Source organism: Rhizobium sp. S163 (genome assembly GCF_030380805.1).
In the GTDB taxonomy this organism is placed as follows: domain Bacteria; phylum Pseudomonadota; class Alphaproteobacteria; order Rhizobiales; family Rhizobiaceae; genus Rhizobium.
Genome location: NZ_JAUDSA010000038.1, coordinates 395,314 through 478,970, shown reverse-complemented (window position 1 = coordinate 478,970; position 83,657 = coordinate 395,314). Strand labels below are relative to the sequence as shown.

The window sequence follows — 83,657 nt, the reverse complement described above, 5'->3', positions numbered from 1 at the left end:
TTCATAAGAAATCCAGAGCGAAAGTCACCGTCGCCAGCAGCGCCGCCGCCCTCGTTCTGTGAAGCGGCTTATAAGGCCCCTAACCCAAACAAGTCAACAACCACACGCAAAGTTTTTTGACAGTTTTATAACACACTGATTCTGTTGGGGGAATTTCACGCTTGGCGGATAGCAGCCAGATTGGCTTTAAGACGGCGCCGGCGTTTTTCGAGGCTGATCGCGCCGGAACAGCCCAAAACAGGCAATATTCGTCCTTCACGCCGCATCGAACCGGCGCAATCGGCGTCATCACCGGTTTGCCGAACCGCCCTCGCCCTTTATAGAGTGCGCTTTATAGAGAGATGCGGGGCGTTCCGCCCAGCCATATATATATATAAGCAAAGAGGACAGACGAGGCGTGATCGACCTGCGTGCCCTGCCGGAGCTCCCGGTCTCCCATGTTCTGCCCGAGATCGGCGCGGCACTAACCACCGCGCGGCGCGCCGTGCTCTCGGCGCCGCCGGGGGCGGGAAAGACGACGCTGGTGCCGCTTCATCTTCTCAATGAAGCATGGCGCGGCGATGGCAGGATCATTCTGCTCGAGCCGCGACGGCTTGCGGCGCGCGCGGCCGCCGGGCGGATGGCGGCACTGCTCAATGAGAGTGTCGGCGAGACGGTCGGCTATCGCATGCGGCTCGATACCAGGATTTCGGCGCGAACGCGGATCGAGGTGGTGACCGAGGGCGTGTTCGCGCGGATGATCCTCGACGATCCCGAGCTCTCCGGCGTTTCTGCTGTGATCTTCGACGAATTTCACGAACGATCGCTCGACGCCGACTTCGGTCTGGCGCTGGCGCTCGACGTGCAATCGGCGCTGCGCGAGGATCTCAGGATCCTGGTCATGTCGGCGACGCTCGATGTGGCCGGCGTGGTGTCGCTACTCGACAACCCGCCTTTGATCGAGAGCATGGGGCGCAGCTTCCCGATCGATATTCGCTATCAGGATCGGCCGGGCGGCGAGCGGGTCGAGGATACGATGACGCGCGCCATTGTCGACGCGCATAAAACGGAGAGCGGATCGATCCTGGCCTTTCTGCCCGGACAGGCCGAGATCACCAGAACGGCCGAGCGGCTGCGGGAGAGGTTCGACGCGACAACGGTGATCGCGCCGCTTTACGGCAATCTCAGCCAGAAGGAACAGGACGCGGCGATCCGACCGGCGGCGGTGGGCACGCGCAAGATCGTGCTGGCGACCTCGATCGCCGAGACCTCGATTACCATCGATGGCGTCCGGATCGTGATCGACAGCGGATTGCAGCGCCTGCCGGTGTTCGAGGCATCGACAGGGATCACTCGGCTGGAGACCGTCAGGGTGTCACGAGCCTCTGCCGACCAGCGGGCCGGACGCGCCGGGCGAACCGAACCGGGGATTGCCATCCGGCTCTGGCACCAGGGCCAGACGGCGGCGATGCCCGCCTTCACGCCGCCGCAGATCCTCTCGACCGATCTTTCCGGCCTCGTGCTCGACCTCGCCCATTGGGGCGTTCAGGATACGCGGGCGCTCGGCTTCATGGACCAGCCGCCGGAGACGACGCTTGCGGAGGCGCGCGCGCTGCTGCGCGAACTCGGCGCACTCGACCGGGATGGCGGACTGACGGCGCGCGGGCGGGAGATGCGCGACATGGCGCTGCCCCCGCGGCTGGCGGCGATGGTGCTCTCCTCGGGCGAAACCGGCCACGCCAGGGAGGCGGCGATGATGGCCGTGCTTCTGACGGAACAGGGATTGGGTAGGACGAGCATCGATCTCGAGGACCGGTTGCGCCGGTTCAAATCCGAGCGCGGCGAGCGGGCCGAGGCGGCGCGGCAGCTGGCGGGACGGCTGGCGAAGGGGCGCGATCAGATGGTGGCGGACGAGCCGGGACTTGCCGGCCGGTTGCTTATTCATGCCTTTCCGGATCGGATCGCGCTGCAGCGCGGCGGGCGTGGTCGCTTCGTGATGGCCAATGGACGAGGCGCAGAGATTGCCGAGACCGAACGGCTGGCGAGCAGCCCGATGCTTGTGATCGCCGACCTGACGGGTCGGGCGGCGCAGGCGCGGATTCTTGCGGCGGCCGAGGTGACGCGGGGGGATATCGAGGCGGAGCTGCCGGGCGCGATCCGCACCGACGACCAGACCTTCTTCGACCGGCACAGCAAACAGGTGCGAGCACGGCGGGCGACGCGGCTCGGCGCCATCGTTTTCGACGAGACGCCGCTGCCCCGGCCATCCGGCGAGGCCGTCACGCGGGCGCTTGCCGAAGGGATCAAGGAGATCGGGCTGGAGCAGCTGCCGTTTTCCAAGGAAGCGATGCAGCTGCGCGATCGAATCGGCTTTCTTTATAGAAGCATCGGCGCGCCATGGCCCGACATGAGCGAGGCGGCGCTGCTTTCCCGCATGGACGACTGGTTCATTCCCTATCAGGCGGATGCGCGCGGGCTTTCCGACATTTCGGCAGGCGGGCTTTCGAACGGATTGATGGCGCTGGTGCCGCACGAGCTGCAACGCGACCTTTCGCGGCTGGCGCCGACGCATTTCGAGGCGCCAACCGGGCAGCGGCATCCGATACAGTATGACGGGGAAGAGCCGACACTGACCATCCGGGTGCAGGAACTGTTCGGGCTGAAGACGCATCCGACAATTGCGGGCGGACGGCTTTCGCTGCTGCTCGAGCTGACATCGCCGGCGCATCGACCGATCCAGACGACACGCGATCTTCCGGGGTTCTGGGCCGGGAGCTGGAAGGATGTGCGCGCCGACATGCGTGGGCGCTATCCCCGGCATCCATGGCCGGAGCGGCCGGAAGAGGCACTACCGACGACCCGGGCAAAACCACGAGGAACATGAGCCGCAATGCCGATCAAGAATAAAGAGATGGCCGACAAGGTCGAAAGCATGCCCGAGGAAGATAGGCAGAGCAGCCGTCGGCTGAGGCTGGAGACGCTTGTGCGTCTGCGCTGGCTTGCGGTCTGCGGGCAGACCGCCACGGTGCTGATCGTTGCTCTCTGGCTGCAATTTCCGCTGCCGGTGCAGGCGTGCATCGCGCTCATCACGGCGCTGGCGATCGTCAACTTCTATCTGATGATCCGTTATCCGGCGACGCACCGGATCGACCCCGTGGCGGCGCTGGCGCTGCTCGGCTTCGATCTGTTGCAGCTCTGCGCGCTGCTCTTCATCACCGGCGGGCTGGTCAATCCATTCGCGGTGCTGGTCTGCGTCCCTGTTATCATCGCCTTCGCGTCGCAGCCGATCCGCTACAGCATGCCGCTGATCGTGGTGGCGTTGGCCTGCATCACCATACTGCCGTTCACGCCCTTCCCGCTTCCTTGGTTCGACGGGGCAGAGATCGACATTCCGAGCTTCATGCAGTTCGGGGTGTGGTGCGCGATCGCGTCGACCATGACGTTTGCCGCCTTTTATGCCTATCGGGTCTCCATGGAAGGGCGGCAGCTGGCCGAGGCGCTGGCAGCGACGGAGCTGGTGCTGCAGCGTGAGAAGCATCTGTCGCAGCTTGATGGCCTGGCTGCAGCCGCCGCACACGAATTGGGAACGCCGCTCGCCACCATCAGCGTCGTTGCCAAGGAGATGGAGCGCGAACTGAAAGATGACGATCGTTTCCGCGAGGATGTGCAGCTGCTGCGCAGCCAGAGCGAGCGGTGCCGCGATATTCTGCGCCGGCTGACGACGCTCTCGGCCGAGGGCGATGCGCATCTGAGGCGGCTGCCGCTCTCCTCGATGATGGAGGAGATCGTCGCAGCGCATCGAGAATTCGGTATCAAGCTCAACCTTGTCGAGAAAGCGCCGCGCAAGGGCGAGCCGGTGACGGAGCGCAATGCCGGGATGATGTACGGGCTTGGCAATCTGGTCGAGAATGCCGTCGATTATGCCCGCCAGGAGGTGACTGTCACGGTGGAGCACGACCAGGAGAAAGTGCGCATCACCATCGAGGATGACGGTGAAGGCTATTCGCCCGACATCCTGCTCAGGATCGGCGAGCCCTATGTGACCAAGCGGCAGAAGGAGGACCGCGCGGGCGGGCTGGGGCTCGGGCTGTTCATCGCCAAGACGCTTTTGGAGCGTTCGGGCGCGGTGCTGACCTTCGAAAATCGCGGTCCTGATTATGTCGGCGCACGCGTTCGCGTCGAATGGCCGCGCGTGCTGATCGATACGCATTCGACAAAATGAGCCGATGGGGCTAAAGAAAACGCAATGCAATAGGCCTATATCGGGCTGACAGCGCCAGGATTGAATAGATGAGCGAGCAGATTACCAACCCCTCCCCCGCCAGCGACGACCATATCGGCCCCGATGCGAGCCTGCTGATTGTCGATGACGACGGACCGTTCCTGCGCCGGTTGGCGCGCGCCATGGAGACGCGCGGCTTTCAGGTCGAGACAGCGGAATCGGTGGCGGAGGGTGTGGCCAAGTCCCACGCCAATCCGCCGAAATACGCGGTGCTCGACCTGCGGCTCGGCGATGGTAATGGCCTCGAAATAATCGAGGCGATCCGCCAGAAGCGCGAAGATACCCGTATCGTCGTCCTCACCGGTTACGGCAATATCGCAACGGCGGTGACCGCGGTGAAGCTCGGCGCCGTCGACTATCTTGCCAAGCCGGCGGATGCCGACGATGTCTATGCGGCACTGACGCAGCGCAGCGGCGAGAAGGTCGAGCTGCCTGAGAACCCGATGTCGGCCGATCGGGTGCGCTGGGAACATATCCAGCGTGTCTACGAGATCTGCGAACGCAACGTTTCGGAGACGGCGCGCCGGCTCAACATGCACCGCCGCACATTGCAGCGCATTCTCGCCAAGCGGGCGCCGAAGTAAGTTCAAGCTTAGATATCGTTGACGCCGAGCGGCTTGCCGGTGGCCCATTCGGCCATCAGCAGGCGCTGTGCGGCCGCGCGCGAAAAGTTCAGCGTGACGGATTTGCGGGTGGCGGGCGCCAGCTTATGTTCGGGCGCCTCGCGGATCATGTGGGCGCCATATCCATCCGAGAGAAACAAGCCGCAATCCTCGGGGAAGATATCGAGCGGCACATCCTGGTGAGTCGCGAAGAACAGCCGATCGCAATGCAGGCGGTATTCCGGCCATTTGCGATCCACCTTGAAGTCCTCGATCGACGTCTTGATCTCGATGATCCAGATCTCGCCCTTGTCGGAGACGGTGATCAGATCGGCCCGCCGGCCGCTTGCGAGCGGCAGTTCCGGCAGCACGGCGTGACGCATCTCGTGAAGTAGAATTTGCGTCCCGCGACGCACGAGCATGGCCCTGTCCGATTGCCGGCCATCGATTAACGGATTGTTATTGTAAACACTCAAAATCGTCATGGATAAGTTGGGGTCCGGCGCCCGCGTTGTTGCAAAAAAACCATGCGGTTCTAGTTTGCCATTGCGTAATTGCTCCGCCGCATTGCAACAGCTTGCCAAGGCGAAGTTAATCGAAAATAAACCATAATCTAAGATGGTTCGAAAGAACGATCCTCCCTTGCCCCATTCTTAAGAGACATCCATGCGCATCCGCAATGCACTTCCTGTATTCGGCCTGATGGCGACGCTCGCTCTGGCCGGTTGCTCCACGACTTCCGAGAGCGCCTCTGTCGAAAACAAGGCTGCCATGCCGGGTCCGACAGTCCAGACCGCGCAGATCTTTGACGACGCTTACGGCGTCACCACGGATGCCGGATATTCGCTGCCGGCGATCCCGATCCAGAAGGTCAAGCCGCAGTTCCACAGGCAGGTTGTCTCCTACGAAACCACGGAACGTCCGGGTACGATCATCGTCAACACCCGCGAGCGCTTCCTCTACTACATCATGCCCGGCGGCAAGGCGATGCGCTACGGCATCGGCGTCGGCAAGCAGGGCTTTGCATGGGCCGGCACCGCATACGTCGCCTGGAAGCAGGAATGGCCGAACTGGCATCCCCCGAAGGAAATGGCCGTTCGCCGCCCCGAGATCGCCAAGTACGTCGAAGACGGCATGGGTCCTGGCCTTTCCAACCCGCTCGGCGCGCGCGCCATGTACCTCTTCAACGAAGAAGGCAAGGACACGCTGTTCCGCCTGCACGGCACGCCGGAATGGGCTTCGATCGGCACCGCCGCTTCGTCGGGCTGCATTCGTCTGATCAACCAGGATGTCATCGACCTCTACAGCCGCGTCCGTCCGGGCAAGACGACCTCCAAGGTCATCGTCATCCAGTAAGCTGGACCTGAAATTCGGTATAAAAAAGGCCGCCGGGACATTCGCTCCGGCGGCCTTTTTGTATTTTGCTGGTGGGGATCAGGCCGCTTGCGCGGCCTTCAGCTCCAGGCGGCGGCGGTGCAGGACCGGTTCGGTATAGCCGTTCGGCTGCGCCCTGCCCTTCAGGACCAGTTCGAGAGCGGCCTGGAAGGCGATCGAGCAGTTGAAATCAGCGGCCATCGAATGATAGGCCGCGTCGCCGGCATTCTGGCCATCGACGACGGCGGCCATGCGCTTCATCGTTTCGACGATCTGATCTTCTGTGACGACCTTGTGGTGCAGCCAGTTCGCCATGTGCTGCGCCGAGATGCGCAGCGTCGCGCGGTCTTCCATCAGGCCGACATTGTTGATGTCCGGGACCTTCGAGCAGCCGACGCCCTGATCGACCCAGCGCACGACGTAGCCCAGGATCCCCTGCGCGTTGTTGTCGAGTTCGCGCTGGATTTCCTCCGGCGTCCAGTTGGGACGAACGGCGACGGGCACGGAGAGAATATCGCTCAACTTGGCGCGCGGGCGATCCTTCAGGCCGCGCTGGACATTGGCGACGTTGACGCGGTGATAATGCGTGGCGTGCAGGGTCGCGGCCGTCGGCGACGGGACCCAGGCGGTGTTGGCGCCGGCCTTCGGATGGGCGATCTTCTGCTCCAGCATGGCGGCCATCAGATCCGGCATGGCCCACATGCCCTTGCCGATCTGGGCGTGGCCGGAAAGGCCGCATTCGAGACCGATATCGACGTTCCAGTTTTCGTAAGCCGCGATCCATGCGGCCTGCTTCATGTCGCCCTTGCGGATCATCGGGCCGGCTTCCATCGAGGTGTGCATCTCGTCGCCGGTGCGGTCGAGGAAGCCAGTGTTGATGAAGACGACGCGCTCGCGGGCGGCGCGGATGCATTCCTTGAGGTTGACGGTGGTGCGGCGCTCCTCGTCCATAATGCCCATTTTCATGGTGTTTTTCGCCATGCCGAGCGCATCCTCGACGCGGCCGAAGATCTCGACAGCGAAGGCGACTTCCTCGGGGCCGTGCATCTTCGGCTTGACGACATACATGGAGCCGGTGCGCGAATTCTTGCGGCGGCCGTTGGGGCCGATATCGTAGAGCGCGATCGCGGCGGTGATCATCGCGTCCATGATGCCTTCGGGCACCTCGTTGCCATCGCGATCAAGGATAGCCGGATTCGTCATGAGGTGACCGACATTGCGGATCAGCATCAGCGAGCGGCGATGGACCTCGAAGGTGGCGCCATCCGGGCCGGTGTAATCGAGATCGGGATTGAGCTTGCGGATGAAGCTCTTGCCGCCCTTTACGACCTCTTCCTGCAGATCGCCCTTCATCAGGCCGAGCCAGTTGCGATAGACCTCGGTCTTGTCCTCGGCGTCAACGGCGGCGATGGAATCCTCGCAGTCCATGATCGTGGTGATGGCGGATTCGAGCCAAACATCGGAGATGTGGGCGGCGTCGCTCTTGCCGATCGCAGTCGACGCATCGATGACGATGTCGATATGGATGCCGTTGTTCTTCAAGAGGATGTTGGTGGGGGCCGCTGCATCGCCTCGGTAGCCGGCGAAATGCGAGGCATCCTTCAGCGCAACATGTTCGCCGTCAGTGGACGTGATAGCCAGCGCGCCGTCCTTGATGACGAGACCGGCGACGTCCTTCCAGCTCCAATCGACAAGCGGAACGGCGTTGTCGAGGAAATCGCGGACCCAGGCGATGACTTTTTCGCCGCGCTTCGGATTGTAGCCCTTACCCTTCTCCGCGCCGTCAGCCTCGGAAATCGCGTCGGTGCCGTAGAGTGCGTCATAGAGCGAGCCCCAGCGGGCGTTGGCGGCGTTCAGCGCGTAGCGGGCATTCATGACCGGAACGACCAGCTGCGGGCCGGCGATGGAGGCGATCTCCGGATCGACATTCGTCGTGCTGACCTGGAAATCGGAGCCCTCGGGAAGGAGATAGCCGATCTCGCGCAGGAAGGCCTGGTAGGCGTCCATATCGGTGGGGGCGCCGTGCTGGCGATACCAATCGTCGATGCGCAGCTGCAGGGCGTCGCGCTTGGCGAGCAGTTCGCGGTTTTTCGGCGCCAGATCGTGGACAATGGCCGAGAAGTCGGCAAAGAACTTGTCCGCATCGAGCCCAAGACCGGGAAGCGCCTCCTTGGCCAGGAAATCATGAAGGACGGCTTCAATCGCAAGACCGTGTTTTTCGATGCGGCTCATAGACTATCTCCTCGGGCGGCGCGTTTTTCGCATGCTGCCACTTTGACCGGCTTTCATTCATAGTCAATCAGGCAATAGTTTGAAAGATTTATGCCTTTTCAGGCAAGAACTCTCGGCGTGACGCGCATCGGCAGGCCGTTCTGCGGTTGGGTGGTCAGCTTCTGCACCGGCCAGGGATTGGTCTCATCGGTCATGTCGAAGCGGAATCGGTGCATCATGACAGCGAGCGCGATCACCGCCTCCTGCAGCGCAAAGGTGGCGCCGATGCAGACGCGCGGGCCTGCGCCGAAGGGGAGGAACTGGAAGCGGCTGATCTTGGCGCGGTTTTCGGGCAGGAAGCGCTCCGGTATGTAGGCGCGGGGCTTGTCCCAATAGAGTTCGTGGCGGTGCAGCGTCCAGGGCATGATGAGCACGGTGACGCCGGCCTCGATCTCGACGGTCTCGCCTTTGGCGTTGGTCCAGCGATCATCCGACATCGCGGCGCGGTTGATCGACGGCGCCGGCGGATATAGGCGCAGCGCTTCCTCGAAGGCGGCGCGAGTATAGGGCATGAGATCGAGCCATTTCACCGGCTCGGCACCGGTGGCAAGCACACGGTCGATCTCTTCCTCCATCGCGTCGCGAATATGCGGCGTGTTGGCGACGCAATAGAGCGTCCAGGCGAGAGCACGGGCCGTGGTTTCGTGGCCGGCGCCGATGAAGGTCAGGATGTTGTCCTCGATCTCGGCATTGGTGAGCCCGCCCGACTTTGCCTGGTCGAGCAACAGTGTCAGGAAATCTTCCGGCGTCGTGTCGCGGTCTGCTTCCATGCGGCCAAGGCGGGCATCCATGGTTTCGCGGACGATGGTGCGGAATTTCTCCAGCACCTTCTGGCCGCCGATACGGGTGACGCGGGGCACCCAAGAGGGCGCGCGCAACAGGTCCATCGGATCGACGCGGCCCATGCGATGCAGGAGCGCGTTGACGTCGTCGGCGAAGCTGTCGGAGGAGGTGACGATCTCGCCCGAAAACAAGGTATCGGCGAGGATTGCGAAGGTGAGTTCGGCCATATCGCTGGCGATCTCGAAAGTCTTTCCGTCGCTGCCCGCTTCTTCGTACTTACTGATGTATTCTTCCGACTGGCGCAGCATCTGGCCGGCGAAGCCATTGGCGTGGCGCGGTGTGAAGACCGGGGCGACGGCCTTGCGTGAGCGCTTCCAGACCTCGCCTTCCGCCGTCAGCAGGCCATCGCGCAGGATGGGCCGCAGGATCAGCTGGCGGATATCCGACATGCGGTAATTGGCGGCGTTATCGACAAGCACATGCTTGATCAGGCCGGGATCGTTGACGATGATCGTGCGTTCGCGGAAGAACTTCGTCTTGATGAAGGGCAGCGTGTAGGACGGCTCGCCCCACAGCTCCAGCGGATTACGCAGGATGGTGCGGATGATCTCAAGCCGGCTCGGCGGCACGGTGCGCGGAACGGGCGCTGGCGGAACGAACGGATCTGGACGCATGTCCATGTGCTGCAAGCCTTTCGCGGAAGATTATGGCCCTCCCCGGCAGGACTAGAGTTAGAGCAGGCGCTCCAGCTCGTCCAGCTTGTCGTTGATCAACCATCCGTAATAGTTTTCTTCCGGCCAGACCGTTTCGCCCGACGCGCGGTTCTTGGCGGCAAGGGCCGCGGCGCGCTGGCGGGAATTGCCGAGATTGTAGAGCGTTGCCGTCAGGCCCGGGTTCTTCGAGATATCCATGCCGGCGATCTGCTTGTAATCGTCGATCGAGCGGCGCACGGCGGCGGCCACGAAGGCCAGCGAGATATCCGGGTCCATAATCGCCTTGTAGACGCTGCCGGCATCCTTTTCGTTGAGCTTGTTGATACCGGAAACGCGGCTGACGAGGTCGGAAAGCATCAGGGCGGTCAGCGGATTGATCTGGCCGAGGCCGAAGGTCTGGCCGGCATAGAAGGGCTGGAAGAAGACGGCGCTGAAGCGATTGTTCGGGAAGCTCTTGCCGCCGACCGTCTTGCCGCGAAAATCGCTTTCCCAGACATCCTCGCGGCAGCTCCACAGCGTGTAGGAATCGCTCTTGCCGTTACATTCAGAGAACTGCGGGCGCTTGACGAAATCGTCCACATCCTCGCCGTCATAGGCGAAGCGGAAGCTCTGGCCGGCATAGGACGCGGCCTTGACGTAATAGGACTGCAGGCGGTCGTAGGCGTCGACATTATAGGTGTGCTCGCCGACGATGGCGCCGATCACGTGGATCGGGTCGATACCATAGGCGGCCGAGACCTTCTTGATCTTGCCCATCAGCTCGTGATCCGTCGCCAGGAGCTCGTGGACCTTGTCGTACTTGCGATCGAAGGTGGTCTTGGTGCCCTTGGTGCGGCGGACCGATGCGCCGGGGACGTTCGGCTGCTCGACGTTGCGATTGCCTGGCGGCACGAGCTGCATGGAAAAAGCGGGCGCGGCGGTCAAAACCGTGGCGGCAATTACAAGGCTCGTCAGAAGGCGTCGCACGATCAGCTTTCCCATCATTTCCAATAGAGGCATTTCCGGTATCGGTCGGCATTTCCAGCTTGGCTGGCGCGCTGACTGTACCAAAATCTTGGCCGAATAATGCTGGCGCCAACAACAAAACGGGCCTTTCACTAAAAAGTAAAAGGCCCGTTGTCGAGAGTTCAGTCGGTCAAAGTTGCGGCATCATGGCAGTAAAGCCTGAGACCGATGTTTGCGCATCACAGAATGAAGCGCGAGAGGTCGGTGTTCTGGGCAAGATCGCCGACATGCTTGCGCACATATTCGGCGTCGATGGTCACAGCGGTGCCGCCGCGATCCGGGGCGTTGAAGGAGATTTCGTCCAGCACGCGCTCCATCACCGTCTGCAAGCGGCGGGCGCCGATGTTTTCGACCGAGGCGTTCAGGTGAACGGCCACATCGGCCAGCGCATCGATGCCGTCATCGGTGAATTCGAGCGTCAGGCCTTCGGTTTCCATCAGCGCCTTGTACTGGCGGATCAGGCTGGCTTCGGTTTCCGTCAGGATGCGACGGAAGTCTTCCTTGGTCAGCGGACGCAGCTCGACGCGGATCGGCAGGCGACCCTGCAATTCCGGCAGCAGGTCCGAGGGCTTGGACACGTGGAAGGCGCCCGATGCGATGAACAAGACGTGGTCGGTCTTCACCGGCCCGTACTTGGTCGACACGGTCGTGCCTTCGACCAGCGGCAGCAGGTCGCGCTGCACGCCTTCGCGAGAGACGCCCGCCCCCATGCCGCCATCGCGGGCAGCGATCTTGTCGATCTCGTCAAGGAAGACAATGCCGTCGTTTTCGACGGAGCGCACTGCCTCGCGCTGGATGACTTCATTGTCGATCAGCTTGTCGGATTCGTCGCGGATCAGGTCGGTGTAGGAGGCCTTGACGGTGGTGCGCACCTTCTTGGTGCGGCCGCCCATGGCCTTGCCGAACATTTCCGACAGGTTGATCATGCCGATATTGCCGCCGCCGGGCATGCCGGGGATGTCGAAACCGCCCATGCCGGTGCTGGTATCGGCCACTTCGATATCGATTTCCTTGTCGTCGAGCTCACCGGCGCGCAGCTTCTTGCGGAAACTGTCGCGCGTGGCCGGCGAGGCGGTCGATCCGACGAGCGCGTCAAGCACACGTTCCTCGGCGCTCATATGAGCCTTGGCCTCGACCTCGGCGCGCTTCTTTTCGCGCGCAAGGCCGATACCGACCTCGACCAGATCGCGGACGATCTGCTCGACGTCGCGGCCAACATAGCCGACTTCGGTGAACTTGGTGGCTTCGACCTTGATGAAGGGGGCGCCGGCGAGCTTGGCGAGGCGGCGGGAGATTTCCGTCTTGCCGACGCCGGTCGGGCCGATCATCAGGATGTTCTTGGGCATCACTTCGTCGCGCAGGCTCTCATCGAGCTGCTGACGGCGCCAGCGGTTGCGCAGCGCGATGGCAACGGCGCGCTTGGCGTCATGCTGGCCGATGATGTGGCGGTCCAGCTCGGAGACGATTTCCCGGGGAGAAAAATTGGTCATGATATCCTCTTGGCTTTCCTGCTCCGGCCGGCCGTTCTCGGCCCGGCCCACAGGACCCATTGTGAACGATTGCCGTTACTCAGCGTCGAGCGTTTCGACCACGAGATTGTGGTTGGTGTAGACGCAGATATCGGCGGCGATATCGAGCGCCCGGCGGGCCACTTCTTCCGCCGACTTGTCGCTGTCCATCAGGGCGCGGGCGGCAGCGAAGGCGTAGTTGCCGCCGGAGCCGATGGCGATGGCGCCATGTTCAGGTTCGAGCACGTCGCCATTGCCGGTGATCGCCAGCGTCACCGACTTGTCGGCGACCAGCATCATCGCTTCGAGGTTGCGCAGATACTTGTCGGTGCGCCAATCCTTGGCGAGCTCGACTGCGGCGCGCATCAGCTGGCCGGGATACTGCTCGAGCTTCTTTTCAAGCCGCTCCAACAGCGTGAAGGCATCGGCGGTGGCACCGGCGAAACCGGCAATGACGTCGCCCTTGCCGATGCGGCGCACCTTGCGGGCATTGCCCTTCATGACGGTCTGGCCGAGGCTGACCTGTCCGTCGCCCGCCATGATGACCTTGCCGCCCTTTCGAACTGTAATAATGGTTGTCATCGAATATACCCTAGCCCGTCAGGCGGGCCCTTACCTCGGGCCGCACATCGGCCCTGTTGAGCCCTATGTAAGTTGGCAAATCGCGATTGCAATCGGCGTCGATTTCTCTACTCGCGCTTCTGGATATTTCCTGGCACGCCTGATAAGGAACCCGCGTATTTCCGGAGGGAGCGCCATATGGCCGAGACCGCAGCAAGCCGTACGGGATCCGTATCCCGCAAGACCAACGAGACCTCGGTTTCCGTTTCCGTCAATCTCGACGGCACCGGGAAATCGACGATTTCGACCGGCGTCGGCTTCTTCGACCATATGCTCGACCAACTGTCGCGACATTCGCTGATCGACATGGAGATCGAAACCAAGGGCGATCTGCACGTCGACGACCATCATGCGGTGGAAGACACGGGCATCGCCATCGGCCAGGCCATCGCCAAGGCGCTCGGCGACCGTCGCGGCATCACCCGCTACGCCTCGATCGACCTTGCCATGGACGAGACGATGACGAAGGCCGCCGTCGATCTCTCCGGTCGCCCCTTTCTCGTCTGGAACGTGTCGTTCAGCGCGCCGAAGATCGGCACGTTCGACACCGAACTTGTCCGCGAATTCTTCCAGGCACTCGCCCAGAACGCCGGGATCACCTTGCATATCCTGAACCATTATGGTGCCAACAACCACCATATTGCCGAGACATGCTTCAAGGCCGTCGCCCGCGCGCTGCGCACCGCGACAGAGATCGATCCTAGGCAGGCGGGCCGTGTTCCCTCGACGAAGGGCACGCTCGTCTAAGCCCCTTCAGGGAGCTTGACGACATGACTTCCAGCTATCTGGTTCTGACCGCCCCCGGCGGCACCGATATCAAGCACGAGAAGACGCGGTTCATTCGCGACGGCTTTACCGTTCTCGGCTTTCTGTTTCCCTGGATCTGGCTCGCCGTCCACCGGCTCTGGCTTTACGCCGTCGCCGCCTTTCTCTTGCAGAGCATCGGCGGCGCTTTGATGGATCAACCGGGAATGTGGCTGGTCGGCTTTGCCGTGACCTTCGGCACCAGCCTGCTCGTCGGGTTGGAGGGGCAGAATCTGCGCGTTCGCAACCTTGCCTCCAAGGGCTGGCAGGACGAGGCGTTGATTTCGGCCGATCGGCTCGATGTCGCCGAGGAAATCTACTTTTCTGAATTTCAGACCGATCTCCGTGACGACACGCGTATGCCGTCGCCGCAGTGGGATGGCGGGAGCCGCACGGAGCGCGGCACCGCAACATCCCTCGGTCTCTTTGGCTTTGATGGAGGACGCTGATGCGCGTCGCAATTATCGACTACGGTTCCGGCAATCTGCGTTCGGCGACGAAGGCCTTTGAGCGGGCCGCTCGCGAGGCCGGCGTTAACGCAGTGATCGACCTCACCGACAAGGCCGAGGTCGTTGCCGCTGCCGATCGCGTCGTGCTGCCGGGTGTCGGCGCCTATGCCGATTGCCGCCGTGGACTGGACGCCGTGCCGGGGATGACCGAGGCGCTGATCGACGTGGTCGAGAAGAAGGCGCGGCCTTTCCTCGGCATCTGCGTCGGCATGCAGCTGATGTCCTCGCGCGGGCTGGAGAAGACCACGACCGAAGGCCTCGGCTGGATCCCCGGCGACGTCGTTGAAATGACACCTGATGATCCCAATCTGAAGATACCGCAGATCGGCTGGAATACGCTGGACCTGAAGCGCCCTCACCCGCTGTTCGAGGGTATTGCGACCGGCACCGACGGGCTGCATGCCTATTTCGTGCATTCCTATCATCTTGCCGCGCAGAACCCCGAGGATGTGATTGCTACGACAGGTTATGGCGGACCGCTGACGGCCTTTGTCGGGCGCGACAACATGGCCGGCGCACAGTTCCATCCCGAGAAGAGCCAGAAGCTCGGCCTCGCCCTGATTGCCAATTTCCTGCGCTGGAAGCCCTGAGCTCGCGCCTTTGAAGGACTGACAGAATGATCCTATTTCCCGCCATCGACCTCAAGGACGGCCAGTGCGTTCGCCTCAAGCTGGGCGATATGGAGCAGGCCACCGTCTACAATCCCGACCCCGGCGCGCAGGCCAAAGCCTTCGAGGACCAGGGTTTCGAATGGTTGCACGTGGTCGACCTCAACGGCGCATTCGCCGGCGAAAGCGTCAATGGTGCTGCTGTCGATGCGATCCTGAAGGCCACGAAGAACCCGGTACAGCTGGGCGGCGGCATCCGCACGCTCGACCACATCGAAAGCTGGCTGTCTCGCGGGCTTTCGCGGGTGATCCTGGGCACCGTTGCCGTGCGCGATCCGGCGCTTGTCATCGAGGCCTGCCGCAAATTCCCTGGACATGTGGCCGTCGGCATCGACGCCAAGGGCGGCAAGGTGGCTGTCGAGGGTTGGGCGGAAGCGTCCGAGCTCGGCATCATCGAGCTCGCCGAAAAGTTCGAGGGCGCCGGTGTGGCGGCGATCATCTACACCGATATCGACCGCGACGGCATCCTGACCGGCATCAACTGGGATTCGACGCTGGAACTGGCCGACGCCGTATCGATCCCCGTCATCGCATCGGGCGGACTGGCCTCGATCGACGACATCAAGCGGATGCTGAAGCCGGATGCCGCCAAGCTGGAAGGCGCGATTTCCGGCCGCGCGCTCTATGATGGCCGTATCGATCCCACGGAAGCGCTGGCGCTCATTAAAGCGTCGCGCGCGAAGGAGACCGCGCAATGACCCTGAAGGCTCGCGTCATTCCCTGCCTCGACGTCAAGGACGGCCGTGTCGTCAAGGGCGTCAACTTCCTCAACCTCGTCGATGCCGGCGATCCCGTCGAGGCCGCCAAGGCCTATGATGCGGCCGGCGCCGACGAGCTCTGCTTCCTCGACATCACCGCCTCCTCCGACAACCGCGAAACGATCTTCGACGTGGTGTCGCGCACGGCCGACCAGTGCTTCATGCCTGTTACCGTCGGCGGCGGCGTTCGCACAATCGCCGACATCCGCAAGCTGCTGCTCTGCGGCGCCGACAAGGTCTCGATCAATTCGGCGGCTGTCAGCAATCCCGATTTCGTGGCGGAAGCGGCCGACAAGTTCGGCGACCAGTGCATCGTCGTCTCGATCGACGCCAAGCGCCGGCAGACGCCTGCCGGCGGAGACGCCAGCGCCTGGGAGATCTACACCCATGGCGGCCGCAACGCGACGGGCATCGATGCGGTGGATTTCGCGCGCCGGATGGTCGAGCGCGGGGCCGGCGAATTGCTGGTGACCTCAATGGACCGAGACGGAACGAAAGCCGGCTACGATCTGGCGCTGACGCGGGCGATCGCTGACGCGGTGCGCGTTCCGGTCATTGCGTCCGGCGGTGTTGGCGATCTCGACGATCTTGTGGCCGGCGTCAAGGAAGGCCATGCGACGGCGGTTCTCGCCGCCTCGATCTTCCACTTCGGCACCTATTCCGTCGGCGAAGCGAAGCGCTATATGTCTTCCTGCGGCATCGACATGCGTCTCGACTAAGACTGAAAGCGATATGATGAGCGAATTCACACTCAGCGACCTCGAGAAGATCGTCAATGCGCGGTCGAAGGCCTCGCCCGACGAATCCTGGACGGCGAAGCTCGTTGCGGCCGGCCAGCCCAAGGCGGCGAAGAAGCTTGGCGAGGAAGCGATCGAAACCGTGATGGCTGCCATCACCGACGACCGCGAAAACCTCACCTATGAGGCGGCCGACGTGCTCTATCATCTCTTGGTCGTATTGAAGATCGCCGGTATTCCGCTAAAAGATGTCATGGCGGAACTTGAGCGCCGTACCGCTCAATCCGGCCTCAGGGAGAAGGCCAGTCGGCAAAGCTGATGGGTATCGCAAGACAGATCACCGGTGCGCCCGAGGCGCACGATCATTTCCAGGCGAATGCCTATTCGCCCTATCACTTCTTTTCTTCCGAGGAATGGGCGAAGTTCAGGGCGGATACGCCGATGACGCTGACCTCGGACGAGGTCAAGCGGCTGCGCTCGATGGGCGATCCGATCGACCTCGACGAAGTTCGGCGTATCTATCTCTCTGTATCGCGCCTGCTTTCGGCGCATGTGGAATCGTCGCTGCTCCTGTTCAAGCAGCGCAACCGGTTCCTCAGCCTGTCCAACGTGGCGAAGACGCCGTTCGTGATCGGGATCGCCGGCTCGGTGGCCGTCGGTAAATCGACAACCGCGCGTATCCTGAAGGAGTTGCTGCGTCGCTGGCCATCGAGCCCGAAGGTGGATCTGGTGACCACCGACGGCTTTCTCTATCCCAACGCCGTGCTGCAGCGGGAAAACCTGATGCAGCGCAAGGGTTTCCCGGAGAGCTACGACACGGGCGCGATCCTGCGGTTTCTGGCGGCGATCAAGGCCGGGCAGCCCGACGTCAAGGCGCCGTCCTACTCGCACCTCGTCTATGACGTGCTGCCCAACGAATACAAGATCATCGACCGCCCTGATATCCTGATCTTCGAAGGGATCAACGTGCTGCAATCGCGCGACCTGCCGGCGGGCGGCAAGATCGTGCCGATGGTCTCGGATTTCTTCGACTTCTCGATCTATATCGACGCGGATGAAAGCCGGATTCACGACTGGTACGTGACCCGTTTCATGGGACTGCGCGAGACCGCGTTCCGCGATCCGAACTCGTTCTTCCACCGCTACGCCTCGATCAGCGAGGAGGAAGCGCTGTCGATCGCCGAGGGGCTCTGGCAGAACATCAACCTGAAGAACCTGCGCGAAAACATCCTGCCCACGCGTCCGCGTGCGGATCTCATCCTGCGCAAGGGGCAGAACCATCTGATCGAGCAGGTGGCGCTCCGCAAGCTTTAAGGCGTTACACGCCGAAGCGTGAGGTTGATGCGGCCGCCATTTTTCAAAAGCGTGGATGTTGCCGGGTAAATGCGGTCGACGCCGTGGAAACACAGGCGCCCCTGCCCGCCGAGAATGACGACATCGCCGCTTGAGAGCTTGAAGGACATGGTCTTGTCCGTGCGCTCGAGGCCGCCGACGCGAAACAGGCAGGTGTTGCCGAGAGAGATTGACACGACGGGCGCTGACAGATCCTGCTCGTCCTTGTCCTGATGCAGGCCCATCTTGGCGTCGTCTGAGTAGAAGTTCACGAGACAGGCCTCGGGCGGCTTGTCGTAGCCGGACACATCATTCCAGATATCGAGCAACTCGGCCGGGATTTCGGGCCATGGTTTTCCCGTGGCCGGATGGGTCGGCTGGTAGCGGTAGCCGCGCTCCTTGTCGGTGACCCAGCCGAGCGAACCGCAATTGGTCATGCGCACCGACATGGGTTTGCCGGTTCCGGGCATGACAGGCGTGTAGAGCGGCGCCTGCGCGACGATGCTGCGGATGATATCGACCAGCGCTTCCTGGCGGGGACGGCTCAGATAATCCGGGCTGTGGCGAATGCCGTTCGGCAGCTGCAGCATCGTGCCCTCCCCTGACTATTCGCCGCTCGGGCGGCTGCGCATCTTCTTGACGTCGGAGCGGCCGGACTTGGCCTTCAGTCGGCGTTCCACGGAGCCCTTGGTCGGCTTGGTCTTCTTGCGCGGCGGCGGCGGTGGCTTGGCGGCCTCGAGGATCAGCTCCTTCAACCGCTCGCGCGCATCCTCGCGGTTGCGTTCCTGGCTGCGGAAGCGGCTCGCCTCGATCATCAGCACGCCTTCCTTGGACATGCGACGACCCGCCAGTTTCACGGCGTTGATCTTTACGCGCTCGTTCAGCGCCGGCGAATTCTGGATGTTGAAGAAGAGCTGGACTGATGTCGAGACCTTGTTGACGTTCTGCCCGCCGGGACCACCCGCCAGAACGAACTGTTCCGTCAGTTCCCATCCCGCGATGGTGATCCTGTCGTTGATATAGAGCGGGTCGCTGGCCATGTGATGTCTATCTCACATCGCCTCCCGCTTGGAAAGGCGCTTCAAAACGCGCAAAACCCGGCCGTTCCGGGCCGGGTTTCACGTGAATCATCAATCAGTTGTCGCTGATTTACTCAGCGGCCACCCGAAAACCCGGGGCCGCATCGCGCACTCCGCCGTCGACATGGCCTTCGAACTTGGCGAAATTGTCGATGAACATGGTCACCAGCTTGTTCGCCTGCGCGTCATAAGCGGCAGCGTCGGCCCAGGTCGAGCGCGGATCGAGAATGCCGCTTTCGACACCTTCGACCGCGACCGGAACGGCGAAGCCGAAGTTCGGATCGGCGCGGAAATCGGCCTTGCTGAGTTCGCCCGAAAGCGCGGCTGCGAGCAGCGCGCGTGTCGCCTTGATCGGCATGCGCTTGCCGGTGCCATATGCGCCGCCGGTCCAGCCGGTGTTGACGAGCCAGCATTCGACGCCGTGGCGGCCGATCAGCTCCTTCAGCAGATTGCCGTATTCCGACGGGTGCCGGGGCATGAAGGGGGCGCCGAAGCAGGTCGAGAAGGTCGCTTCCGGCTCGGTCACGCCGCGCTCCGTGCCGGCCACCTTGGCGGTGTAGCCGGACAGGAAGTGGTACATGGCCTGATCCGGCGTGAGCTTGGCGATCGGCGGCATGACGCCGAAGGCATCGGCCGTCAGCATGATGATCGTCTTCGGATGGCCGGCGCGGCCGGTTTCCGAGGCGTTCGGGATGAAATCGAGCGGATAGGCGCAACGGGTGTTTTCCGTGAGCGAACCGTCGTTGAAGTCAGGAATGCGGTTTTCATCGAGCACGACGTTTTCGAGCACGGTGCCGAAGCGCTGCGTCGTCGCGTAGATCTCCGGCTCGGCTTCGGCCGAGAGGCGGATGGTCTTGGCGTAGCAGCCGCCTTCGAAATTGAAGATGCCGTCCTCGCCCCAGCCGTGCTCGTCGTCGCCGATCAGCGTACGGGCTGGATCGGCCGAAAGCGTCGTCTTTCCGGTGCCCGACAGGCCGAAGAAGACCGCGGCATCGCCATCCGGGCCGACATTGGCCGAGCAGTGCATGGGCATGACGCCCTTGGCGGGCAGCAAATAGTTCAGCGCGGTGAAGACCGACTTCTTCATTTCGCCGGCATAGAAGGTGCCGGCGATCAGGATTTCGCCGTTGGTCAGGTCGCAAGCGATGACGGTTTCGGTGCGGCAGCCGTAGCGCTCCGGATCGGCCTTGAAAGTCGGCAGATCGATGATCGTCAGCTTCGGCGCGAAGCTCTCCAGCGTGGAACGTTCCGGCCGGATCAGCAGGTTGCGGATGAACAGCGAGTGCCAGGCAAGCTCGGTGACCACGCGGGTCGGCAGCGCATTCGCCTCATCGGCACCGCCGATCAGGTCCTGCACGAAGAGCTCCTTGCCGGCGGCGTGCGCCAGCATGTCCTGCTTCAACAGCGCGAAATGCTCCGGCGACATGGGCTTGTTGTTGTCCCACCAGATCTGGCCATCGGTATTCGCGTCGCGAACGACGAACTTGTCCTTGGGTGAGCGGCCGGTGTGCTGGCCGGTCAATGCCCGCAAGGCGCCGTGAGCGGTGAGTTCGGCTTCTCCCCGGCGAATCGACTCTTCATAGAGGGAGGCGGCGGTGAAGTTATAGCGAACGCTCTTCGCGCCTGCAAAACCTGCCGTCGCCAGCTCTATCGCTGGGTTGTGTGTACCGAACTGCTCCATGGTCATTTCCTTCCCTTGGGGCTCACGCCGTTAAGAACTGAGCGCGAACCTACGGACAGGATTTTTAAAACGCAAGTGGTATAAATCGATATTATTTAATGATATCAGTTATTTAATCGATTTAAATTTCTGGCGTTTATTTTAAATCGTTTGAACTGACTTGGCGTAGTCGATTTCACCGCACGACTTTCGGTTGTCTTCAAAAATTACCGATCGCCCCACCCTTTATCTTTGCCACAATTTGTTCCACCTTTATCCCCATAAGCGCATCCGGTTCATATGGCCGCCTGGGGACCTTCAAAAAACCTGGAGACGCGCATTAGATGACGGAGACGAATACAATGCCGACAATCGCGCTCGTTGATGACGACCGTAACATCCTGACCTCGGTGTCGATCGCGCTTGAGGCCGAAGGATACAAGGTCGAGACCTATACGGATGGCGCCTCGGCCCTTGACGGTCTTCTCGCCCGCCCGCCGCATCTGGCGATCTTCGATATCAAGATGCCGCGCATGGACGGAATGGAACTGCTGCGCCGTCTGCGCCAGAAATCCGACATGCCGGTGATTTTCCTCACCTCCAAGGATGAAGAGATCGACGAACTCTTCGGCCTGAAGATGGGCGCCGACGACTTCATCACCAAGCCGTTCTCGCAGCGACTGCTGGTCGAGCGCGTTCGCGCCGTCCTGCGCCGCGCCGCCGGCCGCGAAGCCGCAGCGGCTGCCGCCACGGGTGCAGCACCCAAGCCCGGTGCCGCACAGCTCGCGCGCTCGCTCGAGCGCGGCCAGCTTGTCATGGACCAGGAGCGCCACACCTGCACCTGGAAGAGCGAGCCGGTGACGCTGACCGTTACCGAATTCCTGATCCTGCACTCGCTGGCGCAGCGCCCCGGCGTCGTCAAAAGCCGTGACGCGCTGATGGATGCGGCCTATGACGAGCAGGTCTATGTCGACGACCGCACCATCGACAGCCACATCAAGCGGCTGCGCAAGAAATTCAAGATGGTCGACAACGACTTTGATATGATTGAAACGCTCTACGGAGTGGGATACCGCTTCCGCGAAGCAGCCTGACGCCTAAGGGCGCGGCGGATAAGAATATATGAGAGCCGGCGCCGCGGACGCGGCCCGCTCTTCGAAAGGGCTGTCGTTGGCACAGTTGGTGCAGGAGAAGGATCTGGATGACGCAGACGGCGTAGGCCGACGCGTCAGGGGACGACGCTGGTCGCATCCCTTCACGATCATTCGCCGTATCTTCGGCAACGCCGTCTTTTCCAGCCTGACGCGCCGCATCCTTTTCTTCAATCTCGCAGCCCTCGTCGTTCTTGTCGGCGGCATTCTCTATCTCAACCAGTTTCGCGAGGGGCTGATCGACGCCCGCGTCGAGAGCCTGTTGACGCAGGGTGAGATCATCGCCGGCGCGGTCTCGGCTTCGGCCTCGGTCGATACCAACTCGATCACCATCGATCCCGAAAAGCTTCTGGAACTGCAGGCCGGCCAGAGCATTACCCCGGTTCCGAATGACGAGGACCTGGAATTCCCGATCGACCCGGAAAAGGTCGCGCCGGTTCTGCGTCGGCTGATCTCACCGACCCGCACACGCGCGCGCATCTTCGATGCCGATGCGAACCTGCTGCTCGATTCGCGTCATCTCTACTCGCGCGGTCAGGTGCTGCGCTTCGACCTTCCGCCGGTTGCCGATGAGGAGCAGACCTGGGGCGAGTGGTTCACGACGATCTTCAACAAGGTTCTGCAGCCGGGCAACCTGCCGCTTTACAAGGAAGCGCCCGGCGGCGACGGCTCGATCTATCCTGAAGTCATGAACGCGCTGACCGGTGTGCGCGGCGCTGTCGTCCGCACCACGGAAAAGGGCGAGCTGATCGTCTCCGTCGCCGTGCCGATCCAGCGCTTTCGCGCCGTGCTCGGCGTGCTGCTGCTATCGACGCAGGCCGGCGATATCGACAACATCGTCCACGCCGAGCGTCTCGGCATCATGCGCGTCTTCGGCGTCGCGACGCTGGTCAACGTGCTCCTGTCGCTCGTGCTGTCGTCGACGATCGCCAACCCGCTGCGCCGTCTCTCGGCCGCGGCGATCCGCGTGCGTCGCGGCTCCAAGGAGCGCGAGGAAATCCCTGATTTCTCGGTTCGCCAGGACGAGATCGGCAACCTGTCGATCGCGCTGCGCGACATGACGACCGCGCTCTACGACCGTATCGATGCGATCGAGAGCTTCGCGGCAGATGTCAGCCACGAGTTGAAGAACCCGCTAACATCGCTGCGCAGCGCCGTCGAGACGCTGCCGCTGGCGAAATCGGACGATTCCAAGAAGCGGTTGATGGATGTCATCCAGCACGACGTGCGCCGCCTCGACCGCCTGATCAGCGACATCTCCGACGCCTCGCGCCTCGATGCCGAGCTTGCCCGCGTCGATGCGGGATCGGTGGATCTGGAAGTTCTGCTTCGCGATCTCGTGGAGATCTCGCGGCAGATCCGCAACCGCAAGAAGGAAGTGCAGATCGAATTCGCGATCGAGCGCAAGCCCGGCGTGAAGACGCGCTTCCTGGTTAACGGCCACGACCTGCGCATCGGTCAGATCGTCACCAACCTGATCGAGAACGCGCGCTCCTTCGTCTCCGACCAGGACGGGAAAATCACCGTTCGTCTGGTGCGCACCCGCTCGCGCTGCATCGTCTATATCGAGGATAACGGCCCCGGCATTCAGGCCGAGAATATCGACCGCATCTTCGAACGCTTCTATACCGACAGGCCCGAGTCCGAAGGCTTTGGCCAGAACTCAGGCCTAGGCCTGTCTATCAGCCGGCAGATCGCTGAAGCGCATGGCGGTTCGCTACGCGCTGAAAACATCATTGACGCGGAGACCGAAGAAGTGGTCGGCGCCCGCTTCACGCTTGCGCTGCCCGCAGATCCCAACTCATGACCACGGCCCCGGTCAATATTCACGCGACGGCGATCGTCGTCGGCAAGACCGGGCTTCTCTTCATGGGGCCATCGGGCTGGGGCAAATCGATGCTCGCTTTTGCCTGCCTTACCGAGGCTAAGAGGATCGGGATTGATGCCGCGCTGGTCGCCGACGATCAGGTGTTGATCTCGGCGCGGGACACGATTGCGATCGCGACCTGCCCGCCTTCCATACAAGGGCTGATCGAGCTGCGCGGAACCGGTATTGTCCGCCTCCCCTTTATCCAGGAAGCGCCTATGCATTATGCGGTGCTCCCCGGCCATGTTTCGGGGGAAGACCGCGTGCCGCCGGAGGGCGAGACGACCGTGGTTTCGCAGGGTATCACGCTGCCCGTCATTCGGTTGCTGGCTAATGTGCCGCTTCCACTGGCGGTATTGATAGCCAAAGCACCCGAAATCGGGCGCTAATGCCCACGAAACCGGCAGCTGGCGCGCGAAACCGTGCATTTTTGTCTTGCCATTCGGCTTTTCATAGCCAAGATGTGCCCCCACGGTGGACGCGATTGCTGCGTTGCGATATTGGGCCTACCGTTTGCATACGCCATTGGGAGCAGTAGTATCATGATCGGACTTGTGCTTGTCACTCACGGCAAGCTGGCTGAAGAGTTTCGTCATGCGGTCGAACATGTTGTCGGTCCTCAGAAATTCATCGAGACGGTCTGTATCGGCCCCGAAGACGACATGGATCAGCGACGCCAGGACATTCTGGGCGCTGTTGCAAACGCCGATGACGGCCATGGCGTGGTCATCCTGACCGACATGTTCGGTGGTACCCCTTCCAATCTGGCGATCTCCGTGATGAGCAGCGGACATACCGAGGTGATCGCCGGCATGAACCTGCCAATGCTGATCAAGCTCGCCGGCGTGCGCGGCGAGGACAATATGGAAAAGGCGCTCGCCGAGGCATCCGAAGCCGGCCGCAAATACATCAATGTCGCCAGCCGCGTCTTGAGCGGCAAGTAACGAGCCCCAGATGACCGTCCAGCTCTCCCGCGAAATTCTCATCATCAACAAGCGTGGCCTGCATGCGCGCGCTTCGGCGAAATTCGTGCAGACGGTCGAAACCTTCGACGCTTCGATCACCGTGTCGAAAGATGGGATGACCGTTGGCGGCAACTCGATCATGGGACTGATGATGCTGGCCGCGAGCCCTGGCTCAAGCGTTTTGGTCTCGGCCAGCGGCAACCAGGCCGAACAGGCGCTCGACGCGCTGGACCAGCTGATCCAGAACAAGTTCGGCGAAGATATGTAACGGTCCGCCGGACCATATAAACATATAAAGACTTCTTTATATCATTATTGCCTTCGTCATAGAAGCCTGCTAAACGGCTGGCATGACCGCGCCTGCGCGGAGCTTTTCGTCGCGCGACCTCGTTTCGCGCCTTCGCATCTGAGACGCTTTCAGCATGGAGAACCCAATGAGCACTGAAAAAGATTACGTCGTCGCCGATATCGGCCTCGCAGACTTCGGCCGCAAGGAAATCACGATCGCTGAAACCGAAATGCCGGGCCTGATGTCCTGCCGCGAAGAGTTCGGCGCATCGAAGCCGCTCAAGGGCGCGCGCATCACCGGCTCGCTGCACATGACGATCCAGACGGCCGTGCTCATCGAGACGCTGGTTGCTCTCGGCGCCGAAGTGCGCTGGGCGTCGTGCAACATCTTCTCGACGCAGGACCACGCCGCTGCCGCGATCGCTGCTTCGGGCGTTCCTGTTTTCGCCGTCAAGGGCGAGTCGCTGCACGACTACTGGGTCTACACCGACCAGATCTTCCAGTGGGCCGATGGCGGCCTCTCCAACATGATCCTCGATGACGGTGGCGACGCTACCATGTACATCCTGCTCGGCGCCCGCGCCGAAGCCGGCGAAGACGTGCTGTCGAACCCGCACTCGGAAGAAGAAGAGATCCTCTTCGCACAGATCAAGAAGCGCCTTGCCGCTTCGCCTGGCTGGTTCACCAAGCAGCGCGACGCGATCAAGGGCGTCACCGAAGAAACCACCACGGGTGTCAACCGTCTGTACCAGCTTTCCCAGAAGGGCCTGCTGCCCTTCCCTGCCATCAACGTCAACGACTCCGTCACCAAGTCGAAATTCGACAACAAGTACGGCTGCAAGGAATCGCTGGTTGACGGCATCCGCCGCGGCACCGACGTGATGATGGCCGGCAAGGTTGCCGTCGTCTGCGGTTACGGCGACGTCGGCAAGGGCTCGGCCGCTTCGCTGCTCGGCGCCGGCGCACGCGTCAAGGTCACGGAAGTCGACCCGATCTGCGCACTGCAGGCTGCCATGGACGGCTTCGAAGTCGTCACGCTCGAAGACGTCGTCTCGACCGCCGACATCTTCATCACCACGACCGGCAACAAGGACGTCATCCGCATCGACCACATGCGCGCGATGAAGGACATGGCGATCGTCGGCAACATCGGCCACTTCGACAACGAAATCGAAGTTGCCGCCCTGCGTAACCTGAAGTGGACCAACATCAAGCCGCAGGTCGACCTGATCGAATTCCCGAAGGGCAACCGCATCATCCTGCTTTCGGAAGGCCGCCTGCTGAACCTCGGCAACGCGACGGGCCATCCGTCCTTCGTCATGTCGGCTTCGTTCACGAACCAGACGCTGGCGCAGATCGAGCTCTTCACCAAGCCCGGCCAGTACCAGAACCAGGTCTACATCCTGCCGAAGCACCTCGACGAGAAGGTCGCGCGCCTGCATCTCGCCAAGCTCGGCGTCAAGCTGACGCAGCTTTCGGAAGAACAGGCATCCTACATCGGCGTCACGCCGCAGGGTCCGTTCAAGGCTGACCACTACAGATACTAATAGCGGATCTGATATCCACAACATCTAGAGGGTGCGGCATTGACAAATGCCGCACCCTTATTTTTTGGCACACATCTTCCCGACGAATCCTATCCGAAGTATTGTTTTAACACTCGATTCGTGGAGACGGACGCGTCCGTTTGCTTCGAAAATGGGATGTCTTGTCGTAATGCGGCACAAAAGGACGGAGACATACCGCGCATGTCGGAAATGATGCACCGCCTGGTCAAACAGGCAGAAGACGGCGTTTACCCGTCTTGCTGCACTGATCACCCGGGCAATGGAAAACCGGTCGATGCCCGCAAGGCGTCGACGCAGCGATCAGGCTTGTTGGCTCGGGTGGCAAGGATCTTTGCCGCGGGGACTGCAATGGCGTCAATCGCCCAGCCGGTTTTCGCACAGGCGGCGTCAGAGGCTGCCACGTCTCCGCATCTTTTCACCTCCACGCAGGTCGTCGGTTTCTCCGTCGTGATCGGCGTCATCTCGGCAGCCCTTCTTTCCACGCTCTGGGTCGTGCGCCAGCGCGGCAATCTCGAGAGCGAAGGCCGCGAGATCCGTTCCGCGCTATCGGATGCGCAGCAGCGCATTTCGCAGTATCAGGCGCTGATCGCCGACAAGAACCGCCGCATCGTGATCTGGGACGGCGACGAGCGTCCCGAACTGCTGGGACAGCTGCCGGCCGAGACCGGCGCACCGCAGGACAATGAATTCCTGGCATTTGGCCTCTGGCTGAAGCCACGCTCGGCATCGGAACTCGACCGCGCCATCGACGGCTTGCGGCAGTCGGCCAAGAGCTTCGACATCGTCGTCGAGACCCACCGCGAAGAGGTTCTGGAAGCGCAGGGCCGGGTTTCCGGCGGCCGCGCCTTCGTTCGCTTCGTAGCGCTGAACAATCTGCGCGCCGAGCTTGCCGAACTGAAGATCGAGCGCGACCGGCTGATGTCGTCGATCTCGGCGTTTCAGGGGTTGCTTGATTCCATCGACCTGCCGGCTTGGCAGCGCGACACCGAAGGCCGGCTAACCTGGGTGAACCACGCCTATGGCGCTGCCGTCGACGCCGCATCACCCGACGAGGCGATCTCCGAAGGCCGCGAGATCCTGACGACCATTGCGCGCGAGCGCATCCGCGCCGTCGCCACGCCGGAATCGCCGTTCCACGACAAAATCTCGACCGTCATCCACGGCAACCGCACCTTCCTCGACGTTGTCGATGTGAAGGTTCCGAGCGGTTCGGCCGGCATCGCGGTCGATGTCTCCGGCGTCGAGACCGTTCGCGCCGAGCTGGAACGGACGCTGAAGAGCCACGCCGAGACGCTCGACCACCTCGCGACCCCGGTCGCGATCTTCGACGGCGACCAGCGCCTGCAGTTCTACAACCAGGCTTTCGTGACGCTGTGGCAGCTCGATATCGCATTCCTTGAGAGCAAGCCTGACAATGCCGAGCTGCTGGAGCGCCTGCGCGCCGCCAAGAAGCTGCCGGACCAGCTGAACTGGAAGACCTGGAAAGAGACCGCACTTTCGGTTTACCGGGCGCTCGATACGCAATCCGACCTCTGGCATCTGCCGAACGGCCAGACGCTGCGCGTCTTCGCGACCGCGCATCCGCAGGGCGGCGCCACCTGGGTGTTCGAAAACCTGACCGAACAGGTCGATCTCGAGACGCGTTACAATACGCTGGTGAAGGTTCAGGGCGAAACGATCGATCATCTGTCCGAAGGCGTGGCGGTGTTCGGTCCCGACGGGCGTATTCAGTTGTCGAACCCCGCATTCCGGGCGCTCTGGGGCATTACCGTAGCGGAAGCGAAGCCGGGTACGCATATCCGGGCGCTGGGCGATGCCTGCGCGCCCTCCTACGACAAGCCCGATGGCTGGAAGACTTTTGCCGAGCTGATCACCAGCTTCGACGACGAGCGTCGCTCAAGCCAGGGAACGCTGGAGCTGTTCTCCGGCCTCGTGCTCGATTACGCCGTCATTCCGCTGCCGAACGCGCAGACGATGCTGACCTTCGTCAACATGACGGATAGCGTTCGCGCCGAACGCGCGCTTACGGAAAAGAACGACGCTCTGCGCAAGGCCGACGAGCTGAAGAACGATTTCGTCCAGCACGTCTCCTACGAGCTGCGCTCGCCGCTGACCAACATCATCGGCTTTACCGACCTGCTGCGCACGCCGGGGCTCGGCGATCTCAACGAGCGGCAGGCGGAGTATATCGACCATATCTCCACCTCCTCCTCGGTGCTGCTGACGCTGGTGAACGACATTCTCGATCTCGCGACCGTCGATGCCGGCATCATGCGGTTGAATTATTCGGAGATCGACCTCGGCGACCTGCTCGACGACGTCTCGATCCAGATCGCCGACCGCCTGCAGGAAAGCGGCGTGACGCTGGAGATCACGGCGCCCGCACGGCTCGGTTCGATCATCGCCGATCCGCAACGCCTGAAGCAGATCCTGGTCAAGCTTCTCTCCAATGCCGCGAATTTCTCGCCGGAGGGCGCCTCGATATCGCTGGCCTGCCAGCGCGAGGGAACGGACTTCGTTTTCAGCGTGACCGATCAGGGCCCGGGCATCTCGCAAGAGATGATCTCGACCGTTTTCGACCGCTTCGCGACGGGGGCCAAGAGCGGCAAGCGTGGCGGTGCAGGCCTCGGTCTGTCGATCGTCGACAGCTTCGTCAACCTTCATAACGGCCAGGTCGTCATCGACAGCCAGCCGGGCAAGGGAACGACGGTCATTTGCCGGATTCCTTCGGCCAACCTCCCCTCCTACGCCGCCGCCGAATGACGACAAGCGCGCCTGTCATCTCGCTTTTCCTCGCAGACGAGGCAGCGACCGACCGTCTCGGCGAGGATCTGGCGCTGGCGCTGAAGCCGGGCGATTGCCTCGCGCTATCGGGCGACCTCGGCGCCGGCAAGTCCTCGCTATCGCGGGCGCTTATTCGCGCGATTGCCGACGACGCTGAGCTCGAAGTACCGAGCCCGACCTTCACGCTCGTCCAATCCTACGATTTGCGCATTCCCGTCGCGCATTTCGATCTCTACCGGCTTGGCGATGCCGCCGAACTGACCGAACTCGGCTTCGATGAGGCGCTGCAGGGCGGGATCTGTCTGGTGGAATGGCCGGAGATGGCCGAGAGCGAGCTGCCTGGTTACCGGATCGTGCTGACGCTGACGCATGAAGGTGTGGGACGCCGGGCGACGATCGCCGCGCCCGAAAAGCAGGCCGCGCGGATCAAACGCGTGCTCGCCATTCGCGCCTTTCTCGCCGCAGCCGGCTACCCTCTTGCCAAGCGCCGGTTTCTCACGGGCGACGCGTCGCTACGGGCCTACGAGGCGATCTATCCAGACGACGGCGTGCGCCGCATCCTGATGGACTGGCCGCCGCTGCCGGAAGGGCCGCCGGTGCTCGATGGCAAGCCCTACCCGAAGGTGGCGCATATTGCCGAGAACGCCTATCCCTTCGTCGCCATTGCCGACGTGTTGCGCGAGCGCGGCTTCGCGACGCCGCTGATCCATGACGTCGATTACGAGCAGGGCATTCTGCTGATCGAGGATCTCGGCAGCGATGGGGTTCTCGACGAGAACGGCCAGCCGATTGCCGAGCGCTATCTCGAAAGCGTCGCATGCCTTGCGGCCCTGCATGCGCAAGCTATCCCGCAGGATATCCGCGTCACCGACGAGCATGTGCACCACATCCCGGATTTCGACCGCACCGCCATGAAGATGGAAGTGCGGTTGGTGCTTGACTGGCATCTGCCGTGGAAACGCGATGGGGCGCCGGTGACCGATGCGGAGCGCGACGAATATCTGGCGATCTGGGACGCGCTGATCGACCAGCTCGATGCGGCCGAGAAGAACCTGCTGCTGCGCGATTTTCATTCGCCCAATATCATCTGGCGGGAAGACGAGATCGGCGTAAAGCGGGTCGGCCTGATCGATTTCCAGGACGCGATGATCGGGCCGACGGCCTACGATCTCGCCTCGATCGCCCAGGATGCGCGCGTGACCATCGAGCCTCATCTCTTCGACCGGCTGATGGAGCACTATCTGTCGCTGCGCCGCGCGCAGGGCGGATTCGACGAGGCAGGCTTCCTGAAAAGCTGGGCAATCATGTCGGCGCAGCGCAATTGCAAGCTCGCCGGCCTATGGGTTCGGTTGATGCAGCGCGACGGAAAACCTGGCTATATGAAGCACATGCCGCGCACGCTCTCCTATTTGAGCGTGGCGCTTCAGCATGAAACGCTTGCCCCCTTGCGCGAGTGGTGCGTAAGGACTGGAATAGTCACCAGCGAATCATAAGTTTCGGACGATATGACCATCAAACAAGCCATGGTGCTGGCTGCCGGTCTCGGCACCCGTATGCGCCCGATTACCGATACGATCCCCAAGCCGCTGGTGAAAATCGACGGCAAGGCGATGATCGACTATGCGCTGGATTCGCTCGCCGAAGCGGGCGTCGAGAAGGCGGTGGTCAATGTCCACCATCACGCAGACCAGATGCTCGACCATCTCAGCCGCTACAAGGCGCTCGAGATCATCATCTCCGACGAGCGCGCCGGCCTGATGAACAACGGCGGCGGCTTGGCGAAGGGCTTGAAGCTGCTCGATCGCGGCCCCGTGTTCGTCACCAATGCCGATCTCTTCTGGATCGGCGAGCGGCGAGACCGACCGAGCAACCTGCGGCGCTTAGCCGGATTCTTCGATGCGGACCGGATGGACATGGCGATGCTGTGTGTCAATCTCGAGGACACGACCGGGCATAACGGAAAGAACGACTTCAACCGCGATAAGGCTGGCCGGCTGAGCCGTGTTCGCGCCGATGGTCCCGACCCTGTGGTCTATGCCGGGGCGATTGCCATGCAGACGGCGTTTCTGGACGACGCGCCTGATGACGCCTTCAATCTCAACATCTATTTCGACAAGGCGATCGCGCGCGACCGGCTCTACGGCATGATGCTCGAGGGACACTGGCTTACCGTCGGCACGCCCGAGGCAATCGGCGATGCGGAAGAGACGATCCGGCGTTACCGGGCGTTGGCATAGGCCATGAGCGAGCGGCACCAGCCCAGGGTTCTCACAATACCGGCAGGGCTGCCCTTTCTCGCGACCCTGGCAGAGACGCTCTGCGACGGACGGCTGACACCGCTGTTTCGCCATGACCCGAGCGATCCGCTATCACTTTCCAAGGTGACGATCTATCTGCCGACGCGGCGCGCCGTGCGCGTGCTGCGCTCGGAGTTCGTCGATCTGCTGGGTGGGCGGTCCGCGATCCTGCCGATCATCCGGCCGCTTGGCGAGACGGATGACGATAGCGGCTATTTCGACGAAGCGCTGCCGGCGACGCTCGATCTCGCGCAGCCGCTTTCCAACACCGCACGCCTCCTGGAACTTGCGCGGCTCATTCTCGCCTGGCGCAACAAGCTGCCGGAGATCGTGCGCAGCATCCACTCGGATTCGCCGCTTGTTGCGCCCGCCAGCCCGGCCGACGCGATCTGGCTTGCCAGAAACCTGGCCGAGCTGATCGATTCCATCGAGACCGAGGATCGCGACTGGAGCGAACTTGCGACGCTGAGCGCGAGGGATCATGCGCTGTGGTGGCAGCTGACGGCGGAGTTTCTGCAGATCGCCAGCGCCTTCTGGCCGGAACGCCTGAACGAGCTCGGCAAGTCCTCGCCGGCGCGGCACCGCAACGCGATCCTGAGAGCGGAAGCCAACCGCATCGCGACGATGCCGGAAAGCGGGCCGATCATTATCGCCGGATCGACCGGTTCGGTGCCGGCAACGGCCGATCTGATCGCGGCGGTGGCGGCGCGGCGCGAGGGCGTGATCGTCCTGCCCGGTCTCGATGTCGGCATGCCCGATGAGCACTGGCGTATGGTCGCGCCCGATAAGGCTGATGCTGCGAGCCGCAGCCACTCGCAATATGGCCTAGCACAGCTTTTGAAGCGCCTAAGCCTGACTCGCGAGGATGTTTCGACACTTGCGAACGCACCCGACGCGCTTGCTGTGCGCGCGCAGATCCTCTCGCATGCGCTGTCTCCATCCGAGGCGACCAGCGATTGGAGCCGGTGGAAGGAAATGCTTTCGGAGAGCGATATTGCGGCCGCCTTTGCCGATGTATCGCTGATCGAAGCCGGCAATGAGCGCGAAGAGGCGACGGCGATCGCCATTGCGCTTCGGCTGGCATTGGAACAGCCGGGAAAGGACGGCGAAAGCCGCGCGGCGCTGATTACGCCGGACCGCAACCTCGCCCGCCGCGTGATGGCGGAGCTTTCGCGCTTCGGCATCATTGCCGACGATTCCGCCGGCACGCCGCTTGCAGCGATGCCGCAGGGAACCCTGCTGCAGCTGCTGCTCGAAGCGGCGCTGCGACCGGGCGATCCGGTAGCGATCGTCAGCCTTCTCAAGCATCCCTTGGCGCGCTTCGGGCTGGAGCGCGGCGCGCTTTCCGAGGCGGTGGCTGCGCTCGAATTGCTGGCCTTGCGTGGCGGCGTGGCGGAGGTCGATATTAGCGCGCTTGGGCCGCTTCTCGAACACCAGCTTTCCGAACAGGCGCTCGACCGGCACGCGCCGCATTGGCGCAAGGCCCTTCCCGTCCACGCGATCGATCTGGCGCGCGATCTCGCCCGCCGGGTGGGTGCAGCAACCGAGCCGCTCGCTTCCGCTCTGGTGCGCCATGAAACCGCTGGTCGCGGCCTGACCACACGTTTCACGCTTTCCGACTGGGCTGACCGCGCCGGCCGCGCCATTGAGGCGGTCGCACGCGACGAGAAGGGCGATCTCTCCGGGCTCTGGTCGGGCGAGGCGGGCGACACGCTGGCGACTTTGCTTGGAGAGGTGATCGGGACCGACGGCCAGATCGAGGCGGACGGCGCGCAGTGGATCGATATCATGGCGGCGCTCTCGGCCGGACAGGCGGTGAAACCGCAAGCGCTCAGCCATCCGCGGCTGTTCATCTTCGGCACGCTGGAAGCGCGCCTGCAGAGCGTCGATACGCTGATCCTCGGCGGCTTGAACGAGGGTTCTTGGCCGGGCCAGACCGCCAACAATCCCTTCATCTCGCGATCGATGAAGACAGAGATCGGGTTGGAGCCGCCGGAGCGCCGTATCGGCCAGCTGGCGCATGACTTCGAGATGGCCAACGGAACGCGGCACCTGGTCTATACCCGCGCACTCCGCAAGGGCTCGACGCCCACCGTCGCCTCTCGCTGGCTGCAGCGGCTGATGGCCTTTTGCGGGAAGAGTTTCGAAGCGACGCTGAAGGATCGGGGAGAGCAGTTCGTGCACTGGGCGGGTCTGCTCGACGAGGGGCAGCGGCAAGCGCCGGCGCAGCGACCGAGCCCGACGCCGCCACGCGAGGTGCAGCCGAAATCCTACTCGTTCAGCGAGGTCGGCCGGCTTCGGCGCGACCCCTATGCGATCTATGCGCGCCGCGTTTTGAAGCTCGACGCAGTCGATGCCTTCAACCGCGATCCCGGAGCTGCCGAGCGCGGGACGCTCTATCACAAGATCATCGACCGGTTCATCCGCGAGGGCAACATCGCCGGCACGCCTGACGGAACGGCGGCGATGGAGCGCATCCTCACCGAGCTGTTCGACATGGAGCAGCTGCCGGCGCATATCGATGCCGTCTGGCGTCCGCGTTTCCGCGAGGTGGCGCGCTCGTTCCTCGCCTGGGAAGCAGAGCGGCGGCCGGGGCTTCAGCGGACGCTCACCGAAGTGCGCGGCGCCATGCAGCTTGAGCAGGTCGATATCCGGCTGAGCGGCGTTGCCGACCGGATCGATATCACCGGGCCCCACTCCGCCGATTTGATCGACTACAAGACGGGCTACAACCCCTCGCCCGCGCAGGCGCGAGCGTTGCTCGATCCGCAGCTGGCGCTGGAGGCCGAGGTGCTGAAGGCCGGCGGGTTCATGGATGCTGGCAAGCTGGTGCCACAGGATCTGCTCTATGTGCGGCTGCGGCCGGGAAGTCGGTTCCAGGTCGATACCGTCAACAACGAATTCTCGGCGCGCAGCGACAAGGCGAAATCGGCGATCGAGCTTGCCGGCGATTCCATCGATCAGCTGGTGAAATTCGTAGCGTTGCTGCAATCCGGCGAGAAGGGCTTTACTTCACGGCTTATTCCCGCCCAACAATTCGAGTTCGGCGGCGATTACGATCACCTTGCCCGCGTCTCGGAGTGGTCGACGGCCGAAAGCGATGAGGCCAGCAATGATGAGTGACGAAACGGCACTGCCTGAGGGCGACGACCCGCACGACTGGACCAGCTGGACGACGGTGCAGCAATCGATCGCATCCGACCCGCGCCGATCGGCCTGGGTTTCGGCCAATGCGGGATCGGGAAAGACGCACGTCCTGACACAACGGGTGATCCGCCTGCTGTTATCCGGCGCCCGACCCTCGGCGATCCTGTGCCTGACCTATACGAAGGCGGCAGCCTCGGAAATGTCGAACCGCGTGTTCGATCGGCTGGCCGAATGGGCTGTGCTTTCGGACGAGGAGCTTCGCAAGCGCATTGCCCAGATCGAGGGAACGCCGCCCGACTTCCTCAAGCTCGCGGAGGCGCGCAGGCTTTTCGCTAAGGCGCTGGAGACCCCGGGCGGGCTGAAGATCCAGACCATCCACGCCTTTTGCGAAGCGCTGCTGCATCAGTTTCCGCTGGAAGCGAACGTGGCCGGGCACTTTTCCGTGCTCGACGACCGGGCAGCCGCGACACTGCTTGCCGACGCGCGCCGCTCGCTGCTGACGGCGACGACGCCCGAGGAAGACAAGGCGCTCGCGGATGCTTTCTCCTATGTTCTCAACCTCGGCGACGAATCCGGGCTGGAAACGCTGCTTGGTGAGATCGTCGCCAACCGCAATGCGATCAAGGCATTCACCCAGGCCGCCGAGCAGAATGGTGGCCTCGACAATGTCTTGCGGGCAGAGCTTGGCCTTTCAGAGGGTGACACCGAGCTTGCGATCGCCGGGCAATACTGGCCGCTGCCCGGTTTGGCTGGCGGCACGCTCAGCCTTTATCTGGAGCTCGCCGACCTCAAGGGCGGGGCGAAGGCGCAGGAGGTGGCTTCCGCGCTTAAGAGTGTGGTGCGGGAAACGGATATCCTTCGCCGGATTCCAACACTGGAAAAGATCTTTCTCACCGCCAAGGGCGAGCCGAAAGCGGACGGGCAGTTCACTGTGAAGGCGATGCTCTCCCAGGCGCCTGAGCTTGTCGATGCCATTGCCGCGGCGCGTGCGCATGTGGTCGCCTGCCGGGACCGGCTGAAGATCGTGCGGATGTTCGACGCCACGCGCGCTGCCCTTGTGCTCGCCGACAGGCTCAATCGCGACTACGACGACCTCAAGAAGCAGCGGAGCCAGCTCGACTTCGAGGATCTGATCACCCGCACCGCCGATCTTCTGAACAAGAGCGATGTCGGGCCGTGGATCCACTACAAGCTGGATCAGGGTATCGACCACATTCTCGTCGACGAGGCGCAGGACACCAGCCCGATCCAGTGGAGCGTGATCCAATCGCTGGCGGAGGATTTCTTCTCCGGCGAAAGTGCGCGCGACGTGGTGCGCACGCTGTTTGCGGTCGGTGACGAGAAGCAGTCGATCTATTCGTTTCAGGGCGCGCGGCCCGAACGTTTCTCGGAAGAAAGCCGGCGAACACGGCAACGCGTTTCGCAGAGCGGTCGGGACTTCTCCTCGGTTCGATTGCCGCTCTCTTTCCGATCGACCTCCGACGTGCTTGCTGCTGTCGACCACATCTTCACGCCGCCAGACAACGCGCGCGGACTGAGCGCCGGTGGCGAGCCGGTGGTGCATCGCTCCAATCGTATCGGCCACCCCGGAGCCGTCGATCTGTGGGAGATGATCGCGCCTGAGGTCGCGATCAAGGACGAGGACTGGACGGCACCGTTCGACGCGACGCCGGAAAGCGCACCCGCCGCCATTCTGGCGCGGCGCATGGCGCACACGATCGACATGATGGTCGGCAAGAAGACGATCATCGAAAAGGGCAAGGAGCGGTTGATCGAAGCTGGCGATATCCTTGTCCTCGTGCGCAAGCGCGATGCCTTCGTCAATGCGCTCACGCGCGCGCTAAAGCGGCGCGGCAATATTCCGGTTGCCGGCGCCGACCGGTTGCGGCTCACCAGCCATATCGCGATCCAGGACCTGGTGGCGCTCGGCCGCTTCCTGCTCTTGCCGGAAGACGACCTTTCGCTGGCGGCCGTTATGAAAAGCCCGCTTTTCGATCTCAACGAAGACGACATCTTCGCGGTGGCGGCGCTGCGTGGCGACGGCCAAAGCGTGTGGGCGCATCTGCAGGCCTATGGGGCGGATGGCAACGAGCGCCTTGGGGCTGTCGTTGCTCGGCTCCAGCTGTTTCTCGAGGAATCGAAGAGCCTCCCGGTTCACGACTTCTACGCCCGGGTGGTTGGGGTTCATGGCGGTCGGCGGCAGTTTCTGGCGCGGCTGGGCACCGAGGCGAGCGACATTCTGGACGAGTTTCTGACGTTCACGCTCGACCACGAGACGGCCGCCCTGCCCGGCCTGCAGTCCTTCATCTCGACGCTTGAGCTCGAGGCCCCCGTCGTCAAGCGCGAGCAGGACAAAGGCCGCAACGAGGTCCGGATCATGACCGTGCACGCCTCGAAGGGGCTTGAGGCGCCGATCGTGTTTCTGGTCGATGGCGGGTCCAAGGCGTTCACGCATTCACATATGCCGAAGCTGCGGCTGCTGGAGCAGAGTGGCGAGCGGCCGCCGCTACCGGTCTGGGTGCCGCTCGGCGATCTCAGCAATTCGCTGACACAGGCCGATGCCGCGCGTATTCAGGTGTTGGCGGAAGAGGAATATCGCCGGCTTCTCTACGTGGCGATGACGCGCGCGGCCGATCAGCTGATCGTTTGCGGCTACAGGGGCGTGCGGCTCAACACCGACACCTGGCATGCGATGATAACGGCTGCGATGGACGACAGCCATCCGCATGTCGAAGCCGCCACCTTTACCGGGCCGGACGGCGACTGGCAGGGCGTCGAATGGCGCGTGCCAACGATGGAGCGGATGTTCGAGCGCGCCGACCATGTCGAGCAGACTGCTGCCCGCGACGCCTTGCCGTTCGACCTCAATCGCCCGCTGCCACCGCAAAAGAAGCTCCCTCGACCCCTCAGCCCTTCCGGAGCCGGAACGATCATCGACGAAGAGGCCGACAATCTTCTCGTGGCCTCGCCGCTCTTCACCGACAAGCCGAAATCCGACCGCGCGCTGCAAAAAGGCCGCCTGCTGCACCGGATGCTGCAGACCTTGCCCGAGATACCGCTGGCGGAGCGCGCGGACGCGGCAAGGCGCTATGCCGAGCGCGCTGCCCGTTTCTGGCCGCAGGACGAGCGCGACAGGTTGATCGATTCGGTTCTGAAACTATTGGACGTGCCGGATCTGCAGCCGGTTTTCGAGGCCCATGCACAGGCGGAAGTCTCGATCATGGGAACGCTTACGCTCGACGGGCGTGACTATGCTGTCTCGGGTCGTGTCGACCGGCTGGCGGTGCTCGATGACCGGGTCGTCATCCTCGATTACAAGACCAATCGCGTGCCGCCGGAGACGGCTGCGACCATACCCTTCGCACACCGGGCGCAGCTTGCCATTTACCAGACGATCATGGCGCCGCTCTATCCCGGCAAGCGGATCGATTGCGTGCTCGTCTACACCGAGAACGGCTCCGTGCACACGCTGACGCCTGAGGCCATGGCATTGGCGCTTGCACAGCTCAAAACAAAGTGAAATACCGGTCATTGAAATCCCGCCGGCGCACCATCACATGTGCTTCAACAGGAATCCTTTAAAGGAGCGGCCTTATGGCTACCGTGAAAGTCGATATAAATAATTTCCAGGCTGAAGTTCTGGAATCCGCAGAACCCGTCGTTGTCGATTTCTGGGCTGAATGGTGCGGCCCGTGCAAGATGATCGCTCCGAGCCTCGAAGAACTCGCCGTCGAGTTCCAGGGCAAGGTGAAGGTCGCCAAGCTCAACATCGACGAAAATCCTGAGCTGGCCGCCCAGTTCGGCGTGCGCTCGATCCCGACGCTTGCCATGTTCAAGGCCGGCGAAGTTGCCGACATCAAGGTTGGCGCTGCTCCGAAGACCGCTCTTTCGAGCTGGATCTCCAGCGCGGCCTGATCTGTCAGGACATTAGAATGAAAAAAGCCCGGTCGATGCCGGGCTTTTTTCATTTGGGGGGTGTGCCGTTGTCGGCAAGCACGTCGCCAACAAGATAGAGCGATCCGCCGATCAGAATGCGTGGTGGCTGTTCGCGCTCGAAGGCGGTGTCGCGGATCGCTTCCAGTGCTTCGCCGACCGTAGACATGGGCTCGGCGACGAGGCCGGCGTCATAGGCGGCATTGGCGAGAATGACGGGGTCGATCATCGCGTCGCTGCCGCGAATGGGCACGCAGTAGACCTTTTCCGCAAGGCCCTTGAAGGCGTTAAAATAGCCGATCGGGTCCTTGGTGTTGATCATGCCGATGATCAGAAACAGCGGGCGCGGCTGCTTTTCCTCGAAATTGGCCATGGCTTCGGCGATGACTTCGCCCGCGCCGGGATTATGGCCGCCATCGACCCAGATCTCGGCACCCGAGGGGGCGCTCGCGATCAGATTGCCATCGCTCAGCTTCTGCAGGCGGCCAGGCCATTCGACCGTTGCCATCGCCTTTTCCATCATCGCTTCGGTGACGGTGAAGCCCGCGGCCTTTACGGCGCGGATGGCTGCGGCAGCGTTGGCATATTGGTGGCGGCCGGGGAGCCTTGGCAGCGGCAGGTCGGCGAGGCCGAATTCGTCCTGATAGACGAGCCGGCCGTATTCCTCGTGCGCCATGAAATCCTGGCCGAAGGCTGCGGTCGGGCAACCGAGACGCTCGGCGGTCGAGATCAGCACGTCGAGCGCCGCATCATATTCCTGCTTGCCGATAACGACAGGCCGCTTGCGCTTCATGATGCCGGCCTTTTCGGCGGCGATCAGTTCGACGCTGTCGCCAAGATAGGGCTGGTGATCGAGCGAGATCGGCATGATGACCGACACCGCCGGATTGGAAATGACATTGGTGGCATCGAAGCGACCGCCAAGGCCGACTTCGATGATGGCCGCGTCTGCCGGATGCTCGGAGAACAGGATGAAGGTGACCGCCGTCAGGATTTCGAAGACGGTGATCTTCTGGCCGTCATTGGCGGCAGCGACACGGCGCAGCGCATCGGCAAAGACCGCGTCATCGACGAGCTTTCCGCGACCGCCCTCGACGCCGATGCGATAGCGCTCGTGCCAATTGACGAGATGCGGCGAGGTGTGGACGTGGGCGCTATAGCCGCCCGCTTCCAGAAGCGCGCGACAAAAGGCGGTGACGGAGCCCTTGCCGTTGGTGCCGGCCACATGAATGACCGGCGGCAACTTCTTTTGCGGATCGCCGAGAACGGCCAACAGGCGGGTAATGCGATCGAGAGACAGATCGAAGCCCTTGGGGTGCAACCCCATAAGCTTGTCGATTTCCTGTGCTGCTTCGCTCACCGCGGTCTGACCTCTGGGTATCATCGCTCAACCCGCCTGTGATGTTTGCGGTCAGGCGCTTGCGGCGATCGCAAGCGTGCCGTTGTTTTCGTTGGCAACGGCAGCCGGCTTCTTCGTCAGGATCTTCAGGACACGCGCGAGCGTATCGGGAATGTCATGACGCTTGACGACCATGTCGACCATGCCGTGCTCGAGCAGGTATTCCGACGTCTGGAAGCCTTCCGGCAGCTTTTCGCGGATGGTCTGCTCGATGACGCGCTTGCCGGCAAAGCAGATTTCGGCGCCGGGCTCGGCCATGTGGATATCGCCGAGCATGGCGTAGGAGGCGGTGACGCCGCCGGTCGTCGGGTTTGTCAGCACGACGATGTAGGGCTGGCCGGCTTCCTTCAGCATGTCGACGGCAACGGTGGTGCGCGGCAGCTGCATCAGCGACAGAATGCCTTCCTGCATGCGGGCGCCGCCCGACGCCGGGAACATGACCAGCGGGCACTTCTCCGCGATGGCGCGCTCGAAGGCCTTGACGATCGCTTCACCGGCGGCGATTCCGAGCGAGCCGCCCATGAAGTTGAACTCGTGCACGACGGCAACGAGCTTCAGGCCGCGAACCTTGCCGACGCCGGCAACGATCGTGTCTTCCTGGTCGGTCTTGATGCGGCTATCGCGCAGACGATCCGTATACTTCTTGGAATCCCGGAACTTCAGCGGATCCTGTGCGACCTTCGGCTGGATCAGCGCTTCATAGGCGCCGTCGTCGAAGAGATCGGCGAGCCGAGCCTTGGCCGGCATCTTCATGTGATAGCCGGAAGCCGGGATGACCCACTTGTTGTCTTCTAGATCCTTATGGAAGACCATTTCGCCCGTTTCCGGGCACTTGATCCAGAGGTTCTCCGGCACTTCGCGGCGGCCCAGCATGGAATTGATGCGGGGGCGAACGTAGTTGGTGATCCAGTTCAAGTCGAAAACTCCTGATTAACTCTTGCCAATGTGGGAAAACTATTCGGCAGCAACAAGGCGCGCCGAACGTGTTCCCGATGACAGCCCGCGAACGAGCGTTGCGACAGCCTGTACGGTATCGGCTGTCGCCTTCCCGTCCTTGGTCAGGCTGAGGGCTACCTGGTTGACGATTGCCGTGCCGACGACGACGCCATCGGCAGAGGCGCCTATGACCTTCGCATGGTCGGCCGTCTTGACGCCGAAGCCGACGCAGACAGGCAGATCGGTGTGGTTCTTGATGCGCTTGACGGCGCCGGCAACGAGCGTCGGATCCGGCAGCGCCGAGCCGGTGATACCGTTCATCGAGACATAATAGACGAAGCCGGACGTGTTCTTCAGAACGACCGGCAGGCGCTTTTCATCGGTGGTCGGGGTGGCGAGCCGGATGAAATTGATGCCCTTGCGCAATGCCGGGATGCAGAGCTCGTCGTCCATTTCCGGTGGCAGGTCGACCACGATCAGGCCGTCGATGCCCGCTTCCAGCGCATCGTCGAGAAACTGTTCGACGCCGTGCACGTAGATCGGGTTGTAGTAACCCATCAGGACGATCGGCGTGTCGTTATCGGTCTTGCGGAAGTCGGCTGCGAGCTGCAGCGTCTTCTTCAGCGTCTGACCGGCCTTCAGCGCACGCTGGCCGGCCATCTGGATCGCCGGGCCATCGGCCATCGGATCGGAGAAGGGCATGCCGAGCTCGATGATATCGGAGCCCGCTTCCGGCAGCGCCTTCATGATGCCGAGCGAGGTGTCGTAATCGGGATCACCGCCCATGAAATAGGTGACCAGCGCCGGGCGGCCTTCTGCCTTCAGAGCTGCAAAGCGTTTGTCCATACGTGCGGTCATGACTTATGCACCCATTCCCAGAATCTTGCCGACGGTGAAGATGTCCTTGTCGCCGCGACCGGACAGGTTCATCAGGATGATCTCGTCCTTGCCCATCTTCGGCGCGCGCTTGATGACTTCGGCCAATGCGTGCGAGGGCTCGAGCGCGGGAATGATGCCTTCAAGGCGCGTCAGCGTCTGGAAGGCTTCGAGCGCTTCGTGGTCCATGATCGGCACGTATTCGACGCGGCCGATATCGTTCAGATAGGAGTGCTCGGGGCCGATGCCGGGATAATCGAGGCCGGCCGAAATCGAGTGGCCTTCCTTGATCTGGCCGTCGCTATCCTGCAGCAGATAGGTGCGGTTGCCATGGAGAACGCCCGGCGAGCCCGCGGTGATCGAGGCGCAATGCTCGTCGCCCTGCAGGCCCTTGCCGCCAGCTTCGACGCCGACGATCTTGACGCTGGCGTCATCCAGGAACGAATGGAAGATGCCGATCGCGTTCGAGCCGCCGCCAACGGCCGCAACAACGAGATCCGGCAGGCGGCCTTCGGCTTCGAGCATCTGCTCCTTGGCTTCGGCGCCAATCACGGCCTGGAAATCGCGCACCATCTCAGGATAGGGATGCGGGCCAGCGGCCGTGCCGATCAGGTAATAGGTGTCGTCGACATTGGTGACCCAGTCGCGCAGCGCCTCGTTCATGGCGTCCTTGAGCGTGCCGTGACCGGCGGTAACCGGCTTCACTTCGGCGCCCAGAAGCTTCATGCGGAACACGTTCGGCGCCTGGCGCTCGACATCGGTCGCGCCCATGTAGACGACGCAGGGGAGACCGAAACGGGCGGCAACGGTTGCCGAGGCAACGCCGTGCTGGCCGGCGCCGGTTTCCGCGATGATGCGGGTCTTGCCCATGCGCTTGGCAAGCAGAATCTGGCCGATGCAGTTGTTGATCTTGTGCGAACCGGTGTGGTTCAGCTCTTCACGCTTGAAATAGATCTTGGCGCCGCCGAGTTCGGCGGTCAGGCGCTCGGCGAAATAGAGCGGGCTCGGGCGGCCGATATAATGCGTGCCGAGATGCTTCAACTCCGCCTGGAATTCCGGGTCGGTCTTGGCCTTGTCCCACTCGTCCTGCAGTTCCAGGATCAGCGGCATCAGCGTTTCGGCGACGAAGCGGCCGCCGTAAATACCGAAACGGCCATCCTCATCGGGACCGGAGCGGAATGAATTGGGTTTTGGGGTCTCGTTCACTATCAACTCCCTGAGGCCGTTTCAGGCCGGCAAGCCTGCTCGACCGCATCGAAAAACTCATCAATCAGTGCGACGCTTTTCACGCCGGGCGCGCTTTCCAGGCCCGAGGACGCATCGAGCCCCGGCGCCTTGGTGATGGCAAGAGCTTCGGCGATGTTGTCCTTGTTCAGGCCACCGGAAAGCATGTAATCCACGGTGCCGTCAAGCCAGCTGAGCAGCGTCCAGTCGAAGGACACGCCATTGCCGCCCGGCAATTCCGATCCCTTCGGCGGCTTCGCGTCGAAGAGGAAACGATCGGCGATACCAATATAGGCCTCGACGCGCTTCAGATCATCGGCGGTGCGGATCGAAAACGCCTTCATAACGGGCAAAGCGTACACGGCCTTTATGGTCAAAACGCGCTCGGGGCTCTCGTCACCGTGAAGCTGAAGAATATCCGGCCTCAACGTGGCGACGATCTCGTCGAGATCATCATTGGTCGGATTGACCACCACCGCAACGATCTTGGCGCGGCCGCGCACCCGGTCGGCCAGCTTGGCGGCATCGTCGGGCTCGATATAGCGCGGGCTCTTTTCGAAGAAGATGAAGCCGATATGGGTCGCGCCGCGCGTCACCGCGCGATCGATCGCTTCGGCCGTTTTCAGGCCGCAGATTTTGATATCCGGTTTCATGGCAGCGAAGTGACACGAAAAAGGCCGTGAGTCGAGCCAATTCCGAGTGCTGCGGTATTTTGGACGGTGGTTTATTGGCGGAGGCAGATCAGTCGAAGTCGATCGCGTGCAGCAGGCTACCCTGCCGCTTCAGCCAGGATTTCGCATCTTCCATGCCAGGGCAGAGCTTCTTGCAAAGCGCCCAGAAGTGGGGACCGTGGTTCATCTCCTTGAGATGGGCAACTTCGTGGGCGGCGAGATAATCGACGACTGATGGCGGCGCCATGATGATGCGCCAGGAGAAGCTGAGGTTTCCCTCGGCCGAACAGGAGCCCCAGCGGCTGCGCGTGTCCTTCATCGAGATCGACTTTATCGGCGCCCGGATCGAATGTGCATGGAACTTTGCCAGGCGCTCCAGATCGGCGCGTGCTTCCTTCTTGAGAAACGTCGCGATGCGGCGGCCGAGATGCTCCGGCATGCCGCTCACCCGCAGCACCGGCTTGCCGTCGACGACGGTCGCCTCGGTCAGTCCGCGCAGGCTGCCCGTGTGCTGGATGCGATGGGACACGCCGCGAAAAAGGATCGTGCCGCCATCGTGAAGGCCGGTATCGGTCGAGAATTTCGCGAGCTTGGTCATGAGCCAGCCCTGGTGCCGGTCGAGGAAGGCGTCGACATCGCGTCGCGCCAGACCGCTCGGGATCGTCATCTTCAGGGCCCGGCCGCCGGGCTCGATGCGCAGCGTGATGCGGGTTGCGCGCTCGTGCTGCTTGATCGTCAGCGGCATTAGCCGTCCGGCAACGTCGAGCGTGCGCGTCTCCGGCGGAGCCGGTTTGCGGACACTGCGTCGTGGCTTGGACAAGAGCGGGAACATCGGCATTTTCTATATGATTCGTCGCAATTCCGGTCAAAGAAAAACCGGCACCTGATGGTGCCGGCTGATGTTTTGATGCCGATCGCGGTTACGGCGCCTGATATTCGGCAACCGGGCCGTTATCGTCGCGCCTGGTGTTCTTGCGATCGCGCATGTAGCGGTCGAACTCGTCCTGGTCCTTGGCGCGGCGGAGCTCGCGCACATAGGTTTCGAAGTCCTCGCGCATTTCATCGAGCTTGCGGCGTTCTTCCTCAAGCCTGTCGAGCTCGGCCTTGCGCCAATCGTCGAAGGCGACATTGCCCGTGGTGAAGTGCGGGCGATAGCGGCCATGCGAACGTCGGCAGCCGGCGAAGAATCCATCAGCGGCACTATTGGCGTCGCGCTTGAAGCCACGCAGACGCTCCCCGAAGATGATGTAGGCGAGCATGGCGAGACCCAGAGGCCAGAAAACCACGAAGCCGAGGATCATCAGGGCAATGGTAGCCGGAGTCCAATCCGGGCGAAGCAATGCTGACTGGTTCATCGTGCGGTATCCTCGCATTTTCGCGCCCGGCGAAATGCCGAACGCTGGAAATCGATGTGGTTACCGTTTGACACCGCTTCAAGACGATCTCCGCTCAAATCGGACAAGGCCTTGAAAGCACAACGCTAATTCAGATGATGCTAAATCAGCTTGATTTGCCGCCCTTGATCACGCGTTTGACCGCAGGCTTTCCGGCGCGGCCATGCTCGCGGACGAAGTTGATGATGCGCGGCGCGATTTCGCGGCGGAAGCGCGAGCCGTTGAAGACGCCGTAGTGGCCGACATCCGGCTGCAGGTAGTGCATGCGCATGTGGTCGGGGATGTTGGTGCAGATGGTCTGCGCGGCCTTGGTCTGGCCGACACCCGAGATGTCGTCGTTCTCGCCTTCGACGGTCAGAAGCGCCACGTTGCGGATCGCCGTGGGGTCGACCAACTTGCCGCGATGCTCGAGTTCACCCTTCGGAAGCGCGTGTCTGATGAAGACCTGATCGACGGTCTGCAGGTAGAACTCGGCGGTCAGATCCATGACAGCGAGATATTCGTCGTAGAAGTCGCGGTGCTTCTCGGCCGGCTCGCCGTCGTTCTTCACCAGGTGCATGAAGAATTCCTTGTGGGCGACCAGATGCCGATCGAGGTTCATCGACATGAAGCCTGAGAGCTGCAGGAACCCCGGATAGACCGGGCGCATGAAGCCCGGCTGCGGCCAGGGGACGTTCATGATCACGTTTTCGGCGAACCATTCCAGCGGCTTGTCCTTGGCCAGCTGGTTGACAGCGGTCGGATTGATGCGGGTATCGATCGGGCCACCCATCAGCGTCATCGACGCCGGCGCCAGCGGATCGTTGGCCTCTTCCATGACGGCTGCAGCAGCGAGCACCGGCACGGAGGGCTGACAGACCGCGATCACGTGCGTGTCCGGCCCGAGGAAGTGCAGCATCTCGATGACGTAGTCGACATAATCGTTGAAATCGAAGGTCCCGTCGGTCATCGGCACCATGCGGGCGTCGATCCAATCGGTGATGTAGACATCCGCGCTCGGCAGCAGCGCTTCGACCGTGCCGCGCAGAAGCGTCGCATAGTGCCCGGACATGGGGGCGACGATCAGGATGCGCGGGTCGGGAGCGTGGCCAGCCGGCAGGTTGCGCGAGAAATGCAGCAGATTGCAGAAGGGCCGCGCCCAGACGACCTCTTCTCGAACAGCGACCTTCTTGTCGCCGACGACGGTCTCGGGCAGATCGAAGGACGGCTTGCCGTAGCGGCGCGTCGTGCGCTCGAACATCTCAAGTGCTGCGGCCATTGTCCGGCCCCAGGGGGTTTGGGACAGCGGATTGAGCGGGTTGGCGTAGGCAAGCCGCATGATATCGGCCACGGCGCGGTATGGCGCCATCGCGGCATGATTCATTTCATAAAGCTGGTAAAACATGAGATGCATCACCTTTCTTTCATCTGGAAGATGACGCCTGCTGAAAGGCATCGGACTCTTTCCAACGATGTGCTGGCATCTCAACGCACAGTAACAGGTTTTTGTTGCACAGCAACATGAGCGATCCGCACCGCAATAAAGAAATGCCGGGGATTCTCTCCCCGGCATGATGCTGCGCTCAAATGCTTAACACTCGTCAAACGCCTAGAAATCGGCCTGGAACGTCTGCTTCTGCGTGCCTAGCCCTTCGATGCCGAGCTCGACAACGTCGCCTGCGCGCAGGAAGCGCGGCGGCTTCATGCCCATGCCAACGCCAGGAGGGGTGCCGGTCGAGATGACATCGCCCGGATGCAGCGACATGAACTGACTGAGATAGGAAACGACGAAGGCGACGCCATAAACCATGGTCTTCGACGAGCCGTTCTGCATGGTTTCCCCATTGACCTTCAGCCACATGCCGAGGTTCTGCGGGTCGGCGATCTCGTCCTTGGTCACCAGCCATGGGCCGATCGGGCCGAAGGTGTCGCAGGACTTGCCCTTGGTCCACTGTCCGGCGCGCTCCGTCTGGAAGGCGCGCTCGGAGACGTCGTGCGAGACGCAGTAGCCCGCCACGTAATCGAGAGCGTCCGCCTCGCTGACATATTTAGCGGTCTTGCCGATGACGACGCCAAGCTCGACTTCCCAATCGGTCTTTTCGGAGCCGCGCGGGATTAGAACGTTATCGTTCGGGCCGACGATGGCCGAGGTGGCCTTCATGAAAATGACGGGTTCCGGCGGCACAGCGGCGCCGGTCTCGGCGGCGTGGTCGGAGAAGTTCAGGCCGATGCAGATGAACTTGCCGGTGCCGGCGACGCAGGCGCCGATGCGACCAGGCTGAAGCTCGGGAAGGGTTTTCGGGTCGATCGCCGCCAGTTTGGCCAAGCCCTCAGGCGAGATCGCCGCGCCCGCGATATCCGATACATGACCGGACAGATCCCTGATCTTGCCGTCCGCATCCAGCATTGCCGGCTTTTCCTGGCCGATCTCTCCAACGCGCATGAGCTTCATCGAATATCCTCCTCAGCGTGAGCCATGTTTCCATCACCTATGAACGAATTATTCACCGGTGTCATTACGGCTTTTCGTGCGAGCGGTACGCTCGTTTAAAAGTCCGGCAAAAATCCGGGCAAGGGGCCACTGTCTTTCCGGCGCGTGGTGCCCACATATAAGAGTGACAAGACTGCGTTTGCCGAGGAGACCCCGGCACCGCGCTACCAACCATCGGAAAGATCATGACAAAGAGCAACAGCCGCGAATCCCGATACCCGATCGAGCCGATCTTTCTCGACCGCTGGTCGCCCCGCGCCTTTACCGGTGAGATCATCGATGAAGCTGACCTCATGACCGTGCTGGACGCCGCGCATTGGGCACCCTCCTCCGCCAACCAGCAGCCGTGGCGCTTCATCTACACGCTGAAGGGTTCCGACGACTGGGACACGTTTGTATCGCTCCTGGTCGAGTCCAATCAGGAATGGGCGAAGAATGCATCCGCGCTGATCTTCGTCGTGTCGAAGGGTTTCAACGGCGACTTTTCCGAGGGGCGCAAGAGTTATACGCACTCCTTCGATGCCGGCACCGCCTGGGGCTATCTGGCGCTGCAGGCCAAGCTCTCCGGCTTCTATGCCCACGGGATGGGCGGCATCAAGCATGACGAGATCCGCGACACGTTCGCCATTCCGGAAGGCTACCGCGTGGAGGCGGGCATCGCGTTCGGACGCCTTGCCGACAAGAGCGTGCTTTCGGAGCGCAACCAGGAACGCGAATTCCCCAGCCAGCGCAAGCCGCTGGCCGAAGTCGCTTTCAAGGGTAAATTCGTAGCCGGATAAGAGCACAATAAAAAACGACCCCGCGGCTGGCGAGCCGCAGGGCCGTTTGTCGATAAATGCCAGCGATCAGATGTCGAGATTGGCGACGTTGAGCGCGTTTTCCTGGATGAATTCGCGGCGCGGCTCGACCTCATCGCCCATGAGGCGGGCGAAGAGACCATCCGCATCCGTGGCGTCGCTGACGCGCACCTGCAGCAGCGAGCGGACGTTAGGATCGAGCGTTGTTTCCCAGAGCTGCTCGGCGTTCATTTCGCCGAGGCCCTTGTAGCGCTGCATGGTCAAGCCCTTGCGGCCGCTTGCGAAAACGGCTTCCAGCAGTTCGCGCGCACCTGACAGTTCCAGGTTACCGTCGCGACGCGTCAGCTTCGGCGGCGTCTGGTAGATTTCCTTCAGGCGAGCCGACATCTGGTCGATCAGGCGGGCATCCTGCGAACCGATGAGCGCAATGTCGAGAACCACGACTTCCTTGACGCCTCGAACCATCCGCTCGAGACGCAGGCCACCTTCGCTCGTCAGGCCGCCTTCCCAGCCACGCTCGGTTTCCTCGGCGATAACGTCGAGGCGACGTGCCACTTCGGCCACCAGCTCCTGGGCGCGGGCATTATCGCTGATCGCCTCGGCGTTGAGCGCGCCGGCGATGGCCGCCTGCTCGACGACCGCGCGATTGTAACGCGAATGCAGATTATCGAGCAGCGCGCGCAGGCGCAGTGCATCGACGATAACTTCGCGCAGATCCTGACCGACGCGGACTTCGCCGCTGCCGAGCGTCAGCGCAGCGTCATCGAGACCCTGGGCGATGAGGTATTCCTCAAGCGCCTTTTCGTCTTTGAGATACTGGATCGACTTGCCGCGCGACACCTTATAGAGCGGCGGCTGGGCGATGTAGATGTGACCACGCTCGATCAATTCCGGCATCTGGCGGAAGAAGAAGGTCAACAGCAGCGTTCTGATGTGGGCGCCGTCGACGTCAGCGTCCGTCATGATGATGATTTTGTGGTAGCGCAGCTTGTCGGCGTTGAACTCGTCCTTGCCGATACCGGCGCCGAGCGCGGTGATCAGCGTGCCGATTTCCTGGCTCGACAGCATCTTGTCGAAGCGCGCGCGTTCGACGTTCAGGATCTTACCGCGCAGCGGCAGGATGGCCTGGTTTTCGCGCGAGCGACCCTGCTTGGCCGAACCGCCTGCCGAGTCACCCTCGACGAGGAAGACTTCGGACTTGGACGGATCGCGCTCGGAGCAATCGGCGAGCTTGCCGGGAAGCGAGGCGATATCGAGCGCACCCTTGCGGCGCGTCAGTTCGCGCGCCTTGCGGGCGGCTTCGCGCGCGGCGGCGGCTTCGACCACCTTGCCGACGAGGATCTTGGCGTCAGCCGGATGTTCTTCCAGCCAAGTGCTCAGCGCCTCGCTGACGAGATTTTCGACGACCGGACGAACTTCGGATGAAACGAGCTTGTCCTTGGTCTGCGACGAGAACTTCGGATCCGGTACCTTGACCGAGAGAACAGCCGTCAGGCCCTCACGGCAATCGTCACCCGTCAGAGAAACCTTCTCCTTCTTGGTGATGCCCGAGGTGTCGGCATAAGAGGTGATCTGGCGGGTCAGCGCGGCGCGGAAGCCCGCCATATGGGTGCCGCCATCGCGCTGTGGGATGTTGTTGGTGAAGCAGAGCACGTTTTCGTGGTAGCTGTCGTTCCACCACATCGCGACTTCGACGGTGATCCCATCCTTGTCACCACGAATTGCGACCGGGCGCTCGACCAGCGGCTTCTTGGCGCGATCGAGGTAGGAGACGAAGGCTTCGAGGCCGCCATCATAAAGCAGCTCTTCCTGGCGCACGTCGGAATGGCGCTTGTCGGTCAGGAGGATGCGAACGCCGGAATTGAGGAAGGCAAGTTCGCGCAGGCGGTGTTCGAGCGTGTTGAAATCGAACTCGATCATCGTGAAGGTTTCGGAGCTCGGCATGAAGCTGACTTCGGTGCCGGTCAGGCCACCGGAATCACCGGTTTCCTTGAGCGGGGCATCCGACACGCCGTGCGTGAAGCTCATCTCATGGATCTTGCCCTGGCGGCGGATCTTCAGCTTGAGCCAGACGGATAGCGCGTTGACGACGGAAACGCCGACGCCGTGCAGACCGCCGGAGACCTTGTAGGAATTCTGGTCGAACTTACCGCCGGCATGCAGCTGGGTCATGATGACTTCGGCAGCCGAAATGCCTTCGCCGCTGTGAATGTCCGTTGGGATACCGCGGCCGTTGTCGGTGACGGTGACGGAACCATCGGCATTGAGCGTGACAGTGACGATGTCTGCATGACCGGCCAGGGCTTCGTCGATGGCGTTGTCGACGACTTCGTAGACCATGTGATGCAGACCGGAGCCGTCATCGGTATCACCGATATACATGCCGGGGCGCTTGCGCACGGCGTCAAGACCTTTCAGGACCTTGATCGAGTCTGCGCCATACTCGGTGCTAACGCCGTTTTCCGTCGCGGGTGTATCGGTCATATTGTCGAGAATTCCCTGTTGTCGATGCCGTGGTGACACGCGGGCGAATCACCGGCCTTAATCACGTTGAATATAGGGTTTTTGCATGAAGTTCCCAATGCCAGCGGTCGCCAAGAGCGCATAAAACAGGGGATTATGACCGTTTTCCGTCGGCGTTTTCCGCATTTTCGAGAACCTCCGACAGTTTTGCCAGGGTCACCTCATCCAGATGGCGAATAGACCCTGCCAAACGGTTGGCGAAGGTCGTGTATTCGGCCGCCAAACCCGAGGTATCGATGACAATTCGCGGATCGGAAAAGCGCGCGATCAGGAACAGATCGTCTGCTTCGTCCCAGATGATGTTGAAGTAGCCGGCGATGCGCTGCAGAAGGTCGAAGGTCGGGACACCGCGCTTTCCATGCTCGAGTGCCGAGAGATAGGCTGGAGACACGTTCAACGCCTCTGCCATCTGCTTCTGCGACACCCCCTTGCGCTCTCTCAGCTTGCGGATCGCCTCCCCGAACGGCGTCATAGCCGATCGCCCACACGACGAGAGAGGCGGATGTAGAGTGCGCCCTCGCCGCCATGGTGCTGCGCCGCAGCCTCGTAAGACGAGATGAGATAGCGAAATTCGGGCTTGGAAAACCACATCGGCACGGCACGCTTCAACGCGCCATCGCTGCCGAGCGAACTGCCCTTGCCAGTGATGACGAGGACATGACGCATGCCGCGATCGTGGGCCCGCATCAGGAATTCGAGCAGCATGATGTGGGCTTCGCTTTGAACGAGGCCATGGAGATCGATGCGCGCCTCGAGCGCGAGGCGGCCCTTGGCGATCTTGCGCTTCACCGGGCGCTCCAGTGGGTGGTGGATGCCACCCGCAGGCTTCGGTGCCGCTGACGGTTCAGGTTGCCCGCTAGCGCCTGCGACCGATTTTGGTGCGGCGGCGGCTTTCAGGTTGGCGACATCCGCTTCCTTTTCGGCCTCCACCAGGAAAGCATCGAGCTCGTTCATTGCCCCGGCGTTGCCCGGCATGGGGCGCGTGCTGCGGGCAACCTTGCCCCACAAAATGCGTTCATCGGCGCTGAGCTTGCGATCCTTCGCCATCACGCAAACCTCGCGGCGGCTTTGTTCGGGATCAGGATCGCGAAATCGGCGTCATGGCGCACGGTGCCGGCAAGCTCGCCGGCCGTGTCGCCGGAGCCCGTAAAGATATCGCCTCGCGCCGGGCCAACGATGGCCGAGCCGGTGTCGAGCGCCAACATCAGGCGCTGGAAGGGCTTCCCACCCTGCAGATGCAGCAGGCCTTGCGAGTGGATGTAGAACGGAAAGCCGAAGGTGTGGATCAGGCGATCGACGGCAAGCGATCGTCCTGCGATGAGCGGCACCTTGGCGGCCGCGATCGGGCCGGCATGCTCGTTGTCGATCTCGACCTCACGGAAGAAAATGTAGGACCGGTTGTGCGCGAGGATGTCATCGACACGGCCGGGGTTAGTCGCCAGCCAATGCCGGATCGATTGCATCGAGATGTTCACCTTATCGATCTCGCCGAGATCGATCAGCAGTTTGCCGATCGCCGAAAACGGATGGCCGGCCTTCGCGGCATAGGTGATCCGCCCCGTGCGCCCATCGGGGTAACGCAGGCGTGCGGCGCCCTGGACATGCACGAAGAAGACGTCGACCTTCGATTTTGCCCAGCAAATTTCCAGCCCCTGCCCTTCCAGCGCGCCTTTGTCGATGGCGGCGCGGTCGAGATAGGGCGCGATCGTTCCCTGACGCAGGCGGCCGAACATGTAGCTCGGATCCATCGCGGCGGGGCGGTTCCGATCATCGAGGTCGATCAGGTCATCGGGGCGACGGTAGAATGGGAAGCGGTATTCGTCGTCGGGCCTGGCTGAGACGGCTATCTCGGGCTCGTAGAATGCAGTGACGAAGCCGGGCTGGCCGTCGGTTCGCCTGATCCTGAAGGGCCGACAGTGTGCTTCGAAGAAGGCGAGCGCCTCGCTCGCCGATGTTGGTCGTATATCGCTCGCGGCCTGCAACAGGTCCAGGAGATCGGCGCTGGTCAGGCCCAACGATCCGGCGCGGTAGGGCTTGGTTTGCTCGATATGCTGACGACAGGCTTCCATAGCCTCGAAAAGGCTGGAGGGATCATCATCCCGCCAGCCTTCCAGGTCGTCAAAGCCTATCGCCTCGAGGGCAAAGCCTCGTTCATCATCACTCATGTTCCGATTCGGTGGCCACGAGTTTCCAGTTCGGATCGCGCGAGCGGGTGTCGCGTGCGAATGTCCAGAGATCGTTGATCTCGGCAACGGTTTCCGCATCACCGTCAACAAGGACATCGGCCTTGTCGTAGGTGGCGGAAATCATCTGGCTGATGATGCGCAAGGTGATCTGCGCTTCGCTGCCATTGACCTCGACATTCTTGATTTCGGCCTTGTCGATGCCGACGAAAGTGGATTTGACCTTCTCGCCCCTGCTCTCACGATCGGAAATCGCCGCATCGAAGCCTTCGTAGACTTCCTTCGACAGCAGATTCTTGAGCGTCTTGCGATCGCCATCGGCAAAGGCCATCACGATCATTTCATAAGCCATGCGGGCGCCGTTGACGAATTCCTTCGGGTTGAAAGAGGGATCCGCCTTGTTCATCTCCCGCAGCGATTCGTTGAGCGGCGTGCCCGCCGGCGCAAAGGCGTCGATTGCCGCGAAGCGGTCTTCTTCCTCGCCTGCCGCATCGCGGCGTGGCAGGGTTACGACCTTTCCGGCATCCGGTGTCTCGGGGCCGGCGGCATCGCGCGGGGTGTAGAGATCGCGTGGCGGCTTCTCATTTCCCGTGCGTCGACCAAGGACATTGCGCAGCTGCAAAAATATCAGCACCGCCGCCACGAGAAAAAACAAAGTGATGAAGTCGTTTGAACCCATATCCCGCCGCAATCTGTTAACATCTAGAATTTGTATACCCATATAGTCTGCATATACAGATGATTCAAATGGGTCCGGTACGTTGGGCCGATTTCAATGGAGACCGGTGAGAACCGGAGAGAAATAATGCGCCTTACAATGCTGCCTGGTTTTCTGCTGCTCATGCCTTTGGCCGAGATCGCGGGCTTCGTGATTGTCGGCAAGGCGATCGGTCTTTGGGCGACGCTCGGACTGGTCATGCTGAGTTTCGTGGCCGGCATGATGCTGCTGCGCCGGCAGGGTATCGGCATCCTGCAGCGCATGTCGATGGAAGGACGTTCTGGCGCCGTGCCGGGCCGCGAGTTGCTGCGGCCGGCAATGTTCGTGATCGCCGCCCTGCTCCTGATCATTCCCGGCTTCATCAGCGATATCGTAGCGCTGCTCATCTTCATTCCGGCGGTGCGGGATCTCGCGTGGAATTATGTGAGCCGTCGTTTCGTGGTGGTGGGTGCATCCGGGCCGTCCCGCACATCGGCGCACTCCCCTTATCGGGACAACAATGCAACCGTCGTCGATCTCGATGCAGACGATTATCAGCGCGACCCGAACGGCAAGTCTCCCTGGTCCGGCAAAAGCCTAGGCGAATGAGGCCCTTGCTAGATTAGCGCTGGCTGGCCTAGGGTTGTAACGACATCGTCGAAATGATAGATGCGGCGAAATCCAATGCCCTCGAGGAAAAGCCAATGGACAGCGAAAACAGCAATAACGGCGCAACGAGCCCGAGCCTTACCATTCTAGCACAGTACACCAAGGACCTTTCCTTCGAGAATCCTGGTGCACCGCGTTCGCTGCAGGCCCGCGACAAGGCACCTGCCATCAACATCAATGTCAACGTCAACGCCAACCCGCTTTCCGACACGGACTTCGACGTCGTTCTCTCCTTGAACGCCGAAGCCAAGGAAGGCGACAAGACGGTATTCCACACGGAGCTCGTCTATGGCGGCGTTTTCCGTATCGCCGGCTTCCCACAGGAACACATGCTGCCGGTTCTCTTCATCGAGTGCCCGCGCATGCTCTTCCCGTTCGCACGCCAGATCATCGCCGACGTGACCCGCAACGGTGGCTTCCCGCCGCTGATGATCGATCCGATCGATTTCTCGCAGATGTTTGCCCAGCGCGTTGCCGAAGAGCAGGCCCGCGCAAAGGTTCAGGCGAACTAATTCCTAATTGAATGACGACCGAGATGCCCGGGCCAGCGCCCGGGCATTTTAGTTTGGGCGATCGTATTTGGCCCAGATACCTTTTTGCCCGAGCTTGGCAATCAACGCATCATGCTGCTCGGCTTCTGTTTCGCTGAGGCGCGGCGCAAGCGGTCGCGGCCGCTCCAGCGCGACTAGGACGATATCGTTATCGCCGTCGTTGCGTTCCGACGCTCCGTTGTTTTGCGCGACACCGAGACCAAGCGCCGTCTGACGACCGCCGATCATCTCGATATAGACTTCGGCAAGCAGTTCGGAGTCGAGCAAGGCTCCGTGCTTGGCGCGATGGGAGTTGTCGATCCCGTAGCGACGGCAGAGCGCATCGAGCGAGTTCGGGCCCATCGGATTCTTGCGCCGGGCCATCGACAGCGTGTCGATCACATTTTCGGGAGAGATCGGCGGCAGCGAAAGTCGCGCCAACTCGGCATTGATGAAGCCCATGTCGAAGGTGGCGTTGTGGGCGATCCACTTGCCTTCGCCGAAGAAGTCCAGAATTTCCTGGACCACCGCCGCGAAGGGCTGCTTGTCCTTCAGGAAATCATCGGTGATCCCATGGACGGCGAGCGCGTCCGGATGGACCTTCTGGTCACCGGGATTGATGTAGATGTGCAGCGTCTTTCCCGTCGGAAAGTGATTGAAGAGTTCGATGCCGCCGATTTCGATGATGCGATCGGTGCGGTTATCAAGCCCGGTGGTTTCCGTATCGAAAATGATTTCACGCATTCGGGAAATCTCCGTTCGCTATCCGCTGTTTCAGGTCCGCGATAATGGCGCCGACCCGCGCCCTCGCCTCATCGATGCCATGGCCGGTATCGATTACATAATCAGCGCGCTGGCGTTTTTCGGCGTCCGGGGTCTGGCGCGAGAGAATCATATTGAATTTCTCTTCCGTCATGTTCGGACGCGCAAGTACCCGCTCACGCTGAATCTGTGGATCACAGCTGACGACGACGATGACATCGACGCGATCGGCGGCACCACTCTCGAAAAGCAGCGGTATGTCGAGAAGGACGATGGGTGTGCCCTGCCCGCGTTGTTCGTCGAGAAACATCGCCTCGCGTTCGCGGACGAGAGGATGAACGATCTGCTCCAGTTGCTTGAAGCCTTCGGGACGCAACGCAAGCTGCCGGCCCAACTCTTGGCGATCGACCGTGCCGTTTCTCACCGAACCTGGAAAAGCCGCATCGATAAGCGGCGCCGCAGCACCCGCATAAAGATCATGGACGACGGCGTCGGCATCATTGACCGGCAGACCGGCATCGGCAAACAGCTTTGCCGTGGTCGATTTGCCCATCCCGATCGAGCCGGTCAGTCCGATTTTCAGCATCAATGCTTTTCCATATCCGCGATGATCAGAGCGCGAAGCGTCTCATCGACGACGGGCCGCTTGCCGAACCATTTCTCGAAACCGGGCACCGCCTGGTGCAACAACATACCCAAACCATCGACGGTCGCGAAACCCTGTTCCTCAGCCTGCGCGAGAATGGGCGTCCTTAGTGGTACGTAGACGATGTCGGTGACAACGGCGTCTGACTGCAACGGAGAAAAATCGATATCGGGTGCGATCTCCCCTTCCATCCCCAGCGACGTGGTGTTGATAAAGAGGCCTGCGTCCTTCATCACTTCGGAAAGAGCTGTCATCGGATGCGGATGCACGGCTTCTCCAAAACGATCCGCGAGCTCGACCGCGCGTGCGACGGTGCGATTGACGAGGTGGATCTCCTTGATGCCGCGATCGCGAACGGCCTGGATGACGGCACGGCTGGCGCCGCCGGCGCCCAGGATGACCGCCGACCGCACCTTGTCCCAGCCGGGATGGCGTTCATCCAGATTTGCGGTGAAGCCGCGGCCATCGGTGTTCGTGGCCTTCAGCTTGCCGTCCTCAAGCCAGAGCGTGTTGGAGGCGCCAAGCTCGCGCGAGATGTCATCCGGCTCGTCCGCCAGCTTGAATGCCATCTCCTTGTGCGGGATCGTCACATTGCCGCCGACGAAACCCGCGGCGCCTGATTTCAAGGATTGGATGAAAGCCGGAAAATCATCCGGCGCGACTTCATGAGTACGGTAACTTCCGTCGAGCGACAGCGACTTCAGCCAATATCCATGGATGATCGGCGAGCGCGAATGCTTGACGGGAAAGCCGGTGACGAAGGCGCGCGGGCCGATTGTTTCACGTGAATCATCCATCGATCGCACCCAATTCTCGCAGTTTTTCCAGAAGCGGCAGCATCGGCAGCCCCAAGATGGTGAAGTAGTCGCCGTCGATTTTCGAGAAGAGCTGCAGGCCCTCCCCCTCCAGCTGATAGGCACCGACGCTGCTTAACGCGCGCGCGCCAACCCGCTTCAGGTGTCGTTCGATGAAATCATTGGTGAGCGGACGCATCGTCAGCTCGGCGCGCGATACATGCTCCCAGATGATGTCGCCGTTATAGGCGAGCGCGACTGCGCTGTTCAGCCGATGGGTCTGTGCGGACAGCGCGGCAAGATGGGCGGCCGCATCCTCCATGCTCTTCGGCTTATGAAATGTGCGCTGCCCCAGCGACATGGTTTGATCGGAACCGATCACGATTGCGCCCGGCGAGCGATCACTCACCTCCTTGGCCTTGGCCTTGGCTAGGACCAGCGCGATCGCATCGGGCGTTGCGCCATCCCGTTCGAGCGGCGCTTCGATTGCCCGCTCATCGACCTTGGCAGGATGAGCTTCGAAAGACAGGCCGGCATTTTCCATCAGCATGCGACGGAAGGGGCTGGAGGATGCGAGTATGAGTTTCGGTATCATCTGTGCTCTCGGCGCGGTTGGCTAGGGGCAGCGCTTAGCGCAGCTTGGGACGCAGGGCAACGATTGCCGCCGCCGTCTCTTCGATGGAACGGCGCGTCACGTCGATGAGCGGCCAGTTGTGGCGGGCGCAAAGCGAGCGGGCATATTTGAGCTCTTCCGATATCGCGGCGCGATCCGTGTAGTCGCCGCGATCGAAACCGGGCGTCGCGCCGAGGTCGCGATTTTCGCGGACCTGGGAGATGCGATCGGTGGTGGCGATCAGACAGACGATGAGCGGCTTGGTCGCTTCGAAGAGGCTTTCCGGCAGGGGCACGCCATAGACGATGGGGATGTTGGCGGTCTTGATGCCGCGATTGGCGAGATAGATGCTGGTCGGTGTCTTCGATGTGCGGCTGATGCCGATGATGACGACGTCGGCGTCATTATAATCATCCGGCATCTGGCCGTCGTCATGATCCATCGTGAAGTTCAGTGCTTCGATGCGCGCGAAGTATCCGGCGTTCATGACATGCTGGGCGCCGACCCGGCGGCGCGACGGTGCGCCGAGGTAGATCTGAAACGCATTGAGAACGGGCTCAAGCACATTGACCGAGGCGACGCCCATTTCAAGGCAACGCTCGTCAATCAACGTGGCGAGCTCGCGATCCACGATCGTGTAGAGCACGATGCCCGGCTCGCCGTCGATCGCCTGCAGGACTGTCAGCAACTGCTTGCGATTGCGGATCAGCGGATAGACATGCTCGATCGGCTGCGCCGACTTGAATTGCGCCGATGCCGCGCGGCCGGCCGAAATCAGCGTTTCGCCCGTCGAGTCAGAAATGAGATGCAGATGGAAGAAGTTCGTACGGTTCTCCACGCTATTTTCCGCTGCCTGTTGAAAACACTGGATGACGGAGAGCTACGAGACGCGCCGGGGGTTAGGCAAGGGAAAACATGCCTGGTTTTCCACATTTCGGATTCTTTGGAGGCCAGCGAAGGTAGCCTGTTGGTTTTGTGGAAAGTTTGCGGCTGTTCGTCGGATAGCCACAGCTTATTCACAGATTGGGGAATTTCCGTAGAAGCCATATCTCATTGAAATTGTATCGAATTTCGTGCTCGTCCTGTTTCTGACATCGAATTGCGCGATTTTCTTCCCGAGCAGCCAGCGAAGCAGTGACAATTGGTATCGGACGTGGATGGATTTTAATCCTTGATAGTCACCGACTCTAAGAAATAGAAACCTTATAAATATCTTTGATTTTTTATAGGGAAGAAGCGCTTGAGTGAAATGCGCCGGAAGATCATGCGGGTTCTGGACGGGGAAGCATTGAGCCCTCCCCCCATCTGGCTGATGAGGCAAGCAGGGCGATACCTACCGGAGTATCGAGAGGTACGCGCCAAGGCTGGAAGCTTCCTCGATCTCTGTTACACCCCGGACCATGCAGTCGAAGTCACGCTGCAGCCGATCCGGCGCTATGGCTTTGATGCTGCCATTCTCTTCTCCGACATTCTCGTCATTCCCGATGCGATGAAGCGCAATGTTCGTTTCACCGAGGGGCATGGACCGGAGATGGATCCGATCGACGTCGATTGCATCGATGGTCTGGATGGCAGCCGCGTGCTGCAGCACCTGGAGCCAGTGCTGGAGACCGTTCGACGTCTCCGGAGTGATCTGCCAACGGAAACCACTCTGCTCGGCTTCTGTGGCGCTCCCTGGACCGTTGCGACCTATATGATCGCCGGACATGGCACGCCTGATCAGGCCCCTGCCCGCTTGTTTGCCTATCGACATCCGAAGGCGTTTGAAAAGCTGCTGATGTTGCTGGCGGATGTTTCGGCTGATTATCTCGTCGCGCAGATCGATGCCGGCGCCGATGCCGTGCAGATTTTCGATTCCTGGGCCGGCGTGCTCGGCGAGCGTGAGTTTGAAGCATTTGCCGTGAAGCCCGTGGCGCGGATGATCGCCTCGATCAAGGCGCGGCGCCCGAATGCGAAGATCATCGCTTTTGCCAAAGGCGCCGGCTATCTCTTGAAAACGTATCGCCAGAAGACGAAGGCTGATGCGATCGGCCTTGATTGGTCCGTCCCGCTCGATTTCGCGGCCGAGCTGCAGAAGGATGGCCCGGTACAGGGCAACCTTGATCCGATGCGGATGGTTGCGGGCGGTACCGCGCTTGAAGAGGGTATCGACGATATCCTGCAGCGATTGGGCAATGGTCCGCTGATCTTCAACCTTGGACATGGAATCACCCCGCAGGCCGATCCTGAAAACGTTCGGCTGCTCGTCGAGCGTGTTCGCGGCACGAGGGTTTGATCATGGAACGGCAGATCGACGAGAGGCCGGGTTCCTATGCGCGCCGGCGCGCCTTCATCGCTATCGCGTTCTTTGTGGCGTTGGCGGTGGGTCTCTTCGTCTGGAATCCCGATACGCTCTACCTCTGGATCAAGGCGCTTCACATCATCGCCGTGATCTCGTGGATGGCCGGGCTGTTCTACATGCCGCGATTGTTCATTTATCACACGGATGCCGAGCCCGGCTCGGTGCAGTCGGAAACCTTCAAGGTCATGGAACGCCGCCTGCTGAAGGTGATCATGAACCCGGCGATGATGCTGACCTGGATCTTCGGGCTGTATCTGTCCTGGTCGGTCTATGGCTTCCAGGGCGGATGGCTGCACGCAAAAATCGGGCTTGTCGTGCTGTTGACCGGCGTGCACGTGTTTTTCAGCCGCGCGGCGAAGGCATTCGAGCGTGACGAGAACCGGCGTTCGGCGCGCTACTGGCGCTTCATGAACGAGGCGCCGACCGTTTTGATGATCGCGATCGTCATCCTTGTCGTCGTCAAGCCATTTTGACGCAGCCGGCTGACGGGTTAAATTTGCTTCATTTTAAGCAGCCCCCTTGCGGCGGCGGAGCTGACTCGCTATTTTCCGTCCACCTCATCCTTGTGGCATGTATGTAAAGTTCGATCGTCTGCGGGCTCCTCGCAGGACCGGTTACTGTCTCGACATCGCCTTTCCCCTCAAAATTATAGAGTAATGGACACTTCATGTCTGAAATGAAGCTTCAGGAACTTAAGAGTAAATCCCCGACCGATCTTCTGGCATTCGCCGAATCGCTCGAGGTCGAGAATGCCAGCACGATGCGCAAGCAGGAGCTGATGTTCGCGATACTCAAGGTTCTTGCCAGCCAGGACGTCGAAATTATCGGCGAAGGCGTGGTCGAGGTTCTGCAGGACGGCTTCGGCTTCCTGCGTTCCGCCAACGCCAACTACCTCCCCGGTCCCGACGACATCTACATCTCCCCCTCCCAGATCCGCCGCTTCTCGCTGAAGACTGGTGATACGGTTGAAGGTCCCATCCGCGGACCGAAGGAAGGCGAGCGCTATTTCGCGCTGCTGAAGGTCAACACGATCAACTTCGACGATCCGGAAAAGATCCGTCACAAGGTTCACTTCGATAACCTGACGCCGCTCTATCCGAACGAGCGCTTCAAGATGGAACTCGAGATCCCCACCAACAAGGATCTCTCGTCGCGCGTGATCGATCTGGTCGCGCCGCTCGGCAAGGGCCAGCGTGGTCTCATCGTCGCGCCGCCGCGCACGGGTAAGACGGTTCTCCTGCAGAACATCGCGCATTCGATCACTGCCAATCACCCGGAATGCTATCTTATCGTTCTCCTGATCGACGAGCGTCCGGAAGAAGTGACGGACATGCAGCGTTCGGTTAAGGGCGAAGTCGTTTCCTCGACCTTCGACGAGCCGGCAACCCGCCACGTGCAGGTCGCCGAAATGGTGATCGAGAAGGCAAAGCGCCTCGTGGAACATGGTCGAGACGTCGTGATCCTTCTCGATTCGATCACCCGTCTCGGCCGCGCCTACAACACGGTCGTTCCCTCTTCCGGTAAGGTTCTGACCGGTGGTGTCGACGCCAACGCGCTGCAGCGCCCGAAGCGCTTCTTCGGTGCGGCGCGTAACATCGAAGAAGGCGGTTCGCTGACCATTATCGCGACCGCGCTGATCGATACGGGCAGCCGTATGGACGAAGTCATCTTCGAAGAATTCAAGGGTACCGGTAACTCGGAAATCGTCCTCGACCGCAAGGTCGCCGACAAGCGCATCTTCCCGTCTATGGACATTCTCAAGTCCGGTACGCGTAAGGAAGACCTGCTTGTTCCACGCCAGGATCTGCAGAAGATTTTTGTTCTCCGCCGTATCCTCGCCCCGATGGGCACAACCGATGCGATCGAGTTCCTCATCGACAAGCTGAAGCAGACGAAGAGCAACTCCGATTTCTTCGAATCGATGAACACCTGATTTATCCTTAGCCGGATTCTATCAACTAAAGCCGGCCGTTATCATGCCGGCTTTTCTGTTTCTAACGTCTGGTTGAAGTAGACCTATAACCCTTCATCAGGCGGACGGACCGATCGATTCGGTATCGTATCAATTGGAGTGTGCCCGTGGTGGAATTCACTGAGACGATCTACGCGCTCTCCAGCGGCGCGGTTTCCGCTGGCTTGGCCGTGATCCGCATAAGCGGGCCAAGTGCTCGGAATGTAATGGACAGCATGGTCTCAGGCTCTGTCCCTGCCCGCACCACCGCGTTGCGAACGATTCGAACCCGTAACGGTGAGGTGCTGGACAATGGCCTCGTGCTGTTCTTCCAGGGACCGAACTCCTTCACCGGTGAAGACGTCGTCGAATTTCACCTGCATGGCGGCCGCGCTGTCGTAAGTGCTGTTTATAGAGAGCTGAGTTCGTTCGATGGGTTGCGACAGGCCCTGGCCGGCGAGTTTTCCCGACGCGCGTTCGAAAACGGGAAGCTTGACCTGCTGGAGATCGAAGGTCTTGCGGATCTGATTTCCGCAGAGACGGAGATGCAGCGCCGTCTTGCTCTCGAGCAAAGCTCCGGCGGGCTTTCGGCGATCTACGAAGCCTGGGCGCAGCGACTGACGCGCGGCCGCGCGTTGATCGAGGCGGAACTGGATTTCCCTGATGAGGACGATGTCCCGGGATCGGTGTCGGAGCAGGTCTGGTCGGATATGAGCGAGCTCGTCACCGAGATCCGGCGGCATCTTGGAATGGCTAAGACGGGCGAGATTATCAGAGACGGGTTCAAGGTCGTTATTGCCGGTTTGCCCAACGCTGGCAAATCAAGCCTGATGAACGCGCTTGTGAGGCGCGATATTGCGATCGTAACGGATATCGCCGGAACGACGCGCGATGTGCTTTCGACGGATCTCGACATTGATGGGTTTCTTGTCAAGCTCTACGATACCGCCGGCCTGCGAGAGACCGAGGAGCTTGTCGAGCGTGAAGGTATTCGTCGCGCGCGCACCGCGATGGAAGCCGCCGACCTGGTCATTTATATAGAGGACATGTCGGTTCCGACGGAGGACAGCGACGTTCCATCATCCGCCCTTCGCGTCGGAACGAAGGCGGATTTGCCGGCCATCTCTCCGAGTAAATACGATGTGACGATCTCGGTAGAAACGGGCGCTGGCTTGGATGAGCTGCGACAAGCCATTGGAGACCGGTTGCGCGAGATGGTCCCGCCACATTCATTGGCCATTCCCACTCGGACGCGACATAACGATTCGATAGCGGAATGTATTAAGGCAATCGAGCGGGCGATCGCTAACGATCACGTCGATCTGGATCTCAGAGCGGAAGATTTGCGCATGGCGGGCACGGCGCTTGGCCGCATTACCGGCAGGGTCGATGTCGAGAACTTGCTCGACGTTATATTTGGCGAGTTTTGCATCGGCAAATGATTCACGTGAAACACTGCCACGTTCCTGAAAAGCGTGGTTTCACGTGAAACGCCTTGACTCCCGGGGCGGCTTGCCGCATCACCGTGCGATCTCAGGAGCATTGTTATGAATACCTCACGGTTCGATGTCATCGTCATTGGTGGCGGGCACGCTGGATGCGAAGCCGCTTCCGCGGCGGCGCGCGCTGGCGCGAAGACCGCGCTCGTGACGCATAAGCGCGAGACGATCGGCGTCATGTCGTGCAATCCCGCAATCGGCGGCCTTGGCAAGGGTCATCTGGTTCGCGAGATCGACGCACTGGATGGCCTTATGGGTCGCGTGGCTGATGCCGGCGGTATCCAGTTCCGTATGCTCAATCGGAAAAAGGGCCCGGCAGTACGCGGCCCGCGCACGCAGGCAGATCGAAAGCTCTACCGCCAGGCGATGCATGCCGAAATCTCTTCGATGCCCAATCTCACGATTGTCGAGGGCGATGCCTTTGATCTGTCGATCAAGGATGGCCGCGTCTCTGGCGTCATCATGAAAGATAGCCGGATTCTTGACTCTGGCGCCGTGGTCTTGACGACCGGCACGTTCCTGCGCGGCCTCATCCATATCGGCGACACGAAGATCCCTGCGGGCCGTGTTGGCGAAGAGCCGTCGATGGGTCTTTCCAACACTTTGTTGGGAATGGGATTGCAGCTCGGTCGATTGAAGACCGGTACCCCTGCCCGGTTGGACGGGAAGACCATCGACTGGGCGGGCGTCGGCCGGCAGGGCGCCGATGATGACGCTGTTCCATTCTCTTTTATGACCGACCATATTTCTAACCCACAGATCGATTGCGGTGTCACGCGCACGACGGAAGCGACGCATCGTATCATCGTCGACAATCTCAAGCGTTCGGCGATGTATTCCGGTCAGATTGAGGGTGTTGGTCCACGCTATTGCCCGTCGATCGAGGACAAGCTTGTCAAGTTTGGCGAGCGAGATGGCCACCAGGTGTTTCTGGAGCCTGAAGGTCTCGACGACGACACAGTCTATCCGAACGGCATATCGACATCGCTTCCGGCGGAGGTCCAGGATGCTTTTATTCGGACGATACCAGGTCTTGAGCATGTCAACATTCTGCAGCCGGGCTATGCGATCGAATATGACCATGTCGACCCGCGGGAGCTCAAGCCTTCGCTCGAGGTGAAGAAACAGCCTGGCTTATTCCTGGCTGGGCAAATCAATGGCACGACAGGATATGAAGAGGCGGCAGCACAGGGTTTGGTTGCTGGGCTCAACGCCGCGCGTTTGGCCGGGCAGCAAGACGCCGTGCGCTTCAGCCGCACGGATTCCTACATTGGGGTGATGATCGATGATCTGACGTCGCGAGGCGTTGCCGAACCCTATCGGATGTTTACGTCGCGCGCCGAATACCGCCTCTCGCTACGGGCTGACAATGCGGATGTTCGTCTTACACCGCTGGCGATCTCATTGGGAATCGCTTGCCGCGCCCGTACCGATCGCTTTGAGCAATATGCATCGGCGATTGAGGCTGGCCGCGCGCTCTTGACGTCCCTCTCAGTAACACCAACCGAGGCACGGCGGTTTGGACTTAAGCTCAACCTCGATGGTCAACGCCGCACCGCTTATGAGTTGCTGGCGTTCCCTGACTTCAATCTCGAAACACTTCGGCCGGTGTGGCCTGAGTTGAGCGCAGTCGATTCGAAGGCGGGTGCTGCGCTTGAGATCGAGGCCAACTATGCGGTCTATATGGACCGGCAGCAGACTGACGTCGCTCATATCAAGCGCGATGAAGAACGCCTTATCCCTACGGATTTTGATTTTGATCGCCTGTCCGGCCTGTCGAACGAGCTTAAGCAGAAGTTGGCGAAAGCCCGTCCCTACGACGTCGCGCAGGCTTCGCGAATTGACGGAATGACGCCGGCAGCGATTTCGCTTCTGCTCGTGCACTTGCGTCGCGGCGACGTCGCCGCATAGATTGCAACCTACACTATTTGAGAGTCCTCGCATGGAATTGAACGGCCGGCGTGTTTCACGTGAAACACAGGAACGACTTGAGCATTTCGTTGGTCTTTTTCAGAAGTGGAGCAAGGCTATCAATCTTTCCGCGCCCTCCACGCTCAAGGACGCATGGGATCGGCACATTGCTGATAGCGCGCAGGTCTTTCAGCTTCAGCCAATCGCCGGAAACTGGGTCGATTTCGGTAGCGGAGGTGGCTTTCCAGGCGTGGTGACGGCCATCTTCCTCGCTGAACTCAATGACGGCTGGGTACATCTGGTCGAAAGCAACAATAAGAAGGCTGCCTTCTTGCGCACGGCGCTCAGAGAGACGGGCGCCCGTGGCTCCGTTCATCCGGTGCGTATCGAGAATGCGGCAAGGGATTTGCCGGTTTGCAATTTTGTGTCAGCTAGGGCGCTTGCGGATCTCGATAAGCTGCTGGAATTCGTCCAGCCATTCGCAACCCGTAACGATAAAATCCGCGCATACTTCCACAAAGGCCGGGATTACCGATCTGAGGTGGCAAATGCGCATGGTCGCTGGACATTTGATCTGGTAGAACACCAGAGTGCTGTCGAGATGGACTCAGTGGTTCTCGAGATTTCCAATCTACAGCATTTGGTCTAACAAATCGGGCGTTGCGACAATGGTTGCTGGACGGAATCGGATTATCACGATCGCAAATCAGAAGGGTGGCGTTGGTAAAACGACGACAGCTATCAATCTGGCAACTGCGCTAGCAGCGATCGGTGAGCGGGTTCTTATCGTGGATCTGGATCCTCAGGGTAATGCAAGCACCGGGTTGGGTATCGATCGCAAGAACCGCAGCCGATCCTCTTACGATCTCTTGATCGGTGACCACGGTATTCTTGAAGTTGTTCAAGAAACCGCTGTACCGAACCTGTTCATTGTCCCCTCCACCATGGACCTCCTGGGCATTGAGATGGAGATCGCGCAGCAGAGCGATCGTGTCTTTAAGCTCAAGAAGGCGTTGGCCGAGCGCGACGCATTCCAATTTTCCTATATTCTCGTCGATTGCCCGCCGTCATTCAATCTCTTGACCATGAATGCAATGGCGGCTGCACATTCGGTACTGGTTCCCCTGCAGTGCGAGTTTTTTGCGCTTGAGGGGTTGAGCCAGCTGCTGGAAACTGTCGACCAGGTTCGCAGGAGTGTGAACCCGCAGCTCGATATTCAGGGTATCGTGCTAACGATGTTTGATTCGAGAAATAATCTTGCGCAGCAGGTCGTGAACGACGTGCGCACGCATCTCGGCGAAAAGGTTTACCATACGTTAATCCCGCGGAATGTGCGGGTGTCCGAGGCGCCTTCCTACGGTAAGCCTGCCATTCTCTACGACCTCAAATGTGCTGGAAGCCAGGCTTATCTGCAGCTGGCTTCTGAAGTCATTCAGCGTGAACGCCAGCGCCTGGCTGCCTGAACAAGCTCTTGAATAAGTGGTGAGTACCGACATGAACGATGATGTCTCGAAGAGAAGACTGGGGCGCGGCCTCGCGGCGCTAATTGGCGAAATGGATCAGGCGGCGCCTGTTGACGCAAGTCAGCGCGCGGTCAGCGCCGATCGTTTGGTGCCCATTGAGTTCATCACGCGCAACCCACGTAACCCTCGCCGCTTCTTCGATGACGGTGAGCTTCATGATCTCGCAAGCTCGATCCGTCAGCATGGTATTGTGCAGCCGGTTGTTGTACGTACACTTTCGACCAGCCAGTATGAAATCATAGCCGGCGAAAGACGTTGGCGTGCGGCACAGTTGGCGGGTCTAGTTGAGATTCCTGTCATTGTGCGCGATGTTGATGACAAGACCGCGCTTGAGATCGCGATCGTCGAGAACGTTCAGCGATCCGATCTGAACGCATTGGAAGAAGCGCTCGGCTACGAGCAGCTGATCGCAGATTACGGCTACACACAGAACGATCTCGGCGAGATTATCGGCAAGAGCCGTAGCCATGTCGCTAACTCGCTGCGGCTCCTGAAGTTGCCGGAGCCTGTTCGTGACTTGCTCGCCGCCGGCAGCCTGTCTGCAGGTCATGCGCGCGCGCTTGTATCCACATCGGATCCAACCGTCCTGGCACGCACGATCGTTTCAAAGGGTATGTCTGTGCGCGATGCCGAGCGGCTTGCGCAGAACGATATCAAGGCGCAGTCGGAGCCGAAGCCAGCGGTCAATCCGAGGGATCAGAAGGATTCCGATACGATTGCGCTTGAGCGTACCCTCTCCGATACACTCGGATTGGACGTCGTCATCAATCACAAGGCGAATGGCGGGCAGATCCGGATCTCTTATAAGTCATTGGATCAATTGGAAGAAATCTGCCGGCTGCTTGAGCGGCGCTGATCCGGTCTATTTTCGACTAGACTGGAGCGTGGTCGATAGAAGTGTCTGCATGGCGATCGTGTCCTCCAGCGAGGCACGGCGCCTAGTCTGCAGGATGGCCGCCTGTAGGCGGGTTGTTTCACGGGCCAGCGCATCGGCCGACCATGTCCTCAGAGCCTGCTCGATGATCGGCTTGCGCTTGAAATGAAGGTGGCGCCCAAGTGTCTGCATCACCTGCGACGCCGGCGTGCGCTTCTCTTCCATTTCCGCACGCATGGCATCCATTAGCTGAAACTGCCGCAGGCATGCCTGTATGACCAGGAAAACAGATGTCCTCGATGCCGTGATCTTCTGCATGGCGTGCAGGAAGTTTCCGGAATTTCCAGTCAGGATGGCATCAACAGCGTCATCGACGGATATGGCGCTGGCGTCGCCGATGATCTCCGTGACGTGATGTTCCTCGATGACTTCAAGATTGAGGCAGTAGAGCGCAAGCTTTCTGACCTCGTTGCGCGACGCTATACGGTCGCCCCCTATCAGCTCGAACAACGCTTGGCGCGCTCCGGTCGTAATGCGAAGATTGGCGCCCGCGAGTTCGGCGTCTATCAAGCTATTCAGCGCCCGCGCGTCGTCCGCGTAGCACGGGATGGTCGCGACGCTGCGGGCGGTTTCGCTTGCCTTGCGTAGGAGCGATCCTTTCTTGAGATCGCCGGCCTCGATGATAATGAAAGTCGCCTCGGGAGGCTTCTGCGCCAAGACCTGAAGACCGTCAACGAGGTACTTCTCGTTCGCCGCGCCGCGGATCCAGATCAGCTTCTGGCCGCCGAAGAGACCGATGGCGCCTGCTTCGTCGAGCAGACGTCCCTGGTCTTTCTGGAGGTCCCCGATATCAAGTTTGATCAGGGAGAACGGGTCAGTTAGAGCGACGCCGGTCTTGCCGGCGAGCAGACCGGCGCGCTCGGACACCAGCCCGCGATCCGGGCCGTAGATGACGAATAGCTGGTAGTGGCGGGCAGATTTCTCAAGAAATCCCTCGAACTCGTGCGACTTGATCTCCGCCACTCAGTCGCTCCTCAGCGGCCAAGCGCCGCGGCGATCTCGGCGGCCACGAATTCAGCCACCTGGCGTGCGGCGCGGTCTTCGGAGTCGCGAATGGCTCGCTGCTTGGCAAATTCCTGGGCCGGGAAGTCGATGAGGGCGGTCGCCGACTGATGGCCGGCACGGATCACGTGGCCGTCCTTGTTCGACTTCAGCGTATAGTCGACGCTGACGGTCGTACGACCCGCGCGTGACTCATCCGAGGATGCGACCAGCAACGTGTCGATGACGCTTGAGCGAGCGTTCATCTCGACCTTGTAATCGGCCTTGTCCGGTTCGCCGGCGCCGCGGGAGGACAGGAAGATCAGCCGGTTGCGAACTTCCTGCTCGACGCGCGACGTTGCCTCGGAGAAGGCGATGGACGACAGCTTGCCAGCAACGCCTGACGTTTCGGAATAGAGCGGCCGAACCTGGCACGAGGCGAGAAGAACCGTGGTTGCCAGCACCGCGGTAATCCCCGCGCGGCTGGCCAGCCTGGAAGCGATATTAAACGACAATGTTCACAATCCTTTGCGGAACCACGATAATTTTCTTCGGCGCCTGGCCGTTGAGCACGCGTTTGACATCCTCCAGCGCAAGGGCGGCATCGCTGACCGTAGTTTGATCTGCGTCGCGAGAGATTGTCAATTCGGCGCGCTTCTTGCCGTTGATCTGCACGGGCAGAACGACGTCGTTTTCGACCACAAGAGCGTCATCGTATGTCGGCCACGCGGTCTGCGAGAGCAGCGTGTCGTGGCCGAGCACCGACCAGCATTCTTCCGCCAGGTGCGGTGTCATAGGTGCCACAAGCTGTACGAGGATTTCGGCGGCATCGCGCACGGCAGCACGATAAGCAGCATCGGCCTTGCCTGCTGCGACGGTCGTCAGCGGGCCGGCAATGGCGTTCACGAGCTCATAGATGCGCGCGACGGCCTTGTTGAACCACAGCTTGTCGTAGTCGTTCTGGACGGCCTTCAGCGTCTTGTGTGCCAGCTGGGAGATGGCAAGGGCCTCTCCATCCTTAGCCGGAGTCGCGGACACATCGCTCAGAGCTTCGGCAGCTTCCGAGATCAGTCGCCACAGGCGCTGGGTGAAGCGGTGGGCGCCTTCGACACCCGCTTCCGACCAGATGACGTCGCGCTCAGGCGGCGAATCCGACAGAACGAAGAAGCGGGCAGTGTCGGCGCCGTAGGAAGCAATGATGTCATCAGGATCGACGACGTTCTTCTTCGATTTCGACATCTTCTCGATCGAGCCGATGGCAATCTCTTCGTTGTTGGAGAGGAGGAACGCGCGGCGTTTGCCATCCAGTTCCTCGATCTTGATGTCAGCCGGTGCGACCCATTCGCGGGTCATGCCGGAGCCACGGCTATAGGTTTCGTGCACCACCATGCCCTGCGTGAACAGGCCCTTGAACGGCTCCTTCACATCGACATGGCCGGTTTCGCGCATGGCGCGGGTAAAGAAGCGCGAATAAAGCAGATGCAGGATCGCGTGCTCGATACCGCCAATATACTGATCGACGGGCAGCCAACGGTTGGCAGCCGCGAAATCCGTCGGCTTGCTCTCCCAAGGCGCCGTGAAGCGCGTGAAGTACCAGCTGGAATCGACGAAGGTGTCCATCGTGTCGGTTTCGCGACGAGCATCCTTGCCGCAATGCGGGCAGGCGACGTGGCGCCATGTGGGGTGCCGGTCGAGTGGGTTGCCCGGCTGATCGAAGGTGACGTCCTCCGGCAGCTTGACCGGGAGATCTTTCTTCGGCACCGGCACGACACCGCAATCCTGGCAGTGGATGACCGGGATGGGGCAGCCCCAGTAGCGCTGGCGGGAAATACCCCAGTCACGCAGGCGGAAGTTGACCTTGCGTTCGCCCTGAGGCGCGTTGCCCAGCGATGCGGACGAAAGACGGTCGGCCACAATGTTGAAGGCTTCGTCCGTCGACTTACCGTCCAGGAAGCGCGAGTTGATCATGATGCCGTCGCCATCATAGGCGGTGTCGCCGACAGCGAAGGTCGCGACGTCGCCGTCACGCGGCATGACAACGGGTATGACCGGAAGGCCGTATTTGCGGGCGAAATCGAGGTCGCGCTGATCGCCTGCCGGGCAGCCGAAGATGGCGCCCGTGCCGTAGTCCATCAGCACGAAATTGGCGATGTAGACGGGCAGCTCCCAGGAGGGGTCCAGCGGATGGCGGACACGGATGCCCGTGTCGATGCCCCGCTTTTCGGCGGTCTCGAGCGCTGCCAGCGATGTGCCGGCACGGCGGACGTCTTCGCAGAAGGCATCGATCTCGGCGTTCTTGGCCGCGGCGTCCTTGGCCAGCGGGTGATCGGCGGAAATGGCGAGGAACGAGGCGCCAAACAGGGTGTCCGGGCGCGTGGTGTAGACCGTTACCTCGGTCTCACCAGCAGGCGCGGTTTCGCCGACGATTTCCCAGCGGATCGTCATGCCCTCGGAACGGCCGATCCAGTTCTTCTGCATCAGGCGGACCTTCTCAGGCCACTGATCGAGACCATCCAAGGCGTCCAGCAAATCCTGGCTGAAGTCGGTGATCTTGAAGAACCACTGGGTCAACTCGCGCTGCTCTACAAGCGCGCCGGAGCGCCAGCCGCGGCCGTCGATAACCTGCTCGTTGGCGAGAACGGTATTGTCGACCGGGTCCCAATTGACCTTCGACTGCTTGCGGTAGACGAGACCCTTTTCCAGGAAGTCCACGAACATATGCTGCTGATGTTGGTAGTATTCGACATCGCAGGTCGCAAATTCGCGGCTCCAGTCGAGCGACAGGCCCATGGCCTTTAGCTGCGCCTTCATCGACGCGATGTTCTGGTAGGTCCAAGCGGCCGGATGAACGTTGCGCTCCATGGCGGCGTTTTCAGCCGGCATGCCGAACGCGTCCCAACCCATGGGATGCAGCACGTTGAAGCCACGGGCACGCTTGTAGCGCGCGACGACGTCGCCCATCGCATAGTTGCGGACGTGGCCCATGTGGATGCGGCCGGACGGATACGGGAACATCTCCAGCACGTAGTATTTCTCGCGCGGATCAGCGTTGTCGGTCTCGAAGACCTTCGCTTCGTTCCATTTTTTCTGCCAGCGAGGCTCGGCATCGCGCGGATTATAACGTTCGGTAGCCATGGTATTCGTATTTCCGGAAAATCAAGGGAAGTTGGTGGTGACCTTCACCATGAAACCACCGTAGCGTCAAGTTTTGCCGACGTGGTTTGGGGCCAATCAGCGCCTAGCTGCGATAATTTCGAGGCTTCGGACCTTGGCAAGGCAAGATCGGGTGTTTAGTGCATTTTCATTGTTTTCGATGATGGACCGAGGCGCAACATGGAACTTCAAGAGCGACTGGAAGAGGTTCGCGGCCGGATCGCCGCGGCGGCCCGTGAAACGGGCAGAGCAGAAGGCTCGGTGCAGCTCGTGGCCGTGTCCAAGACATTCGATGCGGATCAGATCCGCCCGGCCATCGAGGCTGGCCAGCGCGTGTTCGGTGAAAACCGGGTGCAGGAGAGCCAGGGCAAGTGGCCGGAGCTGAAGAGCGAGACGGCTGGTATCGAGCTTCATCTGATCGGACCGTTACAGTCGAACAAGGCCGGTGAAGCGGTCGCGCTCTTCGATGTCATCGAGACGGTCGATCGGGAGAAAATCGCGCGTGCGCTGGCCGATGAAATGAAGCGCCAAGGAAAGGCCCCTCGCCTGTATGTGCAGGTCAATACGGGCCTCGAGCCGCAGAAGGCCGGCATTGCGCCTGACGATACGGTGGCGTTCGTGGCGCTCTGCCGCGATGAGCTTGGTCTTTCCGTCGAAGGGCTGATGTGCATTCCGCCGGCGGATGAAAACCCGGGCCCGCATTTCGCCCTGCTGGCGAAACTGGCGAAGGCTTGTGGTGTCGAGAAGCTCTCGATGGGCATGTCGGGTGATTACGAGACAGCGGTCGCCTTCGGCGCTACCAGCGTACGGGTCGGGTCGGCCATTTTCGGCACCCGCTGATCATCGTGCCTGCTCCAGTGGTCGGCTTGAATGTTTCACGGGAAACATTGGCGATCCGCGTTACGGCGCAATTGCGAACCGGCAATAAAAAACCCCGCCAAAGCGGGGTTTTATCAATCTATCCGATCGCTTAGTAGCGATCGTCTTCGTCTTCATCCGGCGTCGAGGACTTCAGCGACTTGAGCTTCGCGAAGACGGCATCGGCGTCGATTTCCTTCTCTTCCTCACGCTCGTAGCTCGGAGCCAGGCGTTCGGTTTCGTGCGCGGACTGCAGCGTTTCGCCGAGTTCGGCAGCGGTCGGCAGCGGACGGCCCTTGGCGGCCTTCTCGACTTCCATGTCGAGGTCGATCTGGCTGCAGAGGCCGAGCGTAACCGGATCCATCGGCGTCAGGTTGGCGGCGTTCCAGTGGGTGCGCTCGCGGATCTGTTCGATGGTCGACTTGGTCGTGCCGACGAGGCGCGAAATCTGGGCGTCCTTCAGTTCCGGGTGATTGCGAACCAGCCACAGGATGGCGTTCGGACGGTCCTGGCGCTTGGAGACCGGGGTGTAGCGCGGGCCACGGCGCTTGGATTCCGGAACGCGAACCTTCGGCTCGGAAAGCTTGAGCTTGTGGGCCGGGTTCTTCTCGGCGCGTTCGATTTCGTCGCGCGACAGCTGACCGGTGGAGATCGGATCCAGGCCTTTGATGCCCTGAGCAGCTTCGCCGTCAGCGATCGCCTTCACTTCCAGAGGGTGCAATTTGCAGAACTGAGCGATCTGGTCGAAAGACAGAGCTGTGTTGTCGACGAGCCAAATAGCGGTCGCCTTCGGCATAAGCAGTTGTTGAGCCATGGATATAGTCCTTCTGTCGTCCGCGCCGGTGTCGCGGTCCGTGGGTTGTCACCACTATGTCCGGGAAATTATGCCGCTATATAACCGGAGTGACGCATAATTGCAATTGATCACGAATGAAATGACCTTTGTCTAATTGCCGGGTCGATCTGACCTGTTATGAATGCACAAAACCGCCTGTGGCAGCACTCCTGCCGCCGGCGTCCGAGTGAGGAGGAAATCGATGTCGGAGAAGATCTACCCGGTGCAAAAGCCGGTTCAGAACCATGCGCTGATCGACAAGGCCAAGTACGAGAAATGGTACGAGGAGAGCGTCGAAAACCCAGATAAGTTCTGGGGCAAGCATGGCAAGCGGATCGACTGGTTCAAGCCTTATACGAAGGTGAAGAACACCTCTTTCACCGGCAATGTGAAGATCAAGTGGTTCGAAGACGGCCAGACGAACGTCTCCTACAACTGTATCGACAGGCACCTGAAGACCAACGGCAATCAGGTCGCGATCATCTTCGAGGGTGACAACCCCTACATCGACAAGAAGATCACCTATAACGAGCTCTACGAGCATGTTTGCCGCATGGCGAACGTGCTGAAGAAGCATGGCGTCAAGAAGGGTGATCGCGTCACCATCTATATGCCGATGATCCCCGAGGCGGCCTATGCGATGCTTGCTTGTGCCCGCATCGGCGCCGTGCATTCGATCGTCTTTGGCGGCTTTTCGCCGGAAGCACTGGCGGGACGGATTGTCGACTGCGAATCAACCTTCGTCATCACCTGCGATGAGGGCGTGCGCGGCGGCAAGCCGGTTCCGCTCAAGGAAAATACCGACACGGCGATCCATATCGCCGCGCGTCAGCATGTGATCGTCGAGAAGGTTCTGGTGGTTCGCCGCACGGGCGGCAAGACGGGTTGGGCGCCGGGCCGCGACCTCTGGTATCACCAGGAAATGGCGACGGTGAAGCCGGAGTGCCCGCCCGCCAAGATGAAGGCGGAAGATCCGCTGTTCATCCTCTACACGTCGGGTTCGACGGGCAAGCCGAAGGGTGTGCTGCACACCACCGGCGGCTATCTCGTCTACGCGGCGATGACGCATGAATATGTGTTCGACTATCATCCCGGCGATATCTACTGGTGTACGGCCGATGTCGGTTGGGTCACCGGCCACTCCTATATCGTCTATGGCCCGCTAGCGAACTGCGCGACGACGCTGATGTTCGAGGGTGTTCCCAACTTTCCGGATCAGGGCCGCTTCTGGGAGGTTATCGACAAGCACAAGGTCAATATCTTCTACACAGCGCCGACGGCCATTCGCTCACTGATGGGCGCCGGCGATCATTTCGTGACACGCTCGTCGCGGTCCAGCCTACGTCTGCTTGGCACCGTTGGCGAGCCCATCAATCCCGAAGCTTGGGAATGGTACTATAACGTCGTCGGCGACAAGCGTTGCCCTGTCATCGATACCTGGTGGCAGACGGAGACGGGCGGCCACATGATCACGCCGCTGCCGGGTGCAACCGACCTGAAGCCGGGATCGGCGACCAAGCCGTTCTTCGGCGTGAAGCCGCAGCTGGTGGATAATGAAGGCAACGTGCTCGAGGGCGCGGCGGACGGAAATCTCTGCATCACCGATAGCTGGCCGGGGCAGATGCGCACGGTCTACGGCGACCACGAGCGCTTCATTCAGACCTACTTTTCGACCTACAAGGGCAAGTATTTCACCGGCGACGGCTGCCGGCGGGATGAGGACGGCTATTACTGGATTACCGGTCGCGTCGACGACGTTCTCAATGTCTCCGGCCATCGCCTTGGCACGGCCGAGGTCGAATCGGCGCTGGTGTCGCATAGCCTCGTCTCCGAGGCTGCGGTCGTCGGCTATCCGCATGCGATCAAGGGTCAGGGCATCTATTGCTATGTCACGCTGATGGCCGGCAATGAGGGTTCCGACGAGCTGCGCCAGCAGCTGATCAAGCATGTTCGCAACGAGATCGGCCCGATCGCAGCGCCCGACAAGATTCAGTTCTCGCCCGGGCTGCCGAAGACCCGGTCGGGCAAGATCATGCGACGCATCCTGCGCAAGATCGCCGAGGATGATTTTGGCTCGTTGGGCGATACGTCGACGCTGGCTGATCCGGCTGTGGTCGATGACCTGATCGCCAACAGGCAGAACAAGGCGGCTGCCTGATATTGGCTGGTAGTGAGACGCCGCTTCGGGAAACCGGAGCGGCCTTAATCTTGATCGGGGCACGGCGCCTTCTGCTTCCGGCCACCGTCATAGGCAACGGCGATCCCCTCGCCCAGCATATACTGAGCCGGATTCCGTCCATCGGAGAGCGTGACGTCGGCCAGGATGCGGCCGAAATATTTGTCGCCGGAAATTCGGGTCAGCTGCACTTGCGGCGAACCATCGGTCAAGTTTTCCAACATCTGACGGGCATCTATTGCCGCGCGTCTGACCGCGCCGCATTTCGAGTGCATCTCAGGCGTATCGATGCCGCGAATGCGGACATAGACTTCCACGTCTGCTGCGGCCACGGACGGGCCGCGACCAACAAGGTGTCTCCATCGATCACCCGCAGGATTTCAGCCGATACGGGTCCAGCGATCTCGTCGCGCGCGAAAGCCGGCACCGAAAGTGGCGCGATGGTCGCTAGTGATATGAGGGCGCGCGTGAACATATAAGGAATAAATTCCGATAATCACGCGAAGTCAATAGGAATATTTACTTAGAAGTCGATCGCGCGACCGTTGATTTCCCAATCGCCGAAGCGGGCCGGATCGGCGCCCCCTCGCCCACCGATCTCGGTCGGCATATCGTTCGGCTGTTCGTTGCGGCGACGCTCCTCAGCTTCGGCAAGCGCACGCTTGGCGGCGGGTGAAAGCATCTTGCGCGGACGCTCCGTGCCTTCCTCGGCCAGAGCCTCGATATTGTCGTTGTCCGCTTCCTGCATCACGCACGCCCGCTTGAAAATATTGAAAATGGCCGATGAATAACCAGATTATAGGACGCCGACGCGGCGATTGAAACCCTTTGAGCGCAAACGACGCTCGCCTGAAATGGAGATGATGATGAACCTTGTCCGTACTGCCATGTTGCTTGCCTTCATGACGGCACTGTTCATGGTCGTCGGGTTCATGATCGGTGGCCGCAGCGGCATGATGATCGCGTTCCTGGCTGCGGCCGGCATGAACTTCTTCTCCTACTGGAATTCCGACCGCATGGTGCTTTCGGCTTACCGTGCCCAGGAGATCGATGAGCGCAACGCGCCGGAGTTCTTCAACATCATCCGCGATCTCTCGCATAATGCCGGTCTGCCGATGCCGAAGGTCTATCTCTACGACAGCCCGCAGCCGAACGCTTTCGCAACAGGCCGCAACCCCGAGAATGCCGCGGTGGCGGCATCGACGGGCCTGTTGAGCGCGCTGTCGCCGGAAGAGGTTGCAGGCGTCATGGCGCACGAGCTCGCGCACGTTCAAAACCGCGACACGCTGACGATGACGATTACGGCAACGCTTGCCGGCGCCATTTCGATGCTCGGCAATTTCGCCTTCTTCTTCGGCGGCAACCGCGAGAACAACAACAATCCGCTCGGCTTTGTCGGCGTTCTGCTGGCGATGATCGTCGCGCCGATGGCCGCCATGCTGGTGCAGATGGCGATCAGCCGTACGCGCGAATATTCCGCCGACCGGCGCGGCGCCGAGATTTGCGGCAACCCGCTGTGGCTGGCCTCCGCACTTGGCAAGATCGCCCGTGGTGCCTCGAATATTCCGAACTACGACGCGGAGCGTAATCCGGCGACAGCGCACATGTTCATCATCAATCCGTTGACCGGTGCGGGCATGGACAACCTGTTTTCCACCCACCCAAATACGGAAAACCGCATCGCCGCGCTGCAGGAAATGGCACGAGGCGGCATGAATAACTCGACGTCGTCGGCTCGTGCTGCTAATCCCGTGCGCAAATCGCGCTCAGTTCCGGATGCCGGCCTTGGCCGCGGTGGCTCGCAACCGCCAAAGGGTCCCTGGTCTTGAGTTCAGACGGTAAGAAAAAGCCATTTCGCAAACCAAAGTCGTCCGCCCCTGTCAAGCCAGGCCTGCAGGCGCGTGCCGCTGCCTCGAAGATCCTGGCCGCCGTTATCGACCGCAAGCTCTCGCTTGATGGCGCGCTCGATCATGAACATGGCAATCCGGCTTACAAGGCGTTGGCTGATGACGACCGTGGTCTCGTCCGCGCAATTCTGAACACCACGCTGCGTCACCTGCCCCGCATCGAGGCGGCCGTGTCATCCCTGCTGGAATCGCCCTTGCCCGAGGGTGCGCGCTCGCTGCAGCACGTGCTCTCGATCGCCGCCGCGCAGATCCTCTACCTCGACGTTCCCGATCATGCGGCGGTCGACATTGCCGTCGAGCAGGCCAATCTCGACCCGAGAAACCGGCGCTTCGCCAAGCTGGTCAACGCCGTGCTCCGTCGCCTGGGGCGCGAGAAGGAAGAGATCCTTCGCCAGATCGACGACATTCCGTCGATGCCCGCTTGGTTTCTTGAGCGATTGGAGAAGGCCTACGGCCGTGAAGCGGCGCGGGCGATCTCGGATTCCCAGCTGCAGCCCGCTGCCATCGACCTGACGGTAAAATCGGACGCTGAGGCCTGGGCTGAGAAGCTGAACGGTGTCGTGCTGCCGACCGGCGGGGTCCGGCTTGCCGCATTTGACGGCTCCATTCCGTCTCTCGAAGGTTTCGACGAGGGATTGTGGTGGGTGCAGGACGCAGCAGCGAGCATTCCGGCGCAGCTGTTCGGTGATCTGTCCGGCAAGCGTGTCGCGGATCTCTGCGCCGCTCCTGGCGGCAAGACCGCGCAGCTGATCCTGGCGGGCGGCAAGGTGACCGCCGTCGAGCAGTCTGAAAACCGCATCAAGCGCCTGCGCTCGAACCTTGATCGTCTCCAGCTGTCGGCGGAAACGATGGCGCAGGATCTGACCAAGTTCACCCCTGATGAGCTCTTCGACGCTATCCTGCTAGACGCGCCCTGCTCTTCCACCGGCACGACGCGGCGGCATCCCGACGTGCTCTGGACCAAGGGGCCGGAAGATATCGCAAAGCTCGCCGCGCTGCAGGAGCGTCTGTTGCGCCATGCGCTGCGGTTGCTGAAGCCTGATGGCACGATCGTGTTTTCCAACTGCTCGCTTGATCCGAGCGAGGGTGAAGAGGTCGTGGCGCGGGTGCTCAAGGACACCAAAGGATTCGAGCGCGTGGCGATCGAGCCGAGCCGTTGGCCCGGGCTTGAAGAGGCGATCAGCCCGCTTGGCGAATTCCGCACCACACCCGACATGCTGAAGCTACCGGCCGGTTTCGCGCCGGGCCTTGACGGTTTTTATGCGGCCGTGTTGCGCCGTGTTGCCTGATCGAAGAGCAACTGGCATAGTTAAGCATTGTTGCAGAATCATCGACGGTCAGTGCCGTTTCCGGACTTGTCCATCCAATCCTAACGATATGGGTCAATAGACAATCGAAATGCGGTCCGGACGGTTTTCAGGTCTTTACCTGCGGGAGGCTTGGCGGCGGGTACTTTGCCGTGCTGCACTTCTGCGCCTCAAGTTGTTTCGCCACACGGTCTATGTGCCCGAGCGGCTGATCGTGGCGCCGACGGATCTGAGGCCCGTCGATTCGCATGTCGCCGAGGAAATCATCAACGGTCGCTTCCCGCTTGCCGGCCGCATGCTGGAGACGGGCGGAAAGTCGCCGTTTACGCTGAGCCTCCCTTCGCGCTCCTTCGCCATCAGCCTGCACGGCTTTGGCTGGCTGCGCCATATGCGCTCCAAGAAGAACGATCTGCATTCCAACGTCGCCCGCGCGATCGTCAATAGCTGGCTGTCCATTCACGGCGGCCGGATGGAAGGCATTGCCTGGGAGATCGATGTTACGGCAACGCGCGTCATTGCGTGGTTGTCGCATTCGCCGGTGGTGCTGCAGAATGCCGATCGCGGCTTCTATCGGCGCTTCGTGCGCTCGCTTGCGTTTCAGGTTCGCTTCCTGCGCCGCATGGCGCGCTATGCGCCGCCGGGAGAGGTCCGTTTTCGGGTGCGCCTTGCGCTTGCGATGGCCTCGATCTCCATGCCGGTGCGCGCCAGCGTGATCCGCAAATCCTCCGAAGCGCTCGATTTCGAGTTTGATAGCCAGATTCTGCCGGATGGCGGGCACGTGTCGCGCAATCCGCGCGTCGCGCTGGAGCTCCTGCTCGATCTGCTGCCGTTGCGGCAGACCTATATCAATCTCGGCCACGATCTGCCGCAGAAGCTGATATCCGGCATCGATCGCATGTATCCGGCGCTGCGCTTCTTCCGTCACCAGGATGGCGATCTCGCTCTGTTCAACGGCGCGACCTCGACCTCGGCGAATGAAATCGTTTCGCTGCTGCGCTACGATGAGACGGCGGGCGAGCCGTTCAAGGCGATGCCGCATTCGCGTTACCAGCGGCTGGCGGCCGGGCGTACCGTCGTCATCGCCGATACCGGCCTTCCGCCTGCTGGTAACCTCTCGCGTACTGTTCATGCCGGATGCCTGTCCTTCGAGATGTCATCAGGCCGGCATCGTTTCATCGTGAATTCGGGCTCGCCGAAATTCGCCGGCAACCGTTATGTGCAGGTCGCGCGCACCACGGCGGCGCATACGACCGTGACGCTCAACGATACGTCCTCTAGCCGTTTCGCGTCTTCCGACTTCCTGGCCCATCTGATCACCGATCCAGTGAAGACGGTTCAGGTCGATCGTGTGGTGGCGGATGACGGCCGCGATGTCGTCAAGGCCAGCCACGACGGCTATCTGAAGGAGTTCGGCGTCCTGCACGAGCGTGAGCTAACCTTGAACGCCACCGGTTCGATCATGACCGGGCTCGATCGCCTTGCTGTTTCGGAAGAGCGCAGGGGTGAGGGCGAACTGCAGGCCGTGGCACGTTTTCACGCTCATCCGTCGATCAATCTGAAACAGATGGACCGGGAGTCCATCCTGATGACGGCGCCGGATGGCGAGAGCTGGCTGTTCTCCTCGCCCGGTAACACGGTCGAGATTGCCGAGGACGTGTTCTTTGCCGATGCCTCCGGCATCTGCGCGTCGGATCAGATGGAAATCAGCTTCGCCTATCCGGAAAAGCCGGAAATACGGTGGTTTTTGTCCCGCAGAAGCTAGCGGCTGTTTTCGCCGACGCAAAGCTGTGCTAACGCGGCGCCATATTCCGCGCACCTCGCCGGATGTCTCCCGAAGATCGAACGGAGAAGCCACATGGCCGTTGTTTCCAAGAAAATCCCCGCCCCCGACAAGGTTGCCGTCAAGACCGCCTTGCTCTCCGTGTCCGACAAGACCGGGATCGTTGACCTCGCGCGCGCGCTTGCCGAAAAGGGCGTCCGGCTGCTGTCGACCGGCGGCACCCACAAGGCGATCGCGGCCGCCGGCCTCGATGTTACCGACGTTTCCGACGTCACGGGCTTTCCGGAGATCATGGACGGCCGCGTGAAGACGCTGCATCCCAAGGTTCACGGCGGTCTGCTGGCGATCCGCGACGATGCCGAGCACCAGGAAGCGATGAAGGCGCATGGTATCGATGGCATCGATCTCGCCGTCATCAATCTCTATCCGTTCGAGGATGTGCGCGCGGCGGGTGGCGATTATCCGACGACCGTCGAGAATATCGACATCGGTGGCCCGGCGATGATCCGCGCCTCGGCCAAGAACCATGCTTATGTGGCGATCCTGACCGATCCGGCTGACTATCCGGAGCTTCTCGAGCAGCTTTCGTCCGATGCCGGCCAGACCAGCTATGCCTTCCGCCAGCGCCTTGCGGCCAAGGCCTACGCGCGCACGGCCGCCTACGACGCGATGATCTCCAACTGGTTCGCAGAGGCGCTGTCGATCGACACGCCGCGTCACCGGGTCATCGGCGGCATGTTGAAGGAAGAGATGCGCTACGGCGAAAACCCGCACCAGACGGCCGGCTTCTACGTGACCGGCGAGAACCGCCCGGGCGTTGCCACGGCAACGCTTCTGCAAGGCAAGCAGCTCTCCTATAACAATATCAACGACACGGACGGCGCCTTCGAGCTGATCGGCGAGTTCTCGCCCGAGAAGACCGGCCCGGCCTGCGCGATCATCAAGCATGCCAATCCATGCGGCGTTGCCACCGGTCCGACGCTGAAGGACGCCTATCTCCGAGCACTCGCATGCGACAGCACGTCCGCCTTCGGCGGCATCATCGCGCTCAACCAGCTGCTCGATGCCGAGACGGCGGAAGAGATCGTCAAGCTGTTTACCGAAGTCATCATCGCGCCCGAGGTGACGGAAGAAGCCAAGGCGGTCATCGCGGCTAAGAAGAACCTGCGCCTACTCGTCACCGGCGGCCTGCCCGACCCGCGCTCGCGCGGCATCACGGCGAAGACCGTGGCCGGCGGCCTGCTGGTGCAGAGCCGTGACAACGGCATGATCGATGATATCGAGCTCAAGGTCGTCACCAATCGTCAGCCGACGGCGCAGGAACTGGTGGATCTGAAATTCGCCTATACGGTTGCCAAGCACGTCAAGTCGAATGCCATCGTTTATGCCAAGGACGGCCAGACGGCAGGAATCGGCGCCGGCCAGATGAGCCGCATCGATTCCGCCCGGATCGCCGCGCTGAAGGCTGAAGATGCCGCCAAGGCAATGGGCTGGGCCGAGCCGATGACCAAGGGCTCCGCCGTTGCTTCGGAAGCCTTCTTCCCGTTCGCTGATGGGTTGCTGTCGGCGATTGCCGCCGGTGCCACTGCCGTCGTCCAGCCGGGCGGCTCGATGCGCGACCAGGAAGTGATCGACGCGGCGAACGAGCACAATGTGGCGATGGTCTTCACCGGCATGCGCCACTTCCGCCACTAAACATTGAAGAGAACGGCTACGCCCTATCCGCTGGATAGGGCGTCCGGATCAACAGGATCAGCCCGCCGGCCAGAAACAGCACGAGCGTGGCCATGCCGAGATGCGACGAGCCTGTCGCATAGGTGACGATCGAAAACAAAAGCGTCGCCATGAAGCTGGTTGCCCGGCCCGAGAGCGCGTAAATGCCGAAATAGCGGCCGGCCTCATTAAGGCTGACGCTGCGCGCCAGATAAGAGCGCGACGAGGCCTGCACCGGGCCGAACGCCAGGCCGATCAGCAGGCCGTAGCCGATATAGGCCTTCTCCGCCACGGTGCCGAACAGACCGCCTGAATCCACTGTCGGAAGCGGCACCAGCCCAAAGAGTGTGTAGCCGGGTTCGGTCGATACGATGCCGAAGGTCGCCAAGAGCAGCAAGGTCAGGCTGATGACGATGGTTGCCTTCGAGCCGATGCGCGCGTCGATCCGCCCGGCGATGATGCAGCCGAAAATCGCCACCACATTAAGAATGATGCCGTAGATGCCGATCTCGATGGTTGCCCAGCCAAACATGCCTGCCGCGAAGGCGCCACCAAGGATCAGCAGGCCGTTGACGCCGTCCTGGTAGATCATGCGGGCGACGAGAAAGCGTAGCAGAGGGCGGCGCTCCTTGAGTTCCGCGAGCGTGTGCCTGACTTCGCGCAGCCCGGAGCGGACGGCGGCGGCGAAGGGAAGGCCGCCTTTCACATCAGGCGTGAACAGAAACATCGGCAGTACGAAAATCAGATACCACACGGCCGAGATCGGGCCGGCGATGCGCGCATCTTCGCCCGTGTGCGGATCAAGGCCGAAGAGCGGGTCGAGGCCGAGGATGGTCTTGCCGGTCTCGGGACTTCCGGCAAGCAGCGCCACCACCGCGATCAGCACGATCATCCCGCCAAGATAGCCGAGGCCCCAGGC

At 61.3% G+C, this 83,657-nt stretch carries 75 protein-coding genes (1 of these 75 running past the window's edge); 40 read left to right on the top strand and 35 right to left on the bottom strand.

Annotated elements, in window-relative coordinates:
- Positions 1-397: 397 nt before the first annotated feature.
- From hrpB to QTL96_RS31210, 3 genes are all read left to right on the top strand, one after another.
- A complete protein-coding gene (hrpB, locus tag QTL96_RS31220) occupies positions 398-2,863 on the top strand; it encodes an ATP-dependent helicase HrpB (protein WP_289730443.1) in 2,466 nt (821 codons plus the stop codon).
- A 27-nt stretch (positions 2,864-2,890) separates the two neighbouring features.
- Entirely contained in the window at positions 2,891-4,201 is a 1,311-nt protein-coding gene (locus QTL96_RS31215) for an ActS/PrrB/RegB family redox-sensitive histidine kinase (protein WP_289730461.1), read from the top strand.
- A 68-nt stretch (positions 4,202-4,269) separates the two neighbouring features.
- Positions 4,270-4,845 carry an ActR/PrrA/RegA family redox response regulator transcription factor gene (locus QTL96_RS31210; RefSeq protein WP_289730442.1) on the top strand — a complete coding sequence of 192 codons (576 nt, stop codon included), beginning with the start codon at positions 4,270-4,272 and terminating at the stop codon, positions 4,843-4,845.
- Positions 4,846-4,853: 8 nt separating this feature from the next.
- Here the strand turns inward: QTL96_RS31210 and QTL96_RS31205 are convergent, their stop codons facing one another.
- Positions 4,854-5,348, bottom strand: coding sequence for an MmcB family DNA repair protein (locus tag QTL96_RS31205; protein WP_289730441.1), 495 nt, complete (start codon positions 5,346-5,348; stop codon positions 4,854-4,856).
- Positions 5,349-5,529: 181 nt separating this feature from the next.
- On the opposite strand from QTL96_RS31205, the gene QTL96_RS31200 reads away from it, so the two are divergent.
- Positions 5,530-6,219 (top strand): L,D-transpeptidase, encoded by a 690-nt coding sequence (locus QTL96_RS31200; protein ID WP_018901167.1) that lies wholly within the window; start codon positions 5,530-5,532, stop codon positions 6,217-6,219.
- A gap of 78 nt (positions 6,220-6,297) precedes the next feature.
- Here QTL96_RS31200 and QTL96_RS31195 read toward each other — a convergent pair whose 3' ends face one another.
- From QTL96_RS31195 to hslV, 5 genes are all read right to left on the bottom strand, one after another.
- Complete coding sequence (locus tag QTL96_RS31195; RefSeq protein ID WP_289730440.1) at positions 6,298-8,469, bottom strand: malate synthase G; 2,172 nt, start codon at positions 8,467-8,469, stop codon at positions 6,298-6,300.
- Between the two features lie 98 nt (positions 8,470-8,567).
- The gene (locus QTL96_RS31190) at positions 8,568-9,971 is read right to left on the bottom strand and encodes a cytochrome P450 (RefSeq protein ID WP_289730439.1); all 1,404 of its coding nucleotides are present in this window, start codon (positions 9,969-9,971) and stop codon (positions 8,568-8,570) included.
- 51 nt (positions 9,972-10,022) lie between these two features.
- The gene (locus QTL96_RS31185) at positions 10,023-10,970 is read right to left on the bottom strand and encodes a DUF1402 family protein (RefSeq protein ID WP_289730438.1); all 948 of its coding nucleotides are present in this window, start codon (positions 10,968-10,970) and stop codon (positions 10,023-10,025) included.
- A gap of 218 nt (positions 10,971-11,188) precedes the next feature.
- The gene (gene hslU / locus QTL96_RS31180; protein ID WP_047509255.1) at positions 11,189-12,499 is read right to left on the bottom strand and encodes an ATP-dependent protease ATPase subunit HslU; all 1,311 of its coding nucleotides are present in this window, start codon (positions 12,497-12,499) and stop codon (positions 11,189-11,191) included.
- Positions 12,500-12,574: 75 nt separating this feature from the next.
- Complete coding sequence (hslV, locus tag QTL96_RS31175) at positions 12,575-13,099, bottom strand: ATP-dependent protease subunit HslV (RefSeq protein WP_018901162.1); 525 nt, start codon at positions 13,097-13,099, stop codon at positions 12,575-12,577.
- 177 nt (positions 13,100-13,276) lie between these two features.
- Between hslV and hisB the strand changes: the two genes are divergently transcribed.
- From hisB to coaA, 7 genes are read left to right on the top strand one after another with little or no spacing between them, the layout of a single operon-like run.
- Positions 13,277-13,885, top strand: coding sequence for an imidazoleglycerol-phosphate dehydratase HisB (hisB, locus tag QTL96_RS31170; RefSeq protein WP_018901161.1), 609 nt, complete (start codon positions 13,277-13,279; stop codon positions 13,883-13,885).
- 23 nt (positions 13,886-13,908) lie between these two features.
- Positions 13,909-14,391 carry a DUF2628 domain-containing protein gene (locus QTL96_RS31165; protein ID WP_289730437.1) on the top strand — a complete coding sequence of 161 codons (483 nt, stop codon included), beginning with the start codon at positions 13,909-13,911 and terminating at the stop codon, positions 14,389-14,391.
- Positions 14,391-15,041 carry an imidazole glycerol phosphate synthase subunit HisH gene (hisH, locus tag QTL96_RS31160; RefSeq protein WP_289730436.1) on the top strand — a complete coding sequence of 217 codons (651 nt, stop codon included), beginning with the start codon at positions 14,391-14,393 and terminating at the stop codon, positions 15,039-15,041. The genes QTL96_RS31165 and hisH overlap by 1 nt, the downstream gene beginning before the upstream one ends.
- Positions 15,042-15,067: 26 nt before the next feature.
- The gene (gene hisA, locus QTL96_RS31155; RefSeq protein WP_289730435.1) at positions 15,068-15,817 is read left to right on the top strand and encodes a 1-(5-phosphoribosyl)-5-[(5-phosphoribosylamino)methylideneamino]imidazole-4-carboxamide isomerase; all 750 of its coding nucleotides are present in this window, start codon (positions 15,068-15,070) and stop codon (positions 15,815-15,817) included.
- Positions 15,814-16,596 carry an imidazole glycerol phosphate synthase subunit HisF gene (gene hisF / locus QTL96_RS31150; protein WP_289730434.1) on the top strand — a complete coding sequence of 261 codons (783 nt, stop codon included), beginning with the start codon at positions 15,814-15,816 and terminating at the stop codon, positions 16,594-16,596. The genes hisA and hisF overlap by 4 nt, the downstream gene beginning before the upstream one ends.
- Positions 16,597-16,612: 16 nt before the next feature.
- Positions 16,613-16,933, top strand: a complete 321-nt coding sequence (locus tag QTL96_RS31145; protein ID WP_289730433.1) for a phosphoribosyl-ATP diphosphatase — start codon at positions 16,613-16,615, stop codon at positions 16,931-16,933.
- Complete coding sequence (gene coaA, locus QTL96_RS31140; protein ID WP_112533133.1) at positions 16,933-17,928, top strand: type I pantothenate kinase; 996 nt, start codon at positions 16,933-16,935, stop codon at positions 17,926-17,928. The genes QTL96_RS31145 and coaA overlap by 1 nt, the downstream gene beginning before the upstream one ends.
- Here the strand turns inward: coaA and QTL96_RS31135 are convergent.
- From QTL96_RS31135 to QTL96_RS31125, 3 genes are all read right to left on the bottom strand, one after another.
- Positions 17,925-18,536 carry an alpha-ketoglutarate-dependent dioxygenase AlkB gene (locus tag QTL96_RS31135; protein WP_289730432.1) on the bottom strand — a complete coding sequence of 204 codons (612 nt, stop codon included), beginning with the start codon at positions 18,534-18,536 and terminating at the stop codon, positions 17,925-17,927. The genes coaA and QTL96_RS31135 overlap by 4 nt on opposite strands.
- Positions 18,537-18,551: 15 nt before the next feature.
- On the bottom strand, positions 18,552-18,986 hold the full coding sequence (gene arfB, locus QTL96_RS31130) for an alternative ribosome rescue aminoacyl-tRNA hydrolase ArfB (RefSeq protein WP_111562753.1): 435 nt from the start codon (positions 18,984-18,986) through the stop codon (positions 18,552-18,554).
- Positions 18,987-19,095: 109 nt separating this feature from the next.
- Positions 19,096-20,706, bottom strand: coding sequence for a phosphoenolpyruvate carboxykinase (locus QTL96_RS31125; protein ID WP_112980329.1), 1,611 nt, complete (start codon positions 20,704-20,706; stop codon positions 19,096-19,098).
- A gap of 341 nt (positions 20,707-21,047) precedes the next feature.
- On the opposite strand from QTL96_RS31125, the gene QTL96_RS31120 reads away from it, so the two are divergent.
- The 12 genes from QTL96_RS31120 (at position 21,048) to trxA (ending at position 38,667) form a co-directional block, all read left to right on the top strand.
- Positions 21,048-21,779 (top strand): response regulator transcription factor, encoded by a 732-nt coding sequence (locus tag QTL96_RS31120; RefSeq protein WP_196809369.1) that lies wholly within the window; start codon positions 21,048-21,050, stop codon positions 21,777-21,779.
- 76 nt (positions 21,780-21,855) lie between these two features.
- Positions 21,856-23,643 (top strand): sensor histidine kinase, encoded by a 1,788-nt coding sequence (locus tag QTL96_RS31115; RefSeq protein ID WP_111562782.1) that lies wholly within the window; start codon positions 21,856-21,858, stop codon positions 23,641-23,643.
- Positions 23,640-24,092 (top strand): serine/threonine protein kinase, encoded by a 453-nt coding sequence (locus tag QTL96_RS31110; RefSeq protein WP_289730431.1) that lies wholly within the window; start codon positions 23,640-23,642, stop codon positions 24,090-24,092. The genes QTL96_RS31115 and QTL96_RS31110 overlap by 4 nt, the downstream gene beginning before the upstream one ends.
- 153 nt (positions 24,093-24,245) lie before the next feature.
- Positions 24,246-24,647, top strand: a complete 402-nt coding sequence (locus QTL96_RS31105) for a PTS sugar transporter subunit IIA (protein ID WP_018901148.1) — start codon at positions 24,246-24,248, stop codon at positions 24,645-24,647.
- 10 nt (positions 24,648-24,657) lie between these two features.
- Complete coding sequence (locus QTL96_RS31100; RefSeq protein ID WP_018901147.1) at positions 24,658-24,936, top strand: HPr family phosphocarrier protein; 279 nt, start codon at positions 24,658-24,660, stop codon at positions 24,934-24,936.
- A 166-nt stretch (positions 24,937-25,102) separates the two neighbouring features.
- Entirely contained in the window at positions 25,103-26,503 is a 1,401-nt protein-coding gene (gene ahcY / locus QTL96_RS31095; RefSeq protein WP_289730430.1) for an adenosylhomocysteinase, read from the top strand.
- A 201-nt stretch (positions 26,504-26,704) separates the two neighbouring features.
- The gene (locus tag QTL96_RS31090) at positions 26,705-29,287 is read left to right on the top strand and encodes a PAS domain-containing sensor histidine kinase (protein ID WP_289730429.1); all 2,583 of its coding nucleotides are present in this window, start codon (positions 26,705-26,707) and stop codon (positions 29,285-29,287) included.
- Positions 29,284-30,801 (top strand): tRNA (adenosine(37)-N6)-threonylcarbamoyltransferase complex ATPase subunit type 1 TsaE, encoded by a 1,518-nt coding sequence (gene tsaE / locus QTL96_RS31085; RefSeq protein ID WP_289730428.1) that lies wholly within the window; start codon positions 29,284-29,286, stop codon positions 30,799-30,801. The genes QTL96_RS31090 and tsaE overlap by 4 nt, the downstream gene beginning before the upstream one ends.
- A 12-nt stretch (positions 30,802-30,813) precedes the next feature.
- Positions 30,814-31,545 carry a nucleotidyltransferase family protein gene (locus QTL96_RS31080; RefSeq protein ID WP_289730427.1) on the top strand — a complete coding sequence of 244 codons (732 nt, stop codon included), beginning with the start codon at positions 30,814-30,816 and terminating at the stop codon, positions 31,543-31,545.
- Positions 31,546-31,548: 3 nt separating this feature from the next.
- Complete coding sequence (addB, locus tag QTL96_RS31075; RefSeq protein WP_289730426.1) at positions 31,549-34,728, top strand: double-strand break repair protein AddB; 3,180 nt, start codon at positions 31,549-31,551, stop codon at positions 34,726-34,728.
- A complete protein-coding gene (addA, locus tag QTL96_RS31070) occupies positions 34,721-38,272 on the top strand; it encodes a double-strand break repair helicase AddA (RefSeq protein ID WP_289730425.1) in 3,552 nt (1,183 codons plus the stop codon). Before addB ends, addA begins: the two co-directional genes overlap by 8 nt.
- 74 nt (positions 38,273-38,346) lie before the next feature.
- The gene (gene trxA / locus QTL96_RS31065) at positions 38,347-38,667 is read left to right on the top strand and encodes a thioredoxin (RefSeq protein ID WP_018901140.1); all 321 of its coding nucleotides are present in this window, start codon (positions 38,347-38,349) and stop codon (positions 38,665-38,667) included.
- Positions 38,668-38,716: 49 nt separating this feature from the next.
- Here the strand turns inward: trxA and QTL96_RS31060 are convergent, their stop codons facing one another.
- The 9 genes from QTL96_RS31060 to QTL96_RS31020 all read right to left on the bottom strand — a co-directional run bounded on the left by QTL96_RS31060 (position 38,717) and on the right by QTL96_RS31020 (position 47,616).
- Complete coding sequence (locus QTL96_RS31060; protein ID WP_289730424.1) at positions 38,717-40,069, bottom strand: folylpolyglutamate synthase/dihydrofolate synthase family protein; 1,353 nt, start codon at positions 40,067-40,069, stop codon at positions 38,717-38,719.
- Positions 40,070-40,096: 27 nt separating this feature from the next.
- A complete protein-coding gene (accD, locus tag QTL96_RS31055; protein ID WP_289730423.1) occupies positions 40,097-40,999 on the bottom strand; it encodes an acetyl-CoA carboxylase, carboxyltransferase subunit beta in 903 nt (300 codons plus the stop codon).
- A 39-nt stretch (positions 41,000-41,038) separates the two neighbouring features.
- Positions 41,039-41,878 carry a tryptophan synthase subunit alpha gene (gene trpA / locus QTL96_RS31050; protein WP_047509147.1) on the bottom strand — a complete coding sequence of 280 codons (840 nt, stop codon included), beginning with the start codon at positions 41,876-41,878 and terminating at the stop codon, positions 41,039-41,041.
- Positions 41,879-41,881: 3 nt separating this feature from the next.
- Entirely contained in the window at positions 41,882-43,102 is a 1,221-nt protein-coding gene (trpB, locus tag QTL96_RS31045; RefSeq protein ID WP_113238245.1) for a tryptophan synthase subunit beta, read from the bottom strand.
- A gap of 2 nt (positions 43,103-43,104) precedes the next feature.
- Positions 43,105-43,773 (bottom strand): phosphoribosylanthranilate isomerase, encoded by a 669-nt coding sequence (locus tag QTL96_RS31040; protein ID WP_289730422.1) that lies wholly within the window; start codon positions 43,771-43,773, stop codon positions 43,105-43,107.
- 88 nt (positions 43,774-43,861) lie between these two features.
- Positions 43,862-44,623 (bottom strand): M48 family metallopeptidase, encoded by a 762-nt coding sequence (locus QTL96_RS31035; protein WP_289730421.1) that lies wholly within the window; start codon positions 44,621-44,623, stop codon positions 43,862-43,864.
- Between the two features lie 88 nt (positions 44,624-44,711).
- Positions 44,712-45,146: a DUF2852 domain-containing protein gene (locus QTL96_RS31030; protein ID WP_112942608.1), complete on the bottom strand. Its 435-nt coding sequence runs from the start codon at positions 45,144-45,146 to the stop codon at positions 44,712-44,714.
- A gap of 145 nt (positions 45,147-45,291) precedes the next feature.
- Positions 45,292-46,569: a polyhydroxyalkanoate depolymerase gene (locus QTL96_RS31025; protein ID WP_289730460.1), complete on the bottom strand. Its 1,278-nt coding sequence runs from the start codon at positions 46,567-46,569 to the stop codon at positions 45,292-45,294.
- Between the two features lie 204 nt (positions 46,570-46,773).
- Entirely contained in the window at positions 46,774-47,616 is an 843-nt protein-coding gene (locus QTL96_RS31020) for a fumarylacetoacetate hydrolase family protein (protein ID WP_289730420.1), read from the bottom strand.
- Between the two features lie 224 nt (positions 47,617-47,840).
- Between QTL96_RS31020 and QTL96_RS31015 the strand changes: the two genes are divergently transcribed.
- A complete protein-coding gene (locus QTL96_RS31015) occupies positions 47,841-48,434 on the top strand; it encodes a nitroreductase family protein (protein ID WP_289730419.1) in 594 nt (197 codons plus the stop codon).
- A gap of 66 nt (positions 48,435-48,500) precedes the next feature.
- On the opposite strand, the gene gyrB is transcribed toward QTL96_RS31015, so the two are convergent.
- The 5 genes from gyrB to QTL96_RS30990 form a co-directional block, all read right to left on the bottom strand.
- The gene (gyrB, locus tag QTL96_RS31010; protein WP_289730418.1) at positions 48,501-50,936 is read right to left on the bottom strand and encodes a DNA topoisomerase (ATP-hydrolyzing) subunit B; all 2,436 of its coding nucleotides are present in this window, start codon (positions 50,934-50,936) and stop codon (positions 48,501-48,503) included.
- 133 nt (positions 50,937-51,069) lie between these two features.
- Entirely contained in the window at positions 51,070-51,447 is a 378-nt protein-coding gene (locus QTL96_RS31005) for a helix-turn-helix transcriptional regulator (RefSeq protein WP_289730417.1), read from the bottom strand.
- Complete coding sequence (locus QTL96_RS31000) at positions 51,444-52,022, bottom strand: Smr/MutS family protein (protein ID WP_209188612.1); 579 nt, start codon at positions 52,020-52,022, stop codon at positions 51,444-51,446. The genes QTL96_RS31005 and QTL96_RS31000 overlap by 4 nt, the downstream gene beginning before the upstream one ends.
- Positions 52,022-53,140, bottom strand: a complete 1,119-nt coding sequence (locus QTL96_RS30995; protein ID WP_289730416.1) for a murein transglycosylase A — start codon at positions 53,138-53,140, stop codon at positions 52,022-52,024. Before QTL96_RS30995 ends, QTL96_RS31000 begins: the two co-directional genes overlap by 1 nt.
- Positions 53,133-53,837, bottom strand: a complete 705-nt coding sequence (locus tag QTL96_RS30990; RefSeq protein WP_289730415.1) for a Tim44/TimA family putative adaptor protein — start codon at positions 53,835-53,837, stop codon at positions 53,133-53,135. The genes QTL96_RS30995 and QTL96_RS30990 overlap by 8 nt, the downstream gene beginning before the upstream one ends.
- Before the next feature lie 126 nt (positions 53,838-53,963).
- Here QTL96_RS30990 and QTL96_RS30985 point away from each other — a divergent pair, with 126 nt between their 5' ends.
- Positions 53,964-54,464 (top strand): FxsA family protein, encoded by a 501-nt coding sequence (locus tag QTL96_RS30985; protein ID WP_289730414.1) that lies wholly within the window; start codon positions 53,964-53,966, stop codon positions 54,462-54,464.
- Between the two features lie 95 nt (positions 54,465-54,559).
- On the top strand, positions 54,560-55,036 hold the full coding sequence (secB, locus tag QTL96_RS30980; protein ID WP_018901123.1) for a protein-export chaperone SecB: 477 nt from the start codon (positions 54,560-54,562) through the stop codon (positions 55,034-55,036).
- Between the two features lie 48 nt (positions 55,037-55,084).
- Here the strand turns inward: secB and dnaQ are convergent, their stop codons facing one another.
- The 5 genes from dnaQ to QTL96_RS30955 are packed head-to-tail and all read right to left on the bottom strand — an operon-like array spanning position 55,085 to position 58,707.
- Positions 55,085-55,798 (bottom strand): DNA polymerase III subunit epsilon, encoded by a 714-nt coding sequence (gene dnaQ / locus QTL96_RS30975; protein ID WP_289730413.1) that lies wholly within the window; start codon positions 55,796-55,798, stop codon positions 55,085-55,087.
- Entirely contained in the window at positions 55,791-56,402 is a 612-nt protein-coding gene (gene coaE / locus QTL96_RS30970; protein WP_289730412.1) for a dephospho-CoA kinase, read from the bottom strand. Before coaE ends, dnaQ begins: the two co-directional genes overlap by 8 nt.
- Positions 56,402-57,259 (bottom strand): shikimate dehydrogenase, encoded by an 858-nt coding sequence (locus tag QTL96_RS30965; RefSeq protein ID WP_289730411.1) that lies wholly within the window; start codon positions 57,257-57,259, stop codon positions 56,402-56,404. Before QTL96_RS30965 ends, coaE begins: the two co-directional genes overlap by 1 nt.
- Entirely contained in the window at positions 57,252-57,851 is a 600-nt protein-coding gene (locus QTL96_RS30960) for a Maf-like protein (protein WP_289730410.1), read from the bottom strand. The genes QTL96_RS30965 and QTL96_RS30960 overlap by 8 nt, the downstream gene beginning before the upstream one ends.
- A gap of 34 nt (positions 57,852-57,885) precedes the next feature.
- Positions 57,886-58,707 carry a pyruvate, water dikinase regulatory protein gene (locus QTL96_RS30955; RefSeq protein WP_047509125.1) on the bottom strand — a complete coding sequence of 274 codons (822 nt, stop codon included), beginning with the start codon at positions 58,705-58,707 and terminating at the stop codon, positions 57,886-57,888.
- 402 nt (positions 58,708-59,109) lie between these two features.
- Between QTL96_RS30955 and hemE the strand changes: the two genes are divergently transcribed.
- From hemE to QTL96_RS30915, 8 genes are all read left to right on the top strand, one after another.
- Complete coding sequence (gene hemE / locus QTL96_RS30950; RefSeq protein WP_289730409.1) at positions 59,110-60,144, top strand: uroporphyrinogen decarboxylase; 1,035 nt, start codon at positions 59,110-59,112, stop codon at positions 60,142-60,144.
- Between the two features lie 2 nt (positions 60,145-60,146).
- Positions 60,147-60,683 (top strand): protoporphyrinogen oxidase HemJ, encoded by a 537-nt coding sequence (gene hemJ, locus QTL96_RS30945; RefSeq protein WP_018901116.1) that lies wholly within the window; start codon positions 60,147-60,149, stop codon positions 60,681-60,683.
- 194 nt (positions 60,684-60,877) lie between these two features.
- Complete coding sequence (gene rho / locus QTL96_RS30940) at positions 60,878-62,143, top strand: transcription termination factor Rho (protein WP_018901115.1); 1,266 nt, start codon at positions 60,878-60,880, stop codon at positions 62,141-62,143.
- 146 nt (positions 62,144-62,289) lie between these two features.
- Positions 62,290-63,603, top strand: coding sequence for a tRNA uridine-5-carboxymethylaminomethyl(34) synthesis GTPase MnmE (gene mnmE, locus QTL96_RS30935; RefSeq protein WP_289730459.1), 1,314 nt, complete (start codon positions 62,290-62,292; stop codon positions 63,601-63,603).
- 105 nt (positions 63,604-63,708) lie between these two features.
- A complete protein-coding gene (gene mnmG / locus QTL96_RS30930) occupies positions 63,709-65,571 on the top strand; it encodes a tRNA uridine-5-carboxymethylaminomethyl(34) synthesis enzyme MnmG (protein ID WP_289730408.1) in 1,863 nt (620 codons plus the stop codon).
- Positions 65,572-65,602: 31 nt separating this feature from the next.
- Positions 65,603-66,220, top strand: coding sequence for a 16S rRNA (guanine(527)-N(7))-methyltransferase RsmG (gene rsmG / locus QTL96_RS30925; protein WP_289730407.1), 618 nt, complete (start codon positions 65,603-65,605; stop codon positions 66,218-66,220).
- A gap of 19 nt (positions 66,221-66,239) precedes the next feature.
- Positions 66,240-67,034, top strand: coding sequence for a ParA family protein (locus tag QTL96_RS30920; RefSeq protein ID WP_018901111.1), 795 nt, complete (start codon positions 66,240-66,242; stop codon positions 67,032-67,034).
- Positions 67,035-67,065: 31 nt separating this feature from the next.
- Complete coding sequence (locus tag QTL96_RS30915; protein ID WP_289730406.1) at positions 67,066-67,950, top strand: ParB/RepB/Spo0J family partition protein; 885 nt, start codon at positions 67,066-67,068, stop codon at positions 67,948-67,950.
- Between the two features lie 6 nt (positions 67,951-67,956).
- On the opposite strand, the gene holA is transcribed toward QTL96_RS30915, so the two are convergent.
- The 3 genes from holA to leuS are packed head-to-tail and all read right to left on the bottom strand — an operon-like array spanning position 67,957 to position 72,144.
- Positions 67,957-68,991, bottom strand: coding sequence for a DNA polymerase III subunit delta (holA, locus tag QTL96_RS30910; RefSeq protein ID WP_289730405.1), 1,035 nt, complete (start codon positions 68,989-68,991; stop codon positions 67,957-67,959).
- Between the two features lie 11 nt (positions 68,992-69,002).
- Entirely contained in the window at positions 69,003-69,524 is a 522-nt protein-coding gene (lptE, locus tag QTL96_RS30905; RefSeq protein WP_289730404.1) for an LPS assembly lipoprotein LptE, read from the bottom strand.
- Positions 69,514-72,144, bottom strand: a complete 2,631-nt coding sequence (gene leuS, locus QTL96_RS30900; protein WP_289730403.1) for a leucine--tRNA ligase — start codon at positions 72,142-72,144, stop codon at positions 69,514-69,516. Before leuS ends, lptE begins: the two co-directional genes overlap by 11 nt.
- A gap of 198 nt (positions 72,145-72,342) precedes the next feature.
- On the opposite strand from leuS, the gene QTL96_RS30895 reads away from it, so the two are divergent.
- Positions 72,343-73,002: a YggS family pyridoxal phosphate-dependent enzyme gene (locus QTL96_RS30895; RefSeq protein WP_289730402.1), complete on the top strand. Its 660-nt coding sequence runs from the start codon at positions 72,343-72,345 to the stop codon at positions 73,000-73,002.
- A gap of 130 nt (positions 73,003-73,132) precedes the next feature.
- Here QTL96_RS30895 and QTL96_RS30890 read toward each other — a convergent pair whose 3' ends face one another.
- Positions 73,133-73,834 carry a DUF1013 domain-containing protein gene (locus QTL96_RS30890; protein ID WP_026283466.1) on the bottom strand — a complete coding sequence of 234 codons (702 nt, stop codon included), beginning with the start codon at positions 73,832-73,834 and terminating at the stop codon, positions 73,133-73,135.
- A gap of 223 nt (positions 73,835-74,057) precedes the next feature.
- Here QTL96_RS30890 and acs point away from each other — a divergent pair, with 223 nt between their 5' ends.
- Positions 74,058-76,013: an acetate--CoA ligase gene (gene acs, locus QTL96_RS30885; RefSeq protein ID WP_112980303.1), complete on the top strand. Its 1,956-nt coding sequence runs from the start codon at positions 74,058-74,060 to the stop codon at positions 76,011-76,013.
- Positions 76,014-76,057: 44 nt separating this feature from the next.
- On the opposite strand, the gene QTL96_RS30880 is transcribed toward acs, so the two are convergent.
- Together QTL96_RS30880 and QTL96_RS30875 are read right to left on the bottom strand one after the other, a co-directional pair.
- A complete protein-coding gene (locus tag QTL96_RS30880) occupies positions 76,058-76,363 on the bottom strand; it encodes a thermonuclease family protein (RefSeq protein WP_289730401.1) in 306 nt (101 codons plus the stop codon).
- A 191-nt stretch (positions 76,364-76,554) separates the two neighbouring features.
- A complete protein-coding gene (locus QTL96_RS30875; RefSeq protein WP_289730400.1) occupies positions 76,555-76,779 on the bottom strand; it encodes a DUF1674 domain-containing protein in 225 nt (74 codons plus the stop codon).
- A gap of 118 nt (positions 76,780-76,897) precedes the next feature.
- Between QTL96_RS30875 and htpX the strand changes: the two genes are divergently transcribed.
- From htpX to purH, 4 genes are all read left to right on the top strand, one after another.
- The gene (gene htpX / locus QTL96_RS30870) at positions 76,898-77,860 is read left to right on the top strand and encodes a zinc metalloprotease HtpX (RefSeq protein ID WP_289730399.1); all 963 of its coding nucleotides are present in this window, start codon (positions 76,898-76,900) and stop codon (positions 77,858-77,860) included.
- Entirely contained in the window at positions 77,857-79,227 is a 1,371-nt protein-coding gene (locus QTL96_RS30865) for an RsmB/NOP family class I SAM-dependent RNA methyltransferase (RefSeq protein WP_289730398.1), read from the top strand. Before htpX ends, QTL96_RS30865 begins: the two co-directional genes overlap by 4 nt.
- 109 nt (positions 79,228-79,336) lie before the next feature.
- Positions 79,337-81,007, top strand: a complete 1,671-nt coding sequence (locus QTL96_RS30860) for a heparinase II/III family protein (protein WP_289730397.1) — start codon at positions 79,337-79,339, stop codon at positions 81,005-81,007.
- A gap of 93 nt (positions 81,008-81,100) precedes the next feature.
- On the top strand, positions 81,101-82,720 hold the full coding sequence (gene purH / locus QTL96_RS30855) for a bifunctional phosphoribosylaminoimidazolecarboxamide formyltransferase/IMP cyclohydrolase (protein ID WP_289730396.1): 1,620 nt from the start codon (positions 81,101-81,103) through the stop codon (positions 82,718-82,720).
- 16 nt (positions 82,721-82,736) lie between these two features.
- On the opposite strand, the gene QTL96_RS30850 is transcribed toward purH, so the two are convergent.
- Positions 82,737-83,657 carry the 3' portion of an MFS transporter gene (locus QTL96_RS30850; RefSeq protein ID WP_289730395.1) on the bottom strand. The gene runs 465 nt beyond the window's last position, so only the last 921 of its 1,386 coding nucleotides appear in the window; its start codon lies off the right edge, out of view; it ends in the stop codon at positions 82,737-82,739.

Bases quoted from the DNA above. Each gene is read 5' to 3' on its own strand.
- QTL96_RS30875 (WP_289730400.1), bottom strand. From the start codon at position 76,779: ATGCAGGAAGCGGACAACGACAATATCGAGGCTCTGGCCGAGGAAGGC.
- mnmG (WP_289730408.1), top strand. From the start codon at position 63,709: ATGAATACCTCACGGTTCGATGTCATCGTCATTGGTGGCGGGCACGCT.
- QTL96_RS31000 (WP_209188612.1), bottom strand. From the start codon at position 52,022: ATGGCGAAGGATCGCAAGCTCAGCGCCGATGAACGCATTTTGTGGGGC.
- QTL96_RS31005 (WP_289730417.1), bottom strand. From the start codon at position 51,447: ATGACGCCGTTCGGGGAGGCGATCCGCAAGCTGAGAGAGCGCAAGGGG.
- rsmG (WP_289730407.1), top strand. From the start codon at position 65,603: ATGGAATTGAACGGCCGGCGTGTTTCACGTGAAACACAGGAACGACTT.
- hisA (WP_289730435.1), top strand. From the start codon at position 15,068: ATGATCCTATTTCCCGCCATCGACCTCAAGGACGGCCAGTGCGTTCGC.
- gyrB (WP_289730418.1), bottom strand. From the start codon at position 50,936: ATGACCGATACACCCGCGACGGAAAACGGCGTTAGCACCGAGTATGGC.
- QTL96_RS31020 (WP_289730420.1), bottom strand. From the start codon at position 47,616: ATGAAGCTCATGCGCGTTGGAGAGATCGGCCAGGAAAAGCCGGCAATG.
- QTL96_RS31100 (WP_018901147.1), top strand. From the start codon at position 24,658: ATGACCGTCCAGCTCTCCCGCGAAATTCTCATCATCAACAAGCGTGGC.
- QTL96_RS31145 (WP_289730433.1), top strand. From the start codon at position 16,613: ATGAGCGAATTCACACTCAGCGACCTCGAGAAGATCGTCAATGCGCGG.
- QTL96_RS31200 (WP_018901167.1), top strand. From the start codon at position 5,530: ATGCGCATCCGCAATGCACTTCCTGTATTCGGCCTGATGGCGACGCTC.
- hisH (WP_289730436.1), top strand. From the start codon at position 14,391: ATGCGCGTCGCAATTATCGACTACGGTTCCGGCAATCTGCGTTCGGCG.
- hisF (WP_289730434.1), top strand. From the start codon at position 15,814: ATGACCCTGAAGGCTCGCGTCATTCCCTGCCTCGACGTCAAGGACGGC.
- QTL96_RS30995 (WP_289730416.1), bottom strand. From the start codon at position 53,140: ATGAGTGATGATGAACGAGGCTTTGCCCTCGAGGCGATAGGCTTTGAC.
- QTL96_RS30920 (WP_018901111.1), top strand. From the start codon at position 66,240: ATGGTTGCTGGACGGAATCGGATTATCACGATCGCAAATCAGAAGGGT.
- hslV (WP_018901162.1), bottom strand. From the start codon at position 13,099: ATGACAACCATTATTACAGTTCGAAAGGGCGGCAAGGTCATCATGGCG.
- QTL96_RS30890 (WP_026283466.1), bottom strand. From the start codon at position 73,834: ATGGCTCAACAACTGCTTATGCCGAAGGCGACCGCTATTTGGCTCGTC.
- QTL96_RS31120 (WP_196809369.1), top strand. From the start codon at position 21,048: ATGCCGACAATCGCGCTCGTTGATGACGACCGTAACATCCTGACCTCG.
- rho (WP_018901115.1), top strand. From the start codon at position 60,878: ATGTCTGAAATGAAGCTTCAGGAACTTAAGAGTAAATCCCCGACCGAT.
- QTL96_RS30895 (WP_289730402.1), top strand. From the start codon at position 72,343: ATGGAACTTCAAGAGCGACTGGAAGAGGTTCGCGGCCGGATCGCCGCG.
- QTL96_RS31205 (WP_289730441.1), bottom strand. From the start codon at position 5,348: ATGACGATTTTGAGTGTTTACAATAACAATCCGTTAATCGATGGCCGG.
- QTL96_RS30965 (WP_289730411.1), bottom strand. From the start codon at position 57,259: ATGGATGATTCACGTGAAACAATCGGCCCGCGCGCCTTCGTCACCGGC.
- QTL96_RS31040 (WP_289730422.1), bottom strand. From the start codon at position 43,773: ATGAAACCGGATATCAAAATCTGCGGCCTGAAAACGGCCGAAGCGATC.
- hisB (WP_018901161.1), top strand. From the start codon at position 13,277: ATGGCCGAGACCGCAGCAAGCCGTACGGGATCCGTATCCCGCAAGACC.
- QTL96_RS31135 (WP_289730432.1), bottom strand. From the start codon at position 18,536: ATGCTGCAGCTGCCGAACGGCATTCGCCACAGCCCGGATTATCTGAGC.
- secB (WP_018901123.1), top strand. From the start codon at position 54,560: ATGGACAGCGAAAACAGCAATAACGGCGCAACGAGCCCGAGCCTTACC.
- coaA (WP_112533133.1), top strand. From the start codon at position 16,933: ATGGGTATCGCAAGACAGATCACCGGTGCGCCCGAGGCGCACGATCAT.
- QTL96_RS31165 (WP_289730437.1), top strand. From the start codon at position 13,909: ATGACTTCCAGCTATCTGGTTCTGACCGCCCCCGGCGGCACCGATATC.
- QTL96_RS30990 (WP_289730415.1), bottom strand. From the start codon at position 53,837: ATGGGTTCAAACGACTTCATCACTTTGTTTTTTCTCGTGGCGGCGGTG.
- QTL96_RS31090 (WP_289730429.1), top strand. From the start codon at position 26,705: ATGTCGGAAATGATGCACCGCCTGGTCAAACAGGCAGAAGACGGCGTT.
- arfB (WP_111562753.1), bottom strand. From the start codon at position 18,986: ATGGCCAGCGACCCGCTCTATATCAACGACAGGATCACCATCGCGGGA.
- QTL96_RS31035 (WP_289730421.1), bottom strand. From the start codon at position 44,623: ATGTTCCCGCTCTTGTCCAAGCCACGACGCAGTGTCCGCAAACCGGCT.
- QTL96_RS30985 (WP_289730414.1), top strand. From the start codon at position 53,964: ATGCGCCTTACAATGCTGCCTGGTTTTCTGCTGCTCATGCCTTTGGCC.
- addB (WP_289730426.1), top strand. From the start codon at position 31,549: ATGAGCGAGCGGCACCAGCCCAGGGTTCTCACAATACCGGCAGGGCTG.
- trpA (WP_047509147.1), bottom strand. From the start codon at position 41,878: ATGACCGCACGTATGGACAAACGCTTTGCAGCTCTGAAGGCAGAAGGC.
- QTL96_RS31015 (WP_289730419.1), top strand. From the start codon at position 47,841: ATGACAAAGAGCAACAGCCGCGAATCCCGATACCCGATCGAGCCGATC.
- QTL96_RS31195 (WP_289730440.1), bottom strand. From the start codon at position 8,469: ATGAGCCGCATCGAAAAACACGGTCTTGCGATTGAAGCCGTCCTTCAT.
- QTL96_RS31210 (WP_289730442.1), top strand. From the start codon at position 4,270: ATGAGCGAGCAGATTACCAACCCCTCCCCCGCCAGCGACGACCATATC.
- coaE (WP_289730412.1), bottom strand. From the start codon at position 56,402: ATGCTGAAAATCGGACTGACCGGCTCGATCGGGATGGGCAAATCGACC.
- tsaE (WP_289730428.1), top strand. From the start codon at position 29,284: ATGACGACAAGCGCGCCTGTCATCTCGCTTTTCCTCGCAGACGAGGCA.
- QTL96_RS31030 (WP_112942608.1), bottom strand. From the start codon at position 45,146: ATGAACCAGTCAGCATTGCTTCGCCCGGATTGGACTCCGGCTACCATT.
- QTL96_RS31060 (WP_289730424.1), bottom strand. From the start codon at position 40,069: ATGATACCCAGAGGTCAGACCGCGGTGAGCGAAGCAGCACAGGAAATC.
- QTL96_RS31110 (WP_289730431.1), top strand. From the start codon at position 23,640: ATGACCACGGCCCCGGTCAATATTCACGCGACGGCGATCGTCGTCGGC.
- addA (WP_289730425.1), top strand. From the start codon at position 34,721: ATGAGTGACGAAACGGCACTGCCTGAGGGCGACGACCCGCACGACTGG.
- acs (WP_112980303.1), top strand. From the start codon at position 74,058: ATGTCGGAGAAGATCTACCCGGTGCAAAAGCCGGTTCAGAACCATGCG.
- ahcY (WP_289730430.1), top strand. From the start codon at position 25,103: ATGAGCACTGAAAAAGATTACGTCGTCGCCGATATCGGCCTCGCAGAC.
- QTL96_RS31215 (WP_289730461.1), top strand. From the start codon at position 2,891: ATGGCCGACAAGGTCGAAAGCATGCCCGAGGAAGATAGGCAGAGCAGC.
- QTL96_RS31190 (WP_289730439.1), bottom strand. From the start codon at position 9,971: ATGGACATGCGTCCAGATCCGTTCGTTCCGCCAGCGCCCGTTCCGCGC.
- htpX (WP_289730399.1), top strand. From the start codon at position 76,898: ATGAACCTTGTCCGTACTGCCATGTTGCTTGCCTTCATGACGGCACTG.
- dnaQ (WP_289730413.1), bottom strand. From the start codon at position 55,798: ATGCGTGAAATCATTTTCGATACGGAAACCACCGGGCTTGATAACCGC.
- QTL96_RS31025 (WP_289730460.1), bottom strand. From the start codon at position 46,569: ATGTTTTACCAGCTTTATGAAATGAATCATGCCGCGATGGCGCCATAC.
- QTL96_RS31080 (WP_289730427.1), top strand. From the start codon at position 30,814: ATGACCATCAAACAAGCCATGGTGCTGGCTGCCGGTCTCGGCACCCGT.
- QTL96_RS30915 (WP_289730406.1), top strand. From the start codon at position 67,066: ATGAACGATGATGTCTCGAAGAGAAGACTGGGGCGCGGCCTCGCGGCG.
- hslU (WP_047509255.1), bottom strand. From the start codon at position 12,499: ATGACCAATTTTTCTCCCCGGGAAATCGTCTCCGAGCTGGACCGCCAC.
- purH (WP_289730396.1), top strand. From the start codon at position 81,101: ATGGCCGTTGTTTCCAAGAAAATCCCCGCCCCCGACAAGGTTGCCGTC.
- hemJ (WP_018901116.1), top strand. From the start codon at position 60,147: ATGGAACGGCAGATCGACGAGAGGCCGGGTTCCTATGCGCGCCGGCGC.
- trxA (WP_018901140.1), top strand. From the start codon at position 38,347: ATGGCTACCGTGAAAGTCGATATAAATAATTTCCAGGCTGAAGTTCTG.
- QTL96_RS31105 (WP_018901148.1), top strand. From the start codon at position 24,246: ATGATCGGACTTGTGCTTGTCACTCACGGCAAGCTGGCTGAAGAGTTT.
- QTL96_RS31125 (WP_112980329.1), bottom strand. From the start codon at position 20,706: ATGGAGCAGTTCGGTACACACAACCCAGCGATAGAGCTGGCGACGGCA.
- leuS (WP_289730403.1), bottom strand. From the start codon at position 72,144: ATGGCTACCGAACGTTATAATCCGCGCGATGCCGAGCCTCGCTGGCAG.
- QTL96_RS30860 (WP_289730397.1), top strand. From the start codon at position 79,337: ATGCGGTCCGGACGGTTTTCAGGTCTTTACCTGCGGGAGGCTTGGCGG.
- QTL96_RS30960 (WP_289730410.1), bottom strand. From the start codon at position 57,851: ATGATACCGAAACTCATACTCGCATCCTCCAGCCCCTTCCGTCGCATG.